Source organism: Cohnella silvisoli, assembly GCF_021190915.1.
GTDB lineage: Bacteria > Bacillota > Bacilli > Paenibacillales > Paenibacillaceae > Cohnella > Cohnella silvisoli.
On sequence record NZ_JAIOAP010000002.1, the window covers coordinates 1 to 115,343 of the forward strand.

Below are 115,343 nucleotides of genomic sequence, written 5' to 3' on the forward strand. Positions count from 1 at the left end.
ATTATAGCGATGCCAAGCAGCCGCTGTTGATCGGCGGATCCCTCGACGAGCAAGACGAGCCTAAGCAAATCAAAATCAAACAACCGGATCCCAGCCATGTGAATAACGCGTTGAGGTGGATTGAAAAGCCTGGCGTCCAAGCGTTCGTAGACAATCATATAGATAAAAAAGCCGTGACCGTTTTGGGGCGCGGCAAACTTCACCCTGCTTTGAACCAAATCAAGTGGAATGTGACCGCGTGGCTGAACTTTACGTTTAATGGCATCGGGGCCAAACATTTGCAGGCTTATTTAGACGAGTTTTGTTTCCGGTTGAACTTAAAACTCCGCCATACCCCGGTCTTCAGCCAACTGCTCCATTGGTGCGCTGCGACGCCAACCTTGACTTACAAAGATCTGACCCACAGCAAACCGGTTCTCACCGTTCCTTGGGTGGTCTGGGGAAGTAAAGCGAAGTGGAAAGGAAAGTATCTCACCCTATGGAATGCTTGATGCTTGGGATGACTGTTTTTTAAGTTGCCGATAATCCGTTCCATTCCAATTCAATTCACGAAACGGCAAACTTATGCGTGATATTCGGGAATCCGTTGATTGCAACTCCTTCTCAAATCATGGCATTCGAATATCCGCTGATTGGCAAATGCCCACTCAAGTCATGGCATTCGAATATCCACTGATTGGCAACTCACTTCTGAGACAAAGGGATAATGGTACCATTTCTCCGAAATGGCACGGAAATTAGGCGCCGATTTTTCCCTACATTTTCCAGGTGATTAGATGGCCATTAACTTGGATGATTATAAGGAACCCAAAACTTATACTTGCTGATAGTCAAGAAAGACCCGCCAACAATTTGGCGGGTCTTTCGCAGCAAAATCCATATTCAAGGCTCAATTCCATTCACATTCTGGTCAGAAATAATTTCTTTCGGCAATTGTTTTGACGCACTGGGGACGTCACGAGGCTTGTAATTAACCATATCTGAGGAATAGATCATAATAGTTACTTGCCCCCCATGAGCGCTAGCCCTAATAAGTACCGGCTGGTTGTACTTGTTCCGAAAAACAAAATCAGGACCGTACCAGCTCACCGTCGCATCGCGTCCTGGAGGCACATATGGAACGCTTCTGCTATGAGAATAGCGCTGGACGATCTGCAGCCCGGCTCGGTCTGCAGCATTATACAGCGTCGACGATATTTGGCAAATCCCTCCACCGATTCCTTCCGACACTTCTCCTTTCACGATTATTTTGGCACGTAAATACCCCTTCTTCTCTGATCGCTCCCCAACAATCTCATTAAACGAGAACGTCTCGCCAGGAAAAACAAATTGATTGTTAATCGCTTTGGCGGCAAGGTCGATATTCTTCGCACGATTTCTATTGTTGGAATTGAAGTAGGTCGTATATTGACCGATCATTTTTTCCCGAACGGACGCAAGCAGTTCACTGTCTACTTTCGGATAAGTCGTCAGCAGCGGCACTTCTATGCTGGACGAGGTTCCCTCGACAATAAAACCATATAACATATTCGCGAATGAAAGGCGATCGAGTTCCGTTCCTGTTTTCTCGGGGATGATTCTTCCCCCTTCGTCAAGTGCGGCATTTACGGGTGAGCGATGTGCTAACTTGCCCATTTTGTCCATTAGCTTGGTGAATTTAATGTCATTAACTAATGGCAAGCCGGGTAATGGAAACGCGTATTCCGAACGTTTAACAATGGCAATGGGATGCCCTTGTCGAGAAATTTGCAAGGTGTCAGGCAGAGAAGCTAGTTGAAATAACAGGATAACGCCGGCAATCCATTGCAGCCCCAAACCCAGAAACCTCCCATACGCGTACTCATCGAAATTTATTGTTCAAATAACCTATTTACGGATACGTCCTGTTCTTGCTCCGGGTTATCGAGGGCATAGATTCTGGCTGTCTCATTTTGTTCGTCGACATGTTGAATGTAAACGGGTTTCTCTTGAAAGGTCACATTTTTCATATCCGGCGATGCGGCAATCTCAGCTGCTCTTTGCGTATTCATTCAGGAGAACCTCCAATTCGATTTATCATAATGGTTCATACGCTCAATAATGTACCCCGGATCATTACATAATTATTTGTAAGTTGGCTGAGAATAAAATGACAGAAGGGGGGAAAATGGAATGAAGCGATTGGGTCGGGGAATGACGGCGGTACTTGCGGTTGCGGTAACCTGTATGCTTCTGGAACATCGCTTTACGGTTTATGCTGCAGAGAAGCCCCAGAAATCCAAAATGACGATAACCGTTCGTTCAAGCCGGAATGCGACTTCGTTCAGCAGGCTTGAGATTGACAGCCCCAACATTGCGAAAGCATTGATCCATGCTAAAAAGGAAAATGATTATTATCCTCCCTATTTGACTGATATAGATGTTGCTTTACTGCAAGGAGAACACGAACAGCATTATCGTTTGGAGCGTTCGGGCAATTTGTGGGACGAGCCGGCGATGACAAGTCTGCTATTGCCGGCCGCAGTAGCGGGTAGATTGCTAAGTTACGCGGAAGGTTTGAGACATACCCATTATGGGAAATTGACTCGGTGGGATGAAGCAAGAAATATCATAACCCGCAAAAGCATTTTCTCCGTTACGGATTTGGAGTCCGGACTTACTTTCAAAGTGCAGCGCCGAGCGGGAAGCGCTCATGCGGATGTCCAGCCGCTCACTAAGGAAGACTCGAAAATCATGAAGAGCATTTACAATGGACGTTGGAGTTGGAAACGCAAAGCGATTGTCGTCCAATCGGGCCATGGTCGGTTAGCCGCATCCATGAACGGCATGCCTCATGGCGGGGACGGGATTCCGGGCAACGGTTTCTCCGGCCATTTCTGCATCCATTTCCTTGGCAGCACAACCCATCGATCCGACGTTCCCGATCCGGTCCATCAAATGATGGTGTATAAAGCGTCGGGAAATCTAAGAGCGTATTTCGATTCCGCTGCCCCGGAAGTGTTGGCAGAAAGCTTTATTGAAGCGATGTATCAACAGGACCCGGACATGCTGCGGCAAGTTTCGGAAGGAGCGCCGAGAGAGAAGCTCGCGTATTTCCTTCAGGAAATGGAGTCGCTAAAGTCAATCAGAATCCATGTACAACGCACCAAGCTTAAGGCAAAGAAAGCAAAACACCTTGCCTCAGAAGAGAGATTATCCGCAGAAATCAAACTGCCGGTTTTCATTCAAAAGAAAGGAAAGCCATTCGAACGAAGCTCCGTTTATTCCTTTTTTTTCAGAAGGGAATTCCCACAATCGCCTTGGCGTATTGAAGACGTACAATTCCGTTACTCAAGTTTCAAACCATAGATCTTCCCTCCTCGGGAAGCAACGACAACGTAATCGTTAAAGACGGCGGGCGAAGATTCGATGTTCGTTCCGATATTCAAGCTCCCTGTCACTTTACCGCTGCTTGCGGCAATGACGGTGACGGTGCCAACCGAATCCGCCTGTATGATATAGGCTTTACCCGTGTTATCATACACGTCAACGGGGGATGACCAGGCATAATTTTTCATCGGAAGTTTCCATACTTCGTGCCCGGTGGCTTTATCAAGCGCTACCATAAGACCGCCGCTAAAGGTTCCGTATCGGGCTATCGTGAAAATAACCAAATTGCCGATCTCTTTCTTGCCCAGTATTGGCGTAGCCAAGAGTCCTCCGTTAACCGGATGAGGTCCGAGCAGCGAGAAACACGGATATTTATTTTGCCAAACCGTCTTCCCGGTTAAACCGTTGATTTTCCGAATAAACGAGCTGCCGGATTTCCCCTGCTTATCGACTTCTGTTCCGGTATATAAATAAGGTACGCCCCCCTCTTGCTCCAAGACGATCGTAGCGTCCGTATCATCGATTGCGGGAAGAGACCATAGAGGCGTGAACGTCTTGAGATTCATGGCCTGCAGGGTACCGCCGTTATCGGCAAAATAAGCGATGTCCCCGAATGCGGCCACGGAGTTCTCAATGCCTTGATATTTGTTGTCCGCAGCTTTATAGCGATATTTGCTGATGACCGGGCTTATCGAGATGGATTTATTGCTCGGATTAAACACCGTATTCAGCTTCAGGTGGTAGAACAATCCGTTCTCCCCTCCGACAAGAAGGGTATCATCCAGCCGATTAAATATCGCGGAACTGTCAAAAGCACCCCATGTGCGATAAGCGAACTGGTCTTTGCCATTGACGCGAAGCAGCCTCTTCTGATCCGTTAAACTATAGAGGTTAAATCCGATCGTACCGTTCTCCGGAATACCTTCACCCACATACAGCAGCGGGTAGCCGCGGGCATCTACCGAGACGCTCCCCTTGATCGGATTGCCCACCTTAATCGGATTGCGCGTCTCCTCACCCGACTCCAGGTCGATGAAATAGACAAATCCGTCCAGCGAGGCATAGATCACTTCCGTAAAATTAGGCTTGGCAAGAAACTTCGCTTTCACATTCATCGTTTGAAGCACTTCCGGAGCCCACCTTACAATGGCGGGTTGTCCTGTCCAACCGGCTCCGCCACCCCATGAGCTAGACTTCGTCTTCTTCTCCCATGCTAGGGTTGGGCGCAACAGCTTCATGTCCGTTGTTCCGTAAGCGGGAGCGCTGCGTTCATTCGATCCCCGGAACATAAGCACCCCTTCTACTTCGCTATATTTCTCGGGGAACACCTGCGACTGCGGCGGCTTCTGACTCCATTGGTAAGAAAAAAGACTTTCGGCTTGGGCGTTTCCTTGGAATAAACTGATGAGAACGAGTAGTAGGATAAAAGTCTTTTTTCCGTGAAACATCTCTATTTATTCACTCCCGGCTTTAGGATAAATAGATTGTACATAGAAGTCGCCGAGAAGCTTGTCAAACGGTCTGGGTGGATAACGGGATTATTTGTCGCTTTAACATAGAAACAATCGGAATAGCTTTTATCGGCATAAAAATACCACCCTAAAGGTGGCTTCTCGAGGTTGTTCTTTGCATTCAAATTCAGGTAAAATATGGGGTAGTCACTAAGGGGGAAGAAACATGCAGCTTACGCGCAAATGGTCGGATAGCATTAAATGGATGCTGCTTAATCACAAAGTCATCTTGTTTCTTGTAGTCGTTCTGTTAATTAGCCTGAATATATGGCTGCTAGCCAAAATCTCATACATCTTCCATCCCTTCATCGTCATCCTGGAAACCGTCTTCCTCCCGTTCCTGCTTACGGGGGTTGCTTTCTACCTTCTGAATCCGATCGTGGATTATTTGGAACGTCAGAAAGTGCGTCGCGTGTATTCCATCGTAGCCTTATATTTGGTCATAATTACGGTCATTACGCTGGTCGTCATGAAAGTCGTTCCTCTGCTTAGCGAGCAGATCAGCAGCTTAATCGTAGAGTTTCCTAACTATAGCAAAGGGGCTCAACTGAAATTCGAAGAGCTCATCGGCAGCGAGTTCTTCAATCAACTTCAAAGCACGTTGGGCTTCGATACGACGAAGCTCGTCGATGATTTCTCTGGCCGCGTTTCCTCTATCTTGAGCAATACTTGGTCCGGACTCGGAAGTCTGGTCGGCAGAATCACGGAAACCGTACTCGCGATCATCACGGTCCCATTCGTTCTCTTCTATTTGCTTAAAGACCGGAGGAAGCTGACGCCTTTCGTGCTGGGCTTCTTCCCTAGTACCTTTCGGGCCCGAATGATTCGCGTCATGCTGGAAATGAACCATCAGATCAGCTCCTATATTCGAGGACAGATCGTCATCAGCTTCTGCATTGGATGTCTACTGTATGTCGGCTACCTCATCATCGGATTGGACTATTCCTTGGTTCTTGCTGTCATCGCAGCTTGCACGAGTATTGTTCCCTACTTGGGGCCAGCCATTGCTATTACGCCCGCATTGGTCGTGGCCATGGTTACGTCTCCGGTTATGCTCTTAAAAATGCTGATCATCTGGACGATCGTGCAACTGATCGAAGGTAAATTCATATCACCGCAAATTATGGGCAAATCGATGCACGTTCACCCGATAACGATTATTTTCGTCATCATCTCCGCGGGCAACTTATTCGGCATTGTCGGTATTATACTGGCCGTTCCCGGTTACGCCATCCTTAAGGTTATCGCCACGCACTTGTTCCGTTGGTTCAAATCGCGAACGGGACTATACGAGGAACCAACGGAAACGCAGAAGCCGGCAGTAGATGCGGATTAATCATTAACAGGTTTCTTTTATTCGCTCAATGGTCATTCGTTGAATAAACCGGGCATATTTTTCCTTTTTCTTTCCGAGAGCTTGGAATTGGGAAATCAGATGTTGAACAATCGGAAGCAAGCGGCTTTCAGGGACATTCTCAAATAGCAATTGTGCGACTGCAGCTTTGATGGATTTCCCTTCTCCGCCGACATAGACATTGAACCCGTCCTTCATTTTGACGATCCCAATATCTTTGAACAGCGGCTCGCTTGTCGCATTGGCACACCCTGCATATCCAACCTTGAGCGGACTTGGAACCGCATGCCCGGCAACGATTTCGTTTAGTTGAATAGCGATCGATAACCCGGCTTCTTCCGCTCCTCTGCAGAAATTGCATGCGATTAAATTTTTCGAGAAGAAGCCGGTCGGATAAACCTCTAAACCTGACTCCTCGAGTTTGTGCTTTGTATCTTCATATTGAGCTTCATTAATCTCGATATATAGCTGTTTAAAGGTTGTAAATTCAACTTTAACGTCCTCGGCGAGCACATCACCGATCGACTTCCACTGATCAATCGTAAACAAGCTTCCCCCAACGCCTAATCGGGGTGTAACCGCGATTTTCATTTTCTCTCCTCCAGAGCGCGTGCTAATTTCAAACTTAAGGCACCTTTACGACAAACGGCACGATAAAAGTTTCGTCATTGCGTTGAAATTGGCCCCATATTTTATAAACACCGCTTTGCGGAAACTTCGTCATAAACTGGGCATTCGGTCCCTTTGCATCTTCTTTCGTAGGATGAACGTGCAAATACTGCTCGGCATCCGCGCTTAGGATGACGACATGGCCAACCGCTCCGAGATACGGCTGCAGATCCGTGATCGGCTCTTTCGTCTTGGCATCGACCATGTTAAAAGTTAAATTCAAATCCATGTCGGCCATCAAGTGATCAAAGGTGAGTGTCACTTCGATGTCATTGATCGTTTTCACTAAGCTTTCTTCCGGAGTAATCTCTGCCAGTGCTGGAACAGTCCCCTCTACCTTAACCCACTTGCTTTGGGAAGTCGCGGAACCCCCTGTCGGGATATAGTCGGCAATCAGCTTGTAGTCTCCAGAGTTCGGGAACTTAGTGGTGATCTCAAATGTGCCATCGTCCTTATACTCAGGGTGAATATGATTAAAGTAAGATAAATCTTTGCTAACGACAATTAAATGCAGTTTCTTCTCATGGTTGATATCGAACTTGTTAATCGCGTTTCCATCTTTATCTTTAATTTGAATCGTAATCGCAGTGTCCGTGTTAGGCTTCGGCTTTTCAGTTGCAAAATGCCACGAGGCGCTTGTTGGTACACCCTTTTCTTCCGATGAGTTCATTCCAGCGTGTGATCCATGCTCTGCCGTTCCATTGCTGCTCTGCGCCATCTTGTCATGATCGGTTTTCTTGCCGCAGGCAGTCAATAAAGCCACCGCGATAATTAACATCATTAATAATATTCGTTTCATCCCATTTTCCTCCATCATTTAGAGCTTTGCTCTTTGTAATCGCAACGCGTTAAGCACAACCGAAACCGAGCTAAGCGCCATAGCTGCACCCGCAAGCCAAGGAGCAAGGTAACCGCTCGCCGCAATCGGGATGCCAATGACATTATAGGCTAACGCCCAGAATAAATTTTGTTTGATGTTCAGCATCGTTTTGCGGCTCATGGAGATGGCATCCGGGATACTGTTCAAATCTCCGCGCATTAGAGTTACGTCTGCGGCTTCCATCGCCACATCCGTCCCCGTACCGATAGCCATCCCGATATCTGCCGTGGCCAACGCCGGAGCGTCATTAATGCCATCCCCAACCATTGCGACCTTCTTCCCGGCAGCTTGAAGTTTTTTCACTTCGTTGGCTTTACCTTCCGGCAAAACCTCCGCAAGCACCTCCTGAATTCCAGCTTGATTTGCGATCGCTTGGGCGGTTCGTTCATTATCGCCCGTAATCATAATGACCTGAATGCCTAAGCTTTGAAGTCTAGTAACAGCTTGTTGCGAAGTTTCCTTAATCGTATCCGCAACAGCAACAAGCGCAGCGTAGGATCCATTAACCGCGACGAGCATCGCTGTTTTTCCTTCTTCTTCAAGGCCGACCATCTTGGTTAGAGCAGACTCTATATTGACACCATATTTATCCATTAACTTTCGGGTTCCAATGAGCAGCTCTTGCCCTTCAACGACAGCTTTAACGCCGTATCCGGGAATGGCCTCGAACGATTCAGATTCAAGTAAATCGATCCCTCTTCCTTGAATCCCAGCTACAATGGCTTCCGCGAGCGGGTGTTCGGAGTGCCTTTCAGCGGATCCTATCCATGCAAGCAGCCGTTTGTCGTTATCCAGTCCGGCAGCAACCTCGATATCCGTCAGTTCCGGTTTCCCTTTTGTAACGGTTCCCGTCTTATCGAGCAGGATCGCATCAATCCGGTGCGTTGCTTCAAGATGTTCCCCGCCTTTGAACAATATCCCCAATTCAGCCGCACGCCCGGAACCGGCCATTATAGAAGTTGGGGTTGCGAGACCGAGCGCACAAGGACATGCGATGACAAGTACGGCGATCGCTTTCTCCAAGGCGCCGGAGAAATTTCCACTATCCACTCCGAAGTACCAGACTAAGAACGTAACTGCAGCTATACCAACGACAATCGGGACGAAAATACCGGAGATAACGTCCGCTACGCGCTGGATGGGAGCTTTAGAGCCTTGCGCTTCTTCGACGACTTTAATAATTTGGGACAGTGCCGTCTCTTTGCCGACTTTCGTTGCCCGAACTTTTAATACCCCGTTTTTATTTAAGGTAGCCCCGATAACCGGGTCTCCTCCGCGCTTGTCGACGGGGATGCTCTCGCCGGTAAGCATCGACTCGTCTACGGCCGATATGCCCTCAATAACTTCTCCATCCACCGGAATTTTTTCCCCGGGCTTCACGAGAATAACATCTCCAACAACAACTTCTTCCACCGGTATGCTGATTTCTTGCCCCTCTCTAATGACTAGGGCGGTCTTAGCCCGCAATCCCATAAGGGTTTTGATCGCTTCCGATGAGCGCCCTTTAGCCATAGCTTCGAACAGCTTACCCATGAGAATTAAAGTAATCAACACTGAACTTGTTTCATAGTACATATCGACTTGGTGATGCATGTTGCCGATGGATTGCATCGTTAAGTAAAGGCTATAGAAATAAGCTGCGGATGTACCTAGAGCAACGAGAACATCCATATTGGCACTGCCGTTGCGCAACGCTTTATAGGCGCTCACGTAGAATTGCCAACCGATAACCAACTGGACGGGTGTCGCTACAATTAGCTGAAACCAAGGATTCATGAAGAGCTCCGGTACCCAAATCCACGATGTAAAAGAGAAATGGCCAACCATTGCCCACAAGAGAGGCAAGGACAAGATGGCGGAAATCAGCAGCTTGCGACTCTGCTTGCGGATTTCTTGCCGTTTGCTGTCGCGGGGATCTTTTACCTCTTCTTTAGGCTTCGCTCCATATCCAAGCTGCTCCACCTTCTTGATCATATCGGGTATCGAAACACTGGCGGGAGCGAATTCTATACGCGCCGTTTCCAAGGCCAAATTAACGGTAGCTTGGGATACGCCCTCCAGTTTGTTAAGCCCCTTCTCGATCCGATTGGCGCATGCGGCGCAGGTCATTCCGGTAATTTGCAACGAAGCCTGTTCGTTATGTGAAGACTCAACCGTACTCATTGTGATCACCTTCGTTCGATTGATTATACCCATATAGGGTATATTTTGCGGTAAAAAAAGGGAGCCATCGCCGATGACTCCGGATGTCGTTAGACAACATCGTAGCCTTGGTCTTCTATCGCTTCTTTAATCGCTTCAAGCGAAACCTTAGTCTCGTCATAATCTATAGTTACTGATCCGTTTGGAAGATCCACTTTAGCTGCAGCTCCCAAATTTTGCACAGCACCTTCCACCGAATTCACGCAGTGCCCGCACGTCATTCCTTGCACGTTTAAAGTAATATTAGACATCTATAATCGCTCCTCTATATTTATTTCATTAGTTTGTTTACGGTTATAAGCAACTCGTCGATGACTTCATGTTCACCAGATTGAATTCTTTCGATGACACAGCTTTTCATATGTCCTTCGAGCAGCAGCCTGCCTACACTGTTTAACGCAGACTGGGCGGCCGCAATTTGATTCAAAACATCGTCACAGTATGTGTCTTTCTCGATAAGTCCCTTGATTCCGCGAATTTGTCCTTCGATCCGGTTTAAGCGGGAAATTAAATTCGACTTCATTTTATCCGAATGGTGGCTTTTTCTTGCGCCGTCATCCGTACAACAGTGTTCATCTTGAGTATCCATTGGGTTTTCCATTTGTGCGTCACCTCTTGAATCCATCATACAATACCCCCGGAGGGTATGCAAGCAAGTTTTGTAATTTACGATTTGGATTGTTGTCTCAATGCGATTAAAGCAATGACCGATGCCGCGAAAGCAACGATTCCCGCTGTAAGAAACGCACTGTGAAACCCGCCATTTAGAGCGAGGATATTATCTGTGCCATTAGAAAGCAATGACTTTGTTTGAGCTCCAGAAATCGCAACCATAGCTGCTAATCCCAGCGCCGATCCGACTTGATAACTCGTATTCACGATTCCCGATGCGAGCCCGGCCTCTTCTGGCTGTGCACCCGATATAGAGGACACGGTTGAAGGAATATAAGACAGCGCCATCCCAACAGCAGCCAATAACGAAGCGGGTAAAATATTCGCTACAAACGAGCCATCAACGGGTGTCTGAGCAAACATTAGCAGTGAGCCGCCAAGTGCAGCTAACCCGACTACGAGGTTGGGCTTAAAACCAAACCTCGCCATTAGCTTACCCGTAACGCCGACCATTAGTAACATAATTGCCCCCGTCATCGGTAATAAGGCTAACCCGCTGGATATTGCCGAGTAATTCAATACTTGCTGCAAATACAAATTCAGGAAAAACCAGAGAGGAATCCATGATCCCGCAAGCATGGCCGTTACGATGTTTCCGAAGGCTAAATTGTGTCTCTTGAGTATGCCCAAGGGAACTAAGGGCTCTTTCTTCATTTTCTGGACAATTAGAAATGCAATTAGCAGTACAGCCGCTCCGATCAGACGCCAAACCGTTTGCGCTGTCCCCCATCCTGCTTGCTCCGCTTGCACGATCGCATATACGGACAATACGATTGACGCTGTTACCAGGAGGGATCCGAGAAGATCTACTTTACCTTTATGCACAACACCCGCACGAAGCAGTTTCATACTAAATACAAGTACGATCAAACCGATTGGGACGTAAACATAGAATACCCATCGCCAATCCAACCATTGCGTAATGACTCCTCCGAAGAAAACACCGGCCGAACCTCCCGCGGCAGCTGAGGCTCCCCAAAACCCAAATGCTTTATTCAGTTCCTTCGGGCTATGCATGAATAACGTCGTAAGCATGGTCATCGCGGATGGTGCGATTAACGCTGAACCAAATCCTTGAATCGCCCTGCTTATATTCAGGACTTCTTCCGACTGCGCAACACCGGCCAACAATGAACTTAGCGTAAGAATAACGAACCCCATCATGAACAGTTTTCGGGCCCCGAATAAATCCGAGAGCCTCCCCCCAAGCAACAAGAAACCGCCGAAAAAGATGACATAAGCGTTGAACACCCATTGTAATCCGGATTGAGAGTAATCTAATGCTTGCTGGATTGCGGGTAAGGCTACACCGATGATAGAAGTATCCAAGATGACGATAAATTGCGCGGCACATAGTAAGACTAGAGCCCACCAGCGTTTGGGATCCGGAATAGCTGATGATAACGAATGGTTTGACACTTGATCGATCTCCTCTTCAACACATAATTATACCCCCATAGGGTATGTGTATGATGAGAATATACCCCCACTAGGTATATTGTGTCAATGTATTTTTAAAAATAAAATATAGCTCCGCCCCAAGAATGATACACAAATCAAACCCGCGCCTGCTTCTTCTTACCGCTCAATCATGTAAGCTAATATTCAGATCATGTTTGTTTGGAGGAGAGCGATTGGAGATGATGGGACTAGTCAGAAGCGTTTATCTCGGTAAGGATGAATGGAATTTAATCACATTAAATATCTCGCATCTTATCGGTGATACCGTTATCGATCTGACAAAAGCGTGGATTCCCACTGGTGAAACCACCATCTATATTTCTCAATGGATCGGTGACGTGAAGGTATACGTTCCGAATGATCTTGGGTTGGAAGTTAAAGTGATTGCCCATACTTTCTACGGCACCAATCAAGCTTTTGAAAGGACAAATCGGGGAATTAATTGTCGTATCGTAAGAGAACAGCGCGGTTATTAAGATGCGGACAAAAGGATCCTGTTAATTATCAGGGTGGGTTTCGGCGACGCGATAGTCATTCAGATGGGCTGAGGCTCGCTCCTCTACCTTCTCTTTATGCAGCACTTTGACCATGATTGCGATCGAAACGATAATTAGGCTAGCGGGTATGTAGAAAATTTTCGGCGTAATCCCTTCGATTAACAGCGGTAGAACGAAGCCGATTAACGAAGCCGTCTGCGTAATAAACAAATATAAGCTAGCGCCGAATCCTGTTCGATGGAGAAACATTCTTTGCACATAACCCATGGCAACCCCATAGAGGACGGAGACGAAGAAGGAGTAAATCGGTTGTACGATAAAAAATAGAGGAAGCGAGTCGAACGTCGCATAGGTCAAATAGGCGGTTAAGGCGAACATGGCGCTTAGAACAATTATTTTTTTGCTGCCGTATTTAGCCGCCCAGTAGCCGGCCAGCGTCATGAACAGGAGCTCGAATACCGCTTGCGCACTCCAAATATAAGACGCAAGCCTCGGATCGCCGAACCTCTCGTTTACGACGAGCGGCAAGTACAGGCCGCGGATCGCATCCGCGCACGACAACAATAGCAACGCGATCAGCATCATAAGCGAGAATGGTTCCCCGCCTTTGACGGTTCGGACTCCGGGCTCCGCAAGCACCTCCCGATAAAACAACAAAAGCGCGAACAACGCGACATAGCCGAACAAATTCCCCCACAACACTCCTTGAAACGAAGCAACCAAGTAAATATTCGCTCCGAGCAGCAGTCCGCTAAAAAAACCGACGCTGAACGTTGCGCGAAGCCATAATTGTGACATTTCGACAACGTGCGGAGCCAAACGGGAGAAATGGTTGCGCGCCATAGCGAACATTTGCCCCATTATCATTCCGGAAGGGGCTGTGGCTAACGCCATACCGAGAAGCGCAAAGGCAAAGCTGTCAGCACGCATATAGAGAAACAGGCCGCTGACGCATAATACGGCTGCGAGCATTGGAATTGTTTTTCTTCTTTGCAGCTTGTCACTTACGAAACCGACACTGATCGTAAGCGCCATATTCAGCAGCAAAGAGGTAGAAAATACGATTGCGATTTCGGTTTTCGACAAGCCGATGCCTTCCTGCATATAAACCGCGTTCATCGGTGCTAGAATGCCGACTCCTATGCCATAGAGAAACATAGCAGCGATAAGCATCCAGGCCCAACGAACGCGGATAAAAGTTCGAAAATCAGAGGCGATACTCAAGATGATAACTCCTTCGATAGCTTCAGTTATTCTTAGAGTATCATATTGCAGACGTCGTTACCTTTATTTTATACTTTGCGGCTGCTTCTGTGCCAAGCAGCACTTCCTTGCGCTGAATGCGGTAGGTCAAGACTACGACGTGAAGCGCGAAGTGTTTCCGACAGTACGATGCTAAGCACTTGGTTACCTAGGATTTTCTCGATGACCAAGATGAACTCAATGTGAATCGAAGTACTTAGCAGCCAATAACCGTATTTCCACGCATGTCCCTTCCCCTAGCTTGCTGGTAATGTTCATCGTTCCCTTGTGGTTGGCAATGATGCGTTGGCTGACCATGAGACCGAGTCCGTTACCCGATTGTTTGTTCGAGAAGAACGGTTCGCCGAGCCGCGGCATATCCTCTTCGGAAATACCGTGACCTTGATCGATAATACGAACGACAACAATCTCCTCAGAGACCATATACTGTAGCTCAATCGTAATCGTTCCGCCTTCCGGCATCGCTTCGATACTGTTCTTGAGCACATTGATAAAGACCTGCTTAAGCTGGTTCGCTTCGCAAACGAGCAGCGGAATTTCGGGTCCAAACCGAGTTTCGAAGCAAATGTTAACGGAGTTAGCATGCAAATCGAGCAGCGCTATAATGTCATTCAACAATTTTCGAATGTCAGTTAGTTGGAAGTGAGTCAGCTGCGGTTTAGCTAATACGAGAAATTCGCTGACGATAAGATTAATTCGGTCGAGCTCGGATAACATGATATCGAGATAAGAAGCGGATAGCGCTCCTTGCTCCCTGCTTAATTGCACGAACCCTCTTATCGTCGTTAGCGGGTTCCGGATTTCGTGAGCAACGCCCGCTGCCAGCTGACCGACGACGGACAGCTTCTCGGAACGGCGGATAACCTCCTCGCTTTGTTTGCGCGCGGTAATATTCCGGGATATTTCGGCCACCGCCACGATCTCTCCTCTTTCATTGCGAATCGGAGATACCGTGATGCTGACGTCAATTGATTGGCCGTCTTTCTTGTATCGTACGGTCTCGTAATCGGCGACGGATTCTCCGAGCCGGATGCGCTCACGGATAGCCATGTATTCGTTCTGCAACTCCTCCGGGATGTGATGAAGCAACTTGTGCAATACTTCCTCTTCGCTCCATCCGTACATTTTCTCGAACGCTTTATTCACTTGTACGATGAACCCCTGCATATCCGTGACGTGAATCGCGTCGGAAGTATGATTAACGAATGATTCCAAGTATTCCTTCGTGCTTCTAAGCTCTTCGGCCGATATTTGAAGTTTGGTCATATACGTCTGCAAGTTATGTGCCATCGTATTAACGCGTTCCGATAATAATCCGAGTTCGTCTTTGCTGCGGATAACGATTTTGCTGCCGAATTTCCCGTCGGCAATCTCATTAACGTTATTCAGAATATGGCGCAGCGGGCGGATCAAGAAACCAGCTATGAAATAACTCGCCAGCCATGCCATGACAATAAGCCCGATGGCAATGGATATATGGATGATTAACTGATGATTCAAGATGCGCTCGATTACCCCATAGTTGAAGCTCACGCTAATCACATAGGGTGTTTCTTTATTCGAAGGCGTCATTTGGCTTAGCGGAATAAAGCTTTTGATCACCTTTTTGCCATTCAGCGTTTTGGTAATCGTCTGTATCTCACCGGTTCGGGCGGTAAGTTGAACGTTGGCGACGTCGTTCTTCCCATCCTTAAACGTATAATCGCCAAATAGAACGTCGCGTACGTCCAAGTTTTGAACGACTTTGCCCTTTTTTATTTTAATGATCGGCGGCTTGCCGAAAAACTTCGGATCGAACCCGGTAATCTCTACGATGTCCACATTGTCTTTCATTAAGTTGCGGATGAGCGCATTCGTCCCGATATTGTTCTCGAAGTCCAACAACACCTGCGCATTAATATAAGGATTGATTATATAGTCGGTTGTCCCATCATAATAATAGCCCCATTTGTACACCTTCGTGGGATCGGATGTAGCAATCTGGAAAGGACCCGACCAGAAATTGTCGCGCTTCTGGCCTTGAGGAATGGTGACTTTATATTGGTCGAACAATTGGTTCAAAGCCGTATACCAGTAATCCCACGTCTTCGAACTGATATTGATCTCGTTTGGATCGGAAGATCTAACGGCGACAATATCGTTTGCGGTTCTCTTCCATAACGAAATGTGGTTTACCCCGAGCTTACGGCTTAAGAGAACGAGTTGTTCGTTTCGAACGCGATCAATATGGGGATCGAGTTCATTCTGAGCGTCGATGGCAACGGCTCGCAGCTTCTCCCCGATCGTATCTTCGATGAATTTCTTGGATTTCTCGGCAGCATCCAGGCCGGTCCCGATTTGCTTCACGATGGTAATCATTTGCTGCTCGGCGTTCGTCTGAAGCTCGGATTTGGAGGAGATGTAGAAGATCGATATGTTAAGCGAAAGTAGGATCGTTACGATAAGAGAAATCAGCAGCGATAGCTTGGCTTTGATGGACACGAGATGGCCTCCGTAATCTGGATTGATCTCTATTCAATTAGACAGAATCCGACAAAACCCTCTCTGGGAGCTTGTATATATTTTTTCCATATGACATTTGTCATGTGGGATTGCTGACACTTATGACTAACGATAAACTCCTCTTCTTATTACAATGGATATAAGTTGCAATCCTGTAGACATTCCTGCAATTGCGCATAACTCGAGGAGGAAACTATGAATAATCCTAAACTATCCCAATTGAAAAAGAGCGTCGCTCCTTATGAGAAATCCAATACGAAATCGAGCGTAAGACAGCTTCTAAATACTTTTCCTCCGTTTTTCCTTCTATGGACAGCGGCTTACTTGAGCTTGTCCGTATCCTATTGGCTCACCCTTTTGTTTGCCGTTCTCGCTTCGGGCTTTGTCATCCGTATTTTCATCGTATTCCACGATTGCTGTCATCAATCTTTTTTCAAAAGCCGCAAAGCGAATGAAATTCTCGGAACCATTTCCGGAATCCTTACTTTATTCCCTTACCACCAATGGAAACACAGCCATTCCATCCACCATGCGTCAAGCAGCAACCTAGATAAACGCGGCATAGGCGATATGTGGCTGTTTACCGTAGATGAATACGTTGCCGCTTCCCCTATGAAACGTTTGGCTTACCGGCTCTATCGCAGTCCGTTCGTCATGTTCGGAATCGGCCCCATCGTAACTTTTCTTGTGCAATATCGCTTTAACGTCAAAGGCGCCAAACGTTCGGAACGGATTAATACTTGGGTAACCAACCTATCCCTTATTGCCTTGTATGGCTTGCTCTGTTGGGCGCTTGGCTGGCAAAATTTCGTTATGGTCCAAGCTCCCGTGTTCTGGGTTTCAGGTGCGCTCGGGATCTGGTTGTTCTATGTGCAGCACCAGTTCGAGGATTCTTACTTCGAGAACGAAGAAGATTGGAGTTACGTGAAAGCGGCTGTCGACGGCAGCTCTTATTACAAGCTTCCTAAAGTATTGCAATGGATTACCGGCAATATCGGATTTCATCATGTTCATCATCTAAGCCCAAGAGTGCCTAACTACCATCTGGAAGAAGCCCATAACGCGGTTCCTCCCTTGCAGCACGCTACGACGATCACATTGGCCACAAGCATTAAATCCCTTCGTTACCGTCTATGGGATGAAGAGAACAAAACTTTCGTAAGCTTCAAGCAAATCAATCATCTTCTCGTTAAGCCTGGGTCCTTGCCTATTGTAGAACCGTTAAAGAAACCTATTCCTCGTTTAATGAAGGAGTAGCGTACAGCGCGTGCAACCCTAGTTATGCAACTTCCGTTTTCTTTTATGCTAAAATAGGGATAAAACCAACCTGTACCCCAACGAGGAGCGCCATAGATGTTCAAGAAGGTGCAAATTTTTCCCAAAAGCTCAGGAATAAGTCCTTATGTGTGGCTGATGTTCTGCATTTTGCCGTTCTACTTCATATTCCGTTCTTCATCCGATATCGAGATCGTTACCGGCATACTCTTGATCATACTGTTCTTCTTCTGCTACCGGCTCACCTTGAACGCTAAAGGTTGGCCGGTTTATGTCGGAATAAGCATTCAAATCGCGATATCCATCGCGATGACGCTGCTATTCAGCTATGCTTACTTCGCCTTCTTCCTTGCTTTCTTTATCGGGAACATACAGAACAAAGCCGGATTTATTACTTTGTACACCGTTCATATCGTCACAAGCTTCGTCACCGTTAATTTAGGCTTTATTTTGCAGGACAAATTTTTTATTACGCAAACCCCGTTTATCTTGATCAGTCTGATTGCGGTTATTTTGCTCCCGCTTGGCAGCTATAACCGGAATAAACAAGGCGAGCTGCAAGAACAGCTTAAAGACGCCAACATTCGAATCGCCGAGCTGGTGAAGCTGGAAGAACGTCAGCGCATCGCCCGCGACTTGCACGATACGCTAGGCCAGAAGCTTTCTCTTATCGGTCTTAAGAGTGATCTCGCCAGCAAGCTTATCGTCAAAAATCCGGATCGAGCCCGGTCCGAGATCAAAGACGTGCAGCAAACTGCCAGAACCGCCTTAAAGGAAGTTCGTCTTCTCGTCTCTCGGATGCGGGGAGCAAGACTCGAAGACGAAATCGCGAGCGCAAGTCAAATATTGAAAGCCGCTCAAATTAAGTTTAACGTAGAAGGAAACGAGACGTTGCCCAGCATCACCCTCCTGTCCGAGAGCGTGCTTAGCATGTGCCTGAAGGAGGCGGTAACTAACGTTGTCAAACACAGCGGAGCGACTGCCTGCTCCCTCGTTCTCGAACAAACGCAAACCGAAGTGGTCATGAAAGTACATGACAACGGAAAGGGCGGCGCGGATGCACTGAACTTCAAGCAAGGGCACGGGCTGCAGGGCATGAAAGAACGACTCGAATTCGTCAACGGAACGCTGGAGATATCGATGTCTGAAGGAACTACCTTGATCACAAGAATCCCCCAAATCATTAAACGTCCGGACAAGGAGGATAATGTATGATTCGAATCGTAATTGCGGAAGATCAAAGAATGTTGCTTGGCGCTCTCGGATCTTTGCTTGATTTGGAAGACGATATGGAAGTTGTCGGCAAAGCCTCGGACGGCGAGAAAGCCATTGAGCTCGTATGTCTTCATAAACCCGACATTTGCATCATGGACATTGAAATGCCGGTAAAGACCGGCCTTGAAGCCGCCGAAGAATTGAAGGATCATCCTTGCAAAGTGATTATTCTGACGACCTTCGCCCGTGCCGGGTATTTCGAACGTGCGATCAAAGCCGGGGTAAGCGGCTATCTGCTCAAAGATAGTCCGAGCGATGAGCTTGCCAGCACGATACGCAGCGTTCTTGCCGGAAAGCGCATATATGCTACGGAATTGGTCGATGAAGCTTACAGCAGCACCGATAACCCGTTAACCGATCGCGAGAAGGAAGTGCTGGAGCTCATCGCCGACGGGAAAAACACGAAAGAAATCGCTTCTGAGCTTTACCTGACGACCGGCACAATCCGTAATTATATCTCGATCATCCTGGACAAGCTAAACGTGAGTAACCGTGTAGAAGCCATTAAGCGGTTTAACGAAAAAGGCTGGTTCAAATAACGTTTAGTTTCCCATAATCCTTCTTCATAATATTTTTAACCAAGCCGGACCATTTGGAATTAGCCGGACAGTATTTCGTGGCGATTTTCTCTACGGTCGTATACCCTTTGCCAACATAGTTCTTGGATAGGAGTTGTCCGAATTTTCGGACGCTGTCCCCTTTCGTTTCGAAGCTAAAGGCTTTGTTATTCTTGTCTCCGCTTGTCGCGTTAAGGCCAAAAAGATTGTTTTTGCTCCTCGCAAGCCTGCTGCTGCCGTTGCCGCTCTCCAGCTTCATGACGGCGATCGTGAAGAAGGCATTGATGCCATACTTCTCTTCCACGTCCAGAATGGTTTCCTCCAGCCCATGACCCGCTAGAGCCGTCCCGTCAAAGATGAGGGCAATATCCTCTTCCGATAAACCGGAATCCGTTCCTACCGCTGACGTAGGCTTATCGGGATCTCCGTTATCTTGTACCTCTCCCGAATTCCCGCTTTCATTTGGAATAACTTGATTTTTTTCTGGTGTTTGATCGGTAATCTCGGCTTGTTGCGCATTTACGCCGACTGCCTTGGCATACATTCCATGCACGTATCCCCCGCCTTTGATTTTCAGCCAACCGTTTTCCGTAGTACCGACAATATCAAGCAAGGTTCCTTTCTTAACGACATTAAGTATTTTCGATTTCCCATAAGCATTCGCCCGTAGGTTGAGGTAGAAGGCAGTCACTTCATATGTAGTTGATGATGGTCCAGTCTTAATTTCCTGCAGTTCTGCTGACTGCTGCTCTGTGTCCTGTTCCTTCACAGTAGTTTCGATAAGACTTTGCGACTTCTCGGTCTTATTTTCTGGAGGGATTTGAGGAGTGTTTATCGGTGAAAATAGGTATAGCGGTAAGGGGAATTTAGACGTCGTGTCTGCGGAATAAGTGATCGGGGATTGAAATTTCATGCCCAACGTAAAGAGCAAAGCCGCGCCTAGCGCATAAACGAACAAATGCTGAATGATTTTCCTACGCATGACTACACCTCTTTCTTGGTATGGTGAAGGCTATTCGCAGTAATATAGGTTAGATTGTACATATATGCGGATGAAAAGCTTGTCATTCTTTCAGTGAATAAAAAATGTTAATTTGTCGATCTTGGACAGAATAAGCGTTTGAATGTCTCTTGACTCGGAAAAATAGCTTTGTTACCATGAAAAGGAAAACCAAAGGCAATGACGGATAAAAGTATATGGAATGGTTTGATTCAGCGATCGGGGACAGTGTAAGCCCGGGCAAACCGCCATGGAAAAGGCAATCCTGAGCCGTTAAACAATAAGGTGGGCATAAATAGGATTATGCCAACTGGGGTGGAACCGCGGGAGTTAAGCTCTCGTCCCCAGGCAAGCCATTGGCTTGCCTGGGGACGAGAGCTTTTTATTTTCCCGGGCATTGCTAAATCACATTCCAAGAGGAGTAGATGAGCGATGAGTAAGGTTACCATGGAGCAAATTGTTAGTATCGCGAAGCAGAGGGGATTTGTTTTCGGGGGCTCGGAAATATACGGCGGCCTAGCGAACACATGGGATTATGGTCCGCTTGGCGTTGAGCTCAAGAACAATGTAAAACGTGTTTGGTGGAAAAGTTTTATCCAACAGTCGCCTTATAATGTCGGTCTCGATGCAGCCATTCTGATGAATCCTAAAGCGTGGGTCGCTTCGGGGCATGTAGGCAATTTTAACGATCCTATGGTGGATTGCAGATCGTGCAAATCCCGTCACCGCGCGGATAAAATAATCGAGAATGCACTCGCCGATAAGGACATTGAGAGGGTCGTTGACGGATTATCGTTTGATCAGATGATGGATCTTATTCGTGAACACCATATTGTTTGTCCGGATTGCGGAGCTTTCGACTATACGGAAATTCGTCAGTTCAATCTCATGTTTAAGACGCACCAAGGGGTAACCGTCTCGAATTCAAATGAAATCTACCTTCGCCCTGAAACGGCGCAAGGTATTTTCGTCAACTTCAAGAACGTTCAGCGTACGATGCGCAAAAAACTGCCCTTCGGCATCGGACAGATCGGCAAAAGCTTCAGAAATGAAATTACTCCGGGGAACTTCACGTTTCGTACGCGTGAATTCGAGCAAATGGAGCTTGAATTTTTCTGTAAACCGGGCGAAGACATGAAGTGGTTTACGTATTGGCGCAACTATTGCCATGAATGGCTGATCAGCCTCGGTATGAACAGTGAATCTATACGACTCAGAGATCATTCTGACGATGAACTGTCTCATTACAGCAATGCAACAACGGATATTGAATATAAATTCCCGTTCGGCTGGGGAGAATTATGGGGCATTGCGGATAGGACGGATTATGATCTCAAGCAGCATATGGAGCATTCTGGCGAAGACTTCAACTATTTAGATTCAGAAACGAATGAACGATATATTCCATACTGTATCGAGCCCTCATTGGGAGCGGATCGGGTTACGCTCGCATTCCTAATCGATGCCTATGAGGAACAGGAACTTGAAGGCGGAGACATACGTAACGTTTTTCATTTCCATCCTACTCTGGCACCATTTAAGGCAGCAGTATTTCCGCTTTCTAAGAAACTTTCAGAAGGTGCTCAAACCATCTTTAATGATTTATCTCGACATTTTATGGTCGATTATGACGACACAGGATCAATTGGCAAACGTTACCGTCGTCATGATGAAATAGGTACTCCCTTCTGTATCACGTATGACTTCGAATCCGAAACGGATGGTCAGGTTACGGTACGCAACAGGGATACAATGGAGCAGCAACGCATGAAGATCAGCGAGTTAAGTAGATTCCTGAATGAACAGTTGGGGATCAATAGTTAAAACACAAAGCAGCTGTCTACAAAAGTAGCTAAGTTCACTTATGGTATAGCTCACTTTCATCAAAAACATGCTCCTAACGCAAAAGTGTTGGTTTAGGGAGTTATTCCTGTACCAACACTTTTCGATTTTGGTCAATTGCTGCTTTTTTGAGCAGATTATGGGCAAGCGAAAGCCACCTGACCTCTAAGCTTACCTTTGGCAAGCCGCGAAGCAGAAAGCGCAAGAATCCCCGGGAATTCTTTATTTGTCCAAATACACTTTACTTTTACTTCTCTATTTCCTTCTGCTTTTGTACAGGAAGGCTTTAATGGACACCCTTCACAGCTCGTACTGTGATAATGGTGATACTCAATCTCGTAGCCGCTTTCGTTCTTCTCTTTGCTTTTACGGTAAAAGGCTAGCTTCTGTCCAGCCTTACATGTCCAGGTATCTTCATCCGTATTGTAATCCCAATTGTCTATTTTACTGATATCCCTTTGCCAAGACTTTGATTTTTCTTTGTGGTAGGTGCCGTACTTTACCAGCGCCTCGACTTTTTCGTCCTCTAGGTAAGCGTAGTTTTCTTCCCCGCCATAGCCCGCGTTGGCAATGATGGTGCCTGGTAGTTTGCCAAGATCTGACTTTAGTTAACATCTTTGGATGGTAGCTGTCTCGGCCACCACCGGGGTATGCTTAAGCGAAGATTTTGTCGTCCAGTCGATTTACAGCAACATTGACGACTCGAACGAGGTGGTTTTTCTGGGACATCCTCTTCTAAATCCATTGGCAGGTAAAGTTGGTCCTGGTATATTGAATGTACAAAGAAATCGCTCCTTTAGAATGGTTGGGTGGTACCTCCATTTACCAAAAAGCGGTTTCCTTTTGTGATTTTATGGGCTTATTATTCTTACTTTAATCGATAAAGAAAAGAGGGGATGTATCTCCTGTAGGAGCGACAGCGTTTGCCTTTGGAATCGTGAAATCTCCTTGTTACGAGTTTACCAATTCAGATTTCACGATTCCAACAGCAACCGGAAGGAGATACATCCCCGCAAAAACCATAATCGATAGAAACAATAAAGAAGCTGCCCATATGTCACTTATGGGACAGCCCCTTCTTACAATCATCCCTTTATAACGTGGAGGATCTCATAGCTTCCACAATCGCCCGGTTGATTCTTTCCCTCGTCCCAAGCACCCAACTCGCCTCGATCGGGTAGTCTTTGAAGGTCAATGTACTTTCGAGATCCTGTTCCAGCAGTTTCAAGGTTTCGTCTCTGCCCACATATGACTCCAGCAGTTCCAAGGCTCGCAGGTCTTGAAGCGCCTCCCGGAATACTTCCCAACGGATCGAGTCGACCGGCCCTTCGGGACCGGGGTAGACGGCAAAAGCGTCACCCGACGGAAAGGCGTGGACGGCATCGGTGACCAAGTAAGGATCGATCGGCCTGATCGAATGCTGCGAGTACCAGAAGTTATAACCCCAGTGCAGAAATCCCTGGATCTTGAATTTGTACAGTTGGGTAGCCAGCACCCGATTACGCGCCGATGGCATGCTGAAGAAGCGGTTAGAGACGTCCTGGTGCTGCCCGCAGCAATAATACGTCCATAATGGCTCGACGCCCTCTTCCAAGAAGTGATCGATGTGATCGTTGGACGGAATCGGAATTGGCACGAGTCCATGTTCGTAGAAGGCATAATCGGATAACGCCTCGATAAATTGAAAGTCGCTCAGATGCTGCTTTAATATACCGCTAGCCTGCCGATAGGACTCCAAATGATCCATGGACGGTTCATCCGAAACGTGGAAATAACTGATTTTCTCCAATCCGTGCTTATGGATAAACTGCACGAGTTCGGGAAGGAATTGATCGAGAAACCGCCGGTACGATTCGGAGCCCGCATCCGTTTCCCATCCGAAAATTCGCTTCTCCCCGTCACTGGTCCGGGCTACGATTTTCGGCGCATGCTTCGCTCCCCACTGCGTGAACAGATGGGAGAATTCGAAATATTGAATCCCGGTATCCCGGCACATCCCGATCCATCGTTCCAGCAGGCTGAAATCGAACCTATAGCTATCCTCCCTCGTCTGTTCCACACCGATAAGCTGAACTGTCGGCCGTTCCCCGCCGATCTCGGTATCCAGAGGCGGTGTAAAAAGAGGCGTAAGAAGCATATTGACGCCATGATCTACCGCGTTCCGTACATATCGCTGAATAATTTGCCAATGCTCCTCGCTAAATACCGGGACCCGATACTGCGTTGCCAGACAATCGCTGTGGAACCATTCCGTATGAAGCAGCTTCTGCTCCGGAAGCTCTGCTGGGAGAACCTCTAAAATAAACCGTTCGCCGCCCAACCGATTGCCGGCTTCGTCCGTAAAGAACAGATTTATAGGATAGATGATGCTTTCTTTTTCTCCGGTCGGCGTACCGGAGTCGGTTTCCGGTGCGGGCGGCAACGAGACGGTTGCCCAGACCGAGCGCCACTGGTGAGCAACCGATGGCAGCGCGTACTGCGTCGGGTACAGCGGATCGGGAAACAAGCCCGGCGTCGTGCGTAAATACCGGGAATCCGGATTCTCGTAAGCGGGCATCTCCGATGGCGAGAGCCCCACCGTACGAATCGTTATGAAAGGTTCGAGCGAAGATTCGGTTTCGACTTGCATTTTCGGAATTCGGGAAGAGGAGCGGTAAGCGACTTGAAAAGAAAATACTTCTTTCCACAGCGCCGTTCCCGCAAGTATGGGTTCGTCCGGTAAAATGGCGTCCGGGAACACTTTGGACAATGAGCTTAAACAGCGAGTTTCAAATGTATGATTAGACAGTGTCATGACGAATTCTCCTTTATCCGGTTATATCCATCTCATCATAACCGGAGAAGACGGGCTAGTCTTTAGCCAAAAACCATCAACATTTACGCAAAAAGCAACTCCCGATTACCGAGAATGGTCGATCCTCTGCTGCTTTCTCCACTCGGACGGCGTAAACCGTTCCTGCTTCTTGAACCATGCCGAGAACGAGTGCTGCTGCGAGAAACCGATCGCCATCGCGATGGTATGCATATCTTTATCCGTGGAACTAAGCAACCACTTGGCTTCGGAAAGTCGGCACCTATGATGAAACTCTTTGGGCGTCATCCCATAGATGCGATAGAATCGCTTGCGCAACCCTTCTTCCGACAACCCAGCAAGCGTGGCCATATCCGCAATATGTACGCCCGAAGTCAGATGTTCGCGCAAATAGTCGGCAACAAGATGGATAGACAACGCCTGTTGGTCGTTCCTCGAGTTTTCGATTAGGTATAACAGCAACACCTGGATCCAAGCCAGATGGGTTCGCCCCGGTTCCTTCAAGGGCGTGGAGAAAACACGGAGCCATTGTCGGAATAGCTGCTCAAACTGCTCCTTATCCATTGGAGACAACGCGATAACTGTCGGTGAATGACCTTGCAGAAGCGAATAAAAAAGAGAACGCAAATCAAGGGGGATATGATTCATGAGCAACACGCCGAATCTTATGGCGGTAACGGCGTGAAAGGAATGCGGAACGCCGGGAGGGATGAGGACGGCTTGCCCTGCCTCCATCGGGTAGTCGGATTCCGGGCAACGGAACATTCCCCGTCCTTCCAGAACGACGGAAAGCTCAAGTGCTTCGTGCTGATAGAACCCGTCGTCTTCCCAGTCCTTGTCATGCGTGCCGATGAAACTCCGGATATGTATAGGATTATGCATAATGCGACTCCGCACCTCTTAGCCCAATTGATGGAGTTCTTGATTTCCACGCGAATCGTCAAGAAATCGCTCTTTTTTAATTATACTGTTTTTCGATAGATTGGCGAAAGCTAACCTTACCTGCTTCCAAGGAATACATAAAAATGAAAAATATGCGCATCTTATTGTCGTTACAAACTTTACCAACTGCACAGGTGGTCATGAATTGACGGAATCGAGCGGTAAAATCAGCGTCTTGCAAGCCTGTATGATTCTCTTATTGATGAACGGCTTAACTAACCATGTCATTGTCAATCCGATGCTTCTCGACGCGTCCGGGAGAGATGCGTGGATATCCGTAATAGGCGCTGGCATTATTTTCATACCCTGGTGCCTCCTCCTGTTTGTTTTCATGAAAAAATCGCAGCAACAGAAATTACAGCCTTGGCTCGCGGAGCATACCCATCCCGCAATCTCGTGGCTTCTCACCATTCCCCTATGCGTTCAGCTTTATCTCATCGGCGGAATGACCATCGTTCATACCGCGACTTGGACGATCTCGAACTATTTGCCCGCGACACCCAAGCTGGTTCTGGTCATAACGCTATCAATCCTATGCGCGCTATGCGCAAGCTGGGGCATTCGTGCGATCGCAATCACGTCGGGAATATTGCTTCCCATCGTAATGCTTCTTGGCATATTTGCAAGCGTATCGAATTATTCCGAGAAAAACCTTCACCTGCTTAAGCCCTTTATCGAGTATGGATGGAATCCCGTCTTTACCGGGATGATCTATGCAGGCGGAGGTTTCGTGGAACTTATCGTACTGATCGCGATGCAGCACCGGCTGCAATCGAAGATTCGCGCCTGGCCATTGATCATCTATGGTTTGATTTCGATTTACATCATGTTAGGGCCGCTTATTGGGGCCATTACGGAATTCGGCCCCTATGAAGCGGCCAAACAGATGGTGTCCCCTTACGAGCAATGGCGTTTGGTCAAATTAGGTTCTTACGTCGAGCACCTCGACTTTTTTTCCGTCTATCAATGGCTGGCAGGCGCGAGTATTCGAATAAGCTTGTCCATATTTCTGTTAATTGAATTATTACCCTTAAGCGAAACGCGCTTAAGAAACCGATTTATTATGATGATTACGGTTAGCTATATTCTGTTGTCTATGCTGCCCATTAACGAGTACTCCTTCTATTCATGGATGTATCGTTTGTATTTCCCGGTTTCTCTTGCCGTAGCCTTTGCTGTGTCGGTCGCGTGGGTGTTCATATCTTTGTTTGCCAAGCCGTCCAAAGGGGGGAAGAGTATTACATGACAAAGCGCGAACACTCCAACGAAGGGAGTTGGAACGAGTCCAAATTACGCAGCTTATTCCCCAACTCCGCTGACGTGCAAATTCAGTCTTGCCGATTCGATGAACATCGTACTTCCGAAGTTATTCTGATGTATGGCGAAGGCTTATGCGACACATCCCAGATCGGCAAAGTCGTACTCCCCGAGCTCAGCGAGCTTTACAGGAGCAAAGGATCCATCGAGTGGCAATCGGGAATTCTATCCGGAACGTTGCCTTTGATACCGATTGCTAACACAGACTCTGCCGAAAAGATTGCGGAATATGTGTTTCAAGGAGATCTCATGCTTCTGTTTACCGAAACAGGACGCTTATTCAAGATGAATATATGCAACCGGCCGCAACGGACTCCGCAAGATTCCAGTACGGAAATCTCCATTAAAGGTCCAAGAGACGGTTTCACCGAGGACATCGTTACGAATGTGGCCTTAATTCGCAAACGGATTCGCAGCTCAAGCTTATGCTACGAGACGTTCACGCTAGGAACGAGGACAAAAACGAGAATCGGATTGCTGTACGTTCAGGACATCCTATCGCCGACAATTCTCAAAGAGGTTCAAACCCGGTTAAACCATATCGATGTCGATGGCATCTATAGCATCAACCAGCTTGAAGAAATGCTCGCTGACTCCAAATATCCGATTCTTCCCTTGTTTGCCGTAACCGGAAGGCCGGACTACGTGGTGTCCAGCTTATTAGCCGGAAGATTCGTCCTTATCATGGATGGAATACCGATGGTGCTCGTCGGGCCGGCAACGTTATCTTTGCTAATGAAATCGCCCGAGGATATCCACTTTAATTACCTCTATATTTCCTTCGCGCGCATCATTCGTAACGTAAGCTTGTTTCTCTCCATTACGTTGCCCGGTTTCTGGGTTTCTCTTACAGCGTTCCACCAGGACCAGATCCCATTCCGAATGATGGCCACAATAGCAGGCGCGCGCCTCGGCCTTCCTCTTTCCGCGCAGATGGAAATGTTCATCCTGTTAATGTTGCTCGAAATTTTCCGAGAAGCCGGAGTTCGCCTCCCCAGCTCCATAGGTCAAACCTTAACCGTCGTCGGAGGACTGATTATCGGAGACGCTTCGATACGGGCGGGACTGGTGTCTCCTTCCGTAGTAGTCGTAGGCGCAATTACTGCCGTAACGTCAGTCACATTAGTGAATCAATCACTCAGCACCGTCCTAAGCGTTATACGTCTCGGAATCTTTCTCGCTGCCTGCTTCATTGGAATGTTTGGCGTCATTATAGGGTTAATCCTGTTCTTGGCTTACCTGTCCAGGCTTCAATCGTTCGGAGTTCCGTATCTGGCTCCCTTATCCCCGCTTCATCTTAAGGACATAGCCAAATCTTACTTAAGGCTGCCTTGGAGCAAAATGAGAAATAAACCGGAAATCCTCAAGCCTACCGATCCCGACCATCAAGGGGAAAACGCGGAATGAGGAAGCTAAAGCTTATCGTCGTTGGCTTATTCGCGAGCTTCGCCCTGTCCGGCTGCTGGAACGCCAAGGATATTCAGAATTTGGCATACGTGACTGCGATCGGACTGGATTACGTCAATGGACAATATATCACTTACGTTCAGATTCTTAATTTTGCGAACGTGGGCAAGACGGAGAATATGGAAATCGGCAAGATTATCCCGATATGGATTGGCAAAGGGGAAGGAAAGACGATCAGTCAATCGATTACTTCCATCTACTCCACTTCGCAAATGCGCCTCTTCTGGGGCCACGTTAAAGCGATCGTTTGCACGGAAAATATACTTAAAAGAGGAGTCGATGAAGCCTTTGACGCATTAAATCGGTACCGGGAAATCCGCTACAATGTTCTGATCTACGGGACGAGAGAAAACCTGTCCGATATTTTTACGCAGAAATCGATCTTTAACTTATCTCCGCTGGATACGATCATGTTCACTCCCGAACAGATTTACTTACAGCGCTCCTCTATCCTTCCGATTAACGGCAACCTGCTTGCCGCGAAATTGAACGAGCCTGGGGAACCTGCCATGCTTCCTTCTCTGTCCATTAATAAGACGGTTTGGAAGGAAGACATCAAAAACAAGCCGATGCTCCAAATAAACGGGGCTTATTTTTTCACGGAAACAAAAATGACCGCATGGCTATCGGAAGAAGACCTCGCGGGTGCTAGATGGACACAACCGGAATTAAAGCGCTCCCTAATCAATGTCCCCGCGGATGGGACTCCGCAAGCCTCTTTGGTTCTGATTAAACCGCATTATAAAGTAAAATTGGACGTACGAAACGGGGAAGTTCGATATGATGTCCATTTGAAGATCAGCGCTAACTTAGATGAGTTGTTAAAAGATATTCCCATAAAATCGCTCGAGGAGAAGGCTGAGAAAGTCGTCAGGGATCAGATCGTGAGCAGCTACGTTAAAGGACTTGAGAAGAAAGTGGATGTACTCAAATTAGATGAAATACTGTATCGCGATCATCCTAAGATTTGGCATAAGATGCATCGTTCCCAATCTTTTACTTTAATAAGGGAAAGTCTCAGACGGGTCGATGTTAAGATCAATCTAGTCAATACCGGTAAATACAAAGCGAGAAAGGATTAAATGATGCATAATAAAACCCGCGACTGAGCGGGCTCTTGTTCGTTTAATACCGTTTCAGGCGTGTTTAAGATGCTGCAATGTGAGCAAAAATATTTCTTCAATGTGGGAATCATCCAACGAGTAAAATACGGTTTTGCCTGATTTGCGGCGTTTGACGATTCGCATGTTGCGCAAGTATCTGAGCTGATGGGATATGGCCGATTGCCCCATGCCAAGCAATACGGACAGATCATGGACGCATAATTCCTGCTGCAGCATCGCGCTAATGAGTTTAACCCTTGTCGGATCGCTTAAGGCCTTGAACAGCTCGGCTAAATCCGCAGCGGACGACTCGTCCACCATTTTTTGTTTGACCATGGATAGGTTGACATCGGACCCCACGCATAAGTCGTCGCATATTTCCACAGCTTGCTCTTCCATCCGCCATCACCTTTCAACTTGACCTATCGATACCTGTCATTATAACAAAGGTGAAGTCCCTTCGAAAATGGTTAAGCTAAACCCGCAAATTCACAAAAATAATATATGAATGATTGTTCATATGTTATTGACAATAATCTTGCAACGGAATAATATATGAGCAAGTATTCATTTGTTTATTAGGAGCGAGCATATGGAAAATATCAGCCATGAATCTAAACAAAACCATAATCACAAGGATCAAGATCACTGCTGTCACGATAACAGCACGCATCACTCTAACGGACATGAACATGAAGGTCATTCCCATGAACAAGGAAACAAGAAGATGATCGGCATTCTCGTCGTTTCCGCTTTGATCTATGGAACGGCGATGATTATGGATGGCCGGATAGCTGATTCAATTGTAATTATCCTTTACCTTATGGCAACGGCATTAAGCGGTTACTCCACTTTCCTTCGAGGCATCCGAAATTTATTCAAGCTTAAATTCAACATCGACACCTTAATGACGATTGCGCTAGTCGGCGCGATATCGATCGGGGAATGGAAAGAAGCGACTTTAGTAGCTATCCTGTTCGGTTTGAACGAGCTGCTTGAAGGTCTTGGAATGGAGAAAGCAAAGCGTTCAATGGAGACGCTCTTGAAGATCGCGCCGAAAGAAGCGACCAAAGTGGACGATATTGGCCAAGAAATCGTCGTTCCGATCGCAAGCTTGCAAATCGGAGATAGGGTAATCGTCAAACCAGGGGAGCAGATCCCTTCCGACGGCATAGTCGTATCCGGCAGAAGCTCGGTTAACGAAGCAGCCATAACCGGTGAATCGCTTCCTGTCGAGAAAAAAGAAGGGGAATCCGTGTTAGGCGGAAGCCTCAATAACGACGGCTTGCTGCATATCCGAATCGACAAAGCTTACAAGAATTCGTCTTTGGCCAAAATTCTGCATTTGGTCCAAGAAGCTCAAGCGACGAAGACGCCAACCGAGCTTTTCATTAACAAATTCGCTAAGTATTATACGCCGTTCATTATGGCTGTTGCGGGGCTTGTCATTTTAATTCCTCCACTGTTATTGCAAGGAAGTTGGAATGAATGGTTGTATCAAGGTCTTGCCGTACTTATCGTCGGTTGCCCATGCGCATTGATTCTCTCCTCGCCTATCGCAATCGTGGCTGGAATTACAAGGAGCGCTCGAAACGGCATTCTGATCAAAGGCGGAGCTTACTTAGAGCTGCTTGGCAAGATCGACACTCTCGCCTTTGATAAAACCGGTACGCTAACTAAGGGCGAGCCTCATGTGGAGCAAACGATCGTCTATGACGAGCAACGATTGTATGCCGTTGCCGGCGCTATCGAGAAATCATCTACGCACCCGCTAGCTAAAGCCATCATGAAAGAAATTTCGCGAATTGGGGCTTCTATCAAAGATGCGGATGACGTTAAAGCTATATCTGGACGAGGAATTGTTGCCACGGTCGAAGGTATTAAATATTGGGTAGGCAATGAGCAAAGCATGTCCCATCTTACCCTCTCCGACCCCGTCCTCTCCGCCATTAATGAACTAAAAGATGCCGGACTTACTCTCGTGCTTGTTGCGGATGAGAAAGAAGTGCTCGGAATGTTCGGCATAACGGATGAAATCCGCGCAGAGAGCAAAGCGGTTATCGCCGAGCTTCATCGTACCGGGATCCGTCACACCGTTATGCTGACCGGTGATCATCGGCTTACGGCCGAGAAGGTCGCCAAGGCAGTCGGCGTTAGCGATTATTACGGCGGTTTGCTGCCGGAAGACAAGGTCGCCAAAATCAAAGAGCTGGCCAAGCAAGGCGTCGTAGGCATGATCGGCGACGGAATCAACGACGCTCCCGCGCTCGCCTCCGCGCAGCTTGGGATCGCGATGGGCAAAGGAACGGACAGCGCCATAGAAACCGCGGACATCGTGCTCATGCAGGACCATTTAGGCAAGCTGCCTTCTGCCGTTAAGGTCGCGCGGCAAGTAAATCGTATCATCCGGTTTAACATCGGAGTTGCAATGGGGCTGAAGCTGCTCGCCCTTCTTCTCACAATTCCCGGATGGTTAACTTTATGGGTCGCCATTCTGTCCGACATGGGTGCAACGATTTTCGTTACCTTGGTCAGCCTAACGATCCTGATACAGAAGAAGCCTTAAAAATAAGCCATCGGAACGAATGAGTTAATATCGTTCCGATGGCTTTATTTTTTAGGCTTCTGGTAGGATGTTTGCGTCAACCGATCCCTGTATAATAGCCAAGCAAACATATGTTTGCCTATTCAACTACACAGTCAGCGGAGGGAATTATGAAAGGATCAACTCATCTTGCTATCGGCGGCGTCATTGGAGCGGCTGCTTGCTTGTATTACCCCTTTCAATGGGAGAATGCACTTATGTATGTATCTGTCGCAGGGGTTTCCGCATTAAGCGCCGACTTGGACGGTCAGAACCTGCTAAGCGGTAAATTGAGCAAGTTGTCCCATTGGCTGCGAGAGCTTGCGATATGGACAGGTCTTCTGACCATTGCATTCGTTGCTTATATGTATTTTGCTCAGGAGAAGCTCTACCCCGTTATCACGGCAATCGCCGTTGCGCTTTCCTTGCTTGGGTTCGTTACTAAAGAAGGCACCATTCGCAACGTCCTCGTAAGCCTGATCGGTTGCGTCCTGCTCTATAGCGGTTGGACCTCGAAGCAAAATTGGCTTATGGGATTCGGATTGTTCGTCGTTTGGGTTCCTTGGTTGGATCATCGCGGGATGACGCATACCGTATGGGCTCTCTTCTTGTGGGGAGCAATCGGCATGGGACTGGAGAAACAACTTGGAATCGACGGAATTACGATCGTATCGGTCGCCGGTTATGCTTCCCACCTGCTTGCGGACACTTTAACCCCGAACGGCGTCAAGTGGCTTTATCCTCTCTATAAGAAGTCCATTAAGATTCCTTTAGCATAAGCTCCAATTTCCCCTTGTCCATGATGGCAACCCGATCGGAAAGCACGTTAACTGCCAAGAGGTCATGAGATATAAAAAGATAAGAAAGACCGTACTTTTCCTTAAGCTCCTTCAGATGATAGAGGATTTGCTTCTGCACGATCATATCCAGGCTGCTGACCGGCTCGTCTAGAACGATTAATTTCGGCTTCAATGCGATTGCCCTGGCGATGTTGACGCGTTGAAGCTGTCCTCCGGACATCTGTTGCGGATGTTTGTGCATATCATCGGTTACGAGTCCAACGGTTTCAAGCAATCCGGCAACGACTCGTCTTTCTTCTTGCGCAGACAAGCGTTCGAAGTTGCGAAGAGGCTCCCCGATAATCTGCAGCACCGACATACGCGGATTAACCGCAGAATAACTATCTTGAAAAACAACCTGCAAATCGCGTCGCAGCCGCTTTCTCTCCCGTCGGGTCGCGCGATACAGATCGACTCCGTTAAAGCTTATTCTTCCGCTGTCGGGAGGCAATAATCCGAGCACGATTCGGCCCAAAGTACTTTTCCCTGCCCCGCTCTCGCCGAGGATGCCCATGCACATTCCCGGTTCCACGACGAAAGAAACCCCGGATAACGCCGCTTCCTCCTCTTTTCTTTTCGCGCGAAACCAATGAGAGGACGTATAAGTTTTCGTGACATGGTCCACGATCAACAAACTCATGACGCCACCGTCTTTCGTCCGCGATAAAGGAGAGTTAGCAACCATGTCGCCCCGCCGATAGCCGCCGCGGTTCCTAACATGGCCGGATAAGAAAATCGATCCGCAACCCAGCCCATGATGAACGCTCCCGACGAGGTGCCAAGATCCGCCGCAGCGATGAACCAACCGATAGAATACCCTCTCACGCTCTCGGGTACGACAAAAGAAACATACGTCATAAGTGTTGGATACAACAAGGAAAGCGCCAGTCCGTTAAACACCGCGGATGTTAGCAATACGGGCGTGGAAAGCGATAAGGTTAGCAGCAAAGGCGATAACGCGAAGCAAGCGATCAGAATTACGAGCAGCCATTTCGGGAAAGTCCCCGACGAAGGAATATGTTTGCGCCCGAAAAACCGGATGAAGATCAGCACGGCGGTTTCGGTCAGAAAATAGAGCGGTGCCGAGTGCATTCCTTGGCTATCCAAGTACAGCGGCAAAAACGTAGGCGCAACGCTAAACACAATCGAAGCCAGCAGCATGATGATAGATGGAATGAATATCGCTTGAAGGGACCTCTTCTTAATGCCGTTTTGCGAGGAGGCCTCATTCGATTGTTGCTTTGCAGGCGATTGGTTTTTTATTTTCTGGTACAGCCGGCTCCCGAACAGAATATTGCATAAACCGAATACCGCGAACATCAGCAGCATTTGGGTCATAGATACTTGATCTTTCATAGTTAGAACAAGCGCAGGCACGAATGTATACGGGAGCATCGAGGCAAGGGACAACAAGGATAGCCCCTGCCCTCTTGCCTTGTCGGTTAATAGATCCATGATCAGCAGGTGCACGGTCATCGAGAAGAACGCCATAATGGCGCCTTGCAGCGCTCTCATCGCCGCGAACGCCCATAGATTCTCGAGGGTATAAGAAGCCAGGACAACCGCATTCAAGACAAGCGCGATCATGAAGATGTTTCTTGGTCCGAAGCGATCGACGACCGAGCCGGCAACCGGTCGAAGGAACATGGATACGAACATATAGGATCCCATGATGATCCCGATTTCCGAACGCTCCGCCCCTAACTCCTGAGAGAAAAAGGGCAGCGCGATGATAAGCATATGGTTAGTGCCGTAGAAGACAAGGGCAACCGCATACAGCCATATCGCTTTGTTCGAGAAAGGGTTTTCTTTGAAGGAAGCATTCAACAAAGTTATTCTACTCCTATTCCTTGCTGCTATTAGCCACAAGTCTGGCGTCTAGCAGCAGCTTCGTATATTCGTGCTTCGGCATGGAGAACAATTGCTCGGCAGGCGCGATCTCTACGATCTGCCCGTCCTTCATAACCGCCACGTCATCGGCGAGTTCTCCGATAACATCAAGATCGTGGGAGACAAGCAGGATAGCTGTTTTCCCTTCCCTTTTGACTGTTCTTAACGCCTCGATCACATTGCTCTTGTTCCCGGGATCGAGTGCGGTTGTCGGCTCGTCGGCGATTAAGAGGGACGGATTCATCGCGAGCGACAGAGCGATCATGACGCGTTGAAGCATGCCGCCGCTGAGCTCGAACGGATATTGTCCGAGCACCTTCTCCGGATCGTGCAACGCCATTTGCTTCAGGCATTCGATCGCTCGTTGATTCGCTTGTTGGCGAGATATAGATTGGTGCGCCCGCAAAGTTTCCGTGAATTGTTTGCCGATCGTAAGCACCGGATTAAAGGCGGTCATCGGATTTTGCAAGATCAACGCGATCTCCCGACCTCGTATTCGAGTGAGCTGGCGCTGCGACAGCTTCGATAGAGGCTGCCCTTTCAAGCTAATGCTGCCTTTCGTTATCCGGGCCGATGGATGCAGCAGCCCCAGGATGGCTAAACAGGTCATCGATTTGCCGCAACCGCTCTCACCGACGATGCCGAGCACTTTGCCCGACTGTATGCGAAACGATACATTGCGTACGGCTTGCACCTGTTCCCTGTCCGCATGAATATTAACGTGCAATTCGTTGACGTCTAGCACTATGCTATCGTTCATAATGAACCACCTAACTTCCCCTAGCTTCCTTCGCCATTTTCCGAATCGATTTCGTGAATCCTTTTCTCTCCCCGAGGAACTCGCCCAATAAATTAAGCAAAGCAACCATGCAGAAAATCATCAGGCCCGGTACGATCATGAGCCTAGGATGGCTTCGCAGCAGCGATTTGCCGTCATTGATCATCGCTCCCCATTCGGGGGTCGGGGATTGCACGCCAAGCCCGATGAAGGACAAGGCCGATATGTCCATGATCACCCAACCGATCTCCAGCGTCACGACGATGAACAACGGAGGAAGCAAATTCGGAATAATATGGCGCGTCATCATGCGCAAAGGCGAAGTACCGGCTATTCGGGCCGCGGTGACGTAATTTTGCTGCTTGATGTTTCTTACCATACCGCGGATGAAGCGAGCGTAGTAAACGGACTGAACGATGATAAGGGCTATCGCCATCTGCTTCCATCCCGCACCCCATACGGCAATCAAACTAATAGCTAGAATGAGAGAAGGAATCGCTAGAATCGCATCGCATATTCTCATAATCAAGCTATCGATCTTCCCTCCGATATATCCCGCCGCAGAACCGATAACAAGCCCAACTGCCAAGCACGAGGTTACGATGAGCAATGCCAAGCTTAACGATATTCGCGTTCCATATAACAATCGGGAGAACAAGCATCGTCCTAATTGGTCGGTGCCTAGCGGAAACTGCGTCGACGGTCCTTCCAGTTTGTGTATTAAATCAACGAAATTCGGATCATTCGGCGCAAGCTGGGGAGCGAATAGGCCGGATAATACGATCATAGACAATAACACGATGCACAGGGAAATGAGCCGATGACGACGAATTCCCCACCCTAAACGCCGTAAGCCTTCCAAGCGCTATTCCCCCTTCCTTGCCGTCTGCGTCAAACGCGGATCCAAATAAGCTTGGACGACGTCCGCAGCCAAATTTCCGATGACGAAAGCAATCGCCATAATCAGCACGTAGCTCTGGATGACCGGGTAGTCCCGATGATAGACGGATTCCAGGAAAAACCCGCCCATGCCCGGCATCGAGAAGATTTGCTCCACGATGACCGCCCCGGCAAACAGCTTCCCCAAATTCATCCCCGCGGCCGTAATGACCGGGCGAATCGCATGCCGGAGCACATGTCTGCCCACTACGGCGAAAGTCCCAAGACCTCTCGCTCTGGCGTATAACACGAACGGTTCCTGCAGACCTTCAATGAGTCCCGCTCTAAGCAGCCGGGAGTATGTAGCGATGAGGGCAAACGCTAATGTACAGGAAGGAAGCACATAATGCAGCCAAGTATCCGCGCCTTGCAGCGGAAACCAATCCAGCTTCACCGACAGGAAGTATAGAAACAAGTAAGCAAGCCAGAACTGAGGTATCGACGCCCCCAGAAACGCCAGCAAGCGGGACATGTGATCGATCAACCGGTTTCTGCGCAACGCTGAAGCGATGCCAAGCGGAATGCTGACAATAAAGGCGATGGCTAGGCTGGACAAGGCCAACGTCGCGGTAATCGGAAGCCTTGCCGCAAGTTCGCGGGCTACCGGTAATTTGCTGAAGAAGGAGGTTCCGAAGTCTAGCTGACACAGTTGCCATAACCAATGGCCGTATTGCGACCAGAAGGATCGGTCGAGTCCCAACTGCGCACGAACCGCGGCGATCGTCTCCTCCGTCGGCACGATATTGGAGACGGATAAATAAGCTCTAGCGGGGTCAACCGGCGAAAGCCTTAAAAGCAAAAAACAAACGAATGAGGCCCCCACAATTACGGGGACCATCATCGCAAGCCTCTTAATTACATAGAAGAACAGATTCATTGAAAAAACACCTTTGTTATTTTTGAAAGTCGATCGAATCGAACGGCGTTTCATCGCGGTGGGCCGGGAACTTAAAGTCTTTAACATAGCTCGGATATACCGCGATGTTGGTCAAATACGAGATCGGCAGATATACCGCCTGCTCATGTAAAGTCGTGAAGATCGACGTATACAGCTTCTGACGCTCTTCTTCGTTAACCGTGAGAAGTACGTCTTTCATCTGCTGATGGAGCTCGTCTTTCATCGACAATCCCTGCTGCGATTCGAAAATACCGTAGCCCGGCTCATAGTTGGTCGATACGAAAGAATGCGGATCGTAAGGCGCACCGTACGTTCCCCAGAACAAGAGGTCGAAATCGGCGGTTTCCATCCGTTTGTTGCGCAGCTCCCTCTCCACCCCGGTCGTTTTCAAAGAAACGCCGATTTGTTTGAGGTCGGACTGGATCGCAGCCGCCATCGGTTTCTCGATCTGATCGGGTCCCATGTACACGAGTTCGATTTCAAGCGGCTTGCCGTCTTTCTCGCGTATCGTTTTACCGTCAGGAAGCTTCCATCCCGCTTGATCCAACAAGGACTTGGCTGTCTCCAGATTATAATCATAAGGCTTCAGACCGACATTCGCGTAAGGAAAATTACTGGAGATGATCGTATCGGCAGCTTTCTCCACGTTATTGGTTACACCTTGGACTAGCGCTTGCTTGTTCACCGCATGCTGCAAGGCGAGTCGAACATTCAGATCGGCGAAAGGTCCTTTTGCTGTGTTAACGATTAATGCGCGGCTTGCAACGGGATCGGAAATGGAAGTCTCGAATTTGCCCGAATCCCTTAAGCTTACGAATGAATCGAGGCTAATGACGCCTTCTCCCCAGATGAGGTCGATATCCCCTTTCTCTAAGGCAAGCACTCTCGCTTCTCCGTCCGGTATGACTTTGATGATGATCGTATTGATTTTGGGCTTTGTTCCCCAGTAGTTATCGTTACGGGTAAACACGGCGATATCGTCTTTCTTGTACTCCGAAAGAACCCATGGCCCTGTCGTAATCGGGCTCTTGATTCCTTTGGCCGTATTTCCGTCATCCGGGAACCCTGCCGCCCCAAGAAAACGAAGCGGGCGCACGACGGCGAACTCTTGAAGCGCCGGGTAATAACGGTTTTTCAGCGTAATCTTGAACGTATGCGCATCGACGGCTTCCGTTTTCTCGATTTGGCTGATCAAACCGAGCCAACTGTGCATATCGCGATTCGCTAGAATCGTGTCGAAGTTCTTCTGCACGACACTTGAATCGAAGTCCGATCCGTCGGAGAACTTCACGTTCTGGCGCAAATGGAAAGTATATTGTTTGCCATCTTCCGAAATATCCCAAGACTCAGCCAGCTTTGGCACCAGCTTGCCTCCCTCGCCGTAATCGATCAGCGGTTCATAGTACATACCCTGGGCAAAAAATTCGTTTGGCGTATATTCATGCGGGTTGAGCGGTCCGATGTCCTTAGGCCATGATAACCTCAGTGTTTTGATGTCACCGACAGTTGTGCTCGGGTTTCCAACGGTGGAAGGCTCCGGCGTGTTCTCGCTCGCTTTAGAATTGCATCCTGCAAGGAAAATGGAAATCATAAGAACGAGTAAGATGGAAATATGTATCTGTTTGACTTTGCGAAACACGAATGGCCAGCTCCCTGTGTACAATCCTCGAAGGATTGTTTTGTCTAGTGATAATGATTATCAACGTCACCAACCTAGAATAGTACATTGAGCCGAATAATTCAACCTATATTGAGAAATATTCTCATAAACATTTTGGATTTCGTTGATTAATCGTTCCCAAACGTATACATTTAGGAAAAATGGGGACGAGAAGGAGCTCGGGCATGCATTGGATCGACGACTTTCGAACGGAGTTGGCATACGTATTTGCGGAGGCGGGGACAGAGATCGCTCGTTTCCCCTATCCGCTTAGTGAACAAGGCTTGTTCATGCTTGCCCGATTTAACCCTCTTAATGAAGGCGGAAGCACGAATTACATTAGCTACCTCCTTCCTTACTGGGTACGGGAGCAAACCGAAGTAAGCCCTGAACTGTGTCACGACCTGGCGATTGGCAATATATTTGCGATGCTTCACTACTTCATTCTGGATGATGCGATCGATAAGAGCGCGGAAGCAAGCGGCGAGAATATCCGCTCCTCCCTTGTCCTAGGCCAGCTTCTTCACAACTTATTTTATCAAAGGTATTACCGTCATTACCCAGCTGAATCTCCGATCTGGCAATATTACGATAAATACATCGCGGACTGGGCGGCAGCCGTTTACCATGAAGGCAGAGCACCGGCAAATCCATTTGCAGCGCGATTGCTTGCCCGCAAATCCAGTCCCGTGAAGTTATGTGCGGTAGGCGTTCTTATCTCAGCGAACCGACAAGATCAAATTGAAAGACATGAAGAAGCCGTTGATCTCGCACTTGCCACGCTGCAATTGGCAGACGATTGGGCGGATTGGGTTGATGATTTGGTTGAACAAAATAGCAACGCGTTCCTCAGCTTAGTTAAGCAGCAGCTTTCCCTTGACCCGGAAGCGCAGCTTGACGAACGGACCGTAAAGCAAGCGATCTACCAATCTGGCTGTCTGGATCGATTAGCGGAAATCGCTGCGTCTAACGGCAGCCGTTTGGAAGAGATTCCGTATGTTCCACAGAGGCTCGTAGATTTCCATAACAGTTTGGCGAAAGGAATTCGCAGGGATGCGCAGTTGGCCGAGGAAACGACTAGGCAAATAGCATTAGGAGGATTTTCTTATTTTTTGTCAAATATTCCAAATAAATAACGACTTTTGACGCATGGACATGATATGATGAGAATGTTAATATGCCCAACATTTGAAAGGGAGTGCATTTATCACATGTCATTGGAATCATTGAAAGTTCAAATCATTAAGAAAGCTTGGGCTGAGCCAGCCTTCAAGCAAAGTCTGCTCGCAGACCCAAAGGGCGCGATCACGGCTGCATTCGGTATTGAACTCCCTGGGGACATCGAATTGAAAGTCGTAGAAGAAACGCCTGCCCTCTATTACTTAACGATCCCACCGAATCCTGAGGACATAGGTACAGGGACCCCAAGCCCGAATGCAGTCTGGTAATTACGCAATCAAATCTACAAGAGGGAACCGGATTATCGCTTCGGTTCCTTTTCCTTTCACGCTGTGGAACTCAATCGTCCCATGCATGACGTCGATAATTCGGAAGGTCACCATGAGTCCGAGGCCGGTCCCTTTCGTTTTCGTCGAGAAGTAAGGCACCCCTAGCTTTGAAATCTCCTCATCTTCCATTCCCTCGCCATTGTCTTTAATATGAATGACGGCCATTCTGTTATCCGAGTATGCACTGATTTCTATCAACCCAGCCCCATCACCGTCGATGGCTTCGATACTGTTCTTGATTATGTTAATAAACGCTTGCTTGAATTTCGATGCGTTGCCGAGTATAGGAAGCTTCTCATGAATGGAGATTTGCAGCGTTCCCCCTTTCATAGTAGCCAACGGCGTCATCATAGCCTCGATCTTTCTCATTTCTTCGTTTAAATCCAGCAGCATAACTTCTTCCATCTCGGGTTTGGCAAAAGTGAGGAAATCGGTAATGATAGCTGATGCCCTATCCAATTCATTGATGGCCATCCCGAAATAGGATTTATTCTGCTCTTCCGCTTTATGTGCGAGCAATTGCAGAAACCCGCGAGTAACCTGAAGGGGATTTCGAACTTCATGCGCTACGGAAGCGGCAAGATCGCTGATGATCTTCAACTTCTCTGTACGCTCCAGCTTATGGTTGTATAGTTCAAGTTCCTTCGAATACGTTAAGAGCATCGCATGATCCGCCGAAATTCTTCTCGCCAGAATAATAACAAGTGCCATAATCATGCCGATAACGCCGAATTTCCACAAGAACAGCTCGTACCTCTTGGCATTCAAATAATAAATCGTCAAGTCGGTCACGCCGGACAACGCCAGCCCGGAAATTCCAAGGGACAGAATGATGGCAACCTTGCTTCCCTTCATCGCGTTACGAATAGAAATATAGATAATAAGCAGCAGCTGCAACAAAATGATAAATCCCAGTATCATATTCGTGAACAACACGTATAAATCGTAATAGCGCTCACCCGTAAACTTGTAGGTGATGAGGACAGCAAAACAGAAACCGGAATAATACAATTGCAGACGCCTGAATTTACTGAAAAAGCTGTACTGCCCTTCGAATACTTGATCGATATAATAACTGAGCGAGGGGAAAAGAACAAATAGAGACACATCGAACAGCAGCAATATGACGTTGCCGTATTCCTTGAAATAAATATAAGTAAGCGGGGAATAGGCAACGATTAGCGTACCGGTCGTTAGGGCAATCAAACATAAAGAAACCCAAATGCTGCGCTGCTTACGGTTCAAATAACCGGAGCAAATAAGCATAATTAGAGCTAGGAAGGCGATGGATGTTCCGAGCAGCATATCCGGCAAATCTTTACGGACAAACCGATTGGATAGCTGTTCGAAATCTCCGATTTGGATACCGCTGATCAAGCCCGCCCGTTCGCTAAGCGTGACGATTCGAATATAAAAGTCCGTATCTTCGGTGTATTTCCCTAAAGGAATTAACAGTTTATTCGAATCAAAAACAAAATCGCGTTCTGATTGATAGATGAGCTGATTTCCTTTATAAACATAAAGCTTGTGACCAAATAAACGTTCCACGAGCATTCCCGGTTGTTGCCATGCAGCTGTTGACGGAACGGAAAATCGAACCCACATTCCCTGAGCCCCCGAAGGAACTTCGGTTACCGGGTGATCTACGCTAGCCTTATCCCAATGCCCGTTCGTATTCGTCCGAGGGCTTTCGTCGGCACGTACGTCCTTACCGATCCACTGTACCTGCCATTTGCGGATGATGTCATCCGCGTCTGCATCCGCTGCATATGCTTGTCCGGAATCGGTTACGAAAAGTGAAATTAATACGGCAAGAAATTGGATCATTGTCAATAAGCGCACCGTCTTCATCTCACACCTCGTGCTAATTGAATGGAATACACCAATATAGAATAACAATATCATTCATAGAAATTCGACAATATTCTTCCTTTTCCTTGTATTTTTTATAAAATAGTAAGAAAAAAAGGACAGCTCGCAGCACTCCCGCGGCCGTCCTTTGTTCGATTAACCCTGAACTTCCGTAAGCTCAAGGGCCTTGTTCTTGATTCGGGAATTTTCCGAAGCCTGGCCTAAGAGGTCCGTTACTTTGATGCTGTCCCTGATATTCCTTAACGTATAGGAAGGCGAGCTAGTGTCCGTAGAAAGGATCGTTATATCCCCGAAATTCAATATTCTCTCGATCAAGTTCCGCTTTAATGAGATGTCCCTGATGCGGTACAATTGAATTTCCTCGCGTTTCTTGGTGAAGATGCCTCTCTCGACAATTAACCTTCGATCCGTAATCCGATAATGGGTGAAAGTCGGAATTCCGTAATTAAAAGGTTTGCCCTCCCAAAGAACGGTCTCGTTCAATCTCAACAACTCCCTAGAAATGGATGATTTCTTATCTTATTGTACACTAGAAATGCTTATTTCGACCAGAACACGAGCGATCGGAGATCGCGCTCGGCCCCCAGCTTCATTAGCAGTTTACCCGCGTCGGTCTCAATGACGGGCAACCCGTTCCATTGGTCTACCGAAATTTTAACCAACTTCCGTCTGCGAATGATCGCCTGAAATGCGGATTGAAGAAAAATAACTTGCCGTTCTAAAGGCAACGAAGCAGATTCGGAATCCGGCATGGAGAACACCCTTTTTCCGTTGTTTTCTATCCAGAATAACCATCTCTCTCCCTTTAGCAGCATGAAATTCCCTGGCTTGCGCGAAAAAGAGATGCCCTGCGAAGCTTGCGGCCAATCCATCATCAAGCCGAATGGATTCGCCGGATCAGCGGAAGACAATAGGGTCGACGAGGAACTCGATAAATCGGGAAGCGATTGGCGCATCGCATCGCTTAGCTCATGAGTCGTGAACTGAAGCGTCGACAATCCTCGGATGAACGTCCCTCTTGTAAGCACGCCCCATTCTTCCAATCTTTTTAACACCGGATAGAAAACGTCCCATGAGAAAGGAGCCGTTCTCGCCACCAGTTCCCTGTTAATTAACCCGTACACTTGCAGTAAATGGCGGGCCCACATCAGCACCGGAGATTGTTCGTCGGGGGATGCCCCATCCTTGTTCTGTTCGGCGGGATTATCCTGCAACGTATTTGTCGCATACCAACGTCCAAGGCCAGAGCCCGTCTTAGCCCAATTCGCATTTTTGGCGTTCGTCTGCAGGCGAAGCGGCGCGAATTGATCGTTGGAAACGCGTCCCTCCCATACAAGGTCTAGTAAATCCGTCAGCAGCTCCGAAGGCGATTTGCCCTCTTCCCGGCTAAGACGGGTAAGGAAGCTTGCGCCTCCGTCTTCGAGAAGCTTTAGAAGCCGAGGATGCTTGGTTGGACTCTGCATCGCGATATCGACGAATGGCATATACAACGATTTGGAGCCGGTCAGGAAAAAGGCGATTTTTCCTTCCTTGTCTCCTTCGTCTTTCCGCCCCATCCAAAGTACTTCGCCGGAAGCGCATAACAAATCGAGATGATCCTTGCGGTACGGAGTCAATCGAGACGGAAAAATAATCGTCTCCCAGTGAGACAACGGCAGGAATAAGCCTTGCAGTCTTTCTATGACGGATAGAAGCCCTTCGCTTCCCTGCTGTTCGGTACCTTCTAGCGCATGCTGCATCAAGGCGATTTGACTGCACCATCTTGCCGGCTCGACAGGCTCCGCTCGGTTACGCGCTTGGCGAATCGTTAACCTAACGATGCGGGAAGCGACTTTGACGCTCGTCCATAACCGTTCCTCTTCATTGGCCGCATAGGGAGCCCGCTCGACGATTCCATTGTCGATTAATTGTTCGACCGCTTCCGTCGCCTTCTTCAAAGTCATTGCGGGGTATCTATCGCAAAGATCGGCTTCCGTAAACGATATTAAATGATCGACATACCTTCCGAGTATAAATGTAACGGATGTGGCCGTATCCGGAAATTCAGTGTACATCTGGCTCTCTTCGGAAAGTATCCAGCGAAATTCGCCGTCTCCGGCTAGGTCGAGAGGTTTGATTCGTCCCTGCTCGTGAAGAAGCTGAACCCATGTAAGCGCTGACTCCCCTGCAAGTTTCGTTATTTCTTTTGCGGTCAAGTCTCCTCGGCTTTTAAGAAAAGCGGCCAGCTCGTCCGAATTACGCGGTGCTTGATCAGGTTCGTTTAACCGTCGGAGCTCTTCCTGGATTACTTCCTGGCTGATCGATTGTCCATGTGCCTGGGAATCGAACAATTGGCTTGCGAGTTCCTTGCTTACGTTCATTAACTGGAGCTGGATCGTCTCGTCCAATCCATCCCCCTCGTAAATTCTCATGTTCACGTAATCGGCTAGAAACTGAGCGGCGAACGGCGACGGGAAAGACGTCTCGCGCACGACCCATGTCATCTCTCCCGTTACAAGCTCCTCCAGCTGACGTTTCAGATCGTCATAACCCAAATATTCATGAAGGCACTCGGACATCGCTTCACGCAAATACGGAAAATGTTCCGCATACGGCAGCGCCCCTCTTAGAAGCTCCTCGCTGCGAAGCCGTTTCTGCCACATCGGCGTGCGGGTGAAGCTTCTCGACAGCAGAAGCGACGTCTCCGCAATTCTTCGGAATGCGATGCCAAGGAGCGGTGAACCTGTAATTGCCTCCGTAAGCAATTGTTCGAGATTAGCCGGCGTCACTTGATGAATGACCTGGAGCCAAGAAGCGTCCCATTCGGGAAGGACGAATTCAATCCCATTGTCTTTTGCGTTTCCATAAAGTTTATAAGGCAGAAGCTGCTCGAATTGTCTTTCGATAGCTAGCAGCCAAGCCCGGTTTACCGTTCGACCGCAATGATTGTGCATGATAACATGCGTTTGGTTCATAACGTCGCGATAATGCTCGATGACGATCTGTCGATCCGTCGGCAAAGCGCACGCTTTAATCTGCGAACGGACAAGTGACAGCAGTTCTTCCGACGTCATTACATCCATTCCATAGCTTTGCTTCAGCCACTCGTAAATGGGTTCATCGCCTTCAGCATCAACATCCAATCGCTCGGCGACTTCGCGCAGGAACACGCCGATCTTCCTGCCTAGTTCATAAGAACGGCTGCCTGCTTCATTGCGCCAGAACGGAATTTCGCTAAACCGATTGCCTGCTTCGGACACGTATACCCGGTCGTTGCGAATGTCCCGGATCATCCAAGAGCTTGTACCTAGCTGGAAAACGTCGCCCACGCGGCTCTCCTGGATGAACTCCTCGTCCAATTCACCGAGATGCGCGCGGCTTTCCATATGATGAACCGGATACGCACTGCTCTGCGGGATGGTGCCCGCTCCCGTTACGGAAGCCATCATCGTATTTGTTCTTTTGGTCAGCAGGTTGGTTTCGCGATTCCATTCGAGTAGCGGCTTCGCGAATGGATAGAAACCGGCTAGTACCTGAAGCATGCTCTGCAGTCGATCAATCGGGTAATCATGATAACTATCGCTACGCGTGATTAACCGATGCAAAGAGACGACATCCCAATCGTCCATCGCCGCCATCGCGACGACCTGCTGGGATAAGACGTCCATTGGACCTTGAGGAATGCGGATTTCTTCGATTTCCCGGCGCGAGATTTGCCTACTAAGCACGGCAAGCTCGGGCAACGTTGCTTTCTGGCGGGCTAGTAAGATGCCGCTGCTCGCTTCCCCAACGGCATGACCGGCGCGTCCTATGCGCTGAATGCCCCGGGCGGCCTCCTGCGGCGAATCGATCTGGATGACCAGATCGATATGGCCTACGTCGATGCCGAGCTCAAGCGAGGAAGTGGCGACTATGCAGCGCAAATTCCCTTCCTTCAGCATACGCTCCACCTCAAGACGGCGCTCGCGGGAAATGCTGCCGTGATGAGAACGGGCCATCTCATATCCGACGTGATCGTTAAGGCGCAAACACAATCTTTCGCATAGACGCCGACTGTTCACGAATAACAGGACGGATCTGCAGCCTTCCATCGCTTGCACGATCCGGTCCAGCAGCGGCAGCCAGACCGCCTCGCGCGTCGCGGCCGCTTTACTCTGATCGGGCATCGTGACGAGCACCCGAATGCTCTTGCTCATCGCGCTTTCCACGATGGTTACCGGACGGGGCTGCATGACTGGGTTTTCTGAGTTTTGGTCGCTTTCGTCCGATTGTTCCCATCCCCCAAGAAAACGCGCGACTCTCTCAAGCGGCTTCTGAGTTGCCGAAACTCCAATACGCTGCGGTTGTTGGATACAGCGATGAGTCAATCTCTCTATCGTAAGCGACAGGTGCGATCCGCGTTTGTCCGCTGCCAAATCGTGAATCTCGTCTACGATGATTTGCTCGACGGTTTCCAGAATCGCGCGCCCCTTGGCCGATGTGAGCATAATAAATAACGATTCAGGCGTTGTAATAAGCAAGTCGGGAGGATTCCGCAGGATCGACGCGCGTTTGCTCTGACTCGTATCGCCCGTCCGTACTTCGCAGCGAATGCCAGGCCATTCCAGTCCATTTTCAACGGCACGGGTTTCCAACTGTTCGACGAACTGAAGCGCATGGTGATGAATGTCGTTGTTGAGCGCTTTAAGAGGGGTGAGATAGAGAATTCGTATGCCGGCTTGGCTGGTTGCAAGATGGCCGGATCGTGGCTGGACGAGCTTGTCCAGACAGGGCAGCAACGCGGCTAACGTTTTGCCCGAGCCTGTAGGAGCCGCGATTAAAGTATGCCGGCCTGCACGAATCGCCTCCCAAGCTTGCATCTGTACGTCGGTGGGCTCCCCGAACGACTCTGTAAACCATGCGGATATGACCGGATGAAACGGCAAATTGTTCGTGTTCGTCACTTATTAACGCCTCCTTCCAACCTCGTTCAACACACATCATGCGATTCATCACCCAATGCGATTCAACGCCCATGCGCCATCCCTGTCGACCGTGTACTACCTGTCGGCCTTTTACAAATTTTGAACGTTATATAGTCTTGCGTAGGCTCCGTTAAGCTCCATCAAATACTCGTGCGTGCCTCGCTCCACGATAGCTCCCCGCTCGATTACGATAATTTGATTCGCATGCGTGATGGTCGAGAGCCGGTGCGCGACGACGAGTGTCGTACGGTTATCCGATAAAGCCTGCAACGACTCCTGAATAAGGTGCTCGGATTCCAGGTCAAGCGCCGAGGTCGCTTCGTCAAGCACCAATATCGCCGGATCTTTAAGGAAAACACGGGCTATCGCGATCCGTTGCTTCTGTCCGCCGGACAGCTTGACACCCCGCTCCCCGATTTCCGTGTCGTATCCTTGCGGCAAGCTCATGATAAACTCATGGGCATTCGCCCGCATGGCCGCATCCAGCATGTTCTGCTCCGTCTCCTCCGGATTGCCTAGCATAATATTTTCGCGCACGCTTCCGCTGAACAAAATATTGTCCTGCAGCACCATGCCGATCTGAGAACGCAAGCTGTGCAAAGTCACTTTGGAAATATCTTGCCCGTCTATGCGAATGCTTCCTTGCTGAATATCGTAAAATCTCGGCAACAAACTAATGAGCGATGATTTGCCGCCCCCGCTCATGCCTACGAATGCCACCGTTTGCCCCGGCTCGATGGCCAAGTTGACATCGCGCAAAACGAATTCCGCTTCTTCCCTGTACCGGAAAGAAACATCGTGGAACTCGATACGCCCTTCGACCTTCGCGAGCGGCTTGGCTTCTTCAGCGTCTTTGACATCTGGGGGTTCGTTCAGCAGTTCCATCACTCTCTCAAGCGATGCGGAAGCCTGCGTCAACTCAGTCGATGCGCCGACAAGACGGCGAAGCGGAGCATACAAGCGGTCGAGATAACCATAAAAAGCGACGAACCCGCCCACAGTCATATGCTCCATGATGACTAGGTACCCGCCTCCTAATAGAATAAGCAACGGCGCGATTTCGGTAAGTGTATTAATAATTGCGTTCGTAAGCGCGTTCCACCTCGTTAAGGCGAGCGCGCGCTCGAGGAACTTGCCGTTTTTGATGCCGAATTGCTTCTGTTCATATTGCTCCAACGTAAAGCTTTTCACGACCGGAATTCCAATGACGTGCTCATTGAGATATCCTTGCATGTCCGCAAGCGCTGCAGACCGGGACCTTGCATATGATCTTAATCTCTTATACAGCTTTATGACCGCGATTCCATAGAAGGGCAAAATTAGAATAGCGACCAAGGTCAGCGTTGCATTCATATTTAACATGATGGCTAACGCAATCGTGAGCGTAAACAAATCGAGCCATATGTTCATCATTCCCGTCTCGACGATCGCTTTTGTTTGTTCCGCGTCGTTCATCATTCGGGATATGATTTCACCGGATTTACGTTCTTGGTAAAATCGTAACGACAATCGCTGCAAATGACCGTACAGCTTATTTCGAAGATCGAATAAAATACGGCTGGTAGTCAACTGGGCAAAATATTGACGGAAATACTCTACGGGATATCGAACAATGACGAAAAGGACGAAAGAAAGACCGATTAGCTCCACAAGCCTTGTAATTTTATCGTCCTTGGGCAGATCGGCAAGCAGAATATCGTCAACGGCGTATTGGAGGAAAAGCGGTACCGCAAGCGGGATAGCAAACTTCACCATTCCGATCAAGAGCGTAATCGCCACGAGCCACCGATAAGGCTTCACGAACCTGAAATACATTTTGAATTCTTTCATTGTGTGTCTCCCACTAAGGAATTAACGATATGTTTAATGTGATTCCCTTGCGCAACGCTGTATGTGAACATAGACTCTCCCTCCTAATGTCTTTATCATATTACCAATAAGTGATGTGAAATCAAAGAATGGAGATGTCCACATAGGGTTAACGGCAAAAGTACGGCTAGAGCGGTCCAATGCAGCTCGAGGTCCTTTTACTTTTTGCAGATATAATAAAGCAATCGTACCCATGAACTCTCTTGTACTTCTGGGGGTCGACCAGTCCCACATTCCTGTTCATGCCTGCGGCTGTTCGCGAAAACGTACCATTATCCCTTAGCATCAGAAGCAGAATAGGACCACCGCAAATCCTCCTACCTCTTTTCCGCGAAAGGTACCATTATCCCTTCCGATCATGAGGAAAATAGGACCACCGCAGCCTCCCCCACCTCTTTTCCGCGAAGGGTACCATTATCCCTTCGCATCAGAAGGAGAATAGGACCACCGCAGCCTCCCCTACCTCCTTTTCGCGAAAACGTACCATTATCCCATCCAATAAGGGGGAAAACCCTTGTTCATGCTTCTGAAAACAAACCCGGAACGTTGAAATTTTACCCGATATCTCTTGAAAATAGAACGTATGTTTGGTATGATGGAAATAAGAACAAACGTTCTATTTCGGGAGGGAAGTCTATGTTTACAGATCATCTGACCTTTGAGGCATTTTGCCAGCAGTTCAACTCCGAGCAAGCTTGCGCCGAGGCGCTGTTCGAAGCCAGATGGCCGGACGGCTTCCGTTGCCCAACTTGTCGTCATTCCCACTTTTATCTTATCCAAACGCGCAGACTGCCTCTCTACGAATGCCGCTCCTGTCGCCATCAGACGTCTGTCATCGCCGGCACCATCATGGAAGGCAGCTCCACTTTGTTGACCCGTTGGTTCCAAGCGATGTTTCTCATCTCCCGGCCTTCCGGCATCAGCGCCTCCCGCCTGTCCCAAGTGATTCAGGTCACCTATAAGACCGCGTGGCTCATCGCAAGAAAAATCCGCCATGCCCTGCAACAAGCCGATGAAGCCGATCCGCTCACGGGTGTTGTGCGAGTTGACCCTATCTCTTACGGTTATACGTATTATAGCGAGGCCCAGCAGCCGCTGTTGATCGGCGGATCCCTCGACGAGCGAGACGAGCCTCAGCAGGTCAAAATCAAACAACCGGATCCCAGCCATGTGAATAACGCGTTGAGGTGGATTGAAAAGCCTGGCGTCCAAGCGTTCGTAGACAATCATATAGATAAACAGGCCGTGACCGTTTTGGGGCGCGGCAAACTTCACCCCGCTTTGAACCCCATCAAGTGGAAGGTGACCGCGTGGCTGAACTTTACGTTTAATGGCATCGGGGCCAAACATTTGCAGGCTTATTTAGACGAGTTTTGTTTCCGGTTGAACTTAAAGCTCCGCCATGCCCCGGTCTTCAGCCAACTGCTCCATTGGTGCGCCGTGACACCAACTTTGACTTACAAATATCTGACCCGCAGCAAACCGGTTCTCACCGTTCCCTGGGTGGTCTGGGGGAGCAAAGCGAAGTGGAAAGGAAAATATCTCACCCTATGGAATGCTTGATGCTTGAGATACCTGCTTTTTGAGTTGTCGATAACCCGTTCCATTCTAATTCACGAAACGGCAACTTGTGCGTGATATCCGGGAATCCGTTGATTGCAACTCCCACTCAAGTCATGACATTCGAATATTCGCTGATTGCAACTCCCCGCTCAACCATGGCATTCGAATATCCGTTGATTGCAACTCCTTCTCAAGTCATGGCATTCGAATATCTGCTGATTGGCATTTCTCTTCTGAAGCAAGGGGATAATGGTACGATTTCTCCGAAATGGCACGGAAATTAGGTGGCTTTTTTCCCTACATTTCCTAGATGAGTAGTTGGCTTTAAACTCCCTGATCGTATAAAAAAACGGTCGAACAGGAATGATACCCTGCTCGACCGCGAATTCATTATTTCGTTTGTACCTTTTCAGCTATCAATAACCCGTCTCGATAGGCTACGACCCTAAGTGGATCGTTGCGAAGCTTCACGTTGGCCATTTTCATCTCATGTTCGGTGAGCTGCAGTGGTTCCCAATCCTCGATTCGACCCGCCGGATCGTCCGGTTCGATTGCCGCTTCCGCCAATGCCTCCGACATTTGCGCCGGGCTCGGCGCTAGATCCCAGATCATGATGCCATAATAGGCCAGTTTATAACCATTGCGTTGAACGCATGCCAGCAAAGTACCCGTAGCTGCGTGTTTCATAATATATGGCATGGCTCACCAAACCCCAATCTTATAAATAAGGATTCTCGTGCTTCGCCTTAAGCATATTCCAGCGGCGCTCGATCTCGTTCTCGAACTCCCTGAGCGTCTCCGCGTATTCCGGCTTGGACAAATGCTTCGTTTTGCCCATCATCTTAAGCCAGTCGCCGACAGGCACCCGTTTACCCTTCTCTTCCGGGTTGTAGGTGATCGTCGTTACCCCTTTCTCCACTTCATAGAGCGGGAAGAAACAGGTATTGACCGCATAATCGATGATATCGGCTCCATCCTTATCCTCGGACAGCCAGTTAAGCGGACAGGTGATCAAGATTTTACCGTATACCATCCCTACGTTCTGGGCGTACCATTGGGCTTTGGCGCCTTTCCTGACAAGATCCACCGGACTGGCTTCGCTGCCCGTGAATACGTAAGGAATATTCGTCGCCGCCATAATCTGCGCCGTGTCCTTGTGATGGAATACCTTGCCTCCCTGATGCTTGCCGACGTTGGACGTCGAAGTCCGGTGACCCATCGGCGTGGAGTAGGAAAGCTGAGCTCCCGTGTTCATATATCCTTCGTTATCGTATTCCAGGATGATCATCCGGTGGTTGCGAAGCGCAGCTCCGATCGCGGGTCCCATTCCGATATCCATGCCGCCATCGCCCGTAATCATCACGAAAGTGAAATCGTCTTTCAAGCCGTATTGATCCAGCTCACCCCGACGTTTGCGCTCGTGGAACATTTCGACGACGCCGGACATTGTGGCCGCCCCATTCTGGAATAGGTTATGGATGTACGTCGCTTTGTGAGCGGAATACGGATACCCCGTCGTAACGACCATCGCGCAACCGGTATGGAATAAGGCGACGATATCGCCTTCGATCCCTTTGAAGAACAGCTCCAACCCGGAGAAAATACCGCATCCCGGGCACGCGCCGTGTCCTGGAGCAATCCGTTTAGGCTTCTTCGTCAGAGAGCGAAGCGGCGGTACGCGTACGTTGATTTTACCGGTTGTTTCGTCCGGAGTGACGGTGATGAGTCCTGTTTTCAAATCCTCGTATTTCATAGGCTCGAGCACTCTTTGCGGTGCTTTGGAAGGATCGCCCGCCGTAATCCCGTGATAGTCGAACGGTTTCTCGACGAAACCTTTCTGCATCGCGTCGATCGCGAACTCGAACATTTTGAGGCCGTCTTCCGCGTAGAAGTCTTTGCCGCCCAACCCATAAATCCGGCTAATGACCAACGTCGTGGAGTTTCCGTATTGCTGCAACGCTGCACGGACCTCCATAACCATATTCCCTCCATGACCGCCATACGAATCGGAACGGTCGCCCACCGTAACCGCCTTAACGTTCTTTAACGCTTCCGTGATCGCCTTGGCAGGGAAAGGCCGTATGATATTCGGCGAAATCGCTCCCGCCTTGATCCCTTGCGAACGAAGCTGATCGACGACGTCCTTGATGATTTCCGACGATGAGTTGAGCAAGAACACGGCAACCTCTGCGTCTTCCATGCGGTACAGCTCGAGAATCGGATATTCCCTGCCCGTAAGAACGGCATACTCCTTCTGAATTCTGTCGAACACCGCTTCTGCGCGATACATGGCAAGGCTTTGCTGATAGCAGTTGTTGATATAATCCGGCTCGTTCATGTAAGGACCGACCGTGATTGGATTATTACGATCTAACACGTGCTTAAACCCTTCGGGAGGGTGTTCCCCTACGAACTTCTGCACGTCCTCCCGATGCGCGAACGTATTAACGCGGCGCTTCTGATGGCTCGTGAAGTAACCGTCGGAAGCGACGAGAACAGGCAGCCGCACCTCCGGATCCTCGGCGAGCTTAAGCGCGATGATGTTCATGTCATAGACCGCTTGCGGATCGCGGCAGAGCACGATCGGCCAACCGGTATTGAGCGCGAAGTACAAATCCGAGTGGTCGCCGTGAATATCGAGCGGACCCGATACGGAACGGCATACGAGATTCATGACCATCGGGAAACGCGTTCCCGATTGGACGGGCATCTGCTCCAACATGTACAAGTAACCGTTTGCAGAAGTCGCATTAAACACGCGGCCGCCTGCCGTAGAAGCCCCGTAACATACCCCAGCAGAGCCATGCTCTCCATCGGCCGGGATCAAGACGATATCATGCTGCCCGTTCGCTTTCATTAAATCGAGAAACTGAGCGACTTCCGTCGACGGGGATATCGGAAAATACCCCATGATATGATAGTTGATCTGGTGTGCGGCGTATGCTGCCATCTCGTTGCCTGATTCATAGACGATTCGTTGTTCTACGGTACCGGACTGGCCCATTTCCTTGCGAATGTCAATCGACACTTCGAACTCCACCTTTCCTATCTGTTTCTCGATGAACAAACTCATGACGTTCTGTCTCTTAAATAGCTAAAGTAAACTTGTGCGGAATACGATGCTCTTCGGCGTAGCCGTCTTGCTCCAGTTCGCTTGACAAGGCTTCCGTAGGACAAGCTTGGACGCATTTCAGGCAGCCTTTGCAATATTGATAATCGATCCCTTGCAGAAACATCTGCGGACGCCCCTTCTTGTCTTCCTGCTCTTCCCACACGAAGCAGAAATCCGGGCATACGTTGTCGCATGCCGCGCAATGAATGCATTTGTCATCGGCGAAATGCGGCATCATTCCCGCACGGGAAATGCTTAAATCTTTCAGAATGCTATTGCCTGGGTTCGTGATTATTCCGCCTATCGGCTGGGTCTCGTAACCTAGAACCGGCGTATCCATGCGGACGAAGGAAGGCATCGCGTCACCCTCGTCCAAAACGTATGTTTGGAACTTCACTTCATCGTAACCGCGTTGGAACGTATTTAATGCCGGCTGAACGGCTGCCGGGTACTTCTTCTCAAGCGACTTGCGGATTACGCTCTTCATGAACTCTGCGTCAAGGAATTCACATAGGCGGAACAACCCGCCTAGCATCGCCATGTTCACGCGATTGTTCTCATCCATCGATATTCCCGTAGCGTCAACTACCGCTATGATGCCGCCCTTCAGTTTAAGCTGATTTTTGAGTTGTTCAGGCGATTTCTTAGAGTTGACTAGCACGATGCTGTCTTCATACATCCCGGAAATGACATTGATCGTCTTGGACAGGTTTTCATGGAAAATGCCGATGACATGCGGTCTTTCTACCGGCGACGTATCACGAATTCGCGTATTGATGTCGCAAAACCGAATATGCGCTTTAACGGGAGAGCCTTTCTTCTCCGATCCATAGGAGCTAAAGCTGACTCCATTTAAACCGACACCCATAACACCCGCTTCCGCCAACATTTTACCTGCCAGATTGGCTCCTAGCCCGCCGATGGACTCCAGACGAATTTCAAAAAAACCGAGCTCGTTTACCTTAGGCAGCATAACCATAAGTCTGTGTAATCCCCTTTCGCGCTTGAGTGGAGGATAGTTCAGAAAATTTGCAATATACAAACATTAATTATTTCGCGATTGACTGCCAAATTCCTTCCTGCAACTCGAAAAAACAGCAAACTTAGCGATAAAACTCATACGGACAAACTCGACTGCAGCCGTTGCAAGTCTTTCCAGCCAATGAATCTGACTTGTTCCTCCGTTAAAGCAGCCATTACGTCCTTGTCGTTCCAGAAGCGCTGCTCCATCCCCCGTTTCTCCGGTTCACCGTGAAAGGAACGAAGCTCATCCGTCAAACGCGAGGGGTGAGAAATCCACTCCGTAACGCCTGGCAGCAAATTACGGATTAGATCTATTCCTTCCGCCTTCACGGACTCATACGTATCTCCGAAATTGAGCTGATAATCGGGCCCTATCACATAGTCGGGAAGAATGATTCCACGGTCATCCGCTTGCCGCACTCTGATTTTGGCACGCTCTTGCAGTTCCGTCGGAATCATTCTCCCTCCAACTGGCATCAATCGACGAGGCAATCGGATCGGCAATCCGAATCGGGTGCAAATGTCGAAGGCGATAGGAAGTAAATCTTTCCCTGAATGAAAGCCATACAGACTGCCCATATGGCTATCGGCATGCGTCAACGCCAAACCCGCTTTAAGCGCGGCTTCCGTCTGGGCAAGCAGCTCGTAACGCACCTCTTCCGGATCCGCTCGCCGCTCCACTTCGGCTGTCGTTTCGGGAAACCATCCATCCGCATAAGTCAAAGAGAGCAAGGATCGGCTTCGGCATAAGGGACCCCATTTATATTCGGGCCATTCGCTCGTTAGCGTCCAGTGAACTCCGATATCCGCATCCGGGAGCGTTTCTTTAATGAATGTTACGGCATCGGCAGACCAGGAACAGGTCATCATGATCGTCGTCGAGCAGATCGCATTGTCCGACAGCAAGCGGGCAATACTCTCGTTCACGCTCCGGCAAAGTCCGAAGTCATCGGCGTTAACGATCAACAATCGCTCCTCTTTCCCATAACCAAGCCGCTGCGCCGTGTTCACATCCATCGCCTCCCTGCTTCTATTGTATGATCGTTGTCAGAATGCATTGCTTTTACTTGACTAGCTGGGAAGGAATCTTTCAGAAATAAAAGCGACATCCGAACGGATAACCGTCGAATGCCGCTTTTTGGGTGAACCTATGTCACCCAACCGTAATCCGTTTAGGCGCAGCAATTCGGTCAACTCTCCCTTGTCGATGCCGTTCAGCAACAATCGCTCATGATCTGTCAGCATCTTCAGGTTCATTCCCATCAATCGCTCTCTGGAACCAGTCCCATCCAAACCCGACTTGCTCGGGCTTGTGAGAGTCGGATCCGTATACGAGCTCGATTCCTTGCGCTTGGCACATTCGGATAAACCATGCAGGTGCGTACGCTTTCCCGCAGCTCGGCACTCGTAATCCGGCCGTATTGACATCGACGCCGACTCCGGAGGTTTTCAGCAAACCGACGATGCCTTCCAAACGCCGCCGGATGAGGGACTCACTGATTGTCGGCAGATCTCGAGAGAACTTCTCGATCAGAAGCGGATGTCCGAGCCGTTTGCGCATCGGAAGCGTTGCCGCCCACGTGATCGCCTTTTCGACATGATCAAAGTAGGCTTCTGCTACACTGTCCATGGAACCGTAGGATGCAAGAAGGTTTTGTCTAAAATTATCGGCCGTATAATCGATACAGTACATCCCTCCATCGGCGGGGAGGTAGTGAACGGATACGACCGCATCTTCGACAACTTCCTTATATGGCTCGAGCAGGTTGTTCGAAAAAGATTCCATCTCATACAAATAATCCATCTCGAGACCGACTGTCAGTTCAATCTGTCCCTCATAGCGCAGTTTCATTTGCTGTACATAGGAAATATAATCCGGAAGCTGGTTGACCGGCATTGCTAACTCTGCCATCAACTTCTCGTCTTTGATCCATCCGTCCGGCAGCGGCGGGTGCTCCGTAACCGAATAACGGGTAAATCCTAAACCGATAGCCCGATTTACATAATCGGTCAGCTCCGCATCGTTTCCATGGTAACAAAAACGTGTGTGCGTGTGACCATCCCATTTGAGCGTCATTTACTTCTCTCCCTTACTTCGAACACTCTTTTGCCAACCAAATTAACAGCAGCCGCAATGGCAAACGCAACGACGAATCCCGTCGACATAGCGGCCAAGAAGCCCCATGCATTATTGCTGAATAACAACGCCATATAAGATGGAGCAAAAGCAGTCGACTTTAAGTTTAACACCCCGATGACCGCCCCGGCTAGGCCTGACGCGACAATCGCCCCGGCATAAACGAACTTGCTTTTCCGCATGTATAGATAAGAAGCTTCGATAAAGGTGCCAAAGCCTACATTCTTAAGAAAGGACAGCCAATGGCTGCCCTCCCCTTAACTGCTCAACGAATAATTTTACGCAAGAAAACATTACCTTCCAAGGTTTGACCATATACGTCTGGAAGAGTGGCTACCGGGATAAAACCATTTTTTCCATAAAACGCAATGACATCATAATCCTCGGCATAAGTCATCATGAACAAACAATAAGCTCCTCTCTCCTTCGCAAATTCCTCAGCATGCTTAAGGAGAATCGAGCCGATGCCTCTTCGCCTAGCCTGTTTGCTCACGCCAATAATAAGCACTTCCGCTCTAGCCACTAGAGCATCGCTTCCTTCGGGCGCTTCTTCATGGAGAACTGCAATGATTCCAAACTGTTTAACGTATAGTGGGTCATGATAAGCGAAAAAACGAGCACCCCTGTCAAGCCCTATTCCGTTCGAGGACATAATAGTTGTAATTTGAATTATCTGAGAGACCCAAGAGTTGAACATGCTTGAAGCCTGTTTTCTCAATCACTCTTGTCGAAGCCAAGTTAAATGGCTTAACGATCGCAACAATCTGCATCAACAAGGAATGATTAAACACATAAGATACCATCCCCGTTGTTGCCTCCGTAGTATACCCGTGATTTCGATAGTCCTTGGATATGGCATAGGCGATTTCCCTATCTGCAGGGTCTAACCTATCATTCGGAAATACTCCGCACCACCCGATAAGCCTTCTATCCTGCTTGTGCTCGATTGCCAGCAGTATTCTGACATCCTCAGGATTAAAGTCTTCGTATGAAGCAATAACAAAGTCGAGGAAGCCTTCTAGTTGTTGCTCCGACATATTCCAATCGGGGAGGAAGTCTGTAATCTCTGTTTGTCTAGTTAGCTCATATAGAGCGGCAGTATCTTCTATTGTGAATTGTCTGATAGTTAGTGCATTCGTTTCAAATCCATGGGATGTACTCATTATTTAAAAAGTTCACTCCTAATAAGTTTTATTTTATTAAGGCCAAATAAACAAAAAGCAGAGTGCCCCAAATAGGCACTCCGCAGGTATGATCTAAGCCTGCTAAGCACTTGTAATGGGTCAAAAAGACGCACAAATCCCGTTGTTATTAACAGGTTTTTCGTGCAACTTCGGAAACTCCATTACAAGATAGCTGGCATAAAGGTTAAATTCTCCTTCCAAGAAAAACTAATTTTACTTTAGCATCATAAAGGATATATTGTAAACTGGTTAGACATATATGTCTGAAAGTTGGCCCGGACGATAAAAAGGGTAATCCATTTTCTCCTGTACTTGTTGAACGAAATCGCTGCTTGTGAGCAATTCAATCAGATATAAACCTACATCGATAGATGCAGAAGCTCCACCACTTGTAATGATGTTACCATCACGAACAATACGGGCTTTAACGACTTCCGTGCAATAAGGTTCTAACAATTCGTAAGCTGAAGGATTCGTTGTAGCCTTTTTCCCTTCCAACAAACCGGCTGCTCCCCACATCAATGCCCCCGTACAAACCGATACCTTATACTCCGCATTCCGCGCGCTTTGGATCCATGAAATAAACTCGATATCGAATCTCAGTTTCCTAGTCGATAGTCCGCCTGGGATAAACACGATGTTAAATTGAGATAGATCAGGATAAACTTGTTTCACTTTAATTGTCATACCCCGGTCGTCAGTGATTTCTTCTTTGTTCGAGCATAACTCCCACGATACCTCTTCCTTAGCTTTTAAGATCAGCATCCAAGGAATCGCCTCATAAAAGCCAGCAAAATCTAACGTTGTCATTTGGTCAAACACGATAATTGCAATTCTCATTTCGGATACCTAGCCTTTCCCGGAATTTTCAAAAAATAAAAAGCACTTGATCAATGATCAAATACTTTTGCCCAGGCGTACGGCTCTTATCTGTGTGCTCCCTCATGGTTACCCATGTTCCGCCAGTTACACACAGTTCAATTTCTATTATTTTACAATCAACTCAAGGAACGATCAAGAATTTCTTGTAAACTGCGAGAGAGTTTAGCGAGTTTTATCCCACAACTCCCCGCCATTAAAAAGGACAGCCCCATGGCCGTCCTTCCTATTTGCTATGTACTTTGAAGCCTCAGAAGCCTGTTCGTCAGCGTATTTACCCAACTGGCCGAAAGGGCATCGACCGCGAGGAGCCGACGTATGCCTTCGAGATCGCCCTTGTCCTTGTGCATGACCCGATTAGCCTCGGCAACCGTAATGCGAGCAGGATGAGTCACTTTGAGCAGCAGCTCGTCGCCGGCTTTCACTTCTCCTGCCTCGAGCACGCGGAAATAGAACCCGGTAGCCCCGCTCTCCGTGATGAGCAGCGGCAGTTCATCCAGCCCCCATTTCATGGCGAGTTTCCAGCAAGGCTGGCGGGGCTGGGACACCTGAACGACGGCGGAGCCGACATGGAAAATATCGCCGATACGAACATCGCTTTCGTTCATATTACGGACCGTAAAATTTTCCCCGAATGAACCGAACTCAAGCGAACGACGAAGTACCTCTTCCCAGTGGGGGTAGTGATCCAAGCTGTATAAGCATATTGCTTTGTCAGGTCCGCCATGGTTCACCAAATCTGCCTGTTCGTCACCCTCTACGCCAAGCACGCTTACGTGCACCGATCGATGAACCGTGCTTTTGCCAATGCCTGACTGAGCTTCCTTACCTTTATAAACTCCGGTTTGAACACGACCGATATTTACGGATAATAAAGGGAATACAGCTAAAGTTGCACATTCTGCCATATTCCACCCTCCTCTCGCGCTTATCCTCCACGTTACGAATAAGGAACGGGAGATAACGCAACGATAATCCATGCAACGATTACAAATAGAAAGGCGGAAACACTAATGCCCCCATCCAAGCGAAGAAGAGAAAGCGCATGGAAAAGCCGAAAGCAAAACCAGCAGCCCCATGGGAAAATCCCTTCCCTGCACGGTCTTGCCAACGATGCCGATCCGGAAGGCAAACCCGATCCTACGAACGAATAATTGCCGTTAACGCTTAATCAAAGCCTGACGTTAAAGATGGAGCTTCTAAAGAAGCCCTATCCAGCGTCAGGTTGTTCCTTTCCCTAACTCAATCGCATCTTCTCCGCGGCCGTTAATCTTCTGCCTCTAACGTTAATGATGAGACGTCCGTCCTGCATGCCCCATATTTCATCGGCGAACTTCTCGGCCAGTTCGACACGATGCAATGCGGCTACGATTGTCGTTCCTTTCTCATGACAGAGCTTCTTTAACGTTTGCATCATTTCTTCCGCCGTGTGAGGATCCAAGCCGGATACAGGCTCATCGGCAAGCACAAGCCTTGCTCCATGCACCAATGCACGAGCGATGGCTATCCGTTGGCGTTCTCCGCCGCTCATCTTCTCCACGACCTGCTTGGCCCTCTCCAGCAGTCCTACGTGCTCGAGCATGTCCATTCCGCCCATATAGTCGTCGCTGCGAACCATGCCGGTTAATCTGCGCCATATCGGAGTCTGTTCGGCACCGCCGATCAAGACGTTCTTAAGCGCTGACTTCTTCTCGTACAAAATCGGCTTCTGTTCTAAAAATGCGACTTGCCTGCGAAATTTCATTTTTGCGAAAAAGCCAGCTTCCATCAAATCTTTGCCATCCACCCTATATTCGCCCGACGACCATACTTCCTTGAGCGCCAATGCCTTTAATAGAGCGGATTTTCCGCTTCCGCTCGGGCCTACGACCGCAATGAAAGTGCCGGGCTCGAGCCTTGTATTCACATGATCCAGTATCGTTTTCCCTTCGGGAATCTTACGAGTCAAACCAGAAATTACGATCATAGTTGCCCTTCCCCTTCAATCCGATATTTATCCAGTGTAAGGCATTACGGAATACCTTTCCATACGAACAAATGTTTGCTATAATAAGAACAAGAACGTACGTTCTAATTTTGTTAAATAGGTGGGATAATGGATGGTGAACTGTGAACATCTCCGTTACTTGGAACCTCCAAGAGGACCAAGGCCGTCTCGAGACTTAACTTTCAAATTTTTCACCGACGGGAAGCTAGTTATCATTGACAACGACACAGGGAATACAATGAACCCCCGCGAGTTAAGCGGGGGCAGCTACGACTTCTATGTTCGTCAACGCATCCATTTCATCAAGCGAACCCTCACGGAGAAGATTAATAAATATGCTTGACGGAACGGCTCTTTAGAAGACGGCTGAGCGGCAACGATCTGCATTAGCACGGAGAGAGCATGCTTAATCAGGGTAAGTTTTTGTTGATCCCATTTAAGCTGGGCGGGTATCGCACCATTTTTTTAACCTGTATTTCATGCTCTCTCTCTTTGAACTTCGTGCTGCCCCGGTCCGTCTTCTGACCCTTATTATTAGTCATCGTTTCACCCCCTGCCCTTCGGTCATAGAAGGGTTTCTTTGTAGTTTTCCTATTTCCTCTGGTTTACAAACCTAATGACTCCCGCCATAATGAAAAGGACAAGAAAATAATATTCGGCAGCCGACACATTAATCTCAATAAAAGGATAATCTAATTGAGGTCGGACATTGCAATAAAGTAAGGAGCACAATAGAGATATGAAACAAAAAATTATGTTTGATCTGGACGACACGTTAATATACTGCAATAAATATTTTCATTTTATCCTTGATCAATTCTCGGATGAAATGACGACTTGGTATTCTTCCGCGGGAGTTACACGAGCTAACATCTTGGAGAAACAGTCCGAGATCGATGTTGAACGCATTCAAGTCCAAGGCTTCAAAAGCGAACATTTCCCTCAATCGTTCGTGGATACGTATCGCTACTTTAAGAACATAACCGGTCGGGCTGGCTCTTCGTTGGAAGAAGAAAAGCTCTGGAAGCTTGGCCAAAGCGTCTACGAGTTGGAAGTGGAGCCTTACCCCTTGATGGAGGAAACGCTGGATTCGCTTGCAAGAGGCGGTCACGAGCTGCATCTCTATACTGGGGGCGACTCGCTCATACAACACAAGAAAATCGCGCATATGAAGCTTGAACGTTATTTCCAAGACCGGATTTACGTCAGACAGCATAAGAACACGGCTGCGTTGGAAGAAATATTGACCGATGGCCGATTTGAGCGCGGCAATACTTGGATGATCGGCAATTCCGTGAGAACGGATGTCCTCCCCGCCCTGCAATGCGGCATTAACGCTGTATACCTAAAGCAGGAAGCCGAATGGACCTACAATGTGATTCCTATTGATGCCAAGCCCATTGGCGCTTTTTTTACGCTTAATGCCTTGCCGCAGATTCCTCCGGCAATTAACGACTACCTGTACAAACAAGCCTGACCTTCTGTCTTCACAAAAACCAGTTACGGAGAGATCTCTTATCTCCAGAACTGGTTTTTTGTTCTACTCCGTTCAGACGGTAATGGCGTCGCCGCGGAAAGCCTTCACTTTGTCCATCAGAGCTTTGACTCGGTTGACGTCTACGTGGTTCTCGAACACGCCTTCATATTTGAACGTTGTTCCCACCACTGCACCATCGGCAATCGCAAGCTGTCTTTCCACGTTTTCCATGCGAATTCCCGTATTGGCCAGCACCACGGTATTGTTGGCGGTTTTCTTAACCCGGATCAATATTTGGTCGTCCGTTTCGGCTCCTGCCGTCAGCCCCGACACGCACAAGGCATCCGGACGGTTATTGAATACGGTTGATTTAACAATGCTTTCTATTTCGCGGTCAGCTAAATATTTTGCCGCTTCGGGCACAATATTGAATAGCAGCTTCACGTCTTTGGCTCCAATTCGATGCTGGTGGCGAATCGTTTCTCCGACATTGGTGTTCCATATGCCAAAGTCGCTCGCATAGGCGCCGGTGAATATTTCACGGACGAATTTGGCACCCGTTGCCATGGCCAAGTCCAATGATTTCTTAGCGTCCCAAAGCACGTTCACGCCGAAAGGAATTTGAATCAATGGCATCAATTCGCCAATAATTCGAGCCATAGCCGCTACCGTTTCCGTCTTGACATCGGTCAGGTAAGGCAAGCTGAATTCGTTGGAGAACATAACGGCGTCGACTCCGCCCTCTTGCAGCGCCAAGAAGTCTTTCCTCGCCATTTCAATGACGTAGTCCATTCCTTTTTCATGATCGTATAGAGGATCTCCCGGCAAAGGGAGCAGATGGCACATAGCAATGATCGCTTTTTCAGTTCCGATGACTTCTTTTAACCATGTCATTTCACTCAACTCCTATATAATAAGTTCCGATTTAATTAATGAGATTAAGCTTTTCCTCTGCTGACTTTTACGAATACGGCGCTCAACATAAGCACGACCAGCAGCAAGACGTAGGATAAGGCGGATGCATAACCTGTATCCAAGAAAGTGTAAGCTTGTTTGTAGATGTGATAGCTGATGACCTCAGTCGTTGTGCCCGGTCCACCTTTGGTCAACACATAGATGAGATCGTAAGTTTTGAATGCGGTAATGACCCTGAACAACACAGCCACTACAATCGTTGCCTTCATCAGTGGCAAAGTAACGTTCCAGAAGGTTTGCAAGCGATTGGCCCCATCGATTTCGGCGGCTTCATAAGGCTCAACGGGCAAGGATACTAGTCCCGCTAATAGCAGCAAAATCATGAATGGAACTTGATGCCAAATATCCACCAAAACAACCGTTATCATCGCCCATTTTGCATCGCCCAACCAAGCCTGCCCTTCAATTCCGACAAGACTCAGCATGTAGTTGATAATCCCCAAGTCCGGATGCAGCAGCAGTCGCCAAATCAATCCAACGGCAACCGGGGTAATCAGCATCGGGACGATAATTATGGTGAAAAATACTTTCTTTCCGTAAGTTATCCGATTTAACAAAATAGCGACGATAAGTCCGAACAGAAACTCCAGAGTGACGACAATTACCGTGAATATGACCGTTGTCCACGCCGATTTCAAGAAATAGGCGTCTTTGAACACTCTGATATAATTGTCGAACCCGATAAAGCTCCCCATGCCCTTAATCTTAAGGGAAGACGAGGTGAAGCTCATGACCAGCGAATACAGCAAAGGATATACAACGGTAAGAAGCAGCAGCAGCACGGATGGGACAAAGAAAATCAAGAACTGCTTTCTTTTTTGGGACAGCATCGACCAATCCTCCTTCCCCTAAGACGTTCCGAATGGATTATTTTCCGTTATTTCAAATCTTGTACTTCTTTAGCGACGGTATCCAGCGCGTCCTTCGAGGTTTTGCCGCCGGATACAGCTTCTGAAAGCTCGCGTCCCAGTATTTCTATCAACTGCGGCGCTTCAGAAATAATCGGGATCATACGGGATTCATCGATGACTTTTTGAACTTTCACATAATATTGATACTGACCAAGCACATCGTCATCCGCGAAGACGTCCTTGCGGGTTGGAGAACCTCCCTGCAGCGCGCGGTCTTTGGCAATGTCGAATGATTCGATCCATTTCAAGAATTTCCATGAAGCCTCTTTGTCCTCGGCGTTCTTCGGAATCGCCCAGCCCCAGCCGCCGTTAAGGGAAGTCCCTCCGGGTACGCTGGCAATATCGACTTTGCCGGCTACTTTCGATTCGCTCTCATTATTCAATTTGGCAAGCATCCAGTTGTACGTAATGAAGGACGCCGCGTTACCTTGCGCGAACACGTTAAACGCTTCATCGAACCCGAATCCGGCAGAGCCTTTAGGCGCGGCATTGTTCATATTGTCGATGTATAAATCCAATGCTTTGATACCGCTCTCGTTGTTGATGACGGGTTTTCCGTCTTTTCCGTAGATATCTCCGCCCGAGCTATACAAATAATTGAGCCATTCGACGGAAATCGGATCGGGGCGCAGTCCCATCATGACGGAACCATACATCTTATCGCCTTTTTGCTTCGTGATGAATTTACTGATGTTTACGTATTCCTCCAAGGTGTCCGGAATCTTCATTTCCCTTCCGAATTCCGCCTGGTACTTGCTTTTCAGATCGGCATCTTCAAATACGTCTTTGCGGTAAATCAGAGACATCGCATAATTATAGAAGGGCAGCATGTACGTAGTGCCGTCGACTTGACCTACCATATCGAACATCGATTTCAAATAGACGCTCGTATCGAACTTGTCTCTTTGGATAAAGGTATCGAGCGGTTCCAGCCATCCGGCGCTCGTGAATTCTCCAACCCAGTAATTATCCACAACAATCAGATCGTAGCTGCTTGATGAGTTTACCAACTGAGGAACGAGTTTCTCATGCATAGCGGAATAATTAACGGCTTCGATATTTACCGCGATACCGGTTTCTTTCGTAAATTTAGCAATCTCTTTCTTAACGATATCCGTATCCGGGACGGATTCCATGAGGATGTTCAACTGTTTCTTACCTGAACCGGATGAAGCGGACCCGCCTGCCTCTTCCTTGTTTCCGGAACCGCAAGCGGACAACAATGTCACTGTCATAACAATCGCCACTACACTGCACAACCACTTTTTCATCTGGAAGTCCCCTCTCATTTGACCGAGCCCATAGTCATTCCATTCACCAAATACTTTTGAATAAACAATGAAAGTACAATAACCGGAAGAATGATAATAACGGTTGCTGCGCAAAGCTGGGCAATCATGACTCCTTGTTGTGTTTCCATGTTGGCGATGGCCACTGGCAAAGTACGCGATCCGGTTCCCGTTAAAACAAGCGCAAAAAGAAATTCGTTCCACGCCATCAAAAAGCTCAAAATTCCTGCAGCCATAATACCGGGCGCCGCCAACGGCAGCACAACCCTTGTAAAGGCTTGCATTTTCGTGCATCCATCCATCTCGCAAGCTTCATCCAGATCTTTAGGTATCGTCTCGAAAAAACCGATCAGCAGCCAGATCATATACGGAAGGCTGAAGGACAAATACGTTACGATCAATGAAAACCACGAATCCATCAGTCCCAGTTTCTTGATGACCATGAAGATCGGGATAACCATGACGATCGGCGGAAGCATTTGGGTACCTAGAATCGCGATTCTGAGAAAGTTGCCGCCTGCCGTTCGACGTGCAATCCAGAAAGCCGCCATAGCTCCGATGAACACCGCGATAAGCGTCGAAATGAGCGATATGCCAAAGCTATTCAGAAAATAACGGCCAAACGGATTGTCGGAAAATATAGCTTTGTAGTTGTCCATCGTTGGCCGCACAAACCATTGCGGAGGAATCTGATAAGCAACTACTTTAGTCGTAAATGACGTGCGGATGATCCATAGAATGGGTAGCAAAAAGATTAAAGCGCATACAACCAATGCAGCATACGTAAAGCCATCCAGCAGTTTGTTTTGCAGTTTTGCGCTCATTCTAATCGGTTCACCTCCCCCGCAAAACTTCGATTTCCTCTAATGAAGATAGGATACAGCTCGCATAAGGCTCCATCTTCTTGCTCATATCCTCGTCGTCCGGTATCCCGATTCCAATACACCCCGCCTGCTTTGCCATGAGAACGTCGACAAAAGAATCGCCGATCATCAACATTTTCTCCAACGGGGTCTGACAACACTCGGAAGCCAGCCAAAGCATATCCGGATTCGGCTTGCCCCGCTTCACATCGGCAGGCGTGATGATAAATTTCAAAGAGTCGATATCGGCAAACTTCTTGATTGAAGCGCGAGTTCTCTCCTCATCGTCCGAAGTCGCAATTCCGTAAGGAATGCCGGCATCCGCCAGCTTTTGAAATATTGCAGGAAAACCAGGCTTGGGCAGAAGAGCTTCCGACAGTTCGAAAGCATGATCGGAATCCCGAAACGCTTCGACCGCCCATTGTCTGCATTGTCCCCAATCGGCTGCTGTCGCGGTTCTAATCATGGAAGCCGTCACGACGATCTCTTCCTGAGGAGAAGCCAATGCGAATATGCCGTTGGGGTCAATCCAAATAGGCTGTTCCTGTTGACATTGGACACCAAACACCTCGCACCATTGTTCCCCTGGGAAGTTCTCATGCAGCATCAGACGGTCCAAGCGCACCTTGGCCAAACATTTCCAGAAATGCTGCGAATCGAAAAGCAACCCGTCCTTATCAAAAACAACGGCTTCCACTTCATACCGCTTCGTACCCACCCGCACAATCGTCACACCAAATCCGCTCCGCCGGTTACATCCAAAGCTTCTCCAGTTATGAAGTCCGCTTCCGGAGAAACTAGAAATCCGACAGCCTTCGCCACGTCGTCAGCCGTACAAAGCCTTCCGAGCGGCGTATTGCGAATATACTCGTCTTTTACTTCCTGTTGCGTCATCTGACGCAGTTCAGCTTCCCATTCCAGCTCTCTTTCTTGCATGCTTGTCTTAACGTAACCCGGACACACGCAGTTAACCGTAATTCCATGCGGAGCCAATTCCATTGCCGCGCTTTTGGTGAAGCCGATAACTCCCCACTTCGAAGCCGCATAGTGGGCAAGGAGCGGAACTCCTCTTTTACCTGCCATCGAAGCCGTATTGACGATTTTCCCGGAGCCCTGATTTTTCATGTAAGGGATCGCTGCCTGTGTGCAGAAAAATACTCCTTTAAGATTGACATCGAAGTTGAAATCCCATTCCTTCTCCGTCAAGTTTTCAATCGTATTCATCGTGGAAACCCCGGCATTATTGATCAAAATATCAAGAGTGCCATAGGTTGAGACAATCTCTTTAAAGACCTGCTCGACATTCTGCCGATTGGTCACATCCAAAGCTATGGCACGATGTGGCTTTCCATTGACGGGTAATTCTCTTACCGTGTCCTCCGCCGCCTCTAATCGAACATCCGAGACGACGACCGTCGCTCCGAATGACGCCAGCTTCAATGCGATACTTTTGCCGATTCCTGCTCCTGCTCCCGTTACCAAGGCGATGGTGTTGTTCTTGAAAATCTGCATGTTGGATTCTCTCCCCTAGTAAATTTGATTAACATCGTGAAATGACGGCAGCAACTGCCGATACAAATCACGGTATATCTGATAGGTTTTATCGTAAACGTCCATATGGGACGGGATTGGCTTGAAATCTCTGTATTGATTCAGAAAACCGTGAATTTGCGACCAATCCGAGAATAAACCCGTTGAGATTCCCGCCAAGAAGGCAACTCCCAATGCTGAACCCGGATGAGAAGGGAACGACCTGATTTCGGATTTCAGGACATCCGCAGCGATCTGGCACCAAAATTTACTTTTGGCTCCGCCGTTGGTGGCAAAAATCCTTTTGGGATGATAGCCCTGCTGCGCAAGCACTTCGACGTGATGCCTGAATCCATAAATGACGGCTTCCAATATCGCCCTGAAAATATGCCCGCGGCCATGAGACAGCGTGAGACCAAACAGCACCCCTCGAGCTTCGGGATCGAATAAGGGCGTCTTTTCACCTAGAAAATACGGTAGAATGATAAGCCCGTCCGAGCCCGGCCTTGTTTTTTCCGCAGCAGCGTCAAGCTCCTTGAAAATATCGTCCGACTGCTCGTTCAGAATGTCCTTGATATACCATTTCACCAATGAACCGCTTGACGACATGCAGCCGTTCATCAAATGTTTATCGGGAACCACATGCCGATCGTAAAACAATTCCGGAGTCGTTCTAACCTCGTTGGTACAATAGAGAATATCTCCCGCGCCGCCGAATTTGATCAACAAATCACCTTCATCGACGATTCCTGCAGCCAGCGTGGAAGCCACATGATCCGCGCTACCAGCAACGATGGGGATATCCTTTGCCAACCCGGTCAATGTTGCCGCTTCCTTTGTTAGAGTTCCCACGATATCCCCCGATAGACGTACCTTAGGAAACATGGACGGATTGATTCCGTAGCTTTTCATTTGTTCGGTTAACCAAGCTTGGCTATAAATATCATAGAGTCCGCTTTCAACCGCCCAGTTCACTTCGATCGAAGGGGTGTCCGTCAATTTGTAAGTGATATAGTCATAAGAGCCCATAATCGTAACGCTCTTATTCCACGTCTCAGGTTCATTGGCTTTGAGCCACAATAACCTCGGCAATACATGCTGCTGGTTCGTATATCCTCCGGTCGCTTGGAACAATTGCTGTTGATCGATTCTTTGTTTCAACCATTCTATTTCTTTGACGGAACGCGCATCGTTTTGCTGAATGGAATTACGCACCGGCCGTCCGTTCTTGTCTAACAATACGATGGCCGGAACCATGCCGCTAACTCCAATGACATCAATTCGACTAGCTGCGTCAGGTACTTCTTCTACGATCCGTCGGATAACGGTAATCGTGTTGTTCCACCAATCCTCCGTCCGTTCTTCCGCCCACCCGATGTGTTCCGAAATCAAATCGTGCGCAGCGCTCGTTTCATACACGATTTCCTGGCGGTCAGAGATCAGAATCGCCTTTACGGACGTTGTTCCGATATCGATTCCCAGAGCGTAACGATTCAAATCGTTCACCTCAATTGTTAAAATCAAGTTATTATCGCTATTTCTAATCAATCACATATCATGTCACTTTTTGTAACACTTTATTGATTTCTGATTAAAATATATCATTCATGTTCGTTTTGGTCAATATATTTATTGTTATGATCGTTGAATAATCAAGTTACGATCATTTAACGATCATTCGCGAATTTAATTGTGAGATCTAACGAAAAAAAGACGGGTTTCCCCCGCCTCTCTCCAGCTACTATTCAATTGTTCTCATTATTTCGTATTCCTATTATACAAAAACCCACTTACCGTTATATGGATACTCCTCGAAAAAGGAGGGATCGGAATCGTTATTGGTAATCATTTCATCGATCTCTTCGAATTCACACACTTTAACTAACGATGTGACGCCGAACTTCGTCTTGTCGACAAGCGCCACGACCTGCTTCGAGCGCTCGATTATAGCTCTCTTGATCTCCACTTCCTCGAGATTAAAGTCGGTCGGACCGTTCTCCTTGGATACTCCTGCCAATCCCAAATAGTAGCGGTCGAAATGAAACTTCATAATCGTATCGCGCGTAATAGAGCCGACCATGGACATTTCCGTTTTTCTTAAATTGCCCCCAAGTAAATAAACGTTGTGATTGCTTTGCGCTAACAAAGCAGCTACTTGAATCGAGAAAGTAAAGACCGTAAGGTTTTTCTTCTTTAGCAGTTCTTTCGCGAATTCGGCAACCGTTGTACCGACATCTAATGCAATGACATCCCCTTCGCTAACTTGATCCGCCGCGTAAGCCGCGATCGTCTGCTTCAAATCGGAGTTCTGCTTCATCCTTTGGTTGTACATCGGTTCGATTCCTAGTCCTGGAAGCGAAGCTCCACCCCGCTTACGAACGATGAGTCCCTTTTGCTCCAATTCCACCAAGTCCCGGCGCACCGTAACTTCGGATACGGCCAACAAGACAGCAAGCTGTTCAACCGACAAGGGAGAGCTTTTATTGAGATGATTAATAATTTCCTTTTCTCTCGGATTATTCAAGATCAAAACCTCCTTAAGTTTTTGATTATTCAATCAACGTATGCGCATAATTGTGATCATTATATGATCAAAGCTATTCTAAACGAAAATCACAAATATAACAATCCCAAAAGCAAAAAGGCCGGAGGCTTTGCCTGCGGCCATCAGAAGGAAAATAGGACCACCACAACCTACCTTACCTCCTTTTCGCGATAGGTACCAATATCCCTTTCGAACAGGAGGAAAACCCTTGTTCAGGCTTCTGAAAACAAACCCGAAACGTTGAATTTTTGCCCGCAGTAAACCGGTTCTCACTGTTCCCTGGGTGGTCTGGGGAAGCAAAGCGAAGTGGAAAGGACAATATCTCAGCCTATGGAACGCTTGATGCTTGGGATGCCCGCTTTTTTAGCTGCCAATAACCCGTTCTGTCCCATTCGATTCCAATTCACGAAACGGAAAACTCGTGTGTGATATCCGGAAATCCGTTGATTGCAGCTACCAACTCAAGTGATGGCATTCGGAAATCCGCTGATTGGCAACTCACTTTTGTCATGACATTTGGAAATCCGCGAATTGAAACTCTTCTGAGACAAGGGTATAATGGTACGTTTTCTCCGAAATGGCACGGAAATTAGGTGCCGGTTTAATAAAGCCTACATGAGTAGATGACCATTAGCTTTCTTATCGCGCAAGTAAAACGGCTTCGCCGTCATTGGGACGGCGAAGCCGTTTGCTTCATGAAAATTACCGAGCCTTCGAGACCGAGACTGCGGATAAATCGTTCAGCTTTAGGAAGATACTTCTGACGCCGTCAGACCAAGCCGGGTCCTCCGCGTAAGTCTTGTTGAACCACACGAACGGTTCATGTCCCTCAGGGCGGCTTTTCCCAAGCTTCGCAATCAACTTGGCCGCAACTTGAGAGGAATCGCGAATGTTCGTATTGTAATCTTCCCAACTATGAAACACGTTAAAAGGGTTGTTGGCAATTTCCTCCGCGTTTTTTTTGGACTTCGGAACAAACCCCTGCTCTTGGCCCGTGATGGCGAACAATAATAACGGATGGATATCATATTCGCGAGCGCTATTGACAATCGCATCGAAATAAGGCTCCTCTGCCAACAACGCATCTCGATTTCTCAAATATTGTTTCAAAGCTTTCGTATCAATGTCGGTATACCGCAGTTGCTGCGGCATTCCCAGATCCATTTGCCGAGGCGCCGCAGCAATCTGAGGAGTTGTAGAAGAAACCTCTTGTTGCAGTTGCTGTTGCGGCTGCGGTTTAGATAGGGATATATAAAGTCCCACAACGGTTGCGCAGATGATCACTGCAGAAATCCATGCCCCTACGTGCCGTATCCTCAGCCGGAACAATGGGAAGGGGCGGCCAGAAGCCACACTCAAATCGCCTTCGAGATCCCACTCAAGCTTCTGTACATTTCTGCGCGTCAGTCGAGAACTTAACTGCTCCGGGCTCCATCTGCCTGGAGAACGTTCGTTCACCCAACTCAGAATCGGCTCCAATAGCCGTTCGCTGTGATCCGCTCCGTCATAATCAAATTCAGCGCACAGATCCAGCACGTCACCCGGTTTGACTTCTCTCTGTTCGCCAAGCAAACAATCGGATATAAGCTTATCCGTCATCCGGTTTTTCAAATCTGCCGGGATGTTGGGCAGCCTTTGCTGCAAGGTCCGGCGGATGGCATCCGCCACGATCTCGGCTCGGCGGTCTCCTGGAAGCGGAGCGTATTTCGTATGCACGTAACGGCGGATGACGTTAATATCCGTCGGCGAGAGCAATGCCGCTCTTTCCATAACCACACCTCCCCCGATGACCTGTTCAATCCCCCATAGTTTAACATAGAGGAAAGATTTGGGGGAAGCCTGTCCAACGGCCCATATGCGGACGCTAATCGCTCAATATCGAGCTTTTTCTTTATTATTCGATTGCCGATGCAGCGAGAATGATGGCTTCCCTAACCTCTTCGCTTCGGATAAACTCGTTAACTTGATCCTTCTCCCACTCCGTAAGCTGATATTCGCAATCGCAGCCTTCATCCAAAGTGACAAGCTGAATCGGATGCCCTTCGTGCGTGCAAATCGCCATGATCGCAAAATCGATCAAATCAAGCGGAAGCGGGGTTTCGTCCGACGTTTCAACCTTTAGCATGACGTCTACCCACTGATCGTCCCGCCTCTCCGCTTTGTAATGAAAACCTGCAAATTTGAGCTCTGTCCACAGCTCATCTCCATAACGAATCATTAATGCTCCCCCTTCCCTTCTCGCAATTCAAGTAAAACGGCTTCGCCGTCCGAAGGACGGGGATATACGTTTGTATCGAGCGATTAGATGAGTATAGGGACATAGAAACTTATACTTTCTAATCGTTTCAAAAAGAGGCTGTTCCCAGTCGATCGGAACAACCTCTCTCATCCTGTTACTCATCCGTTAAGGCAGCATCGTGCTTCCCATCAAGTATTTATCGACTTCGCGAGCCGCTTCGCGACCTTCGTTGATCGCCCAGACGATCAAGCTTTGTCCGCGTCTCATATCGCCCGCTGCGAATACTTTGTCGACGTTCGTCTTATATTTGCCGTACGCCGCTTTCACGTTCGTCCGGCGATCCGTTTCCAAGCTCAGTTGATCGATGATGGTGCGCTCAGGCCCTTCGAAGCCAACGGCTACGAGAACAAGATCTGCAGGCCATACTTTCTCGGTGCCTGGAATCTCTTCGTAAATCTTGCACCCCTGCTCGTCCACATAACGGCGAATTTGTACCGTGTGCAGCTCTTTAACGTTGCCGTTCTCGTCGCCGACGAATTTCTTCGTGAGCACGGAGAATGCGCGCGGATCTTCGCCATACAATGCCTTCGCTTCCTCATGCGCATAGTCGAGCGTATAGACGTTCGGGAATTCCGGCCAAGGATTGTTAATCGAATCGCGTTCCAAAGGAGCTTTGGAATGGGTACCGAATTGTGTCACGCTCTCGCAACCATGACGAAGCGCTGTAGCTACGCAATCCGTTCCCGTATCACCGCCGCCGATAACGATAACATGCTTCTTATTACCGGAAATATAAGTGCCTTCTTGCAATCCGTTATCCAAGTAGCTCTTGATCGTGCTGTTCAAGTAATCCATCGCCTGATAGATCCCTTTCAGCTCGTGCCCTTCCACGTTGCCGATCGGACGGGCTTTCGTTGCGCCGCCGCAAAGGACGACGGAATCGAATTGCTCAAGCAGCTCTTGAGAGGAGATGTCCTTGCCGATTTCCGTATTCACGACGAACTTCACGCCTTCTGCAGCCAGAAGATCGACGCGGCGCTGTACGATATCCTTCTCCAGCTTCATCGAAGGAATGCCGTAAGTCAGAAGGCCGCCAATGCGATCCGCTCTCTCGTATACCGTAACGGTATGGCCGGCTTTGTTAAGTTGAGCCGCAGCTGCTAGTCCCGCAGGACCGGAGCCAACAACAGCCACTTTCTTGCCCGTGCGCGTTTTCGGCGGTTCGGCTACGACCCAGCCTTCCTCGAAAGCACGGTCGATAATCGCTTGCTCGATCGTCTTGATCGTTACCGATTCGCCGATGAGACCGACCGTACATGAGCCTTCGCAAGGCGCCGGACATACACGTCCCGTAAATTCGGGGAAGTTATTCGTTTTCATCAGACGATCGTAAGCTTCTTTCCAGAGCCCTCTGTAAATAAGGCTGTTCCACTCCGGAATCAAGTTATTAATGGGACAGCCGGAGACGCTTCCTCCAAGCTCGATCCCGGTATGACAGTAGGGGGTTCCGCAATCCATGCAGCGCGCGCCTTGCGTGCGAAGCTGCTCTTCGGAGAACATCCGGTGGAATTCATTCCAGTCCTTGATGCGCTCCAACGGATCGCGGTCGCTCGGAAGCTCCCGTTTATATTCCATGAATCCCGTAGGTGTCGACATCTTCTTTTCCTCCATCTGTCGGTATTTCGCTTATGCGCCGCTTAATTTATACCTCATTCACTATATCCGTTGGTGCCCTATCTTGCAAGCCTGTTCGTTGCAATATTTGATAGTCGATAATAGACCATCCTAACATAAGAATCCTTATGCCAGAATGGATTTTCAGTTAAATTGTTTGCACTATTCAGACACAACACGTTCGTAGACGCAAAAGGTAAAGGGTACCGTATTTTTCTCGTCTTGCGTTCCGGGTACGCGCGAGATCAGATTCCATTCCTTAAGATCGAAATGCGGAAAATAAGCGTCCCCATCGAACGCCTGTCCAATCTCGGTTATGAGCATGCGATCCGCAACATCAATCATTTGGTTGAAAATCTCTGCGCCGCCAATAACCATTAATTCATCATGCCCGTATTTCACTAGTGCTTCTTGAACGGTACGAACAAGCTCGCAACCCTCCGGAGCTTCTTCCAAAGTTCGGGACAGTATGACATTCGTTCGGTCTCTCAAAGGTTTGAGCAGCGATTCAAACGTCTTCCTACCCATAAGAACCGGTTTTCCGAGCGTGTTCTGCGTAAAATATTTCATTTCCGCGGGCAACCGCCAAGGCAAATCGTTATCGGTTCCGATGATGCCATTAGAGGCAACGGCGGCAATAAAAGTAACGGTCATGGTTGTATTCCTTTTCCGATTATTAATCAGCTTTTTTCTCATCATACCATACCCGCATGCCGCTGCCTACCCGAGCGAATGTGAAGGATTTGTTGCCAAATTCAAGCGTCTCCGGACGTTGCCGGTTGCGAGGAACCGAACATCTTAGGTCCGCGTGGCGAAGAAGAATGGCTGTCGGGTTCAAGCGTTACGCCGACCGCATCGATATCGGATATTCCTTCGGTCAACGGAAGGGTCATAATGCCGATCCCCGATGCTCCGACCGTAAAAGTACCTGCGCTAGTCCGCTTGCCGTCTTTCAGCAGCCACACTTGATAGGCTTCGCCGCCTCGTGTCTGCGGAGAGCCGAACACATAGACGACAAACTGTTCCTTGTTATCGGATCGTACCAAACAAGCGACGCCGTAAGCGTGCGTACTGTCATCGAACTTACCGCTCTCTCTCACTGCGCTTAAACGAAACAGCGTTTCGATGTTGGCCGGCGTTTGGACGGATGTTTCCTGCCCCGATATTCCGGATTGCGCATCCCTGAACAGCCATCCGGATAAGAACGCCGCCAGTACGATCGCAGTCCCGATTGCCCATCTCAAATAAATTCGATTGCGCAGTGTTGACGTTTTCTTTATTTGCTTATCATTTGTCGATTCCATAAGCGGCCCCAACACGTATTCTTTTAAGTCTGCTGGCGGTTCTATCAGTTCTACGTCGTCAGCCAGCCGGTCCCACACCTCGCCCCACAGGGCCGCATCTTCTTTGCAAGAGGAGCAGGTCGCCAAGTGCCGTTCAACTCTTTTGCGCTGCATATCGGATCCTTCGCCAGATAAATATTCAAACAAAACTTCGCATGTAGACGTTTCCCGGTTGTTCATCCTTAACTTTCCTCCCTCAAGCCCTGAAGATGTCGACGCAGCGTTTTGAGCGCCTGATGGAGCCGGCTTTTGACCGTGCCTACCGGTTCTCCGCCCATCTCCGCAATTTCATTCAGCGTATAGCCTTTCCAATACAGCAATTCGATGACTCTCCGCTGAGGCTGGCTTAACCGCCTAGACGCCGTGGCAATGACCGATTGCTGATCACTGCGAATAAAAACGGATTCGGGATTGTCGGAATTAAGGCTGCCATACGATTCGTTAATGTCATCTATAGGAACCATAGCTTGATGTCTTCGCTCGCGCCTTAAGACATCGATGGAAATATGCCTTGTCATCGTAATCAACCAGCTTGTATATGCCCCTTTGCTTGAATCGTACTCCGCTTTCGTTGCCCATAGACGGGTGAAAACAAGCTGCACGATTTCACGCGCCAACGACTCGCTGCCGGCAACGCGGACGGCAAACGAATAGACGAGGCGGACGTGGCGATCGTACAACTCGGCAAGCGCATCTCTGCGTCCTTCACGGAGTTGACGCATTAATTCCCCATCGGAATGATTAGGCATCTGGTTCTGCTCCTTGTCGTCAAACAGGCGGATGGGAGAATACTCCCACCCGCCCTCCTTTGTCTCAATTGTCTTCTACTACGATCGTTCCCGTCATTCCCGGATGCGGCGAGCAAAAGTAAGAAAATGTTCCCGTTTCGTCGAACTTCACTTCGCCGGCGACGTCTTTCCCGATGAGACCGGTATCGAATTCCCCGCCATCCGCGGTTGCCGTATGCTTGACCTTGTCACGATTAATAAACTTAACCGTGCCGCCTTTGCGAATAGTCACCTTATCCGGCGAAAAAGTGAAATCCTTGATTTCGACGATCGTCGTTTTATCGGCAGCTTCCGCTTCCCCCTGTTCCGGCTTCTTCGAAGGTTCCGGTGATGGCTTCGGAGCAGACGGCTCAGGGGATGGCTTGGAAGCGGACGGCTTCGGCGTCGCTTCATGCTCGTGCGACTCCTCTGCCGACGGGCTTGGCGATGCCGATTCTTTTGTTCCCCCTTCCTTGGAAGGCTGCGCGCTAGGCTCCGTCGAAGCGGACTCAGAAGGAGACGAAGACGCGGAAGCTGACGGAGTGGCCGGTGAAGCGGACGCGGATTCTGATGACGGCGCGACTGATTCGGAAGGCGCTTGGGACGTTTCGTTATAAGGTGTATTCGACGCAGTCGCCTGATCTTCCTTCGTGGAAGAAGAACAAGCGGCTAGAGCGATGATCATGATGGCTAACATCAACGCATATAAGCAGTTCTTAAGCTGAATCCTCATTGGACGATAATCTTTCCTTTCATGAAATTCTTGTGCGGCTCGCAATAATACTCGTAGGTGCCGAGTTTATCCAGCTTGATCGTCGCCGACTGTCCTTTGTCCAGCAAATCGATCTTAAACGAACCGTCTACCGCTACGGCATTATGCTTCATATCGTCGCGGTTGATGAACTCAATCGTCGTTCCCGCTTTAACCGTAAGTTCCGTAGGCGTGAACGAGTAGTCCTTCATTTCGATTATAACCTTCGTTGGAGCCGGAACCGGAGGAGCGGCTTTGCCAACGGTTGTCCCCGTGAAAGTAGTCGGGTTAACGACAAACCATACATCTCCGAGCGATTGTCCTTTCAAGTCGCCGCGTTTAGCATCCTGGAAAAAGTAGTAAAGCGGATATCCCTTAAACGTCGTTTGCTCGGAGCCGTCGCTTCTCTTGATTTCCCCGAAGTCCTCCGCTTTCAAACCCTTAGGGATCACGATTGAATCCGCATAGAATGCAGGCCACTTAACCAAGCAATCCCCTGTGCAAACGCTCGAACCCGTCGGATCCTTGTCAAAATAATACAGAGTAACACCCTTGCTGTCGACCAAATAATTGCCTAATTTCGCATCGGTTCCAAGTCCGACCGTGTAGAACGGCTGCTTAATAAGGAACCAGACATTGTTTGCCCCTTCTCCGTTTATGTCGCCGGCTTTCGTGTCCTTGAGGAAGTAATAGAGCGGCCAACCTTCATAAGTCAGTTGTTTCGCCCCGTCCGAGCGAATGGATACCCCGAATTCTTTGTCATCCAGATTATCCGGAAGCAATAACCGATCCGAGTAAAATACCGGCCAATTCGTCAAGCAAGCGCCTTGGCAAGTGCTTAAATCGGCCATGTCTTTCGTGAATAAGTAGAGTGCCATGCCTTTGCCATCCGTTAAATACGTCGTGCCGTCCGCAGCCTTCTGGATGTCGATTCGCTGACCTTCCAGCAGCATCGCTTTATCGGCGGAAACCGCCTTTTGTTCAACGAGCTCGTGAAGCAGCGTATGCGTCGCTTCTTTAGGCATCGCTTGGAGCGTTTCGGTTAAAGCGACAGCCAAGTCGCGGTTCGTAAATGGCGTTACGGCAGCCGCCCGGGATAAACCTTGAGTCGCAGCGAACTGCAAAGTATCCTTGTAGGCGAAATCGCTGCCGGAATGGTAACGCAGCGACTCCAGCATGACTTTGTAAAGCTGTTGGGATGTGATCGGCGCGTTCGGATCGAATCCACCGGTCACCGTTCCGTTCCAGCCGTATTCGGGATGACTCTTGAGGTAGGCAAGTATAGGGCGGTTTGCTTTGCCTGCCTTATCGGAATCCGCGAAACTCTCCATCCCCGTATAACTTTGCGCTTCTTGTTCTTTGCCAATGAGCCTCAATTGCAAAATGGCGGCTTGAAGCCTTGTCGTTGTTTTACTCAAATACGCATCCGTTACTCCTTGACCGTCACCCCGCAGTACTCCCAGCTCAGTTATAGCGCCCGCAGAGGTCGTTGTTTGCACTGTGGCTGTTGTACCCGTAGTTGTCGGCTGGGTTCCCTCCGCAAACGCTGTCAGAGGCATCAGGGCCAATCCTAGTACCAGACCAATCGATAACATCCTTCGGCTTCCCTTGATCATTCGCAATCTTTCCCCTTCCGTAATAGGATCATATAAGCTAACGGAAGAAATTGAATTACGGTTTGAATTATTTTTGGATAAAAAAAGACCCTCTTACCTGTCCATCAGCGGACGTGCAAGACGGTCACTTCATTGTTGGTTATACGGCAACGGGAGCTTTAATGGCCGGGTGGTGCTCATACCCCGTGAATTCGAAGTCCTCGAACGTGTAATCGAATATGGAATCGGGCTTATTATGAATAATTAATTTCGGCAACGGAAGTGGCTCTCTGCTCAATTGCAGCTTAACCTGCTCCAGATGGTTGCTGTAAATATGAACATCGCCGCCCGACCAAATAAACTCGCCAACCTCAAGCCCGCATTGCTGTGCGATCATTTGGGTCAACAAGGCGTAGGATGCGATATTAAACGGCAACCCCAAGAAAGTATCGACGGAACGCATCGTCAGCATGCACGACAACTTCCCTTCGGCAACGTAAAATTGGAAAACAAAATGGCAAGGCGGCAGCTTCATCTCGTCGATCACTGCGACGTTCCAGGCGCTCACAAGGTGTCTGCGCGAATTAGGATTATTCTTAATGCCGTTAACTACCTGCTGGATTTGGTCGATCGTCCGGCCGTCAGGCGTTTCCCACGCGCGCCATTGGGAGCCGTATACGGGACCAAGATCGCCATTCTCGTCGGCCCACTCGTCCCAGATTTTCACTCCGTGTTCTTTCAAATAAGTAATATTCGTATCGCCTCTTAGAAACCACAGAAGCTCGTGTACGATCGATTTTAAATGCAGCCGCTTCGTAGTCACCAAGGGAAAACCCTTGGATAGATCATATCTCAGCTGTCTGCCAAACACGGACAACGTTCCGGTGCCGGTCCGATCTTCCTTCACGACACCGTTATCTAGTACATCTTGAAGCAAATCTAAATAATTACGCAAGGAAAACACCCCGGGCGATAGATTTTTGTTGTTAATTGTATCATTCCGCTTAACGGTCTGTCGATGAGAACCGTTGGGCGCGGCGTTTCATACGGAGCTCGTGGCGCTCCGGGGCGCTGTCGAACAATTTCCGCTCCGCATCGGTTTCCGGTAGCACAGACGGTACCGGGGTCGGTTTCCCCTGCTCATCGACAGCCACGAAAGTGGAAAAAGCCGTGACCGTTATTCTCCGTTCGCCAGTGAATAAATTTTCCGCTCGGACGACAACGTACACTTCCATGGAGCTTCTGCGGGTCCATGTGACGAACGCCTCAAGCTCTACCGCCTCACCCATGCGGATGGGGGACAGAAAGTCGAGACTATCCGTAGAGGCCGTTACAACAGGTTTCCCGGAATGCCTCATGGCCGAGATCGCGGAAATTTTGTCGATGTATTTCATGAGCGTTCCGCCGAACATCGTGCCATGATGATTCGTATCCGTTGGGAATACAAGCTCTGTCATGATGGAGCGGGATCGGCTTACCGGTCTGATTTCTTCGTTCATGCCTTTAATCCCCTTTGTCCATTTTTTCTAGTCTACATGTTATAATCGGAAAAAGAAAACGTTTATTCTGGAGGTTATTAAATGAGTGATTCGAAGAAAAAAGATCCTCAAGATCCACAAATCAAAGAATCTCCGGTGACTTACGAAATTTATGCAGAAATGCCTGATGACGGTAACCGTTATGAAATTGCCGACGGACAATTGGAATTAATGAGTCCCGGCCCTAATCCGTATCATCAGATTTTATTATCCGAGCTTAATCGGAAAATCATTGACGATTGCAGCAATGATTATATGATATTCTTCGCGCCGTTAGACGTTATATTATCCGATATCGAAGTGCGTCAGCCTGACTTGATTATGGTCCACCGCAGCCGTTTGCATATCATTAGCAATCGCGGAATCGAGGGGGCTCCCGATCTTGTCGTGGAAATCAGCTCCGAGTTTTCCCTCAGACGGGACAAAGTCCAGAAAACGAAAGCTTACGCCAAGTACGGAATTCCTGAATATTGGGTCATTGATATGACGAACTACACGCTAGAGCAATATATTCTACACGATCGCGCATATGAACTCGTCGAGCTTTACTCAGGTGACGAGCGCATTACCTCGGAGAAGCTGCAGTGCGTATCGTTCACGATGAACGATCTCATGAAGGATCTCTCGAAGCTTTCCAACTAATTAGATGTGAAAATAAACCTTTATGAAGGCCGACCACGATTTGTCGTGTGACCCTCATAAAGGTTTATTTGTATTCTACTTATGATTTTGGAGCAATTGTGTGGATCGGATGACCCATCGCGAGTTCAGCGGCGTCCATCGTGATCTCTGCCAACGTTGGATGAGCATGAATCGTCAGTGCGATATCCTCGATCGTAGCGCCCATCTCGATCGCGAGACCGATCTCCGCAATCATATTAGATGCTTCTACGCCCGCAATCTGCGCGCCGAGTACTAGACCGCTGTCCACGTCATGAATAAGCTTCAGGAAACCGTCGGAACCGTTCAGCGTGACCGCGCGGCCATTCCCGCCGAACGGGAACTTGCTGGACTTCACGTTGTGGCCTTTTTCCTTCGCTTCTTTTTCCGTATATCCGACGCTAGCGCATTCGGGATCGGAGAAAGCGACGGCAGGAATACATTTATAATCTACTTTAGATGGCAGTCCGGCGATGGCTTCAGCCGCGACCTTCGCTTCGTAAGAAGCTTTATGCGCTAGCGCAGCACCAGGAACGATGTCGCCGATAGCGAAAATATGCTTGATGTTCGTACGGCATTGATCATCGACTTCGATCAAGCCGCGCTCGCCGACTTTAACGCCAATTAGATCAAGACCGAGCTCTCCATCCGTATTCGGACGGCGACCGACAGTAACAAGAAGATAATCCGCCGTAACCGACTTCGACTCTCCGCCGACTTCATACGTCACGGTGACTTCCTTGTCGGTTTGCTCAGCGCCTTTAGCAAGTGCGCCATTCACGATATCGACGTTTGATTTCTTAAGCTTCTTCACGACAAGCTGGCTCATGTCTTTGTCGAAGCCCGGAAGAATCGTGTCCGCGCCTTCCAGCACGGTGACTTTCGTTCCGAATTTCGCGTACATTTGGCCAAGCTCGATGCCGATGTATCCGCCGCCGATGACGATAAGGCTCTTCGGCAATTCAGGCAACGATAGCGCTTCGGTAGAGGACAGAATACGTCCGCCGAACGGGAACGGCTTCAGTTCGATCGGACGGGAACCCGTCGCGATGATACAGTTCTTGAAACGGTAACGGGGAGCTTCTTGATCGTTGAACAAACGAGCTTCATTTTCATTGATGAACATCACTTCGCCGTTGAACATTTGAACCTTGTTTGCTTTAAGGAGCATTTCCACGCCGCCTGTCATTTTGTTGACGACGGACGTTTTATATTCTTGTACTTTACCGAAATTTACGCCAATGTTCTCTGCAGACAATCCGTAATCCGCTGCATGCTGCATGGCTTCGTAGTGATGCGCTGCGTTAATTAACGCTTTTGAAGGGATACAGCCTACGTTCAAGCAGACGCCGCCGAACTTCGCTTTATCCGCGATAATTACTTTCTGGCCCAATTGAGCAGCACGAATAGCGGCAACGTAACCGCCGGGACCGGCACCTACGATTAGCAAATCGATATCTAGAGAAGCGTCTCCTACTACCATTGGATTACACCTCCATCACAAGCAACTCAGGATCGCTGAGCAGCTGTTTAATGTAATTTAAGAAATTTTGAGCCGTTGCGCCATCGATAATACGGTGGTCGAAGCTGAGCGAAAGTGCCATAACCGGAGCAATTACGATCTCGCCGTTCTTGACGACGGCTTTCTCGGTAATCCGGCCCGTTCCCAGAATCGCAACCTCAGGGAAGTTGATGACCGGCGTGAAGAACATGCCGCCCGCTGAACCGATGTTCGTGATCGAGATCGTGCTGCCTTTCATATCGTTCGACGCCAACTTGCCGTCGCGCGCACGGGAGGCGAGATCGCGAATTTCGTTCGCGACGGACCACACGTTCTTACGATCTGCATCAAAAATTACCGGAACGACCAATCCGTTATCCGTATCCGTTGCGATACCGATATTGTAGTATTTCTTGTAGACGATTTCGTTAGCTGTCTCGTCGATCATCGCATTCAAAGCCGGGAATTCACGGCAAGCCGCAACGAGCGCTTTAACGATAAACGGCAGGTAAGTCAGCTTGACGCCCTTCTTCTCGGCAATCGGTTTCGCCCGCGTACGCAAAGCAACCAAACCCGTAACGTCTACTTCATCCATCAACGTAACATGAGGTGCCGTATAAACGGATTTAACCATAGCGTTGGCAATCGCTTTGCGAATCCCTTTGAACGGAACTCTCTCTTCGACTCCAGGTCCGCTTACCGTCGCCTTCGGCGCAGCTGCATCCTTTGATACTGCCGGTGCTGCCGCACTTGCAGACGCTTCAGCAGCAGCCTCGGCTGCCTTCGGCGCACCGCCGGCTATAAACCCTAGCACGTCTTCACGGGTAATACGTCCGTTCTTGCCGCTGCCGGATACTTCGGCGATGGTTACGCCTTTCTCGCGTGCGAACTTACGAACGCTAGGCGTGGCAAGAATTAATCCGCCGGAAGCAGGTTTTGCCGCTTCCGGTGCCGTTGCAGCTGCCGGAGCAGAGGCTTCAGGCGCTGGAACCGTCTCGGTTGCAGGCTGTTGAGCGGGTTGGCCTTTCGTATCCGCTCCGCCGGTTGCGCTGTCGCCGGAAGCACCGCTTGCCGCTTGAGCATGACTGTCTTCGGAAGGCTCCTGATGAGGAACTTCGCCTTCCGCTTCAATAATCGCAACGACTTCGCCGACATGCATAACTTGTCCGTCTTTGGCGAGCACTTCAACCACTTTGCCGTTAACCGGGCAAGGCACTTCTACGATCGCTTTATCGTTCTGTACTTCCATAATGATATCATCGTCCGTTACCGTCTGGCCCGGCGCGATATGCATTTTGACGATTTCGCCTTCATGCAGTCCTTCGCCCAGCTCCGGGAACCGATATTCAAATCTCGTCACCTGGAAACCTCCTCAATTAGAACTGAAGCACCTGATTCACGGATTTCACGATACGTGCAACGGAAGGAAGCCATGCATCCTCCACTTGCGCGAACGGATATACCGTATCTGGACCTGCGACGCGGAGCACCGGCGCTTCCAAGTGCAGGATTGCCTTTTCGTTAATTTGGGCAATGACTTCGGCTGCCGCACCGGAAGTTTTCTGAGCTTCCTGAACGACGATTGCCCGATTTGTCTTCTGAATCGATGCCACAATCGTGTCGATATCCAAAGGCATGAGCGTACGCAAGTCGATCACTTCGGCGGAAATGCCGTTTTTCTCGAGCTCGTCCGCCGCTTTCACGGACGTATGCACCATTAAACCATAAGTGATGATCGTAACGTCTTTACCTTCGCGAACGACTTTGGCTTTGCCGATCGGTACGGTGTAATCGTCTTCCGGAACTTCATCCCGGAATGCATGATACAAATTCAAATGCTCCATGAAGAACACCGGATCATTGTCGCGAATTGCCGAAATCAGAAGACCTTTAGCATCGTAAGGATTTGAAGGGATAACGACTTTAATTCCCGGTGTTTGAATGGCCAGCCCTTCCAAAGAATCCGTATGCAATTCCGCCGCTTTTACGCCGCCGCCGAAAGGGGTGCGAAATACGATCGGAGCGTTGTAACGACCGCCGGACCGGTAGCGCATCCGAGCCGCTTGAACGAACATTTGATCCAATGCTTCATAGATAAAACCAACGAACTGGATTTCGGCAATCGGACGGAACCCCTGGGTTCCAAGTCCGACAGCAAGGCCGCCGATAGCGGATTCCGCCAGAGGCGTGTCGAAAACCCGCGTCTCGCCGAACTCTCCTTGCAAGCCTTCCGTCGCGCGGAACACGCCGCCCACTTTGCCGACGTCTTCGCCGAATAGAATCACGTTAGGATCGCGTTTCAACTCAACGCGCATTGCGTCGCGAATCGCTTCCTTCATATTCATTTGAGCCATTCTGCTAAACTCTCCCCGCCAAGAGCGATCTGATGCGTCAGCGATGGAACATCGCCCGCCAGTCGTCTCGCAAAATTTATTGGAAATCGGCTTTTTGCTCTTCAAGATGCGGCGGAGTCGTTTCGAACATCGAATCGATCAGTCCGGCCACGGTCATTTTCTCCGTTTGCTCCGCTTTCTTGATTTGCTCGTTTACCGCATTTTTCGCTTCTTCTTTCACGCGGTTCGTATCTTCTTCGGACCAAAGGCCTTTTTTCTCCAAAAACTTGCCGAAGCGCACAAGCGGATCCCTCAAGCTCCACTCCTGCTCTTCTTCTTTCGTACGGTATTTGGTTGTGTCATCTGCCATGGAATGCGGACGGAACCGATAAGTCAAAGCTTCGATCAAAGTAGCGCCGCCGCCGTTACGGCCGATTTCAGCCGCTTCTTGGACCGCGGAAATAACCGCCAATACGTCCATGCCGTCGATTTGCTGACCGCGAATACCTGCGGCTAACGCTTTATGGGCAATGGATTGGGCAGCCGTTTGCTTAGCGAATGGCGTCGTAATCGCATATCCGTTATTTTGCACGAAATAGATGACCGGCAATTTAAACGAGCCTGCGAAGTTCATGCCTTCGTAGAAATCGCCTTCGGAAGAACCGCCGTCCCCCGTATACGTAATCGCAACGCGTTTCTCGCCCTTCAGCTTGAAGCCCATCGCGATTCCGGTAGCGTGCAGGATTTGCGCGCCGATTATGATTTGCGGCATAAGGACATTAACGCCCTCGGGAATTTGACCGCCATGCTGGTGACCGCGAGAATACAAGAATGCTTGGTACAGAGGCAATCCGTGCCACACTAGCTGCGGCATATCGCGATACCCCGGGCAAATGAAATCTTCCTTCACCAGAGCGTACTCGCTTCCGACCATTGTCGCTTCTTGCCCGGATACCGGCGCATAGAAACCGAGACGTCCTTGACGACCCAAGTTAATAGCCCGATCATCCCATGTACGCGTGAACACCATGCGATACATGATTTCTTTCAATTGATCATCCGACAGCTTCGGCATGCGCTCCGGATTGACGACTTCACCTTCCGGAGACAATACTTGTAATGGGGTAACGTCTTCGGACCTGACTTCATGCGATTGAGCGCCGGATTTCTTCACCGGAGCTTCCGTGGATACTTTGCTCATAAGGTTCACCTCATCTTTAATTGTGGAAGAGGGCTTTCTGTTATAGAATTATTATATCCCTGTTTAAGTGATTTGGTCAAAGAAAAACTCTAAAAATCCTTTGTTTATATAGCTTTTATCCATTTCATGTTTATATAACAGGATCGATAGAATTATGTAACAATATAATACACTCCTTTGTTTTTGACCTTCATTTGGTTTTCCCTTGCCCGTGATTTCCCATACCTGCTAAGGAGGTTTGTCCATTGAGCGACAGCCATTTATTTAAAAGAACGATCCATAAGCACGAGGTTCCTAGCGAATATCTACCTGAAGGTAACCGCACGATTCGCGTTTATTTACCACCGGGTTTTCAAGATTGGATTAGCTATCCCGTCGTTTATTGCCAGGATGGAGAAGACTTTTTTAACTTCGGTCGGATCGCTACTCATGCCCAAAGACTGATTATCGAAGAAGGCTGGGATCCTTTTATCATTGTCGGAGTTGATGTCGATAAAAAAATTCGCACCTCGGAGTACGCCCCGGACGGGGAGCGATACGCAATATATACCCGTTTTTTCACCGAGGAACTCATTCCGTGGGTGGAATCTCATTATCCCGTTCGCAATGTACCCGAGCAGAGAATACTGATTGGCGATTCGTTGGGCGGTGCCGTGTCCTTATCTCTTGCCATAGCTTACCCTAACTTATTCAACCGCGTAATCTCTCTTTCGGGTGCTTTTTACGATGCGTATTTCGCGCAGATAGAGCTAGCCCCGACTTTAGAGCAAATTAGGATTTGGATGTTGATTGGACTTCAGGAAAATGAATTTACGACTGACCGCGGAACATTCGACTTCGTGGAGTTGAACCGGAGAGCCTTTCAATTGTTGAAGGATAAAGGCGCCAAATCGCACTACGTGGAAAAAGACGGGGAACACAAATGGGGTTTCTGGCAAAATGAGCTGCCCGAGGCGCTTGGAGCATTCCTTGGGCCGGCTCCAATGGAATTTACTTTGTAAAACGCGATAATTTCGATGCGGGTGCGATCTTCGGTAGGGGCTGTAGCATTACTTTAGCAGTTATAGCTTTGTGAGTTTTCAATACGATGGTTAGTCCTTTTCTGTTCGAGGGGGAAGGTGTTTGTCCATTTCTTCAAGCAGGCGCTTCACTTCTTCCTCCCCATGGGCGCCGCTCTTGCGGAAAGCGAGCAATTGCTCGCGGATGTAGGCTTCCGTTTCGGCGTACTTCAATTCATTGTCCGATACGCCGCTCGGATCGTACCAGACGAATCCTCCGTCCGGACCGTTGCGTAAATACGCACAATTCCACTCCCCGGGATATTGGAACAAAGGAGCTCCAAGCGCCAAGGCAATCACGTCATCATGCTCGAGGGGGAGCAGATGATGGTACTCCTCCTCGGCTCCGCCGCCTGCCACATTCAGATGGAAAACCGCGTAATGCAAATAATGCTCGCCTGTTTCCGTATCCTTCACCAATCTATAAAGCTCATTTACATCTTCCTTAAGCGCTTTAATCGGCTCCATGCGACGGGTTAGCTCGTCCTGAGACACGATACGAAGCTGTGTGAAGGATACAGGCAGCGGAGCGGAAATTATTTTTTCTGATTGATCCGGCTTATCCATCAAGCTCCAACTCTCCCTTTGACCTTCTCCAACAGTTTCGCGCAACCTTCTGCAACTAGCTCATAGACCTCATCGAAATTACCGGAGTAGTAAGGATCCGGGACATCCGTAATCCCCTTCTCAGGCATTAAAGACAAAAACCGGACGATTTCCGCTCGAGCCGAAAGACCGAGCATTTTCCTAATATCGCGTTCGTTCTTCGTATCCATCGCAACGATCAAGTCAAAGCTGCCGCCATCTTCGGCCGCAAGCTGTCTCGCTTTCATTCCATCGTAGGAAATCGCGAAACGGTCCAGCACCCCGCGCGTACCTTCGTGCGGAGGGTGGCCGATATGCCAATCCCCGGTTCCGGCGGAATCGACCGTAATCTCTTTTTCGAGACCTTCGCGTTTAACCAAATCGCGGAATATTGCCTCCGCCATAGGCGAACGGCAAATGTTGCCCAAGCATACGAACAGTACGGAATAACTCATTGCGAACCTCCGGCATTTTTCCGCGCAGCCGCTGCAGTTAAGGAACGGCGGGGAAGTTTCCATTTATAATAGACGGATAACATCCTGAACAATACGACGAATAAGAAAAGGGCAAATAGCTCCCAGGGTTTCTGAATATTCGTTACCCCGATAACCAAACCCGCCGCTATCGCCCACATCGCATAAATCTCGTCTCTAAGCACAAGAGGCTTACGACCGGCCATAATGTCCCGAATCATCCCGCCTCCGATACCTGTCAGCATCGCCGCAACCATAACCGCGGTTAAGGGCAAATTAGCTTTAACGGCATATAAGGCGCCTTGAATCGCGAACGCAGCCAGTCCTATCGCATCGAAAAAGGCTTCGCTTCTTTTCCAATGATGGATCCAGTTAAGCGGAAGCACGAATACGATCAGAATGGCTATGCCCGCAGTCCTAAGAAACAGGCCTTGGCTCCACAAAGTCGTAACGGGCACCCCGATGAGCAGGTTCCGAACGACACCGCCTCCGAAAGCGGTAACCAAACCCAAGACGAACACGCCCAAAATATCATATTCTTCTTCCATCGCCACGATCGCTCCACTGACCGCGAAGGCGATCGTACCGATCAAGCTAAATACATGAAATACGTCCCATTCCAACTTAAGCTCTCCTTAGTGCGCTCCGTTAAAACCTTGTACAGCCGCTTGATATGTCAATTCGCATGATTTCTTACTCATTGTAGCGGCTAGCCTGGCAGTTCCGCAACGGTCATTTTCCCGGTATACTGGAATGACATTGGGTTCGTCCTACACCTCAGGAGGTTTCATCCATGACCGATCATTCCCATACGCGAGCGCTTATCTTTACGGGCGGAAATCTAGGACAATGGGCATTTGACTACATGTCTTCGCATGACTATATTATTGGCGCCGACCGCGGGGCTTATTTTCTTATTCATCATGGGCATACGCCTCACCTGGCGCTCGGAGACTTCGATTCCGTCCTTCCCGAACAAATGGAGCTCATCTCAAGCCGTTCAGGCGAATTGCTTTCATGTGACGCCGTAAATAAAGATTGGACGGACACCGAGCTTGCTTTCAGAGAAGCCGTGAAGAGAGGTTTCAAGGAAATCCTCCTATTAGGCGCGCTGGGCACTCGTTTCGATCATGGCCTAGGCAACGTCCATTTGCTTAGACAAGCTTATGAACAGCATTGTTCGCTAACTTTAATCGATGAAAATAACGAAATCAGCCTATGCACCGACTCGATTCAACTGAACGCGAGCGCTAGATTTCCTTATACTTCCCTGTTGCCGTTATCTCTAGAAGTGACGGGAGTTACGCTGCATGGCTTCCGTTACCCGCTGAACGATGCCACCCTGAAACTCGGCTGGTCTCTTGGAATTAGCAATATCATCGAAGAACCGCAAGGAACGATTACAATATCCTCCGGACTGCTTCTTGTTATTCGCAGCCGCGATTAAAGCGTGATCGTCAACCCGGTAGAAGCGAGCCGAATATGTGCCGGGAACCGGTAATCCTTATGAACATCTACATCGTGCGAGAGATGAGTGAAGATGACCGAATCCGGCTTTACTTCCTCCGAAATCTGTAATCCCTCCCGGATATCGTAAACAGAACGAGTGTCCATCGGGAATTGTTCCTCCACGTAGCTTGTGCCTAATACGAGCAGCGAAAGTCCCCTTAACGGAGCTTTCTGCTGATCGGTCATGTTGATCGCATCCGAACAATAAGCCCACTTCTTGCCGTTCGTTGTGTTCTCGAAATGGTACGCGTAAGAGAATCCGTTTTTCCCGTGATTCACTTTCCAAGGGGTAATACGCCACTCCCCGTAGGTCATGCCGCCGTCGTTATCTACCATCTTCAATTGCGTTTCGATCCAAGGAAATCGGGTTCGAATTTCATGCAGCACTTCATGAGGAGCGAAAATTCTAGCGGTTTCATTCGTCCACCGACAGGCGTCGGCCCAGTCCGCCAATCCACCGATATGATCGAAATGGGCATGCGTGAGCAAGGCTTGACTTAACCGCCGGATTCCCATGTCCTCCATTTGGGATCGCCAGTCCGGTCCACAATCCAGCAATAGCGGCGGCTGCTCTTCCAGTTCCATCAAGAGGGCCGACCGAAGCCTTCGGTTAGCCCCCGTCGTGCGGGCTTCTTCGCAAACCGCACAATCGCAATATACTCTTGGCGTTCCCATCGAGTCCCCATTACCGAGAAACGTAATACGCATCTTTGATCTCCTTTATTACCTGTATATTTCCAAATTGATCGGTAAACAGTACCTGGACAGAAATAAGCACCGGGTACTGCTTACCATCTTATGAAGGATAGATCACGGCATAGTTAATTATTACCCACTCATTTATAAAGGCAACAAATTGATTTCAGCACGGGTTTCAAGCTCCGCAATCATCTCCAGCCATTCTTTCGGCTTATTCGGCAGCGCGGAGTAATATTGAGTTAGAAACTGTACGATTAATGCTCCAGGAATCTGATGTAAATCTTCATCAGCCGGGAGAAAACCCAAATCTAGCTCCGTTACGGCTTTGCCTTCGTGATCCCAAGAGGGATGAACGTAAGTGATATCCAGCTTGCGATAACCTAAATGCGACAGCACTTCTCTTCTTACGACGGGATGCATAGGGAGCACGCTGCCGAATTTGAACGAGGAAACCGCGTGCGGCCTATAGACTTCCGCGAACATGCCGATGGAATCCGTTCCGCTTTGTTGCTGCATCCGCCGCAAATCTTGGGATCGTCTTACGTACAAGAACCGTCCTATGCCCTCCCCCATCATTCCAATGATCGTAAAATCAGTCATTGCGACGCGCAACTGCGGATAATAGCGATATTCCGTCGCCCCGACGACTTCCCCGTTTTTTACGGCTACATAGACATGAATATCCGGATCCTCTATCGGCTCCTTCCATAATTCGAACGCAAGCACTTCCTCGGGAGGAAAGATTAAGCTCATTAATTGATGCATCGCCGCAAAATAAGGATCCTCGATTGATGTTACCCGAATATATTCCATTTCTCTCTCTCCTTCTTGAATGGGTTGCGCCATTCCATCAATACCGCATAGTTTGCAGATTGTTCATCATCGATATAATTCGGCACGATACCGACCGGCAACCTGCCGCAGCGCAGCAAAAATGTAATTACAGGATCGATGATCTCTCCTATTGCAACCTGTTCTACATATTGCTCCGGCGTTAACCGGCCTATTGAATGCACATATCCAGGCATACGCCCGCCTCCGAGCAGCCTTAGGCAATCCAGATGAACGACAGTCTCGTACATCGACTGCAATAACCACTTGCCTAACCCGAATTTACGGAAAGCGGGCGCAACGCAAATATCGACAACATAAATCGTATCCCCTTCGGGCTCATGATTACGGATGTATCCGTCGTCGGTTACTGTCGCCCAGTCATGCTTTTCCGTACGATGTAACGTTCTGCGCAGAGCCGTCATAGAGCCGACGATCGTACCGTCGATTTCCGCGCAGAGCGCTCCCTCGGGGAATCTTGTTACATGTTCGGCCAATTGTCGTTCGTTCCACCAAAGCTCGGAAGGAAATGGCGGAGGAAAGCACAAGGCTTGCAAAGAAATTAAATCCGTAAAGTCCCTCCTCGCGTAATTTCTAATCGTAACAGGGAGCATTCTCGCCCCGTCCGTTACCCTTAGTTGCTTAAACACGTATCCGCCTCCCAAGTGACCCCGCTTCTCTTCAGATCGTTCGAGTACAGGCGACAAAACAAAATACGCACCGTTTCCGCCGCGTTCGAAACCTCATATGTAAGTTGCTGATTAGGCTGAAACTCGGCAACGGATACCCGCATTTTCATCGAAATCCCCCTCATGGCCTCTTTCTCTATTATAGGAGGAATTTGTTTTGGGGCAAGCTTGTTTCTCTCGTACGTGTTCTGAGAGAATTATCATTATTTTCTAAGAAAGCGCTCTAAACCGTTCCAACGCCAACTTTTTCTCTCTCCTTGGTAATAATTTGAAAAAGAGAGTCTGCTATACTGATGAGCGTGACAACTGAATACATGTACGATGGAGGGAACAACAGCATGAGTTTCAAAAACACACTCGTCCGAAAAGTAGTCAGCGTCAGCCTTTGCGCTGTCATCGGTTTCACCGGTTTTACTTTGGGGTATGCCCCAAAGGCTTCTGCGGCAACTAGCAAAGCGGACAAAATCATAACGTTAGGTAAGAAATACTTAGGCGTGAAATACCGGTTCGGCGCACCATCCGGTTCAACCTCCGCATTCGATTGCTCCAGCTTCACGCAATATATTTATGGTAAATACGGCGTGAAGTTGCCGCGTGTATCGAGCACGCAAGCAACGAAAGGCGTTAAGGTCGCCAAAGGAAGTTTGAAAAAGGGCGATCTTGTTTTCTTCAAGGTTAAGCGTACTGGCAGCAAAATCGGTCATGTCGGCGTTTATGTCGGCAACAATAAGATGTTGCATACATACGGTTCTCCTGGTGTTACATACTCTACGATTAGCTCCGGCTATTGGAAGTCTCATTACGTGACCGCCCGTCGCGTCCTTTAGTTCCGCTCTCCTTACAGTTATAAACGTCCGCCAATCGGACAAGGTTGCATAGAGAAAACCGGCAAATTTCGGGAAATTCCGAAATGCCGGTTTTTCTTGTTGTTGGCGATTATATTTTGCGAGGCAATTGAATGGAAATCGTCGTTCCGTTACCTGGTTTGCTATACACTTCCACGTTGCCTTCATGGATGTCGACGATTTTCTTGGCTATGGAAAGGCCAAGGCCGCTTCCTCCCGTCGAACGATTGCGAGCTTCATCCACTCGATAAAACCGTTCAAACATATAAGGAATTTCGCTTTCGGGTACGCCAATGCCGTAATCCGTCACTTCAAGCTTGATTCCGTTCTTATGCGGACGTATGCGCACGTCGATAGGCTCCTTGCTGTACTTTATCGCATTATCGATCAAGATAAGCAGCAACTGCCGGATTTTATCCTTGTCGCCTTTCATTTGAACCGAATGACCGTCCGTGTGCACGCGTATTTCGCGCTGGAAGGTTTTTCCCAACACTTCCGATAGCTCCCGCACGACGCTTGCAACGTCAAAGCGTGTAACGTTAAGCCAGTCATCCTGCTCGGCCTCGGCAAGCGTCAGCATCGAACGGATGAGGTTTTGCAGACGCTCCGTTTCCCTGGAGATCGCTTCAATAGCCTCATCCCGCACCTCAACGTTATCCCTGCCCCATCGTTTCAGCATATCCGCGTAACTGGAAATAACCGTTAGCGGAGTTTTTAATTCATGCGAGGCGTCCGCTACGAAATGCTTCTGGTGCTCAATCGTCCGATCTAAGCGATCGATCATCTGATTAAAAGCTCTGACCATCTGCTGAAGTTCCACGGATTCCTCGCGGCCGTTCAACCTAACCCGGTAGAGTTTGCCGCTTCGGTCGATTTCCCTCATCGTCTGCACCATCTGCCCGATCGGCCCGGTCAACCGCGAAGTGAACCAGTAAGTACCGAAGATCGCGAATACGATGGCGCCGATACTGGTCACGCTTAATGCCCCGACCAATATTTGCAAATAGCTGTCGAGCACCGTTAAGCGGCGGGCCGCCTCTACCGTTCCGATCAGATGTCCCTGGTCAAAAAAAGGCACGGACAAATAAAGAACCCTTTGTCCGTTAATTTGCCTCGTTTCAGATTGGACGAAAGCTTGCATCTGAGGCGGGATCGACAGCAGTTCCTCGTCCGTTCCGACTTTGTTGACGACCCGGACGTCCCCGGTCACGATTCTCATCATCTCGTTGTAATTATACAAATCGGCGAGAAGCTTAGGATCCTCGTATCCCCGCATGCCTTGCTTACGCAAACTCTCGATGACGAGATCTGCTTTGTTCGCAAGCAATTGCAGCTCTCCGCGCGTCGTGACGCGAATAACGAAGAAGTAAACAAAGATATTGTATAGAATCAGTATAAAAATAAGCCAAAATACGGTAAATAATGTGAATCTAGATCGCAGGGTCATGCATCCGGCTCCTTCAACATGTAACCGACCCCGCGTACGGTGTGAAGAAGCTTATGGCGGTAGCCTTTGTCCATCTTCTGCCGCAAGTACCGGATGTACACGTCTACAACGTTCGTATCCCCGATGTATTCGTATCCCCAAACATCCGACAAGATCTCGTCGCGAGTTTTTTCTCCGTTCTTATGCTTGGCCAAATAGAGCAGCAGCTCGAATTCGCGCGGAGTCAGATCGATGGAATGGTCTTTCCGATACACTTTGCGCGTCAATAGCTCGATCGATAAATCCCCGATACGAATGACGTCTTCGGTCTCCCCTTCACGGGACGCCTTGAATATGCGGAGTAAATTCCGCACCCTGGCAAGCAATTCTTCCATCGCGAACGGTTTCGTGATATAGTCGTTTGCCCCGTGCTCGAATCCGCTGACTTTGTCCGGAACGGTGTCCCTAGCCGTGAGCAGGATAACGGGAACAGCCCCGTCGTTCTGCCTTAGGCGGCGCAACACTTCAATCCCGTTAAGCTCCGGCAGCATGACGTCGAGCAGGATGAGATCCCATTCCCCGGATACGGCCATCTCCAGTCCTTTGCGGCCATCGGCGGCTCTGCCGACCCCGTATCCTTCATGTTCGAGCTCCAATTGCAATATCCTTGCAATGGCGTCCTCGTCTTCGATGATCAATATATTTTCATTGTTCATTACGGTCACCTCACAATGATAAGATCCAACCAAAAACAGCAGCCAAGGTGACTAGAAGCCAAGGCGGGCATTTCCATATAACGAGTAATAAAAATCCGATTCCTACAAAGATTAAATCCACTTTGTCATGTACCGTGCTTGTCCATACGGGGTTATACAACGCCGCGAACAAAATGCCGACAACCGATGCATTCACGCCATTCAACACAGCCCTTGTCCGCCTTTGAGTCCGCAATCGGGACCAAAACGGCATGACTCCTGCCACTAGCAAGAAAGAAGGTAGAAAAATAAAGATAACAATCACTGCTGCCCTTATCACGCCTTCTATCCCGGAAGCGGACACAGCGCCAAGGTACGCAGCGAATGTAAACAATGGGCCGGGAACCGCCTGCGCGGCTCCATATCCCGCCATGAACTGTTGTTCGTTCACAAGTCCAGTGGAAAGGATATTGTCATGAAGCATAGGCAGAACGACGTGCCCTCCGCCAAACACGAGAGCGCCCGCACGATAACCGATATCGGCTAGCTCCAGTAAAGGATTATGATTTAATGTAGCCATTATAGGTAAAAGAATTAGCAATGTTATGAACAACAAGAGAAACAGACCCGCCGTTATGCCTTTCCCAGTCAATTGCCGTTCATTCTGTGAAATAACCGCCTGCGGCTTCAAAATAAATGCTCCGGCAATTCCGCATAGCGCGATAGGAACAATTTGCCCGACGGTACCTGGAACAAGAATTGCAAAGCTTGCGGTGAATGCGGCTAATAGGATTCGCGGTCGATCGGGGGTGAGCGATTTGGCCATGCTCCATACCGCTTGCGCAACAACGGCAACGGCAGCCAGCTTTAACCCTTGCAGCCATCCAGCGTCCGCGAAGCCGCTTCCCTGCATACCGAAAGCGAATGCCATGAGCAATAATGCGGAAGGAAGCGTAAAGCCTAGCCACGCCATGATTCCGCCAAGGAATCCGGCACGCCCTATGCCGATCGCGATACCAAGCTGACTGCTTGCAGGTCCCGGCAGAAATTGACATAACGCCGTCAAATCTCCGAAGGCTTCGTCCGATAACCATTTCTTGCGCTCGACGTACTGCTCGCGGAAATATCCGATGTGAGCAACCGGACCTCCGAAGGAGGTTAAACCGAGCTTTAACGCTGTAATACCCACTTCCAGCCATCTTAATCGGCTGCTTTCCATACCCAATTCTCCCCTGTCAAACCCAGTTCTCCCTTACCCATTGTAACACGACTTTCTCAGCCGTGGAAAATCAGTCGAAGGATGAGATTATTTTCCTAATTAGACTATGAAATGCTTCATCCAAAGCCCTAAGCGTACATGGATCCGAGGGCAGTCCTTCGCCGCGCCATAAGGAGTTAAGCATTAGTTTTCCTGAGAAATCCGGAAGGTAAGCATCCGGATTGGTCGGAAATAAGGAGAGCCATTGCTTTCGTTCTGGAAACGATTGATCCCGATTGGCAATCCAACCGGACCGAATGTTTCGTTGCCTTGCCGACTGCAGCAATTCCTCGCAAGCAACCTGTCTGCGCGAGGACCATTTTACCGGATAACAATCCGCGACGATTCCGATTCTATCAACGGATCTAATAATCCAATCCGTAAGCTCGGATTTCTCCCAGCCGCTTGACACGTCCAAGAGCACGACAGGCACTCCTAGTCTTCGCAACCATTGAGCAAATGCGGCATCAGGCCCATTGCGAGCATACGCTTTCGGATTTAAGGGATAATAGGCCGCCTTGCCATCGCGCCAAGCCGGCACCGAGGCTTGCAGCCCGTCCGACTCTGCATATACAGCGCCTCTCGGCATCTTTCGGTCTCCATGAAGCAAAGCGTATAGTTCAGGCTCGCCGCCCGGACATTCGACCAGGGCATGCGAGATGCCCGAACGCGACAAAGACGAGGATAAGGCTAGGGAAGCGAATGTGGCGCCTGCGCCCGGATAAGCGGAAGCGATGGCGATTACGATAACCCCTTCTCTATTTGCGATTTGATGAACATGATTTGAATCATTCGATCGTTCGTTTCCGTGCTGCATGATCTTTAATTCAGAGTAAAGTTCGTTCGCCGATTGCGGCCGGTTTTGCGGGTCGATTGCCAGAATACGTTCCAATAGCAATGCGAACTCGGTAGGAACATCGTCTTGAAGAGCTTTCCTATAGACACCGCGGTGCCTGATCGCGAATTGACCGCCCGACAGCAGATGATAGGCCAGCGCTCCTAAGCCGTATATATCCGTCCTGGTATCAGACTGCTCCCCTCTTAGTTGTTCCGGAGCCGCGAAACCTGGCGTCCCAAGCTGCAGCGTATCTTTCTGACTCTCCTCCCTGTACCTCCTGGCAATTCCGAAATCGACTAGAATTGCATTATTGTGTCGATCCAATAACACGTTAGAGGGTTTCAGATCCCGAAAAACGATTGCAGGACTCTGCGCATGCAAGTAGATCAACACTTCGCACAATTGAATCAATATTTTTAACACCAAATTAAAAGGGAGATTTCGGCCATAACGATCAAACCTTTCGGTTAGCGTATCTCCCGCGATGTAATCCATGACTATACCGGCGACACCCGTTTCATTAGGTGGAAAATAATCTACGATATCAGGCAGATGGGGGTGATCCAACTCGCTCAACAGCTGCGCCTCCAGCAGGAAGGATCGCGCTTCATCAGGCAGCGGACACATCAGTTTAAGCGCCCTCGTTTTACCTCCAAGCCTTGTGTCTTCCGCTAAATAGACACGTCCCATACCGCCTTTGCCGATAGGCATAACGATTCGATAACGATCTCCGTAAAGCTCCCCTGCTCTCAGTTCCAACCCTGCAAGCCGCTCGTTATTCAATGGATTCTCCTGCCCTTCCGCGTATCTATTAGTGGTACAAAAAAACCGCACCACGAAGCGAAGCCATATGGCTTTGCCCGGATGCGAGATGCTTTCCCGTTTTATTTAATGTTTAACGACTTACCGAGAAATCTTATAAGGTTTCAACTCCAAAGCAATATCCGAAGCTAAGAACACAGTTTTGGCTTCCTCTTCAAGGGCTTCTAAGTCCTCATCCTTGTAACGGGTGCTGAAGTGGGTGATTAGCAGCCGTTTAACCCCCGCGGCAGATGCGGTTTCCGCAGCTTGCACAGCTGTGGAATGACCGTACTCGCCGGCCTTATCCGCCAAATGATGGCTGAACGTCGCCTCATGAAGCAGCAAGTCCGCGCCCTTTGCAAGCTCAACGGCGCTATTGCAAGGCTTCGTATCCCCCAATACGACAATGACACGACCCGGTATGGGACTGCTGACTACATCTAAAGAACGGATGATTCGTCCATCTTCCAGCGTAATGTCCTCTCCTGCTTTCAATTTGCCGTATAAGGGCCCGGATGGAACACCTATCTCGCCGAGCAGCTTTACATTTAGCGCACCGGTGCGAGGCCGTTCGGTTATCCGATATCCGAAACTAATGATTCGATGGTCGAGCTTGGCGGCTTCCACCGAGAAGGCGTCATCCTCGAATACGACCCCTTCTCCAACCTCATAAATTCGGAGCGCAAAACCCAAATGCGTTTCAGTAATCCGCAATGTGGTCTCGATAAGTTCACGTAATCCCGGCGGACCATATAACGCGATCGGTTCGGTTCCGCCAAGCGATGAACGGCTGCTTAACAATCCTGCAAGTCCAAATACATGATCCCCGTGCAAATGGGTGATGAACAGCTTCTCCAGCCGACTTAATCTAAAAGGCGTACGCAGCAATTGGTGCTGGGTACCCTCGCCGCAATCGATCATCCAGAACGTTCCCCGGTTTTGCGGCATTTGAAGCGCGACCGAGGTGACGTTCCTGCCCAGTATCGGCCTGCCGGCGCTCGTGCCCAACACCCAAAGTTCCACTGCCTACACCTCCTCTGGTAGCTTGTACCGCTTACAGTCTCTTTAATCCTGTCAAACAGATCGCATACACAAACAAAAACCGCATCTAAGGTCGGATCCTTGAAGGTCAAGGGTCCGACCGGATGCGGGATGCTTTCCCGTTACGAACGCTCTTATTTGCGTTTCACCCACATTGTAACTTCTTCTCGGTTATGAAACAACTGTTTCACCTTGCGAATATCGAATTCATGCCCGTAATCCTCCATAAGATCCTGAATGCTTTGGAAAGGTTTACGGTACATAAGCTTTAACGTAATGATGCCCGAACCTCCGGCGGATAGGACCGGAGCCAACTCCGATACGATCCGACACGTATGATGAGGGTCCCAGCTCATATCGCATACCAATAGATCGAACGAACCGGGGGAAAAGGAGACATCCGCGGCATTTTTCCGCAAATGGCGTAATCTTGGATGAGTTTCCAACGAAGGGTCCATTTCGGCTGGATCGACCGCGGTCACCTTTAAGCCTCTTTCCAGGAGAACGGACGTCCATCCACCGGGGGCGGCGCCTAAATCCAGAGCATTCGAGAACCGATCGAGCGGCAAATTAAACGCCCTCTCCGCTTCCAACAGCTTAAAGGCCGCCCGTGAAATCAGCCCTTCGTCCTTGCGGAAACGAACGGCTCCGCCCGGCCAGTCGGATAAGTTGTCGCGGGGCAGGGAGCAGCCCATATATAGCGTTTTTTTCGTCGCGTAGATGGAAATAATCCAATCTGCTTCCCGGGCTACCGTTTCCCCGCCGAGCTCTTGAATAACCGGTACGATGACGTCCCTGCCCTCTGCAGACGTATACGGAAAAGGACTATTCTGCTCCTTGCGAACTTGAATGGCCACTTTGCGGCCTTTAACGCGATCCCCCAAAGTTAAAGCGTATTCCTTCAATACTTCCGCGGTTTTCACCGGACTGTTCATAACGTCTTTCTCTGCTTCAATTGGAAAAATATGCCGGAGAAAAATCGGTTCCTTGCGGCGCAGCTCCGTTAGAATCTGTTCAGCGTCGTTATCTCCGGTCGTAAACGCAAAGGTTTCTCCAGGCGCAAGTCCAGATACCTTAGTGCCTTTAATGCGCCTCCGCAGTTCTTCCATCGCATAAGGCGCGAATCCGGGATTCGCCGTTCCGACAAACGTAATCATCGTTAGTCCACCTTCCCAACCTGAATCCACGGCCGGTCATCGCGCCATTGAATGTCCAAAGGGAGATCGTAAGCCTCTTCGAGCCTCTCTGGCGTCAATACGTCTCGCTTCAGTCCGGATGCGACCAGCTTCCCTTGAGACATAAGCGCCACATGAGTGAATAAAGGAACGATCTCTTCGATATGATGCGTTACGTACAGCATGGACAGTTTTTGCGCAGACAACTCCGATAGAACTTGAAGAAACTTCTCCCGTTCGAATAAATCGAGCCCTGCGCAAGGCTCGTCCAAGATGAGAAGCTCCGGCGACGCCATCATCGTGCGCGCGAGCAGCGCTTTCTTGCGCTCTCCCTGCGATAGAGTGCCGAACGGCTGCTCCGCCAAAGCTCGTAAGCCTACCCGTTCCAATTCTATGTAAGCCCGTTCGCGAACCTCTTCTTCGATTTCTTCGTAAAACCGCAAAAAAGCGAAGGCGCCGCTTGCTACGATTTCCCATACCGGATCCCGAAGCGTCATTTTCTCGATTAACGATGGACTGATGTATCCGATTTTCCTGCGTACTTCCCTTACGTCCACTTGCCCGAACCGGTTTCCAAGCACGTCGATCGTACCGGATGTCGGAAATAAGTAACCTGTTACCATCTCTAGAATGGTGGATTTGCCGCAGCCGTTACGGCCAAGCAATGTCCAGTGCTCTCCCGGTTGTACCTTCAAATCGACGCCGCGAAGGATATCCCGTTCTCCCCTGCGAAAAGTCAAGCCTTGTAAATGGATCATTTCGTTTCCCTCTCGATTCTTAAACGTTCCACCAACTCCGTAACGGAGGGGAAACGGTAATGTTTGTTCCAGGTTCCGTCCTTGCGTTTAATGAGCAAGCAAGGCACGCTTTCGATTTGAAATTGCTGCGCCATATCCGGCATAATGTTCACGTTCGCCGATAGGATCGGAAGATCAGGCACAAGCTCCGTTGCTACTCTCAGCATTTTCCGCGCAGCGAGGCAAGTCCCGCATAATGGCGTATGGACGAAGATCGCGAAAGGCGCAGGCGTAAACGTCCATTCTCGTTTCCATTGCGCAGGCTCCAATTCACGCATTGCGGCTATCTCCGATTGCAGCGGCTTCAAGAATATGCGGCGGCATCGGGCCGTCATGAATGACCACGCCTTGCGGGTTAGCCGCTCGCAACGAATGCACCATCTGCGCTCTCCCCATTAGACTGGAAGAGTGTACGAATATTTCTCGCGGGTATTTTCCTTTGGCAATGATTCCGTGCACAACCGAAAGACCGTTCGGTTCGCCTAAGCCAAGCTCGAAATCAAGCGAGAGGAAGTTTACTTCGCTCGCCTCAAGCAACAACAAACATTCCTCCGCCGATCTTGCAGCGACGAACCCCCGCGGACAAGGCCGCACATCGTCCAAGTATACGTTTATCATTCAAGCGCCTCCCCCGACAATTGATGCACAAGCATAAGCTGATCCCGATGCGTCCCGTCTTCTCCGACCGGCGTTTCCAATATTAGCGGAATTCCTTGAAGCTCCGGAGTCGATAAAAGTTCATGAAAACCCTCTTTACCAATCCATCCTTCGGTTATCCGAGCGTGCCGGTCTTTGCGAGCGCCTGACGGATAACGGGAATCGTTCAAATGGACGGCGCGAACGTTTGCCCAGAAGCCTAGGCGCCTGGCCCGCTCCGCGAACGTTAGCCACTCCCCTTGCCGCCACTCTCCGCTAGCGTACAGGTGACAAGTGTCTAAGCAAAATCCGACCTTATCCGGCTCTTGGACTAGCGACCGGATTTGTATTAATTCCTCTGGCGTCGTCCCCATCGGACCGTGATCGCCCGCTTGATTCTCGAGCAGGATTTGCGCTTTACCATTCCAGAGAGAAGTAACGCTATTGATCCATTGTATTACATTTCGATAGCCCTGTAACGGATCTTGTCCTTTGAACTTGCCGAAATGCACAACGACGCCAATGGATCCGCAAGCTTCGGCGATTTCCAAATCGTTAAGCGTGCATAACGCCATTCGTTGCGCCGTCTCGCCGACCGCCGCAGGATTTACCGGATAAGGTCCGTGAGCGATGGACTTGACGCCAATGTCTTTGCACCATGAGGCGCACTTCAATGCATCGTCTCTATTGAACGTTTTGGTCTCCAGCGTTCGGGGATTTTTCGGAAAATATTGAAAGGCACTGCCCCCGATTGCAACCGCGTATTCCGCCGCCTTGCGATATCCGTTTCTCGTGCTGACATGACTGCCGACCTCTCTCATTTATGAACCCTTTTGACAATCCGGGCAGTAGAACATTTTACGACCTGTCAGCGTCTCGAACTTAATTGGAGTACCGCATACGAAGCATGGCTCGTCTTTGCGATCGTATACCCGGCATTGATCGTTGTAACCGCCGGTCAACGTATCGTCCGGAGTTAGCGGATGCTCCATGTAACCTCCCGCATCCTTCGCCTCCAGAAGCACCTTGCGGATCGAATGATAAAGGCGTTCAGCCGCCGTCGGATCAAGATCGCTTACCGCTAGCGCGGGGTGAATCTTCGCATCGAAACAAATTTCATCGCTGTAGCAATTGCCGATTCCCGCCAGAAAACGTTGATCCGTGAGCGTCGTCTTCAGTCTGCCTTTTTTCCCGGAAATCCGTTTCTGGAACGCCTCTACCGTTAGCCTCGAATCGAATGGATCCGGCCCGAGCTCCTTCATCTGCTCAATGGCGGCTTTCGCCGTTATCCGGTGCAAATACCCGAGGCGCAATCCGCCGAAGTAAAGCGAGTTACCGTCGCCGAAAGTCAGGATCACTTGGAAATGGCTATCCTTCTTCGGCCCTTGTTCGCCGTAAGCAAGCCAGCCGCCGAGCATCAGATGCAGATGGAGCCGGTGCCCGTCATCCAGATGGAATAATAAATGTTTGCCGCGTCGTTCGACGAACAGGATGTTTCGGCCGATTAACGCGGATGTGAATACGTCCACGGGTTCGTTAATCGTAGCAGGGCGGTTGACGATTACCCCCGTAATTCTTTGACCGCATAGCAGCGGTGATAATTGTGTGCGGTAATGCTCCATTTCCGGTAATTCCGGCATTTATTGATCATCCCTTCTCCTCAGGTTTGCATCGCTGCTCTTGCTGAAAGCTCTTTTAACTTTTAAGTAAGGCCAGCAACTGTTCAGGACCTTCACATACGGCATCGGGGGTTACTCCCGCCGCCGTGCAATGATCTTGCCAATTGTCCCTCGTACACAGTCCCGTTAATACAAGAATAGACGGACAGCCCGCATTGCGCGCCGCAGCTAAATCCGTATAGGGATTGTCGCCGATTACCCAGGAATGGGCCACAGCAGTACCGGCTAACTTCAGTGAATAATCCATCAATATTTTGGAAGGTTTGCCGATGACAATCGGCTCCGTCCCGGATGCCGCTTGCAAAGCAGCCCCGATGCTTCCCGCACCCGGAAGAAATCCCCCGTCCACCGGGAGGAGCCGATCAGGATTCGTCTGAACGTAAACGGCGCCGTTCAAAAGATGCTTGACCGCAAGCGTTAACCGTTCATAAGTCAGCTTGCGATCAAGCCCTTGCACGACAAGATCGGCAAACCGATCATTGCTCTCCTTTTCGTCGATCAAACGAATTCCGGCACCCCGAAGAGCTTCGTGCAGCCCATGCTCTCCGATAACGTAAGCTGCCGCGCCGGGATGCTGTTCCCGTACATAATAGGCTGCCGCCAAAGCGGATGTGACAATCGATTGTTCGGCGGCCTGAATCCCCATGGCCATTAGATGTCGTGAAACTTCCAATGCGGTTCTGGTCGAATTATTCGTAACAAACCAACAGGGTATTCCCTTGTCCTGAAGTTCGGTTATTAACTGATCCGCACCCGGAATCCGTTCGTTGCCGCGATATAACGTACCGTCAAGGTCGAACAACAACGCCTCGGGAGCCGGATGTTGAGTAAGATTGTTTCGTATCAACTTCAATTCGTGCCTACATCCTTTCCCGCGAAACTTTATCGCGCAACCTCGTCACCCTGCGCAGCAAAGCTTCCTTCTCTTCGTTGCGGCTAGCGGAATCACGACTTAATCGTGCGCGCATATGTGCAAGTTCCAACGCCTTCTCCGCATAGGTTAATGCCGTTAACAATTGTTTATCGCGATGCTCGTAATAAATAGCTAGCTCGACATGGGCGTCCAGCTTAGGCAGCGCGGAATTTTCCGCTTTCTCCGCGGATTTCCTCCATAGAGGAAGTGCCCGTTCATGCTGACCCGCGCGCTTATATCTTGCGGCTAAAGCCAAGCTCCAACCGCTGCCGTCGCCTAATTCTTCCCGATCGCCGAGCAGGTCAAACAATCGTTCGGCGGATTCCGTGTTCCCGTGCTTCTCGAGCCAGCAAGCGGTGCGGAACAGTTCTTCGCCTTCGGGTCCCTCGTCTTCCGCATCTCTCGAGATCCCGCCCAAAAGCTTTCCGAAATGAACGGCCAATGAAGCTAAAGTGAGCACGTCTTTCTCGTTGTGGGCATAAACTCCGTGCAAATGAATCGGATTATGATCGCTTAGATATTGAAAATACAATGCCGGAGCCATCGATCCAGGAACATCATGTTCTCGCTGGATGCCTAATCGCTCTTCCTCAACGATGCTGAGCCGGCATGACGGCAACGTATTGCGCCATAACGCGCGGGATGGATGCAGAAAATCGAGATGTCCCGGCTCCGGTCCGCTTCTGCGCCAGCCGTTAAGGATGAATCGGTTAACGAGCACCGGCCAATCGAACGTACGACCATTATAAGTGACCAGATGGCTTTTGTCCTTCATATGACCGAGTAAATAGGACAGCATCGCCTTCTCTTCGCCGGGATGACGAATGAGCGTCTGCTCCACGACAAAAGCTCGTTCGGTGTAATAGCCGAAGCCGACCATGAACGGAACGTTGCCCGTTCCAACCCCGAGCCCCGTCGTTTCCGTATCAAGGAACAGCAGCTTATTAGCATCTATCGGCTCGCTATTCTGGTTTTGCCGCATGGCTATAGGACTTAAATGGGAAGCTCCTTCACGAAGCTCTGCTAATTCGTAACGTCCGTGCCGGTAAGGAAAAGGATAAACGATACGTCTCAGCAGAAATTGACCATTCTCGTTGCTCTTGAGCTCGACACCGATATGACGGAAATCGGCATGCAACAAGTGCTCTTCCGATTTAGCCGAAACGGTCGTCTCCGCTTGTATGCTCTCCGCGGCAACCTCAGGCGATTGAGCGCGAAGTCTTTCCAACCTCTCCCTTAACCCGCTCATGAGCTTTCCCTCGTCCCTTGCAACAGGGAAAGAGCCAAATTCTTGCCCAGCAGCCCGACCTCTTCGATTGGCCCGACGCAAGCCGGACAGCCGCTTAAACAACCGCAGCCCATAATGAGCCGTCCTGCTTCCTCAAGCAATTCCTCGTGTTTCTCATACAAGCGTTGGCTAAGGCCAATTCCGCCTGGATAACGGTCGTAAAAATAAATCGTCGGCCTCTTCGTATGTACCGCCTTCACCTGCGGCACGACGCGGATATCGAGCGGATCGCACATCAGGTGCAGAGGCGCTAGATGGATGAGAACGTTAGCTAACCCAAGCAAAGCCATTTGCATGTCGTTAGCGCTTCTCTTGCCCGATTCTTCTTCGGAAAAAGAAAACCAATACCCGCTCGTATGTAGAATTTCCTCAGGCAAATAGATAGGTCCCGAGCCGATATTCTCGTGGGTGCGGAGTCTGATTTTTTTGAAAATCGTCGGTTTGGCCATAACCGTCACTTCTCCGTATTGGCGTTGCAGCGCACCGGAAGTCGATTCGAGGTCAACGTGCAGCACCTTCAACTCCACGGCCAGATTAGCGTCCGTGAAGTAATCCACGTTCACTTCCCGAACATAAGCTTTCTTCTCGGGATAATCAAGCTTCTCCACTTGGTATTGTACCCCTTCATGGAGGTAAATCGCCTCTTCGTGAATAAGCGTCGGCGCGCTGAAACGGTCAACCTCGCCGATGACGCGATGGCCGTCCGTTTGATCGATGATGACGAAGTTTTCTTGAGCCGCCGAACGCAGTGAAATGCTATGTGCGGGAAATGCCTGTTCCATCCAGTACCAGCGGTTCCCGACCCTGTGCAGCACCTTCTCCTCCGCCAGAAACTCCAGCAGGTCCGTCAGTTTTTCCCCTCCGAACGTATCTCCTTCTTCAAAAGGCAGCTCGTAAGCGGCGCATTTCAGATGGTCGAGCAGAATAAGCAGGTTGTCCGGATGAATGCGCGCTTCCTCCGGCGGGCGTCCTAGGAAGTAATCCGGGTTCTGAATCAAATATTGATCGAGCGGATTGCTGCTCGCCACCAGGAAGGTGACGGAGCTCCCTTGTCTGCGCCCCGCCCGGCCGGATTGCTGCCAAGTGCTCGCTATCGTTCCCGGATACCCGTTCAACACGCATGCCTGCAACTGCCCGATATCGATGCCGAGCTCAAGCGCGTTCGTGCTGACGACTCCGCGGATTTCGCCGTTTCGCAAACCTCGTTCGATTTCCCTGCGCAGTTTGGGCAAATACCCGCCCCTGTAGCCGCGGATCGATTTCTTGCCCAACTCGTGCTTGATGTTCTCTTGCAAATAGGTAAGCAGAATTTCCACCCGGACTCGGCTGCGGGCGAACACGATCGTCTGGATTCCGCTCTTCAGCAGCATCGCCGCGAGCTTCTGCGATTCCAGTACGCTGCTGCGGCGAATGCCGAGCTGCTTGTTCACGACAGGCGGGTTGTAGAACACCATATGTTTCTCCCCCGCCGGAGAGCCGTTGTCGTCGATGAGCGCGACGTCTTCACCGATCAAACGCTCCGCATGCTCCTGCGGATTGCGTATGGTAGCCGATGCGCATAGAAACTGCGGTTCGCTGCCGTAAAACCGGCAAATCCGCTTCAGCCTGCGGATCACGTTGGCCACGTGGCTTCCGAATACGCCGCGGTAAGCGTGCAACTCATCTATGATGATGTATTTAATATTTTCGAACAGCTTAACCCATTTCGTATGGTGCGGTAAAATCGCCGAATGCAGCATATCCGGATTCGTGACGACGATATGCCCAGCATTGCGGATCGCCTGCCGTACCGTAGGAGGTGTGTCCCCGTCATAGGTATGCGTCTTAATATCGGCTTCCATTAAGTTCGCAAGCTCCTGCAGCTCCGCAACCTGGTCCTGTGCCAGCGCTTTCGTCGGAAATAAATAGAGCGCCCTGGCGCTATCGTCATGGAGCAGCGTATGAATAACCGGCAAGTTATAGCAAAGCGTCTTGCCCGATGCGGTCGGCGTTACGGTAACGACGTGTTTGCCCGCGGCAACGGCCTGAAAGGAAGCCGCTTGATGCGTATATAAATCGGCGATGCCCTTATGCCTTAGCGCTTCGACCAGCTTCGGATGCACATTGGCCGGGATGCTGACCGTGCGCGCGGGACGAGCGGGCTGGGTATGCCAGAACGTTACGTTCTCCATAATTTCCGGTCGGCTTCGCAGCAGCCCTAGCCACTCCTCCACCGACTCCGTCTTTTCCGTCCACGGATTCATGGCTATTCTCCTAAAATCAAATTACTATTATTGTACAGAATATATGTTCGCCCAGCAACGGGAGGTTGAATCCGTTTTTCGACATTTGCGCTTATTTCAGCTTATTTATGCCATAAACTGTCCCTTCAATCGGAAAAATCAAGCCTAATGCGACAATTCGTGTCGGCTCCTGCGCTTTCCCGGGAAACTATTTTTATTGCCCCAAGTAAAACGGCTTCGCCGTCCTTGGGACGGCGGTATACGTTTGTATCGAGCTATCAGATGAGTATAAGGAACCCAAAACTTATACTGTCTGATAGTCGAACAAAGAAAAAACGCCCCAACGCCGCCCCTTGTAGGGAGCAAATGCGCGGGACGATTTAATACGCGGCTGAGTCGATACCGTAGTATGAGATTAAACGTAAGGCGCTTCCCAAGCTTTTTTATACCAGCCGATTTGCTCGCCGATAACGTTATAATGGTCATCCAACCGAACTTCCGCACGGTATGGCCAGTCCTTTTCTCTCCAAAATCTTAAATCCGTCCAGGTCACCAAATACCCGCCGCCCGGTTCGACCGTCCAACTTACGTATTCACGCTTCGCGAAATCTTGCAACGTTCTAACCGCGGATACGTTTCGGGTCGCCTCAATGCAATGATGCGGCTCGCTAAAAGGCAGATGACGGGAAGGCAACAGCCTTCTGCCATCGATTACCCCCATTTCAAATCCTGTATCCGTCTGAACGACATATTGCCATTTGAACCACCACAGCCCCGGCAGAACATGGATTGCCCTCCAGCGGCGATATCTTCTTCTAACCCTTTTAACCACGACCTCATGATGAACGACTCTCCATATGATATAAACGATGGTCAGTCCCCAAGCACCGGCGCATATCCATTGCGGGTATGGCCATAATCCGATAATCGCCCCTATCGCAGCTGAAGCGTGAACGACACCTAGAAAAGGATCCGTCAAGCAAAGGGCATCCAGATGGTACCATTCCCGGCGAAATGGGAGCAAACATTGCACTCCGTACGCATTTGTCCAATCGAATATGACGTGCAAAGCAACGGCGGCGAACGCAAAGCTGCATAACAAGAGAAGATGTTCGCTAAACCCCCATCCCCATGCCGCTAACCCTCCAATCAAAGCTGACCACACCAACCACGCAGGAAAGGAATGGCTTAACCCGCGATGGTGTTTCAAATAGGCGTCTTGTCCCTTAATTCGAACGACTGAATCGAGATCCGGTGCGTGTGAACCTACAAGTGTAACGGATAATACGGCTGCGGCAAGATGAGGTTGAGCTGCGACATCCGGATGAAAGAAAGCCAAACCTGCCAAAGTGACCCCGAACAGCAAATGGGAGCCCGTATCCATCAGTTATGATTCCCCTCTCGAGTATCCGTTTTCCTTCATGTTAACGGAGCACTGTTAGAGCGATATCATCTTTACGTAAGCTTTTTATTATTTTTTTCCGCAAATCCGAATATTGGCAAGCCGTTTTAACCATACTATTCGATGGGCAAATGACCTGAATACATAAACCAAGGAGAGATTTCGAATGGCAAACCCGGACGACCGCTCGGATAACGTGGAAAAGCTGCAGGAAGCCGTACAAAATACGATAGATAATTTAGAGGAATCGGAAGATTACCTCGAAGAGTACTCCGAAGAGCTTGATCCTCAGGAAGCTGAGGCTATCTCCGAAAAAAACGAAAACAGACGCGATGCGATTTCGGGCTTTAGAAACGAGATTAAAGACGAAGCCAGCGACAATGAAGACGAAACCAGCAACAATGAAGACGAAGCCAGCGCCAATGAGTAACTAAAAATCCCGGAGCGAACTAACCTTAACGGTCGGTTCATTCCGGGATTTTTAGTATTTCTTATGCTTTTTCTACGTTGAAATATTGCGCCTCGGGATGGGCGAACACCATTGCGGACACGGAAGCCTCAGGCTCCATCATAAAGCCTTCCGTCAGATGCACGCCGATATCCTCGGGTTTCATGAGCTCGAACAAAGGCCCTTGGTCCTCCAAATCCGGACAAGCCGGATAGCCGAACGATACGCGGATACCTTGATAACGCGCGCCAAACCGTTTCTTCATCGTCATGTCGGCCGGATCCGGGAATCCCCAGCTGTCCCGCATAATTTGGTGTACGCGCTCGGCCAAGCCCTCGGCCACTTCCAACGCTGTTGCCAGCAACGCATGGGAACGAAGATAATCTCCGCTTTCCTTCCATTTCTCACCCTGCTCGCGCGCCCCTTGCCCCGCTGTGACGACAAGGAAACCAACGCTATCCATGATGCCGCTGTCGACCGATTTCAGAAAATCGGCAAGACATAGGAACGGCTCCACCTGCTGACGAGGAAACGAGAATCGCTTCAGAACGCGGGTGCGATCATCCGGGTCATAAATGATAATATCGTTGCCATCGGATTGCGCAGGGAAAAACCGATACATCGCCTGCGGGTTCAGCCAGCCTTGAGACTGCGACTGCCTCATAATATCGTCGACCGTTTCTTTAAGATTAACAGTCCTTTCGTCTCCTGCGGCGAGCAGCTCTTCCACGTTGCCCTTTAGTCCGAGATGATGACCGAGCAGCATCTGCAGGTTCACGTAAGGAAGAACGTGGGACATCGGGTAATCGCGCAGCACGTGCCGGTCATAATCCGGCGGCGTAAACAAAGGCGCATCCGGCGAAATATGGGAACGGCGTGCCCGGGTCAGTTCCGGCAACTCTTGCGCCGGCTTTTCGGCTTCCTCCGCCAAAGCGGCTTGCGCAGCCCAGTGCTCTTCAATGATGCGGGCCCGATGGCCCGGGTCGCTTAATTTATTCGCGATATCTAGGCCGTCCATCGCGTCCTTCGCATATAACACGACACCGTCATACTCCGGCGCGATCCGGTTTTTGGTGAATTTGCGGGTTAGCGCCGCACCGCCCACAAGAATCGGAGCGTCGATTCCCGCGCTGCGCAAATCCTGCGCCGTGAGGACCATTTGCTGAGCCGATTTAACGAGCAGTCCGGATAATCCGATCGCGTCCGGGCTTTCCCTGCGAGCCGCTTCGATAATTTGGTCCGGCGGCACTTTAATGCCTAGGTTTATGATTTTGTAGCCATTGTTCGATAGAATGATCTCGACCAGATTTTTGCCGATATCGTGCACATCGCCTTTAACTGTTGCCAACAAAATTTTACCTTTCACCGCCGATTCGTTTTTCTCCATATGCGGCTCGAGCTGGGCTACCGAGGCTTTCATGACTTCGGCGCTCTGCAGCACTTCCGCTACGATCAGCTCGTTATTATTGAATAGCCGTCCTACCTCTTCCATCCCGGCCATTAATGGACCGTTGATGATATCAAGCGGCGCGTATTTGCCAAGCGCTTCGTCCAAATCGGCTCCGAGACCTTCCTTCGTTCCCTCTACCACGTATCCCGCCAGCCGCTCTTCCAGCGTCTGATTTGACACCTTTTCTTTTTTCTGCAATTTTTTGTCCCGGAAAGCGGCAACGAAGGCAGCAAGAGTGTCGTCATTCGTATCGTAGATCAATTGCTCGGCGAGATGACGTTCCTCTTCGGGGATGGATGCGTACCTCTCCAGCTTTTCGGTATTCACGATGGCATAATCGAGTCCCGCCTTCGTGCAATGGTACAAGTACACCGAGTTCAATACTTCACGACCGGCGTCGGGAAGACCGAATGAAATGTTGCTGAGCCCGAGTATCGTCTTCGCTTTCGGATACTTTTCCTTGATCATCCGGATGCCTTCGATCGTCTCGACGGCAGAACCGATATATTGCGGATCTCCGGAGCCGACAGGAAACATGTTCGGGTCGAAAATAATATCCTCGGGGTTCATCCCGTATTTATTGACTAACAGCTCGTATGAACAGGTTGCCACTTCCATCTTGGCTTGCCTCGACACGGCTTGCCCGCGCTCGTCGATCAGAATGCAGACGACCGCCGCGCCGTATTGGTGGATAAGCGGCAAAATTTTCTCGAATTTGGATTCTCCGTCTTCAAGATTAATGGAGTTAATAATCGCTTTTCCTTGCGAATATTTAAGTCCTAGCTCGATAATGTGGTCATAGGTCGAATCCAGCATCAATGGAACTTTGATCTTCTTCGTGACCATCGGCAGAAACTGATTAACCGCGTAGGCTTCATCGATATCCGTATCCTGAAGGTTGATATCGATAATATGAGCGCCGCCTTTAACTTGAGAGCGCGCGATTTCGGAAGCTTCGTCGAACTTCCCTTCCTGGATCAGGCGCTTGAACTTCCGGGAGCCCGATATATTCGTTCTCTCTCCGATCATGATCGGACGGTTATCTTCTTCGATGTATACCGTTTCGATACCGGATACGGCTGGCGGATGTTCACCGTTCATTTTCCTCGGGGCGATATCTTTCATCGCATTTGCCATTGCCGCGATATGTGCGGGAGTCGTACCGCAGCAGCCGCCGGCAATGTTGATCCACCCTTGCTCGGCGAAACCCTTAAGCTTCTTGGCCAACGATTCCGGCGATTCATGATAATGACCGTTCTCGTCCGGGAGGCCGGCATTCGGATAACAGCTTACCGCCGAACTCGAAAGACCGGATAACGTCCGGATATGATCGCGCATGAATTCCGGTCCTGTCGCGCAATTGAGACCCATCGATATCGGTTTAAGATGCTCAAGCGAGATGTAAAACGATTCGATATTCTGGCCGGCAAGCGTCGTCCCCATCGGTTCGATGGTTCCGCTGATCATAATGGGAAGCTCATAACCCATCTTGTTGAAGGCTTGGCGGACTCCGATACTAGCGGCCTTCACGTTCAGCGTATCTTGGCAGGTTTCAATCAAGATGCAATCGACATCGCCTTCCATTAGCGCAATGACTTGTTCCTCGTAATCTTTAATCAATTGGTCAAAAGTGACGCCGCCGGTAACCGAAAGCGTCTTTGTCGTAGGGCCAAGAGCTCCAGCGACAAAACGGGGCTTTTCCGGCGTTGAATATTTATCGCACGCTTCTCTTGCGAGTTTGGCAGCCGCCAAGTTGATTTCTCTGGCTTTCTCCGGAATGTCGTACTCCGCTAACACGATCGCGGTTGCTCCGAAAGTGTTCGTTTCGATAATATCGGAACCGGCTTCTAAATAAGCTTCGTGTATGCCAGAAATGACATCCGGCCGCGTCAAAACAAGGATTTCATTGCAGCCGTCCATATCATCGCTGCCGAAATCGTCTGCAGTCAGATTAGCTTGCTGAATCATCGTGCCCATTGCTCCGTCAAGAATAAGAATTCTAGCTTTTAATGCCTCTTGCAGAGACGGTTTAGTATGCGTTAAAGTCATAGTAGGATTCTTCCCCTGTCTGTCAAATCATTAAACTCTATAGTACCAGAATCATCACAGGACGAAAAGATGCATAGTCGACAGTGGTTTGGAATTGGAATATAATAAAGGCATTAATTCACATTGGGAAAAGAGGAATTAACGATGGCACAAATTCGTATTCGCAATACTAACGAACGCATCGAAAGTGAAGATCAAGTGCTGGAGTTTCTGACAAAACAAAACGTTTTGTACGAACATTGGGACGCTTCCAAGCTTCCAGAGCACCTAAATAATAAGTTTTCCCTTACGGACGAAGACAAAAACACGATTCTTTCCACTTACGACGAAGAGATTCGGGAAGTCGCCGAAAGACGCGGTTACAAGGTTTGGGATATCGTTGCCCTCTCCGAAGCTACGCCGAATTTGCCCGAAATTCTGAAAAAGTTCGAGCAAGTGCATACCCACACCGAGGATGAAGTACGCGCCATTACTGCCGGTCGCGGAATCTTCATCATCAAGGGCGATGAGGAGACCGGATATTTCGACGTTGAGCTTACGGTCGGAGACGTCATCTCGGTGCCGGAAGGCCAGCCTCACTTCTTTACGCTTATGGATAATAAGGCTATTGTTGCTGTTCGTCTGTTTATTGAGCCGGCCGGTTGGGTCGCTGATCCTTATGACGATCCTGCTTTTGTTAAGTAAGAGCGTTAAAGTGCGATTGATGATGAGGTTTAGGGGACGGAGGGTATTCCTTCCAGCCGCTTGTTCTCGACCCTTTGCCTGAATTGGTAAACTCGTTAAGATGTGGCAAAGGTTCTCAAAAGGCGGACGTTACACTCTTCCAGGAACACCCTCCTTACCCCTCTACTCTCTCTTCATCACATTTAATGCAATCCCTGAGTTCAAACAGACTCGACAACGGAAACGCGCCCCAACCGGGGCGCGTTTTTTGTTATTTATTGATATGTTTGAGTAGTTCGGGAAGTTCCGACAGGCTCTTGATCTCGTATGATGGGATGATGTCGTCGTTGCGGATGGCGTTGTGGCGGTTGATCCATACGGATGTCATGCCTACGCGGTTGGCGCCGAGGATGTCTGTCGTAAGCTTGTCCCCGACCATGATACCTTCATCTGGGGTGATACCGATTTGCTCCATCGCGTGGTTGAATAGTTTAGAAGAAGGCTTACCTTCACCGAAGTTCCCGGAAATTACGATGGAATCGAAATAAGGGATAAGATCCGGCATGCCGTCTAACTTTTCTTGTTGGAGATCCGGTGAACCGTTAGTCAAGAGCAAGAGCTTGTAAGAATCTTGTAGTTCGTCTAAAACCGCAAAGGTTTCGTCGTATACATACTTCAAGCTGCGACGTTGAGCCGGAAACCATTCGGCGAGCTGCTTTCCAAGCTCTGGATGATCCACGCCAAGCGCGGCAAGCCCTCTAGTCCAAGCATTAACGCGGTATTCAGGTGCCAACTGCTGTAGCTTGCGAAACATCGGATGATCTCCGCGTTCGAATTTTCCCCATAGCGCTTCAAAAGGGTTGATGCCAATTATCTGCGTGAAGCTATAGGTTTCAAAAGTTTCGTATAACGCTCTAGCTTCACGTCGTACGGCAGCTTCAAGCTCCGCTTCATTGATGCCCGCAGCTTCAGCGGCCAACCGGCAAGTGTCCTTGAAAGCTTCGCTCACACTACGGTCATCCCATAGCAATGTATCATCTAGATCGAATAAAACCGCCTTGACCGAC

General features: G+C 49.2%; 107 protein-coding genes, 2 pseudogenes and 1 riboswitch (1 of these 110 running past the window's edge). Of the genes and pseudogenes, 24 read left to right on the top strand and 85 right to left on the bottom strand.

All coding sequences use genetic code 11. From position 1 onward, the window contains the following. Nucleotides 1-491: pseudogene (locus K7P76_RS03615) on the top strand (hypothetical protein); the annotation flags it as partial. Nucleotides 492-882: 391 nt separating this feature from the next. Here the strand turns inward: K7P76_RS03615 and K7P76_RS03620 are convergent. Both K7P76_RS03620 and K7P76_RS03625 read right to left on the bottom strand, forming a co-directional pair. Continuing rightward, complete coding sequence (locus K7P76_RS03620) at nucleotides 883-1,815, bottom strand: VanW family protein (RefSeq protein ID WP_232183439.1); 933 nt, start codon at nucleotides 1,813-1,815, stop codon at nucleotides 883-885. Between the two features lie 35 nt (nucleotides 1,816-1,850). Continuing rightward, nucleotides 1,851-2,030: a small acid-soluble spore protein H gene (locus K7P76_RS03625; protein ID WP_232183440.1), complete on the bottom strand. Its 180-nt coding sequence runs from the start codon at nucleotides 2,028-2,030 to the stop codon at nucleotides 1,851-1,853. Nucleotides 2,031-2,151: 121 nt separating this feature from the next. On the opposite strand from K7P76_RS03625, the gene K7P76_RS03630 reads away from it, so the two are divergent. Further along, entirely contained in the window at nucleotides 2,152-3,327 is a 1,176-nt protein-coding gene (locus K7P76_RS03630; protein ID WP_232183441.1) for a hypothetical protein, read from the top strand. On the opposite strand, the gene K7P76_RS03635 is transcribed toward K7P76_RS03630, so the two are convergent. Further along, nucleotides 3,306-4,796, bottom strand: a complete 1,491-nt coding sequence (locus K7P76_RS03635; protein ID WP_232183442.1) for an outer membrane protein assembly factor BamB family protein — start codon at nucleotides 4,794-4,796, stop codon at nucleotides 3,306-3,308. The two genes, K7P76_RS03630 and K7P76_RS03635, sit on opposite strands and share 22 nt — an antisense overlap. Nucleotides 4,797-5,025: 229 nt before the next feature. Between K7P76_RS03635 and K7P76_RS03640 the strand changes: the two genes are divergently transcribed. Then, nucleotides 5,026-6,195, top strand: a complete 1,170-nt coding sequence (locus K7P76_RS03640) for an AI-2E family transporter (protein ID WP_232183443.1) — start codon at nucleotides 5,026-5,028, stop codon at nucleotides 6,193-6,195. A gap of 3 nt (nucleotides 6,196-6,198) precedes the next feature. Here the strand turns inward: K7P76_RS03640 and K7P76_RS03645 are convergent, their stop codons facing one another. From K7P76_RS03645 to K7P76_RS03670, 6 genes are all read right to left on the bottom strand, one after another. Further along, nucleotides 6,199-6,804, bottom strand: a complete 606-nt coding sequence (locus tag K7P76_RS03645; protein ID WP_232183444.1) for an NAD(P)/FAD-dependent oxidoreductase — start codon at nucleotides 6,802-6,804, stop codon at nucleotides 6,199-6,201. Between the two features lie 34 nt (nucleotides 6,805-6,838). Next, nucleotides 6,839-7,681, bottom strand: a complete 843-nt coding sequence (locus tag K7P76_RS03650; RefSeq protein ID WP_232183445.1) for a DUF8832 domain-containing protein — start codon at nucleotides 7,679-7,681, stop codon at nucleotides 6,839-6,841. A gap of 18 nt (nucleotides 7,682-7,699) precedes the next feature. Then, entirely contained in the window at nucleotides 7,700-9,925 is a 2,226-nt protein-coding gene (locus tag K7P76_RS03655; RefSeq protein ID WP_232183446.1) for a heavy metal translocating P-type ATPase, read from the bottom strand. Between the two features lie 89 nt (nucleotides 9,926-10,014). Continuing rightward, the gene (gene copZ / locus K7P76_RS03660) at nucleotides 10,015-10,215 is read right to left on the bottom strand and encodes a copper chaperone CopZ (protein WP_232183447.1); all 201 of its coding nucleotides are present in this window, start codon (nucleotides 10,213-10,215) and stop codon (nucleotides 10,015-10,017) included. A 20-nt stretch (nucleotides 10,216-10,235) separates the two neighbouring features. Then, nucleotides 10,236-10,565 (bottom strand): metal-sensitive transcriptional regulator, encoded by a 330-nt coding sequence (locus tag K7P76_RS03665; protein ID WP_232183448.1) that lies wholly within the window; start codon nucleotides 10,563-10,565, stop codon nucleotides 10,236-10,238. A 65-nt stretch (nucleotides 10,566-10,630) separates the two neighbouring features. Beyond that, nucleotides 10,631-12,055, bottom strand: coding sequence for an MFS transporter (locus tag K7P76_RS03670; RefSeq protein WP_232183449.1), 1,425 nt, complete (start codon nucleotides 12,053-12,055; stop codon nucleotides 10,631-10,633). 221 nt (nucleotides 12,056-12,276) lie between these two features. Between K7P76_RS03670 and liaF the strand changes: the two genes are divergently transcribed. After that, on the top strand, nucleotides 12,277-12,573 hold the full coding sequence (liaF, locus tag K7P76_RS03675) for a cell wall-active antibiotics response protein LiaF (RefSeq protein ID WP_232184445.1): 297 nt from the start codon (nucleotides 12,277-12,279) through the stop codon (nucleotides 12,571-12,573). Nucleotides 12,574-12,594: 21 nt separating this feature from the next. On the opposite strand, the gene K7P76_RS03680 is transcribed toward liaF, so the two are convergent. Next, nucleotides 12,595-13,818 (bottom strand): MFS transporter, encoded by a 1,224-nt coding sequence (locus K7P76_RS03680; protein ID WP_232183450.1) that lies wholly within the window; start codon nucleotides 13,816-13,818, stop codon nucleotides 12,595-12,597. Nucleotides 13,819-14,034: 216 nt separating this feature from the next. After that, on the bottom strand, nucleotides 14,035-16,338 hold the full coding sequence (locus K7P76_RS03685; protein WP_232183451.1) for an ATP-binding protein: 2,304 nt from the start codon (nucleotides 16,336-16,338) through the stop codon (nucleotides 14,035-14,037). Nucleotides 16,339-16,554: 216 nt separating this feature from the next. On the opposite strand from K7P76_RS03685, the gene desA reads away from it, so the two are divergent. The 3 genes from desA (at nucleotide 16,555) to K7P76_RS03700 (ending at nucleotide 19,448) form a co-directional block, all read left to right on the top strand. Further along, on the top strand, nucleotides 16,555-17,616 hold the full coding sequence (desA, locus tag K7P76_RS03690; RefSeq protein WP_232183452.1) for a Delta(5) desaturase DesA: 1,062 nt from the start codon (nucleotides 16,555-16,557) through the stop codon (nucleotides 17,614-17,616). Between the two features lie 96 nt (nucleotides 17,617-17,712). After that, nucleotides 17,713-18,849 carry a sensor histidine kinase gene (locus tag K7P76_RS03695; protein WP_232183453.1) on the top strand — a complete coding sequence of 379 codons (1,137 nt, stop codon included), beginning with the start codon at nucleotides 17,713-17,715 and terminating at the stop codon, nucleotides 18,847-18,849. Then, nucleotides 18,846-19,448 carry a response regulator transcription factor gene (locus K7P76_RS03700; RefSeq protein ID WP_232183454.1) on the top strand — a complete coding sequence of 201 codons (603 nt, stop codon included), beginning with the start codon at nucleotides 18,846-18,848 and terminating at the stop codon, nucleotides 19,446-19,448. Before K7P76_RS03695 ends, K7P76_RS03700 begins: the two co-directional genes overlap by 4 nt. On the opposite strand, the gene K7P76_RS03705 is transcribed toward K7P76_RS03700, so the two are convergent. Then, complete coding sequence (locus tag K7P76_RS03705; protein ID WP_232183455.1) at nucleotides 19,441-20,448, bottom strand: glucosaminidase domain-containing protein; 1,008 nt, start codon at nucleotides 20,446-20,448, stop codon at nucleotides 19,441-19,443. The genes K7P76_RS03700 and K7P76_RS03705 overlap by 8 nt on opposite strands. Before the next feature lie 450 nt (nucleotides 20,449-20,898). Here K7P76_RS03705 and K7P76_RS03710 point away from each other — a divergent pair, with 450 nt between their 5' ends. Next, nucleotides 20,899-22,290, top strand: a complete 1,392-nt coding sequence (locus K7P76_RS03710) for a glycine--tRNA ligase (protein ID WP_232183456.1) — start codon at nucleotides 20,899-20,901, stop codon at nucleotides 22,288-22,290. A gap of 100 nt (nucleotides 22,291-22,390) precedes the next feature. Here K7P76_RS03710 and K7P76_RS03715 read toward each other — a convergent pair. The 3 genes and pseudogenes from K7P76_RS03715 to K7P76_RS03725 all read right to left on the bottom strand — a co-directional run. Next, nucleotides 22,391-22,916: pseudogene (locus K7P76_RS03715) on the bottom strand (transposase); the annotation flags it as partial. Between the two features lie 485 nt (nucleotides 22,917-23,401). Further along, nucleotides 23,402-25,102 (bottom strand): DUF4091 domain-containing protein, encoded by a 1,701-nt coding sequence (locus tag K7P76_RS03720; RefSeq protein ID WP_232183457.1) that lies wholly within the window; start codon nucleotides 25,100-25,102, stop codon nucleotides 23,402-23,404. 105 nt (nucleotides 25,103-25,207) lie between these two features. Continuing rightward, the gene (locus K7P76_RS03725) at nucleotides 25,208-26,002 is read right to left on the bottom strand and encodes a helix-turn-helix domain-containing protein (protein WP_232183458.1); all 795 of its coding nucleotides are present in this window, start codon (nucleotides 26,000-26,002) and stop codon (nucleotides 25,208-25,210) included. Nucleotides 26,003-26,207: 205 nt separating this feature from the next. Between K7P76_RS03725 and K7P76_RS03730 the strand changes: the two genes are divergently transcribed. From K7P76_RS03730 to K7P76_RS03740, 3 genes are read left to right on the top strand one after another with little or no spacing between them, the layout of a single operon-like run. Further along, nucleotides 26,208-27,308, top strand: coding sequence for an endospore germination permease (locus K7P76_RS03730; RefSeq protein WP_232183459.1), 1,101 nt, complete (start codon nucleotides 26,208-26,210; stop codon nucleotides 27,306-27,308). Beyond that, complete coding sequence (locus K7P76_RS03735; RefSeq protein ID WP_232183460.1) at nucleotides 27,305-28,786, top strand: spore germination protein; 1,482 nt, start codon at nucleotides 27,305-27,307, stop codon at nucleotides 28,784-28,786. Before K7P76_RS03730 ends, K7P76_RS03735 begins: the two co-directional genes overlap by 4 nt. Next, nucleotides 28,783-29,928 carry a Ger(x)C family spore germination protein gene (locus K7P76_RS03740; protein WP_232183461.1) on the top strand — a complete coding sequence of 382 codons (1,146 nt, stop codon included), beginning with the start codon at nucleotides 28,783-28,785 and terminating at the stop codon, nucleotides 29,926-29,928. Before K7P76_RS03735 ends, K7P76_RS03740 begins: the two co-directional genes overlap by 4 nt. Nucleotides 29,929-29,982: 54 nt before the next feature. Here the strand turns inward: K7P76_RS03740 and K7P76_RS03745 are convergent, their stop codons facing one another. Next, on the bottom strand, nucleotides 29,983-30,348 hold the full coding sequence (locus K7P76_RS03745; RefSeq protein ID WP_232183462.1) for an ArsR/SmtB family transcription factor: 366 nt from the start codon (nucleotides 30,346-30,348) through the stop codon (nucleotides 29,983-29,985). A 193-nt stretch (nucleotides 30,349-30,541) separates the two neighbouring features. Between K7P76_RS03745 and K7P76_RS03750 the strand changes: the two genes are divergently transcribed. Beyond that, on the top strand, nucleotides 30,542-32,515 hold the full coding sequence (locus K7P76_RS03750) for a heavy metal translocating P-type ATPase (RefSeq protein WP_232183463.1): 1,974 nt from the start codon (nucleotides 30,542-30,544) through the stop codon (nucleotides 32,513-32,515). A gap of 149 nt (nucleotides 32,516-32,664) precedes the next feature. Beyond that, on the top strand, nucleotides 32,665-33,312 hold the full coding sequence (locus tag K7P76_RS03755; protein WP_232183464.1) for a metal-dependent hydrolase: 648 nt from the start codon (nucleotides 32,665-32,667) through the stop codon (nucleotides 33,310-33,312). On the opposite strand, the gene K7P76_RS03760 is transcribed toward K7P76_RS03755, so the two are convergent. Genes K7P76_RS03760 through nikA form a run of 6 tightly spaced genes read right to left on the bottom strand, consistent with a single transcriptional unit; the run spans nucleotide 33,293 to nucleotide 39,468 of the window. Continuing rightward, nucleotides 33,293-34,012 (bottom strand): ABC transporter ATP-binding protein, encoded by a 720-nt coding sequence (locus K7P76_RS03760; RefSeq protein ID WP_232183465.1) that lies wholly within the window; start codon nucleotides 34,010-34,012, stop codon nucleotides 33,293-33,295. The two genes, K7P76_RS03755 and K7P76_RS03760, sit on opposite strands and share 20 nt — an antisense overlap. Continuing rightward, on the bottom strand, nucleotides 34,009-35,202 hold the full coding sequence (cntE, locus tag K7P76_RS03765) for a staphylopine family metallophore export MFS transporter CntE (RefSeq protein ID WP_232183466.1): 1,194 nt from the start codon (nucleotides 35,200-35,202) through the stop codon (nucleotides 34,009-34,011). The genes K7P76_RS03760 and cntE overlap by 4 nt, the downstream gene beginning before the upstream one ends. 13 nt (nucleotides 35,203-35,215) lie before the next feature. After that, the gene (locus K7P76_RS03770; protein WP_232183467.1) at nucleotides 35,216-36,022 is read right to left on the bottom strand and encodes an ABC transporter ATP-binding protein; all 807 of its coding nucleotides are present in this window, start codon (nucleotides 36,020-36,022) and stop codon (nucleotides 35,216-35,218) included. Between the two features lie 10 nt (nucleotides 36,023-36,032). Continuing rightward, nucleotides 36,033-36,902, bottom strand: coding sequence for an ABC transporter permease (locus K7P76_RS03775; RefSeq protein WP_232183468.1), 870 nt, complete (start codon nucleotides 36,900-36,902; stop codon nucleotides 36,033-36,035). A gap of 3 nt (nucleotides 36,903-36,905) precedes the next feature. Beyond that, nucleotides 36,906-37,910: a nickel ABC transporter permease gene (gene nikB / locus K7P76_RS03780; protein WP_309244725.1), complete on the bottom strand. Its 1,005-nt coding sequence runs from the start codon at nucleotides 37,908-37,910 to the stop codon at nucleotides 36,906-36,908. Continuing rightward, nucleotides 37,873-39,468 (bottom strand): nickel ABC transporter substrate-binding protein, encoded by a 1,596-nt coding sequence (gene nikA, locus K7P76_RS03785; protein WP_232184447.1) that lies wholly within the window; start codon nucleotides 39,466-39,468, stop codon nucleotides 37,873-37,875. Before nikA ends, nikB begins: the two co-directional genes overlap by 38 nt. 254 nt (nucleotides 39,469-39,722) lie before the next feature. On the opposite strand from nikA, the gene K7P76_RS03790 reads away from it, so the two are divergent. Both K7P76_RS03790 and K7P76_RS03795 read left to right on the top strand, forming a co-directional pair. After that, nucleotides 39,723-40,673, top strand: coding sequence for a hypothetical protein (locus tag K7P76_RS03790; protein WP_232183469.1), 951 nt, complete (start codon nucleotides 39,723-39,725; stop codon nucleotides 40,671-40,673). Between the two features lie 75 nt (nucleotides 40,674-40,748). Continuing rightward, nucleotides 40,749-40,985 (top strand): NHLP leader peptide family RiPP precursor, encoded by a 237-nt coding sequence (locus K7P76_RS03795; RefSeq protein WP_232183470.1) that lies wholly within the window; start codon nucleotides 40,749-40,751, stop codon nucleotides 40,983-40,985. On the opposite strand, the gene K7P76_RS03800 is transcribed toward K7P76_RS03795, so the two are convergent. The 4 genes from K7P76_RS03800 to K7P76_RS03815 form a co-directional block, all read right to left on the bottom strand. Then, entirely contained in the window at nucleotides 40,986-42,896 is a 1,911-nt protein-coding gene (locus tag K7P76_RS03800; RefSeq protein ID WP_232183471.1) for an ATP-binding protein, read from the bottom strand. A gap of 156 nt (nucleotides 42,897-43,052) precedes the next feature. Then, complete coding sequence (locus K7P76_RS03805; protein WP_232183472.1) at nucleotides 43,053-43,400, bottom strand: PH domain-containing protein; 348 nt, start codon at nucleotides 43,398-43,400, stop codon at nucleotides 43,053-43,055. Between the two features lie 56 nt (nucleotides 43,401-43,456). Beyond that, a complete protein-coding gene (locus K7P76_RS03810) occupies nucleotides 43,457-47,839 on the bottom strand; it encodes a DEAD/DEAH box helicase (protein ID WP_232183473.1) in 4,383 nt (1,460 codons plus the stop codon). A gap of 111 nt (nucleotides 47,840-47,950) precedes the next feature. Further along, on the bottom strand, nucleotides 47,951-49,690 hold the full coding sequence (locus tag K7P76_RS03815) for an ABC transporter ATP-binding protein (protein WP_232183474.1): 1,740 nt from the start codon (nucleotides 49,688-49,690) through the stop codon (nucleotides 47,951-47,953). Nucleotides 49,691-50,365: 675 nt separating this feature from the next. Between K7P76_RS03815 and K7P76_RS03820 the strand changes: the two genes are divergently transcribed. Continuing rightward, on the top strand, nucleotides 50,366-51,292 hold the full coding sequence (locus K7P76_RS03820) for a transposase (RefSeq protein ID WP_232183475.1): 927 nt from the start codon (nucleotides 50,366-50,368) through the stop codon (nucleotides 51,290-51,292). 390 nt (nucleotides 51,293-51,682) lie between these two features. Here K7P76_RS03820 and K7P76_RS03825 read toward each other — a convergent pair whose 3' ends face one another. The 11 genes from K7P76_RS03825 to K7P76_RS03875 all read right to left on the bottom strand — a co-directional run bounded on the left by K7P76_RS03825 (nucleotide 51,683) and on the right by K7P76_RS03875 (nucleotide 60,535). Next, nucleotides 51,683-51,991: a hypothetical protein gene (locus tag K7P76_RS03825; RefSeq protein WP_232183476.1), complete on the bottom strand. Its 309-nt coding sequence runs from the start codon at nucleotides 51,989-51,991 to the stop codon at nucleotides 51,683-51,685. A gap of 19 nt (nucleotides 51,992-52,010) precedes the next feature. Next, nucleotides 52,011-54,320: a thiamine pyrophosphate-dependent enzyme gene (locus K7P76_RS03830; RefSeq protein ID WP_232184449.1), complete on the bottom strand. Its 2,310-nt coding sequence runs from the start codon at nucleotides 54,318-54,320 to the stop codon at nucleotides 52,011-52,013. Between the two features lie 58 nt (nucleotides 54,321-54,378). After that, nucleotides 54,379-55,383: a 2-oxoacid:acceptor oxidoreductase family protein gene (locus K7P76_RS03835; protein WP_232183477.1), complete on the bottom strand. Its 1,005-nt coding sequence runs from the start codon at nucleotides 55,381-55,383 to the stop codon at nucleotides 54,379-54,381. Between the two features lie 137 nt (nucleotides 55,384-55,520). Then, the gene (locus K7P76_RS03840; protein ID WP_232183478.1) at nucleotides 55,521-56,438 is read right to left on the bottom strand and encodes a polysaccharide deacetylase family protein; all 918 of its coding nucleotides are present in this window, start codon (nucleotides 56,436-56,438) and stop codon (nucleotides 55,521-55,523) included. 60 nt (nucleotides 56,439-56,498) lie between these two features. Further along, the gene (locus tag K7P76_RS03845; RefSeq protein WP_232183479.1) at nucleotides 56,499-56,672 is read right to left on the bottom strand and encodes a hypothetical protein; all 174 of its coding nucleotides are present in this window, start codon (nucleotides 56,670-56,672) and stop codon (nucleotides 56,499-56,501) included. Next, on the bottom strand, nucleotides 56,656-57,504 hold the full coding sequence (gene hisJ / locus K7P76_RS03850) for a histidinol-phosphatase HisJ (protein WP_232183480.1): 849 nt from the start codon (nucleotides 57,502-57,504) through the stop codon (nucleotides 56,656-56,658). Before hisJ ends, K7P76_RS03845 begins: the two co-directional genes overlap by 17 nt. Then, complete coding sequence (locus K7P76_RS03855) at nucleotides 57,501-57,746, bottom strand: hypothetical protein (protein ID WP_232183481.1); 246 nt, start codon at nucleotides 57,744-57,746, stop codon at nucleotides 57,501-57,503. The genes hisJ and K7P76_RS03855 overlap by 4 nt, the downstream gene beginning before the upstream one ends. A gap of 83 nt (nucleotides 57,747-57,829) precedes the next feature. Beyond that, entirely contained in the window at nucleotides 57,830-58,261 is a 432-nt protein-coding gene (locus K7P76_RS03860; RefSeq protein WP_309244726.1) for a GNAT family N-acetyltransferase, read from the bottom strand. Continuing rightward, entirely contained in the window at nucleotides 58,191-58,727 is a 537-nt protein-coding gene (locus K7P76_RS03865; protein ID WP_232183483.1) for a GNAT family N-acetyltransferase, read from the bottom strand. The genes K7P76_RS03860 and K7P76_RS03865 overlap by 71 nt, the downstream gene beginning before the upstream one ends. Before the next feature lie 270 nt (nucleotides 58,728-58,997). After that, a complete protein-coding gene (locus K7P76_RS03870; protein WP_232183484.1) occupies nucleotides 58,998-59,588 on the bottom strand; it encodes a DJ-1/PfpI family protein in 591 nt (196 codons plus the stop codon). Nucleotides 59,589-59,650: 62 nt separating this feature from the next. Continuing rightward, nucleotides 59,651-59,728, bottom strand: a riboswitch (ZMP/ZTP riboswitch). Nucleotides 59,729-59,860: 132 nt separating this feature from the next. After that, a complete protein-coding gene (locus tag K7P76_RS03875; RefSeq protein WP_232183485.1) occupies nucleotides 59,861-60,535 on the bottom strand; it encodes an MOSC domain-containing protein in 675 nt (224 codons plus the stop codon). Between the two features lie 105 nt (nucleotides 60,536-60,640). Here K7P76_RS03875 and K7P76_RS03880 point away from each other — a divergent pair, with 105 nt between their 5' ends. Next, nucleotides 60,641-60,781 (top strand): DUF6254 family protein, encoded by a 141-nt coding sequence (locus tag K7P76_RS03880; protein WP_232183486.1) that lies wholly within the window; start codon nucleotides 60,641-60,643, stop codon nucleotides 60,779-60,781. 83 nt (nucleotides 60,782-60,864) lie between these two features. On the opposite strand, the gene K7P76_RS03885 is transcribed toward K7P76_RS03880, so the two are convergent. Next, nucleotides 60,865-61,593 (bottom strand): phosphonate ABC transporter ATP-binding protein, encoded by a 729-nt coding sequence (locus K7P76_RS03885; protein WP_232183487.1) that lies wholly within the window; start codon nucleotides 61,591-61,593, stop codon nucleotides 60,865-60,867. Between the two features lie 431 nt (nucleotides 61,594-62,024). Continuing rightward, nucleotides 62,025-62,156 carry a hypothetical protein gene (locus K7P76_RS33040; RefSeq protein WP_255678180.1) on the bottom strand — a complete coding sequence of 44 codons (132 nt, stop codon included), beginning with the start codon at nucleotides 62,154-62,156 and terminating at the stop codon, nucleotides 62,025-62,027. A 197-nt stretch (nucleotides 62,157-62,353) separates the two neighbouring features. Here K7P76_RS33040 and K7P76_RS03890 point away from each other — a divergent pair, with 197 nt between their 5' ends. Further along, nucleotides 62,354-63,091: an HAD family hydrolase gene (locus K7P76_RS03890; RefSeq protein WP_232183488.1), complete on the top strand. Its 738-nt coding sequence runs from the start codon at nucleotides 62,354-62,356 to the stop codon at nucleotides 63,089-63,091. 72 nt (nucleotides 63,092-63,163) lie between these two features. Here K7P76_RS03890 and K7P76_RS03895 read toward each other — a convergent pair whose 3' ends face one another. The 18 genes from K7P76_RS03895 to K7P76_RS03980 form a co-directional block, all read right to left on the bottom strand. Beyond that, nucleotides 63,164-63,985: a BtpA/SgcQ family protein gene (locus K7P76_RS03895; protein WP_232183489.1), complete on the bottom strand. Its 822-nt coding sequence runs from the start codon at nucleotides 63,983-63,985 to the stop codon at nucleotides 63,164-63,166. Nucleotides 63,986-64,029: 44 nt separating this feature from the next. After that, entirely contained in the window at nucleotides 64,030-64,896 is an 867-nt protein-coding gene (locus K7P76_RS03900) for a carbohydrate ABC transporter permease (protein ID WP_232183490.1), read from the bottom strand. A gap of 47 nt (nucleotides 64,897-64,943) precedes the next feature. Then, nucleotides 64,944-66,248: an extracellular solute-binding protein gene (locus tag K7P76_RS03905; protein WP_232183491.1), complete on the bottom strand. Its 1,305-nt coding sequence runs from the start codon at nucleotides 66,246-66,248 to the stop codon at nucleotides 64,944-64,946. Nucleotides 66,249-66,262: 14 nt separating this feature from the next. Next, a complete protein-coding gene (locus K7P76_RS03910; protein ID WP_232183492.1) occupies nucleotides 66,263-67,090 on the bottom strand; it encodes a carbohydrate ABC transporter permease in 828 nt (275 codons plus the stop codon). Between the two features lie 10 nt (nucleotides 67,091-67,100). Next, nucleotides 67,101-67,862 carry an HAD family hydrolase gene (locus K7P76_RS03915; RefSeq protein WP_232183493.1) on the bottom strand — a complete coding sequence of 254 codons (762 nt, stop codon included), beginning with the start codon at nucleotides 67,860-67,862 and terminating at the stop codon, nucleotides 67,101-67,103. Continuing rightward, nucleotides 67,859-68,641, bottom strand: coding sequence for an SDR family NAD(P)-dependent oxidoreductase (locus K7P76_RS03920; protein ID WP_232183494.1), 783 nt, complete (start codon nucleotides 68,639-68,641; stop codon nucleotides 67,859-67,861). The genes K7P76_RS03915 and K7P76_RS03920 overlap by 4 nt, the downstream gene beginning before the upstream one ends. Before the next feature lie 15 nt (nucleotides 68,642-68,656). Continuing rightward, nucleotides 68,657-70,156: an FGGY-family carbohydrate kinase gene (locus tag K7P76_RS03925; protein ID WP_232183495.1), complete on the bottom strand. Its 1,500-nt coding sequence runs from the start codon at nucleotides 70,154-70,156 to the stop codon at nucleotides 68,657-68,659. 277 nt (nucleotides 70,157-70,433) lie between these two features. Continuing rightward, the gene (locus K7P76_RS03930; RefSeq protein WP_232183496.1) at nucleotides 70,434-71,183 is read right to left on the bottom strand and encodes a DeoR/GlpR family DNA-binding transcription regulator; all 750 of its coding nucleotides are present in this window, start codon (nucleotides 71,181-71,183) and stop codon (nucleotides 70,434-70,436) included. A 723-nt stretch (nucleotides 71,184-71,906) separates the two neighbouring features. Beyond that, on the bottom strand, nucleotides 71,907-72,974 hold the full coding sequence (locus K7P76_RS03935; protein ID WP_232183497.1) for a hypothetical protein: 1,068 nt from the start codon (nucleotides 72,972-72,974) through the stop codon (nucleotides 71,907-71,909). 124 nt (nucleotides 72,975-73,098) lie between these two features. Beyond that, complete coding sequence (locus tag K7P76_RS03940) at nucleotides 73,099-73,422, bottom strand: hypothetical protein (RefSeq protein ID WP_232183498.1); 324 nt, start codon at nucleotides 73,420-73,422, stop codon at nucleotides 73,099-73,101. A 186-nt stretch (nucleotides 73,423-73,608) separates the two neighbouring features. Then, the gene (locus K7P76_RS03945) at nucleotides 73,609-75,099 is read right to left on the bottom strand and encodes a glutamate synthase subunit beta (RefSeq protein ID WP_232183499.1); all 1,491 of its coding nucleotides are present in this window, start codon (nucleotides 75,097-75,099) and stop codon (nucleotides 73,609-73,611) included. A 180-nt stretch (nucleotides 75,100-75,279) separates the two neighbouring features. Further along, a complete protein-coding gene (locus K7P76_RS03950; protein ID WP_232183500.1) occupies nucleotides 75,280-75,771 on the bottom strand; it encodes a dihydrofolate reductase in 492 nt (163 codons plus the stop codon). 101 nt (nucleotides 75,772-75,872) lie between these two features. Continuing rightward, nucleotides 75,873-76,640, bottom strand: coding sequence for an anti-sigma factor (locus tag K7P76_RS03955; RefSeq protein ID WP_232183501.1), 768 nt, complete (start codon nucleotides 76,638-76,640; stop codon nucleotides 75,873-75,875). A gap of 2 nt (nucleotides 76,641-76,642) precedes the next feature. Further along, entirely contained in the window at nucleotides 76,643-77,209 is a 567-nt protein-coding gene (locus K7P76_RS03960; protein ID WP_232183502.1) for an RNA polymerase sigma factor, read from the bottom strand. Nucleotides 77,210-77,273: 64 nt separating this feature from the next. Beyond that, a complete protein-coding gene (locus K7P76_RS03965) occupies nucleotides 77,274-77,960 on the bottom strand; it encodes a cupredoxin domain-containing protein (RefSeq protein ID WP_232183503.1) in 687 nt (228 codons plus the stop codon). Next, nucleotides 77,957-79,594 carry a plastocyanin/azurin family copper-binding protein gene (locus K7P76_RS03970; RefSeq protein WP_232183504.1) on the bottom strand — a complete coding sequence of 546 codons (1,638 nt, stop codon included), beginning with the start codon at nucleotides 79,592-79,594 and terminating at the stop codon, nucleotides 77,957-77,959. Before K7P76_RS03970 ends, K7P76_RS03965 begins: the two co-directional genes overlap by 4 nt. Before the next feature lie 139 nt (nucleotides 79,595-79,733). Continuing rightward, nucleotides 79,734-80,528, bottom strand: coding sequence for a thymidylate synthase (gene thyA / locus K7P76_RS03975; RefSeq protein WP_232183505.1), 795 nt, complete (start codon nucleotides 80,526-80,528; stop codon nucleotides 79,734-79,736). A gap of 49 nt (nucleotides 80,529-80,577) precedes the next feature. Further along, complete coding sequence (locus K7P76_RS03980; RefSeq protein ID WP_232183506.1) at nucleotides 80,578-81,072, bottom strand: acyl-CoA thioesterase; 495 nt, start codon at nucleotides 81,070-81,072, stop codon at nucleotides 80,578-80,580. An 81-nt stretch (nucleotides 81,073-81,153) separates the two neighbouring features. On the opposite strand from K7P76_RS03980, the gene K7P76_RS03985 reads away from it, so the two are divergent. Continuing rightward, the gene (locus K7P76_RS03985) at nucleotides 81,154-81,753 is read left to right on the top strand and encodes a Uma2 family endonuclease (RefSeq protein ID WP_232183507.1); all 600 of its coding nucleotides are present in this window, start codon (nucleotides 81,154-81,156) and stop codon (nucleotides 81,751-81,753) included. Nucleotides 81,754-81,832: 79 nt separating this feature from the next. Here K7P76_RS03985 and lpdA read toward each other — a convergent pair whose 3' ends face one another. The 4 genes from lpdA to pdhA form a co-directional block, all read right to left on the bottom strand. After that, nucleotides 81,833-83,254, bottom strand: coding sequence for a dihydrolipoyl dehydrogenase (gene lpdA, locus K7P76_RS03990; protein ID WP_232183508.1), 1,422 nt, complete (start codon nucleotides 83,252-83,254; stop codon nucleotides 81,833-81,835). Between the two features lie 4 nt (nucleotides 83,255-83,258). Next, complete coding sequence (locus K7P76_RS03995) at nucleotides 83,259-84,632, bottom strand: dihydrolipoamide acetyltransferase family protein (RefSeq protein WP_232183509.1); 1,374 nt, start codon at nucleotides 84,630-84,632, stop codon at nucleotides 83,259-83,261. A 16-nt stretch (nucleotides 84,633-84,648) separates the two neighbouring features. Continuing rightward, the gene (locus K7P76_RS04000; RefSeq protein ID WP_232183510.1) at nucleotides 84,649-85,626 is read right to left on the bottom strand and encodes an alpha-ketoacid dehydrogenase subunit beta; all 978 of its coding nucleotides are present in this window, start codon (nucleotides 85,624-85,626) and stop codon (nucleotides 84,649-84,651) included. Between the two features lie 76 nt (nucleotides 85,627-85,702). Next, nucleotides 85,703-86,806: a pyruvate dehydrogenase (acetyl-transferring) E1 component subunit alpha gene (pdhA, locus tag K7P76_RS04005; RefSeq protein WP_232183511.1), complete on the bottom strand. Its 1,104-nt coding sequence runs from the start codon at nucleotides 86,804-86,806 to the stop codon at nucleotides 85,703-85,705. A gap of 245 nt (nucleotides 86,807-87,051) precedes the next feature. Between pdhA and K7P76_RS04010 the strand changes: the two genes are divergently transcribed. Then, on the top strand, nucleotides 87,052-87,807 hold the full coding sequence (locus K7P76_RS04010; protein ID WP_232183512.1) for an alpha/beta hydrolase: 756 nt from the start codon (nucleotides 87,052-87,054) through the stop codon (nucleotides 87,805-87,807). A gap of 90 nt (nucleotides 87,808-87,897) precedes the next feature. Here K7P76_RS04010 and K7P76_RS04015 read toward each other — a convergent pair whose 3' ends face one another. Genes K7P76_RS04015 through K7P76_RS04025 form a run of 3 tightly spaced genes read right to left on the bottom strand, consistent with a single transcriptional unit; the run spans nucleotide 87,898 to nucleotide 89,545 of the window. After that, a complete protein-coding gene (locus K7P76_RS04015; RefSeq protein ID WP_232183513.1) occupies nucleotides 87,898-88,434 on the bottom strand; it encodes a hypothetical protein in 537 nt (178 codons plus the stop codon). Further along, nucleotides 88,431-88,904: a low molecular weight protein-tyrosine-phosphatase gene (locus tag K7P76_RS04020; protein WP_232183514.1), complete on the bottom strand. Its 474-nt coding sequence runs from the start codon at nucleotides 88,902-88,904 to the stop codon at nucleotides 88,431-88,433. The genes K7P76_RS04015 and K7P76_RS04020 overlap by 4 nt, the downstream gene beginning before the upstream one ends. Next, nucleotides 88,901-89,545, bottom strand: coding sequence for a trimeric intracellular cation channel family protein (locus K7P76_RS04025; RefSeq protein ID WP_232183515.1), 645 nt, complete (start codon nucleotides 89,543-89,545; stop codon nucleotides 88,901-88,903). Before K7P76_RS04025 ends, K7P76_RS04020 begins: the two co-directional genes overlap by 4 nt. Nucleotides 89,546-89,715: 170 nt before the next feature. On the opposite strand from K7P76_RS04025, the gene K7P76_RS04030 reads away from it, so the two are divergent. Beyond that, nucleotides 89,716-90,369 (top strand): thiamine diphosphokinase, encoded by a 654-nt coding sequence (locus K7P76_RS04030; protein WP_232183516.1) that lies wholly within the window; start codon nucleotides 89,716-89,718, stop codon nucleotides 90,367-90,369. On the opposite strand, the gene K7P76_RS04035 is transcribed toward K7P76_RS04030, so the two are convergent. The 4 genes from K7P76_RS04035 to K7P76_RS04050 all read right to left on the bottom strand — a co-directional run bounded on the left by K7P76_RS04035 (nucleotide 90,366) and on the right by K7P76_RS04050 (nucleotide 92,760). Continuing rightward, a complete protein-coding gene (locus tag K7P76_RS04035) occupies nucleotides 90,366-91,139 on the bottom strand; it encodes an MBL fold metallo-hydrolase (RefSeq protein ID WP_232183517.1) in 774 nt (257 codons plus the stop codon). The genes K7P76_RS04030 and K7P76_RS04035 overlap by 4 nt on opposite strands. A gap of 132 nt (nucleotides 91,140-91,271) precedes the next feature. Further along, nucleotides 91,272-91,943 (bottom strand): GNAT family N-acetyltransferase, encoded by a 672-nt coding sequence (locus tag K7P76_RS04040; protein WP_232183518.1) that lies wholly within the window; start codon nucleotides 91,941-91,943, stop codon nucleotides 91,272-91,274. Next, nucleotides 91,925-92,575 (bottom strand): GNAT family N-acetyltransferase, encoded by a 651-nt coding sequence (locus K7P76_RS04045; RefSeq protein ID WP_232184450.1) that lies wholly within the window; start codon nucleotides 92,573-92,575, stop codon nucleotides 91,925-91,927. The genes K7P76_RS04040 and K7P76_RS04045 overlap by 19 nt, the downstream gene beginning before the upstream one ends. Nucleotides 92,576-92,595: 20 nt before the next feature. Then, a complete protein-coding gene (locus K7P76_RS04050; RefSeq protein WP_232183519.1) occupies nucleotides 92,596-92,760 on the bottom strand; it encodes a hypothetical protein in 165 nt (54 codons plus the stop codon). 228 nt (nucleotides 92,761-92,988) lie between these two features. Here K7P76_RS04050 and K7P76_RS04055 point away from each other — a divergent pair, with 228 nt between their 5' ends. Further along, a complete protein-coding gene (locus K7P76_RS04055) occupies nucleotides 92,989-93,477 on the top strand; it encodes a C40 family peptidase (protein WP_232183520.1) in 489 nt (162 codons plus the stop codon). Between the two features lie 109 nt (nucleotides 93,478-93,586). On the opposite strand, the gene K7P76_RS04060 is transcribed toward K7P76_RS04055, so the two are convergent. From K7P76_RS04060 to K7P76_RS04130, 15 genes are all read right to left on the bottom strand, one after another. After that, complete coding sequence (locus K7P76_RS04060; protein WP_232183521.1) at nucleotides 93,587-94,942, bottom strand: HAMP domain-containing sensor histidine kinase; 1,356 nt, start codon at nucleotides 94,940-94,942, stop codon at nucleotides 93,587-93,589. Beyond that, the gene (locus K7P76_RS04065; RefSeq protein ID WP_232183522.1) at nucleotides 94,939-95,637 is read right to left on the bottom strand and encodes a response regulator transcription factor; all 699 of its coding nucleotides are present in this window, start codon (nucleotides 95,635-95,637) and stop codon (nucleotides 94,939-94,941) included. The genes K7P76_RS04060 and K7P76_RS04065 overlap by 4 nt, the downstream gene beginning before the upstream one ends. A 10-nt stretch (nucleotides 95,638-95,647) precedes the next feature. Next, nucleotides 95,648-96,835: a chromate efflux transporter gene (gene chrA / locus K7P76_RS04070; protein ID WP_232183523.1), complete on the bottom strand. Its 1,188-nt coding sequence runs from the start codon at nucleotides 96,833-96,835 to the stop codon at nucleotides 95,648-95,650. Between the two features lie 70 nt (nucleotides 96,836-96,905). Next, complete coding sequence (locus tag K7P76_RS04075; RefSeq protein ID WP_232183524.1) at nucleotides 96,906-98,495, bottom strand: serine/threonine protein kinase; 1,590 nt, start codon at nucleotides 98,493-98,495, stop codon at nucleotides 96,906-96,908. 120 nt (nucleotides 98,496-98,615) lie between these two features. Further along, entirely contained in the window at nucleotides 98,616-99,536 is a 921-nt protein-coding gene (gene rnz, locus K7P76_RS04080) for a ribonuclease Z (RefSeq protein WP_232183525.1), read from the bottom strand. A gap of 152 nt (nucleotides 99,537-99,688) precedes the next feature. Beyond that, nucleotides 99,689-100,711 carry a 23S rRNA (cytidine(2498)-2'-O)-methyltransferase RlmM gene (locus K7P76_RS04085; RefSeq protein ID WP_232183526.1) on the bottom strand — a complete coding sequence of 341 codons (1,023 nt, stop codon included), beginning with the start codon at nucleotides 100,709-100,711 and terminating at the stop codon, nucleotides 99,689-99,691. Nucleotides 100,712-100,713: 2 nt separating this feature from the next. Further along, entirely contained in the window at nucleotides 100,714-101,487 is a 774-nt protein-coding gene (locus tag K7P76_RS04090; protein WP_232183527.1) for an ABC transporter ATP-binding protein, read from the bottom strand. Next, nucleotides 101,484-101,804, bottom strand: coding sequence for a thioredoxin family protein (locus K7P76_RS04095; protein WP_232183528.1), 321 nt, complete (start codon nucleotides 101,802-101,804; stop codon nucleotides 101,484-101,486). Before K7P76_RS04095 ends, K7P76_RS04090 begins: the two co-directional genes overlap by 4 nt. Further along, on the bottom strand, nucleotides 101,797-102,144 hold the full coding sequence (locus K7P76_RS04100; protein ID WP_232183529.1) for a cyclic-phosphate processing receiver domain-containing protein: 348 nt from the start codon (nucleotides 102,142-102,144) through the stop codon (nucleotides 101,797-101,799). Before K7P76_RS04100 ends, K7P76_RS04095 begins: the two co-directional genes overlap by 8 nt. Further along, nucleotides 102,141-102,983, bottom strand: a complete 843-nt coding sequence (locus K7P76_RS04105; protein ID WP_232183530.1) for a deoxyribonuclease IV — start codon at nucleotides 102,981-102,983, stop codon at nucleotides 102,141-102,143. The genes K7P76_RS04100 and K7P76_RS04105 overlap by 4 nt, the downstream gene beginning before the upstream one ends. Continuing rightward, entirely contained in the window at nucleotides 102,984-103,802 is an 819-nt protein-coding gene (locus K7P76_RS04110) for an Fpg/Nei family DNA glycosylase (RefSeq protein ID WP_232183531.1), read from the bottom strand. 55 nt (nucleotides 103,803-103,857) lie between these two features. Then, the gene (locus K7P76_RS04115) at nucleotides 103,858-104,694 is read right to left on the bottom strand and encodes an HAD-IIA family hydrolase (protein ID WP_232183532.1); all 837 of its coding nucleotides are present in this window, start codon (nucleotides 104,692-104,694) and stop codon (nucleotides 103,858-103,860) included. Between the two features lie 7 nt (nucleotides 104,695-104,701). Then, complete coding sequence (locus K7P76_RS04120) at nucleotides 104,702-106,003, bottom strand: DUF6340 family protein (protein ID WP_232183533.1); 1,302 nt, start codon at nucleotides 106,001-106,003, stop codon at nucleotides 104,702-104,704. Further along, nucleotides 106,000-108,285: a DEAD/DEAH box helicase gene (locus K7P76_RS04125; RefSeq protein ID WP_304518384.1), complete on the bottom strand. Its 2,286-nt coding sequence runs from the start codon at nucleotides 108,283-108,285 to the stop codon at nucleotides 106,000-106,002. Before K7P76_RS04125 ends, K7P76_RS04120 begins: the two co-directional genes overlap by 4 nt. 394 nt (nucleotides 108,286-108,679) lie before the next feature. Continuing rightward, complete coding sequence (locus K7P76_RS04130; protein WP_232183534.1) at nucleotides 108,680-109,648, bottom strand: metal-dependent hydrolase; 969 nt, start codon at nucleotides 109,646-109,648, stop codon at nucleotides 108,680-108,682. Nucleotides 109,649-109,832: 184 nt separating this feature from the next. Here K7P76_RS04130 and tlp point away from each other — a divergent pair, with 184 nt between their 5' ends. After that, a complete protein-coding gene (gene tlp, locus K7P76_RS04135; RefSeq protein WP_232183535.1) occupies nucleotides 109,833-110,096 on the top strand; it encodes a small acid-soluble spore protein Tlp in 264 nt (87 codons plus the stop codon). A 61-nt stretch (nucleotides 110,097-110,157) separates the two neighbouring features. Here tlp and metH read toward each other — a convergent pair whose 3' ends face one another. Next, complete coding sequence (gene metH / locus K7P76_RS04140) at nucleotides 110,158-113,613, bottom strand: methionine synthase (protein ID WP_232183536.1); 3,456 nt, start codon at nucleotides 113,611-113,613, stop codon at nucleotides 110,158-110,160. A 144-nt stretch (nucleotides 113,614-113,757) separates the two neighbouring features. On the opposite strand from metH, the gene mtnD reads away from it, so the two are divergent. Next, entirely contained in the window at nucleotides 113,758-114,297 is a 540-nt protein-coding gene (gene mtnD / locus K7P76_RS04145) for an acireductone dioxygenase (protein WP_232183537.1), read from the top strand. A gap of 250 nt (nucleotides 114,298-114,547) precedes the next feature. On the opposite strand, the gene K7P76_RS04150 is transcribed toward mtnD, so the two are convergent. Then, on the bottom strand, nucleotides 114,548-115,343 hold the 3' portion of the coding sequence (locus K7P76_RS04150; protein ID WP_232183538.1) for an HAD family hydrolase. The gene runs 2 nt beyond the window's last position; only the last 796 of its 798 coding nucleotides appear in the window; its start codon straddles the right edge of the window (only 1 of its three bases is visible, at nucleotide 115,343); the stop codon is at nucleotides 114,548-114,550.

Excerpts from the sequence above, each read along its gene's own strand:
- K7P76_RS03625 (WP_232183440.1), bottom strand. The coding sequence starts at position 2,030 with ATGAATACGCAAAGAGCAGCTGAGATTGCCGCATCGCCGGATATGAAA.
- K7P76_RS03630 (WP_232183441.1), top strand. The coding sequence starts at position 2,152 with ATGAAGCGATTGGGTCGGGGAATGACGGCGGTACTTGCGGTTGCGGTA.
- K7P76_RS03635 (WP_232183442.1), bottom strand. The coding sequence starts at position 4,796 with ATGTTTCACGGAAAAAAGACTTTTATCCTACTACTCGTTCTCATCAGT.
- K7P76_RS03640 (WP_232183443.1), top strand. The coding sequence starts at position 5,026 with ATGCAGCTTACGCGCAAATGGTCGGATAGCATTAAATGGATGCTGCTT.
- K7P76_RS03645 (WP_232183444.1), bottom strand. The coding sequence starts at position 6,804 with ATGAAAATCGCGGTTACACCCCGATTAGGCGTTGGGGGAAGCTTGTTT.
- K7P76_RS03650 (WP_232183445.1), bottom strand. The coding sequence starts at position 7,681 with ATGAAACGAATATTATTAATGATGTTAATTATCGCGGTGGCTTTATTG.
- K7P76_RS03655 (WP_232183446.1), bottom strand. The coding sequence starts at position 9,925 with ATGAGTACGGTTGAGTCTTCACATAACGAACAGGCTTCGTTGCAAATT.
- copZ (WP_232183447.1), bottom strand. The coding sequence starts at position 10,215 with ATGTCTAATATTACTTTAAACGTGCAAGGAATGACGTGCGGGCACTGC.
- K7P76_RS03665 (WP_232183448.1), bottom strand. The coding sequence starts at position 10,565 with ATGGAAAACCCAATGGATACTCAAGATGAACACTGTTGTACGGATGAC.
- liaF (WP_232184445.1), top strand. The coding sequence starts at position 12,277 with ATGATGGGACTAGTCAGAAGCGTTTATCTCGGTAAGGATGAATGGAAT.
- desA (WP_232183452.1), top strand. The coding sequence starts at position 16,555 with ATGAATAATCCTAAACTATCCCAATTGAAAAAGAGCGTCGCTCCTTAT.
- K7P76_RS03695 (WP_232183453.1), top strand. The coding sequence starts at position 17,713 with ATGTTCAAGAAGGTGCAAATTTTTCCCAAAAGCTCAGGAATAAGTCCT.
- K7P76_RS03700 (WP_232183454.1), top strand. The coding sequence starts at position 18,846 with ATGATTCGAATCGTAATTGCGGAAGATCAAAGAATGTTGCTTGGCGCT.
- K7P76_RS03705 (WP_232183455.1), bottom strand. The coding sequence starts at position 20,448 with ATGCGTAGGAAAATCATTCAGCATTTGTTCGTTTATGCGCTAGGCGCG.
- K7P76_RS03710 (WP_232183456.1), top strand. The coding sequence starts at position 20,899 with ATGAGTAAGGTTACCATGGAGCAAATTGTTAGTATCGCGAAGCAGAGG.
- K7P76_RS03720 (WP_232183457.1), bottom strand. The coding sequence starts at position 25,102 with ATGACACTGTCTAATCATACATTTGAAACTCGCTGTTTAAGCTCATTG.
- K7P76_RS03725 (WP_232183458.1), bottom strand. The coding sequence starts at position 26,002 with ATGCATAATCCTATACATATCCGGAGTTTCATCGGCACGCATGACAAG.
- K7P76_RS03735 (WP_232183460.1), top strand. The coding sequence starts at position 27,305 with ATGACAAAGCGCGAACACTCCAACGAAGGGAGTTGGAACGAGTCCAAA.
- K7P76_RS03740 (WP_232183461.1), top strand. The coding sequence starts at position 28,783 with ATGAGGAAGCTAAAGCTTATCGTCGTTGGCTTATTCGCGAGCTTCGCC.
- K7P76_RS03745 (WP_232183462.1), bottom strand. The coding sequence starts at position 30,348 with ATGGAAGAGCAAGCTGTGGAAATATGCGACGACTTATGCGTGGGGTCC.
- K7P76_RS03750 (WP_232183463.1), top strand. The coding sequence starts at position 30,542 with ATGGAAAATATCAGCCATGAATCTAAACAAAACCATAATCACAAGGAT.
- K7P76_RS03755 (WP_232183464.1), top strand. The coding sequence starts at position 32,665 with ATGAAAGGATCAACTCATCTTGCTATCGGCGGCGTCATTGGAGCGGCT.
- K7P76_RS03760 (WP_232183465.1), bottom strand. The coding sequence starts at position 34,012 with ATGAGTTTGTTGATCGTGGACCATGTCACGAAAACTTATACGTCCTCT.
- K7P76_RS03770 (WP_232183467.1), bottom strand. The coding sequence starts at position 36,022 with ATGAACGATAGCATAGTGCTAGACGTCAACGAATTGCACGTTAATATT.
- nikB (WP_309244725.1), bottom strand. The coding sequence starts at position 37,910 with ATGAAACGCCGTTCGATTCGATCGACTTTCAAAAATAACAAAGGTGTT.
- nikA (WP_232184447.1), bottom strand. The coding sequence starts at position 39,468 with ATGATTTCCATTTTCCTTGCAGGATGCAATTCTAAAGCGAGCGAGAAC.
- K7P76_RS03790 (WP_232183469.1), top strand. The coding sequence starts at position 39,723 with ATGCATTGGATCGACGACTTTCGAACGGAGTTGGCATACGTATTTGCG.
- K7P76_RS03795 (WP_232183470.1), top strand. The coding sequence starts at position 40,749 with ATGTCATTGGAATCATTGAAAGTTCAAATCATTAAGAAAGCTTGGGCT.
- K7P76_RS03800 (WP_232183471.1), bottom strand. The coding sequence starts at position 42,896 with ATGAAGACGGTGCGCTTATTGACAATGATCCAATTTCTTGCCGTATTA.
- K7P76_RS03815 (WP_232183474.1), bottom strand. The coding sequence starts at position 49,690 with ATGAAAGAATTCAAAATGTATTTCAGGTTCGTGAAGCCTTATCGGTGG.
- K7P76_RS03820 (WP_232183475.1), top strand. The coding sequence starts at position 50,366 with ATGTTTACAGATCATCTGACCTTTGAGGCATTTTGCCAGCAGTTCAAC.
- K7P76_RS03825 (WP_232183476.1), bottom strand. The coding sequence starts at position 51,991 with ATGCCATATATTATGAAACACGCAGCTACGGGTACTTTGCTGGCATGC.
- K7P76_RS03835 (WP_232183477.1), bottom strand. The coding sequence starts at position 55,383 with ATGGTTATGCTGCCTAAGGTAAACGAGCTCGGTTTTTTTGAAATTCGT.
- K7P76_RS03845 (WP_232183479.1), bottom strand. The coding sequence starts at position 56,672 with ATGCTGACAGATCATGAGCGATTGTTGCTGAACGGCATCGACAAGGGA.
- hisJ (WP_232183480.1), bottom strand. The coding sequence starts at position 57,504 with ATGACGCTCAAATGGGATGGTCACACGCACACACGTTTTTGTTACCAT.
- K7P76_RS03855 (WP_232183481.1), bottom strand. The coding sequence starts at position 57,746 with ATGCGGAAAAGCAAGTTCGTTTATGCCGGGGCGATTGTCGCGTCAGGC.
- K7P76_RS03860 (WP_309244726.1), bottom strand. The coding sequence starts at position 58,261 with ATGTTCAACTCTTGGGTCTCTCAGATAATTCAAATTACAACTATTATG.
- K7P76_RS03865 (WP_232183483.1), bottom strand. The coding sequence starts at position 58,727 with ATGAGTACATCCCATGGATTTGAAACGAATGCACTAACTATCAGACAA.
- K7P76_RS03870 (WP_232183484.1), bottom strand. The coding sequence starts at position 59,588 with ATGAGAATTGCAATTATCGTGTTTGACCAAATGACAACGTTAGATTTT.
- K7P76_RS03875 (WP_232183485.1), bottom strand. The coding sequence starts at position 60,535 with ATGGCAGAATGTGCAACTTTAGCTGTATTCCCTTTATTATCCGTAAAT.
- K7P76_RS03880 (WP_232183486.1), top strand. The coding sequence starts at position 60,641 with ATGCCCCCATCCAAGCGAAGAAGAGAAAGCGCATGGAAAAGCCGAAAG.
- K7P76_RS03885 (WP_232183487.1), bottom strand. The coding sequence starts at position 61,593 with ATGATCGTAATTTCTGGTTTGACTCGTAAGATTCCCGAAGGGAAAACG.
- K7P76_RS33040 (WP_255678180.1), bottom strand. The coding sequence starts at position 62,156 with ATGACTAATAATAAGGGTCAGAAGACGGACCGGGGCAGCACGAAGTTC.
- K7P76_RS03890 (WP_232183488.1), top strand. The coding sequence starts at position 62,354 with ATGAAACAAAAAATTATGTTTGATCTGGACGACACGTTAATATACTGC.
- K7P76_RS03895 (WP_232183489.1), bottom strand. The coding sequence starts at position 63,985 with ATGACATGGTTAAAAGAAGTCATCGGAACTGAAAAAGCGATCATTGCT.
- K7P76_RS03900 (WP_232183490.1), bottom strand. The coding sequence starts at position 64,896 with ATGCTGTCCCAAAAAAGAAAGCAGTTCTTGATTTTCTTTGTCCCATCC.
- K7P76_RS03905 (WP_232183491.1), bottom strand. The coding sequence starts at position 66,248 with ATGAAAAAGTGGTTGTGCAGTGTAGTGGCGATTGTTATGACAGTGACA.
- K7P76_RS03910 (WP_232183492.1), bottom strand. The coding sequence starts at position 67,090 with ATGAGCGCAAAACTGCAAAACAAACTGCTGGATGGCTTTACGTATGCT.
- K7P76_RS03920 (WP_232183494.1), bottom strand. The coding sequence starts at position 68,641 with ATGCAGATTTTCAAGAACAACACCATCGCCTTGGTAACGGGAGCAGGA.
- K7P76_RS03935 (WP_232183497.1), bottom strand. The coding sequence starts at position 72,974 with ATGGAAAGAGCGGCATTGCTCTCGCCGACGGATATTAACGTCATCCGC.
- K7P76_RS03940 (WP_232183498.1), bottom strand. The coding sequence starts at position 73,422 with ATGATTCGTTATGGAGATGAGCTGTGGACAGAGCTCAAATTTGCAGGT.
- K7P76_RS03945 (WP_232183499.1), bottom strand. The coding sequence starts at position 75,099 with ATGTCGACACCTACGGGATTCATGGAATATAAACGGGAGCTTCCGAGC.
- K7P76_RS03950 (WP_232183500.1), bottom strand. The coding sequence starts at position 75,771 with ATGACCGTTACTTTTATTGCCGCCGTTGCCTCTAATGGCATCATCGGA.
- K7P76_RS03955 (WP_232183501.1), bottom strand. The coding sequence starts at position 76,640 with ATGAACAACCGGGAAACGTCTACATGCGAAGTTTTGTTTGAATATTTA.
- K7P76_RS03960 (WP_232183502.1), bottom strand. The coding sequence starts at position 77,209 with ATGCCTAATCATTCCGATGGGGAATTAATGCGTCAACTCCGTGAAGGA.
- K7P76_RS03965 (WP_232183503.1), bottom strand. The coding sequence starts at position 77,960 with ATGAGGATTCAGCTTAAGAACTGCTTATATGCGTTGATGTTAGCCATC.
- K7P76_RS03970 (WP_232183504.1), bottom strand. The coding sequence starts at position 79,594 with ATGATCAAGGGAAGCCGAAGGATGTTATCGATTGGTCTGGTACTAGGA.
- K7P76_RS03980 (WP_232183506.1), bottom strand. The coding sequence starts at position 81,072 with ATGAACGAAGAAATCAGACCGGTAAGCCGATCCCGCTCCATCATGACA.
- K7P76_RS03985 (WP_232183507.1), top strand. The coding sequence starts at position 81,154 with ATGAGTGATTCGAAGAAAAAAGATCCTCAAGATCCACAAATCAAAGAA.
- lpdA (WP_232183508.1), bottom strand. The coding sequence starts at position 83,254 with ATGGTAGTAGGAGACGCTTCTCTAGATATCGATTTGCTAATCGTAGGT.
- K7P76_RS04000 (WP_232183510.1), bottom strand. The coding sequence starts at position 85,626 with ATGGCTCAAATGAATATGAAGGAAGCGATTCGCGACGCAATGCGCGTT.
- pdhA (WP_232183511.1), bottom strand. The coding sequence starts at position 86,806 with ATGAGCAAAGTATCCACGGAAGCTCCGGTGAAGAAATCCGGCGCTCAA.
- K7P76_RS04020 (WP_232183514.1), bottom strand. The coding sequence starts at position 88,904 with ATGAGTTATTCCGTACTGTTCGTATGCTTGGGCAACATTTGCCGTTCG.
- K7P76_RS04030 (WP_232183516.1), top strand. The coding sequence starts at position 89,716 with ATGACCGATCATTCCCATACGCGAGCGCTTATCTTTACGGGCGGAAAT.
- K7P76_RS04035 (WP_232183517.1), bottom strand. The coding sequence starts at position 91,139 with ATGCGTATTACGTTTCTCGGTAATGGGGACTCGATGGGAACGCCAAGA.
- K7P76_RS04040 (WP_232183518.1), bottom strand. The coding sequence starts at position 91,943 with ATGGAATATATTCGGGTAACATCAATCGAGGATCCTTATTTTGCGGCG.
- K7P76_RS04045 (WP_232184450.1), bottom strand. The coding sequence starts at position 92,575 with ATGCTCCCTGTTACGATTAGAAATTACGCGAGGAGGGACTTTACGGAT.
- K7P76_RS04050 (WP_232183519.1), bottom strand. The coding sequence starts at position 92,760 with ATGAAAATGCGGGTATCCGTTGCCGAGTTTCAGCCTAATCAGCAACTT.
- K7P76_RS04055 (WP_232183520.1), top strand. The coding sequence starts at position 92,989 with ATGAGTTTCAAAAACACACTCGTCCGAAAAGTAGTCAGCGTCAGCCTT.
- K7P76_RS04060 (WP_232183521.1), bottom strand. The coding sequence starts at position 94,942 with ATGACCCTGCGATCTAGATTCACATTATTTACCGTATTTTGGCTTATT.
- K7P76_RS04065 (WP_232183522.1), bottom strand. The coding sequence starts at position 95,637 with ATGAACAATGAAAATATATTGATCATCGAAGACGAGGACGCCATTGCA.
- chrA (WP_232183523.1), bottom strand. The coding sequence starts at position 96,835 with ATGGAAAGCAGCCGATTAAGATGGCTGGAAGTGGGTATTACAGCGTTA.
- K7P76_RS04085 (WP_232183526.1), bottom strand. The coding sequence starts at position 100,711 with ATGATTACGTTTGTCGGAACGGCGAATCCCGGATTCGCGCCTTATGCG.
- K7P76_RS04090 (WP_232183527.1), bottom strand. The coding sequence starts at position 101,487 with ATGATCCATTTACAAGGCTTGACTTTTCGCAGGGGAGAACGGGATATC.
- K7P76_RS04095 (WP_232183528.1), bottom strand. The coding sequence starts at position 101,804 with ATGCGTGAATTGGAGCCTGCGCAATGGAAACGAGAATGGACGTTTACG.
- K7P76_RS04100 (WP_232183529.1), bottom strand. The coding sequence starts at position 102,144 with ATGATAAACGTATACTTGGACGATGTGCGGCCTTGTCCGCGGGGGTTC.
- K7P76_RS04105 (WP_232183530.1), bottom strand. The coding sequence starts at position 102,983 with ATGAGAGAGGTCGGCAGTCATGTCAGCACGAGAAACGGATATCGCAAG.
- K7P76_RS04110 (WP_232183531.1), bottom strand. The coding sequence starts at position 103,802 with ATGCCGGAATTACCGGAAATGGAGCATTACCGCACACAATTATCACCG.
- K7P76_RS04120 (WP_232183533.1), bottom strand. The coding sequence starts at position 106,003 with ATGAGCGGGTTAAGGGAGAGGTTGGAAAGACTTCGCGCTCAATCGCCT.
- K7P76_RS04125 (WP_304518384.1), bottom strand. The coding sequence starts at position 108,285 with ATGAATCCGTGGACGGAAAAGACGGAGTCGGTGGAGGAGTGGCTAGGG.
- K7P76_RS04130 (WP_232183534.1), bottom strand. The coding sequence starts at position 109,648 with ATGGATACGGGCTCCCATTTGCTGTTCGGGGTCACTTTGGCAGGTTTG.
- tlp (WP_232183535.1), top strand. The coding sequence starts at position 109,833 with ATGGCAAACCCGGACGACCGCTCGGATAACGTGGAAAAGCTGCAGGAA.
- metH (WP_232183536.1), bottom strand. The coding sequence starts at position 113,613 with ATGACTTTAACGCATACTAAACCGTCTCTGCAAGAGGCATTAAAAGCT.
- mtnD (WP_232183537.1), top strand. The coding sequence starts at position 113,758 with ATGGCACAAATTCGTATTCGCAATACTAACGAACGCATCGAAAGTGAA.